The sequence below is a fragment of the Sediminibacterium sp. FW305-C-49 genome, assembly GCF_058231085.1.
In genome coordinates this window covers 930,920-1,046,262 of sequence record NZ_JBIQXS010000001.1, presented here as the reverse complement: position 1 = coordinate 1,046,262, position 115,343 = coordinate 930,920, and the positions used below count along the sequence as shown (strand labels likewise).

The following is a 115,343-nucleotide window of genomic DNA, read 5'->3' as shown; positions in this document are numbered from 1 at the left end:
CCTCTTTATTCGGGTTCCATCAATAATCCTGTGTTTAAGGATATATATGCACCGGTGGATGGTTTTGTAACCAATGGCGGTGTTAAAGTACGACTATAAGACCCATTTCTCCCTCTTCCCACCTGTCTCCTTGCCCCGGATTTAAATCCGGGGCAAGGAGACAGGTGGGAGAGATATGTTTCTTCAAGGCAATTTTTTCATAGTACCTTTACCAGCAACGATTAAATTACTAATTCAACTATTTTGAAGTTTACAGATTTAGGGCTCGATCATAGAATACTGGATGGCATTGATGCAATGGGATATGAAACGGCCACACCGGTACAACAACAGGTGATGGTTCCCATTCTCGAAGGGAAAGACATTATTGCCTCAGCACAAACCGGCACCGGTAAAACGGCCGCCTTCCTGCTTCCACTCATACATCGCTTACTTACAGTACCACATGCGGCCAATGATATTAATGCCATGATCATTGTGCCCACACGTGAGCTGGCCATACAAATTGCCGAGAGTCTGGAAGGATTATCTTATTTCACCGATGTAAGTTCCATCGCCGTGTATGGTGGTGGAGATGGCAATTCATTCAACAGTGAAAAGAAAGCATTAACAACAGGTGTAGATATTGTTGTTTGTACACCGGGCAGAATGATTGCACACCTCAATATGGGGTATGTAAAACTGAAAGGCTTAAAATATCTGGTACTGGATGAGGCAGACCGGATGCTGGACATGGGTTTTAATGATGATATCATGCGCATCATTTCCTTTCTTCCGAAAGAAAGACAGAACCTGCTTTTCTCTGCCACCATGCCACAGAAAATGAGGGAGCTGGCAAGAAAAATTCTGCATGAGCCTGTTGAAATTAATATTGCTATTTCAAAGCCACCAGAGAAAATTGTGCAGAAAGCTTTCATTGTTTATGAAGCACAGAAAGTACCGATCATAAAAGATATGCTGAGTGGGAAGAAATACCAGAATGTAATTGTCTTCTGCTCCAAAAAGCAAAATGTAAAACAGTTAACAGCAGAATTAAAAAGAGCCAAACTTTCGGCGGAAGAAATTCATTCCGATCTCGATCAGCAAAAAAGAGAACAGGTATTACAGGATTTCAGAAACCGCAAACTGAATATCCTGGTGGCCACCGATATTCTCAGCAGGGGTATTGATATTGAAGATATTGATCTCGTCATCAACTATGATGTACCCAATGATGGTGAAGATTATGTACACCGTATCGGCAGAACGGCAAGAGCGGCTAGCACAGGTACAGCATTTACACTGGTGGGTGAAAGAGAGCAAAATAAAATGGCAGCCATAGAATCGCTTTTGGGAGAACCTGTTCCGAAAGGAAATGTTCCGGAAGAATTTGGTGAAACACCCGCCTATGCTCCAAGAGCACCACGCTCAGGCTCATCCAACCGCAGACCCGGTGGCGGCAAAAGATATGGTTCGTCGCGACCTAATCGTAAACCATCCTGACAACAGATTACCGATGAAATACCTTGTTTATATACTGCCTTTAATGGCAGGGTTAACCATCACCACACAAGCAGGTGTAAACAGTCAATTAAAAGTAGCCGTGAACAACCAGTGGGTGGCAGCTTTTATTTCTTTTCTGGTGGGCACCATTGCATTGGCGCTTGTTATTGCCCTCACCCGTCAGCCATTACCCAATACACAGCAATTGCAACAGATCGAATGGTATAAGTTCAGCGGCGGTTTGCTGGGTGCTTTTTTTGTAACTGTTATTATCTATTCGGTACAGCAGATTGGGTCGGCCAATGTATTTGCACTGGTGATTGCCGGTCAGCTTCTTTTTGCCCTGGTTTTTGATCATTTTGGGTTGTTTGGTTTTCGCCAGAGTCCCATCAACTGGCAAAAAATAGTGGGGGTGGTTATGTTGATAGGCGGGGCTTATCTCATCAACCGGAAAGCCTGAGTAATTTATGCTGCAATAAGCAATTTTCTATTTCATAACAGCGTTATAGTGGTAAATAACCTGTTATGGCCTCTTTCAGAAGCTTTGTAGGATCGGAACTGATGTCGTTCAGACAGCATATTGCGGCCCTGCGTAATATGCTGCCACAGAATATCAAGCTGAAACCAACAGAACGCAGGAGCATGTTTAAGCTGAACGATAAGAAGAAAGAGTTTGTTGAGAAAGCTGTTTTGTATATGCGAAAGAACCCAGCCACGGTTCCATCTTATGTGGATGTAAATACCTGTAACAATTATGTGCAGTTATACAAACAGTACAATGAACTTATCAGTGAACTCGATGAAGTAAGAACCAAAATGGAAGATGCCAAATTGTTATTAGGCAATGAAATACTGAAACAGACCCGCGCCTATTTTCATAATTCAAAAAATGCAGCATTGTCTGGCAGTGAACAATTCAACCAGATTTATAAGGAACTGAAACCGCATTATGCAGTAGGAAGAAACAGCAGAAATAAAGACAAAGAACATATAGACTAACCTGTATTACCTATAAATTAAAGGGCTCCCATTATTGGGAGCCCTTTTGCTGTAAATCACTTTTAGGAATAATCAGGCAGGGTATGTATTAATATAAATAGTTCAATGCTGTTTTATCATTGGCATTGAATGGACGGTTAACACCAGAACCTATACAGGCCAGCATCCATGAATTAGGATCTGCTGTAGTGGGTGTACCCGGAATATGAATGGCACCTACCGTAGAAGCACCTTCGTTTACGGCAGAACCGCCACAACTATAAGCACGGTTCATATAATCTGTATGGCGGAAACCAATACAATGCCCCAGTTCATGAGCAAAGATGGTAGCAGCATAGTTGATAAATGTGCTGGAAGTACCTGAGCCGATGGCACGGGTATTTACTTTTACAGAATTGTAAGGGTTGCCATTTGATGTAGGGAATCCGGCAGAAGCCAGATAACTTCCACTGGCGCGATCAAATGTAATGTTGGCACCAGAGCTAACACGTTGTAAAGTAATCTGCAGGTTTTCTGCATTGTAACGACGAACCACTTCATCTAAAACCGGTCCGTAGATAGCAGCATCAATTCTGCTGGTTAATGCAACCGTAATTACACGGGGTAAACCTGTAACCAGGTTAGTGGTTCGGTACTGCTCAACATCGCCTACTCTTAAAATAGTACCATTAAGAGAGCGTTTGAGATCAGCTTCTGGAATGAAGATATCTCCTTCAACTATATAACCTCCTTCTTCAGGAATAATATTAGTAGTGGAGAAACCAAGGGCTTTAACGCTGTTGATGACGTCCTGTGAAACTTCTTGTTTGATTTCCTGCTCAGGACCTACAGCTTTTTGACAGGAAACAGTTGCCATCAGCAATACAATGGCAACCAGTGAAAGGCGCATGTTTTTTCTCATGTGTTTTAGTTTGGATTTTTGCAAAGGATTTACAGCATGAATTGGATTTCATCATGAATATAAGAAATGTAGGAATCAGACAAAAGCAAATTTGAGCAACCCGGTTGCAAAACCGCAATGAAACTCAAGATCCCTCACAAACACTCATAATGATCTCCTGTAGATTTACGAAAACAGGCAGATAAATGATTTCCTTATCTTTAATTATTCCGGTTTCCTATGCACAAGAGATTATTAGTATGCTGTTGTCTATGCTCCCTGCTATATGCAAAAGCGCAGGATAAAATTCCCCCTCATATTTCTTCTTTTGTTGAAACTTTGAACACTGGAACAACATTTTACCATAAACAAAAACAGGATTTTGTTTTTATTGGTAAAATACCGGCATCGGTTAAAGTACTACGCAGCCTTTCAGATACCATTGCCATTGTGCAGCTAACAGATCGTTCTGCATTTGACCTGCTTACCCAAAGCGGCCGTTTGTATAACGCAAATAACCGCTGGAAACTTGCAGAAAATTTTTCTCCTCCCGTTGATAAAACAGCAAAAGAAAAAACACAGCGCTGGATCGTGGAACTGGAAAATGCAAAAGCTTTCGCCGAATCGGTAAAAGGAAATCTTTCTTTGGAAATAGAGAAAATAGCAGATAACCAGAGGGCTATTCAGCTAAAGGCGTCATGGATATTTATTGAGCAACAGTTACTGAGCAGAACCGATGTATTGTTTGTTGACCGGGTAAGACAGGCATATACAGAAAGAGAACTCACTGGTTTTGATCTTTCTGCCAACAAAGGAAATCTTGTACATCGTTTATGGCCCAATATCAATGGTAACGGTATCACCATTTCAATCAAAGAAAATAAACCGGATACAACCGATATTGATTTTGCAGGCAGGTACCTTTCTTCCCGTTTATCTTCTCCGCGTATTGAAACACATGCCACTACCATGGCCACCATTGCAGCCGGAGCAGGTAATAGTTTTTATACCGGTAAAGGGTTTGCGCCTGGTGCAGTTATTACTTCATCAGATTTCAGTAACCTACTTCCTGATGAATTGTCTGAATTAATGAGACTGGGTATTACTGTTCAAAATCATTCTTACGGAACCGGAATTGAAAATTATTACGGGGCAGATGCTGCAGCGTATGATGATCAGATGCATACGCAAAATTTGAACTTACTACATATATTTTCTGCCGGAAACCTGGGAACACAAACAACGGTATCAGGCAACTATGCAGGTATCAATGGCTTTGCCAATTTGACGGGTAGTTTTAAAATGTCGAAAAACAGTATTGCTGTGGGTGCAGCAGATTCTTTTGGTGTGGTACCCTTGTTGAGTTCACGCGGACCCGCTTATGATGGCCGCCTTAAACCCGAACTGGTGGCATTGGGTGAAGATGGATCTTCAGGAGCTGCTGCTATTGTTTCGGGTATTGCCGCCTTGGTGCAACAGAGCTGGAAACAAAAGCACGCGGCACTACCATTATCAGCAACAGTAAGAGCAGTTTTATTCAACAGCGCCGACGATGTGGGTATCCAGCACATTGATTATCGTTCTGGTTATGGTATGGCAAATGCTTACAGGGCAGTACAAACCATACTCGATAACAGGGTAGTAGAGGATTATGTGATGGATCAACAACAAAGAACACATCGCATACAGGTACCAGCGGGTGCTAAGAACCTCAAGATTACCCTTAGCTGGACAGATGCTCCTGCAAAAACAAATTCTTACAAAGCAATTGTAAACGATTTAGATCTTTTAGTAGAACATCTACCCTCTGCACAACAATGGCAACCATGGGTATTGAGTCCATACCCACACGCAGACTCACTCAACAAACCTCCTGTAAGAAAGAAAGATACATTGAATACCAACGAACAGATCGTAATTGAGCAACCCGCTTCAGGAACCTATGAAATAAAAGTGAATGGCTTTTCTATACTTACAGGTGTGCAGGATTATGCCATCGCATGGCAGTATGATACTACTGCTGATTTTTTGTTTACCTATCCGGTGAAAGGAGATCAGTTAGACCCCGACAGAAAAAACAGCATTCGCTGGGAAAGCAATATTCTAGATACAGCTACTTTGGAATATCGTCTCAATAACGGAAGCTGGTTAACAGTAGCCAATGCTGTTGATATCACTAAAAAATATTTTCAATGGCAGCAACCTGATACACTGGCTGCTATCCAGTTCCGCTTGAAAACCACACAAAATAGTTGGGTGAGTGATACGGCTGTTGTATCCAGAAACCTGCCAATCTACACTGGATTGAATTGCGCAGATTCATTTCTGATCTATTGGCAAAAAGCAAGGGTAGACAGCTATCGTGTATATCGGTTAGGTCAAAAATACCTGGAGCCGCTGATTACTCTGACGGATACTTCACTGCTTCAGTTCAAACAAAATAATCCTTATCAATTTTTCACAGTAGCAGCTTTGTTACCGGGAAACATAGAGGGTAAACGGGCATATACATTCGATTATACCAAACAGCAAATAGGTTGTTATATTGGAGGTTTTATTGCAGACCCCGTTGGTACCAATGCTGCGAGGCTCAACCTGCAGTTGGGAACAACTTACCAGGTTTCGAAAATTGTGTTTGAAAAACTTACACAGAATGGTTATGCGGCCGTTCAGGAAATAACGCCGGTAACGGCTACACAGTTTACTGTTACCACTGCTGCCAATAAAGGATTAAATATATATCGTGCGAGGGTTCAGCTAAAGAATGGTGTATCATATTATACACAACCTGAACAGGTGATTCATTTTGTGGGGCAACCATATTATGTGTTTCCCAATCCTGTTAGGCCGGGCGCTTCGCTACAGGTATTAGCAGAAGATCCGGACAATAAAGTATTTCGCTTGTATGATTTATTTGGCCGCTTACTGGTAAAACAATCCTTGGCAGGAACAAGAAACCAGGTACAGATGCCTTTGCTGCAAAGAGGTATTTATCTGTATACCATCACACAAACCAACCGACGTGAAATTAGTGGTAAGCTGGTGATACAATAAAAAATCCCTGCGTAAACTCTTTTATCTCTTGTTCTCTGCGGTAAAAAATCACCGCAGAGAACAAGAGATAAAAGAGATGACGCAGGGTTATTGGTAAAGATGAAAAATACTTATCCTTTACCTTTTCCCTTACCCTTTCCATTGCCCTTGCTATGGCCTACAGCTCTTCCGGGATGATTTCTGTAACGATCATCATCACTGTCGCGGATGACAATTTGCTTAGGGCCTTTCCAGCCTTTGTATTTTACACGGTACACATCGGCTCTTAAATAGGGCCTTGGCTCATTGATTACAACTTTTGGAACCGTGTACAAATTGATGTTCCCATAGCGGGTAGGTAATGAAGCGGCAAACATCCATCTGCCACCATCAAGATAAATAAAACGACGCTCGGGTACAGAATAATACACATCTGCATCAGGCAGGTAATAATAATCTACATGATCATAACCCACCGGACCCCACAGGGGCTGTGAACCAATATTGATATTGGCATTCACGCGAATCTGTGCATCAGACGACTGAACAGAAGTCAGGCCCAATACCAGACCTAATACGATAATATTTTTTTTCATGGTGCAAAGATTTATGTACATATATAAGGCAAATAGGGTGCCAAGTTTATGGAATACACATAATAGGCTGATTTTCAGCTGTCAAAAGCACCTGTCGGTCAGACAACAAATAGCATCAATACATGATTTTCCTGTCACGTCCAATCACCATCCATTCACCTGTCTTCTGGTGATGTTGTACCGTAATGGCCCGCTCATACAGGGCACAGGTTGGACATATATGATAGGGCAAACCATACAATACATCACCCACTTTATAAGGGTGATCTGCAGGTGCTTTTAATACAAGATGCTCTTCGCTCTGTGAAACAGGAACAAGATCATCGGCGTTTAAAAAAAATACGCGCCTGTCAATTGGGTTCTCTGAAGCGATCGATTTATGTCCGAGATCCGTACAAATAATACCAGACGCCGGTAATGAAATGATACGGGTCATAACCAGTGCCGCATGAATAAAAGGTTGTTCTGGAAAGGCGTTGGCATAACCATAGTCCCAATACACAAAAGTACCCGGGCTGCAATAGACCGCATCTCTCTTCGAATGAATGGGAAAACTGGGGCTTCCGCCTGCAATAATGGGTAAGTGAATCGGGTATTTAATGGCAATCCTGTTTTGCAGGTTTGTAACACGGATAAAAGCATCATCACAATCCTGTTTTCTTTTTTCGGGATCGGGATTGCGTAAATGACCATCATAAGCGTGTAAACCGGCTACATGAAAGGCAGGTTCATTCAAACAGAAATCAACCAGGTCCATCGCATCTTCCGGCGCAATACCGGTTCGGTTCATACCTACATTCAGGTCAATATAAATGTTCAATATAATATTGTGTGTACGTGCGGCAATGGCCATAGCGGTTGCTGCGGGAATATTATCTGTAAGACATGCATAAACCGTATCACCATAATGCTGTATCAGCGAAAAAAAACGATCGAGTTTGGGGCCGAGTGGTTGATAGGCGAGTAATACATCCGGTGCTTTACAGATACCTAACAATTCTGCTTCTGCAATAGTGGCACATTTGAATTGCCGAATACCTGCCTGCATGAGCAGGCGCGCTACTTCTTTTGTTTTATGTGTTTTAATATGTGGCCTTAACCTATCGGGACCACCAGTCATGCTGATGGCGGTATTGATGTTTTGTTGTACACGATCCGGATACACAAGTAAAGCCGGTGAATCCACTTCATCACTTTTTTTCAGTTCAAACCATGGTATATTTTTGTTTGTCGACATAAGTGATGATTCAGTCATGTAGTTCAAAAATGGCTTCAATTTCAACAGGTATATTACCGGGGAGAGAACTCATGCCAACGGCACTTCTTACACCCACACCATTGTCGGGTCCCCAGATGGAAGCAAATAATTCACTGCAACCATTGATGACATAAGGATGGTCTGCAAAACCCTGAACAGCATTCACCATACCCAATACTTTAATCACCCGTTTAATTTTATTGAGACTGCCGAGTTGCTTTTTAATGGTGGCCAGCATCGCCAAACCTACTTGCCGGGCAGCGAGTTTGGCGGCTTCTTTATCCATGTCCAAACCCACAATACCTACGATCCAGCTACCATCGTCCTGTAAGGTACCATGTCCGGAGAGATAGAGGTATTTACCATCAATTAAGCAGGGCTTATAAACACCCAGCGGTTCTGGTGCAGGTGGAAGGGATAGTTGTAATGCGTCAAAAGCGGTATCAGGAGAAATGTTGGACATTGGGATGATTTTAACGGTACTAATATTTCTATCCCTCAAATTAAAAGATTCCGCACACATGCGCAAGAAGAAGAGAAGAACAGAGGAACAGTGTAATGTCCAATAATGAATTTCGAAGTTGGGTGTTGGACATTCGATATTCCCCGAAGGGGCCCTTTGGACATTATTTCTTCAGCCGCCCTGCTCTATGTGCATAATTCTCATACAAATGTGGACTAATATCCATGCGGCTTTCGGCGCTATGCACCAGTAATTTGTACTTTAAAGAGTTAATCCTGAAGCCCCATGATACCCTTACCACTGGTGATACCTGAAACACCCAAAATTGCAAAAACAGATTTTGCAAAAGTGTTCAGAAATCCTGCCACAGGACAACATTCCTTACATGCTGCAGCATTTTTTGATGCTGGAGATATCATTTGTTCATTTAACGCACAGGAAACATATACAACACCTAGTTATCTTACTTTACAGGTAGGGTTGCATAAACATATTTCATTATCACCCGATTGCTTACAATACACCAATCATAGTTGCGACCCGAATGTTTTTTTTGATACAGATAAAATGGAACTCATCGCCCTCTGTTCCATACAACCCGATGATGAATTGGTATTTTTTTATCCATCTACTGAATGGAACATGGCTTCGCCCTTTTCCTGTAATTGCGGCAGTGCAAAATGCCTGGGAACCATAACGGGTGCTTCGGCATTGAGACAGGATCAGTTGAATGCATATCGTCTCACTTCATTTATACTGCTACAAATTCAAAACCGATAGTTATTATTGCGCATGCAGACCTACGAGATAAGTCCTGAACAAATAGCTCAAATCCGTGTATGGGTACTGGCACCATCGCTCCAAACCAATGACCCCAATCTTGATTATTACTACGACTTTTCACAAAGTATTGCCGAGTACACAAAAATATTTGCAGACCTGCAAATCAACTGGCAATGGCAACCTGTTACATTACAGGATTATGCAACCGTGATTGGCAGGATACTGGAAGAAAAAGAAAAGGGAATTTTTACGCCTGTTGTGTTGAATTTATGTGATGGAGATGAAATCAATGGTACGCCCGGTATATCTGTGGTAAGAATGCTGGATGCATCAGGACTTATTTACACAGGTGCCGATGCTTATTTCTATACCATTACCACATCGAAAATACCCATGAAAAAAGCGTTTGATGCAGCAACTGTGTCAACGGCAGCATGGGCAGCTATACATGTACCAGGCGATATACAGAAAAACCTGTTTGAAAGATTGGGAACACCACTTATCATCAAACCATCCATATCGGGAGGTAGTATGGGTGTGGGTGTGCGCAATGTGGTAGATAATATGGCCGATCTGCAAACCCAGGTGGCAGCTATGTTTAAAGGTTATCGCGGCTGGGATCTGGCAGCAGATGGATTGATTGCAGAAACTTTTATTGAAGGACCCGAATTCACCACCATGATAGTAGGTTCCTGGATGGAGCCACAGTATTGTAAAGTTTACAATGCTGTAGAAAGGGTGTTTCATGCGTCATTGCCTGAAAAAGAAAAGTTTCTTTCTTTCGATCGTTTATGGGAAATATATGAAGAAGAAACACCAATGCCCGCCAATGAAAATTTTTATGAGTACAGGGAAGCAGATGAATCCATACAGGATGCAGTAAAAGCATTAAGTCTCGCAGCTTTTTTTGCGGTAAAAGGAACGGGTTATACAAGGGTTGATATCAGACAGGATAAACACACGGGAAAATTATATGTGCTTGAAGTGAATGCGCAATGCGGGTTGAGTGAAGATGAAGATTATACGTCGATCGGTGCTATCTTAAAAGTAAACCAGCAATCTTTTGCCAACCTGATCATGGAAATCATTGGTGAAGCCATTCATCGTCATACAAAACAAACGGAACAAAGAAGCGTCGTACATTCAGCGGGCAGATAAAGGACCATGGAAAAGCAGCAAACCAATTTCGATATCAACTGGGCAACAGGAATGAAGATTGCCGTATTGCAGCCCGACTATTCAACCACCGATGTTGATTACAAGGAATATGATCCGCCACGCAACCTGAGTAGTTTGTTGCCTGGCGCAGTTGTTGATCATTTTTTTCTGAATAAGCTTACCACCTACAAACAGATAAAATCATTACAACACAAAGGCTATGACATTTTTGTCAACCTCTGTGAAGGTTATCTTGAATGGGAAGTACCTTCCATTGATGTGATCTATACACTGGAACTGTTGGGACTTCCTTACACGGGTCCCAATACACAGCTCTATGATCCATCCAAAGAAATGATGAAATACCTTGCGTATTGTGAAGGGGTAAAAACACCGGCTTATTTACTGGTGGATGAAACAACGGATATTAATAGTACTACTATACCTGACTTTCCATTATTTGTAAAACCATCCAAAGCCGGCGACAGCCTCGGTATTGATGGCGCCTCACTGGTAAATAACAGGGAAGAGATGGAGAAAAAAATCGCATCACTGCTTCCTGAATACCCACAGTTACTGGTAGAACAATATATTGCCGGAAGAGAATTCACGGTATTGATTGCGGCGAATGATGACGGACATACATCAACAACTTTTCAGCCGGTTGAGTTTATTTTCCCGGAAGGGTATACGTTTAAAACCTATGAACTCAAAACATCATCGCTTCATCCTACTGCCAATATTCCCTGTACCGATCCGGTCATCAGCAAAGCATTAAGAGCGGCAGCACAAAAAATATTTAAAGGATTCAATGGCGTAGGGTATGCAAGACTTGATTTCAGAATGGATGAAAACAACGAATTATATTTCCTTGAAATCAATTTTACCTGTTCTGTTTTTTATACGGATGGGTATGAAGGATCGGCTGATTATATATTGAAATATGATGGAATAGGACAGGCCGGTTTTTTGCGTCACATGATCCTGGAAGGAATTGCCAGGCACTTACGCATGCAAAAAAATTATGCGATCAAAGGCAGTGCACTGGCGGGTTACGGCATTTATGCCACCCGAAACATCATGTGTAATGAACTGGTATTCAAAGGCGAGGAAAGGGCGCAACGCATTGTTACCCGACGCCAGGTAGAGCAGCACTGGAACGATGTTGAAAAAGAAATTTTCAGACGATATGCATATCCCCTGAGTAATGAAGTATTTTTGCTCTGGGACAATGATCCCGCAGCATGGGCTCCCCAAAACCATAGTTGCGAACCCAACACTGCTTATGATGGTTTGAATGTAAAAGCCATCAGACCTATTCAAAAAGGAGAAGAACTAACCCTCGATTACGCCAGTTTCCTGGACGAACACATGGAGCCCTTTCAATGCCAATGCGGAACCGCAGGCTGTAGAAAATGGATCACCGGAAAACCCGGTAATACCGTTACACAAAGAGAAATGCAACAGCGCTCTTAAACTACTGCGGCGGAAAATTGTCCAATTACTAACCCATGTCATCCACCTGTATCAATAGTACAGGCTTCTAACCTGATTGTTCATTATTTGAATGAAAGGAACCGTTATGTTGAACATGAATGTATTGAGCAAGCTGATACGTCGGCACAAAGTGCGACTGGGTATTACGTACCTGTTGTTTTCTCTCGAAATGACAGGCGCTTTATTGCGTCCTTTTTTCCTGGGTATGGCCATCAACGACCTGATGCAGGGATCGTACAGGGGTCTCATCATTTTATCCTCCGTGCATTTTGCCTGGCTGGTCATAGGTACACTCAGGCATCGTTACGATACACGCACTTATTCTACGATCTACACATCACTGGTGACTAAATTTTTATCAAAAAGAATCAAATCATCCGAAGTATCTAAGTTGAGTGCACATTCAACACTGGCAAGAGAGTTTGTTGATTTCCTGGAGTTTGATCTTGTGTATATCATAGAAGCATTCTACAATATAGTAGGCTCCATGGTGCTGCTTTTCTTTTACCAGTCATCGGTTGTATTTCTTTGCCTGGCTATTCTTTTACCGGTAATGCTGATCAGTTATATCTATGGCAAGAAAATGAAAAGGTTGACACGTTTAAAAAATGATGAGCTCGAAAAACAGGTAAACATCATTTCATCCGGCGATAAAAAAGCCATCCATCAGCATTTCAACAACCTGCGTAAATGGCAGATACGCATCAGCGACCAGGAAGCCTGGAATTTTGGTATCATGGAAATGATGGTAATGGTAGTTATTGCTGTATCATTACTCATTACCAACCAGGTAGCAGGTACAACCGTACTGGCTGGTCATATCATTGGTATCTATAATTATATCCTCAAGTTTGTATCTGGTCTTGATACCATTCCATACACTGTTCAGCGCATCACGGCACTGAATGATATTACACAGCGAATACAGAGCCAGATGAATGAGCAGGGCGAAGAACCAACAGCTTCATCCATTCCATCTATCAAGCCGAGAGAAAGCGCAGCCTGATGTAATAGCATTGTTTGCCACTGAGGGCTCAGAAATACACAGAAAAATCTCAGTGCCCTCTGAGTCCTCAGTGGCAAACGATGTTTAATAGAATAATTAGCCCTCAACCCGATAAAGGTTTTCTGTTGTGCAGAAATCTTCCTAATTTATCCCCTCATAAAAGGAAGGAACAGACATGTCATCACGAAGAAAATTTTTACAAAACACTTCATTGCTTACAGCCGGAGCAATACTCGCATCATCATTCAGAAACGGTTTCATGCCCAGCGATCAGGTACGTATTGGCGCCATCGGTATCAATGGTATGGGATGGTCGAACCTTACCGCTGCATTAAAAGTACCCGGTGTGGTAGTAGCCGCTATCTGCGATGTAGACCAGTCGGTCATAGACAAACGGTTGGCTGATCTACAGAAAATGGGCATCGATACCAATACGGTTCGCGTATATCGTGATTACCGTAAACTGCTCGATCAGAAAGATATTGATGCAGTCATCATCGGCACACCCGATCACTGGCATGCCTTACAAATGATACATGCCTGTGAAGCAGGTAAAGATGTATATGTAGAAAAACCGGTGGGCAATTCCATCGTAGAATGTAATGCCATGATGGCCGCACAAAAAAGGTATGGGAAAATAGTACAGGCCGGACAATGGCAACGCAGCCAGCAACATTTTACCGATGCGGTGAACTTTGTACACAGCGGACAACTCGGCAATATAAGAACGGTGAAAGTCTGGTGTTACCTCGACTGGAAACAACCACTTGACCGTAAACCCGATTCAGCAGTACCCCCCGGTGTTGATTACCAGCAATGGTTAGGTCCGGCACAGAGCAGGCCGTTTAACAGCAACCGTTTTCATTTTACGTTCCGCTGGTTCTGGGACTATGCAGGCGGATTGATGACCGACTGGGGTGTGCACCTGTTAGATTATGCATTGATGGGTATGAAAGCAGATACACCCAAATCAATCGCTACACTGGGTGGCAAATTTGCGAAACCCGATTCTGCAGATGAAACACCCGATACACTAATGGCATTGTATGAGTTCGACAAGTTTAATATCATCTGGGATCATGCAGTAGGCATTGGCAATGGAAACTATAACCGCGATCATGGCATTGCATTTATTGGCAATGCAGGAACACTGGTACTCAACCGGAATGGATGGGAAGTGCTGGAAGAAAAAAAGAATGAACCGAAAGTAGCCATACCATTTCAGAAATCAACAGACAATGGACTCAACAAACACTGGGAAAATTTTATTGCAGTGGTTCGTTCACGAAAGGCAGAACAGTTGAATTGTTCCATACAGGAAGCGGTAAAAATTGCACGTTTATCTCAAATGGGTAATATTGCATACCGAAGCAATAGAAAATTATTCTGGGATAATAAACAGGGACAGTTTACCGATAACAGCATCAATCAACAATACCTGGCAGCTCAATACCATAATGGTTATCAACTGCCGGTTGTCTAAAAATATTGGACAACCTTCGAAACCTATCCCTGCCCCGGATTTAAATCCGGGGCAGGGATAGGTTTCGAAGAGGGTTGACACACAATATTCATCACTAACGAAGCGTAACAGAACACATGAAAAAACAACACATCTTATTACCCCTGGCCATCATGGTTTGCGGAATGGTACAGGCACAGAACAGGAACATCAATATGGACAGCCTGGTAAAACTGTCGAAGAAAACAGAAGTATGGGAACCTGTTCCTGCAAAAGTTACACCGGGCAAAACAGCGGCCGACGCACCATCGGATGCGATTGTATTATTCAATGGAAAAGACATCAATGCTTTTCAAAAGAAAGGTGGTGGTGCGCCCGGATGGAAAATAGATAAAGATGGATCACTAACTGTTGTAAAAATGTCGGGTGATATAGAAACCAAACAGGGCTTTGGTAGCTGCCAGTTGCATATTGAATGGAAATCGCCCGCTGTTATTGCAGGTAGCGGACAATCACGCGGAAACAGCGGTATATTTTTCATGGGAGAATATGAATTACAGGTATTAGACTCCTACGAAAACCCAACCTATGTAAACGGACAGGCGGGCAGCATTTATAAGCAACATATTCCACTGGTAAATGCCAGCCGCAAACCCGGAGAATGGCAATCTTATGATATCATTTTTACCGCACCACAGTTTTATGGTGACGGAACCGTACAAACACCTGCACGCATCACGGTATTTCACAACGGTGTATTGGTACAGAACAATGTAGAGATCAAAGGAGGAACAGAATGGATTGGCGCACCCAGTTATAAAAAACACAAAGACAAAGAACCATTGATATTACAGGATCATGGCAATGATGGCGGTAACCCGATGAGTTATAGAAATATCTGGGTGAGAGAGCTGTAGAAACAGAGAAATACGAAATAGGAAATAAGGAATAAGAAAGTGGAGTATTGATTATTTTCTACTTTCTTATTCCTTATTTCCTATTTTTTATTCATAAATGTAGATCAGGTAAAAATACCTATTGACATTCCCGCTTTTCTCCGCTTATCTTGCAGCCCTATCATACATTATTCATTCATGAAACGAGTAGCGGAACCTGCAGACATATTACAAAGCGTTTTTGGGTACAATGAATTCAGGCATAACCAGCAATCCATCATTGATCATTTACTCAATGCGCAGGATGCAGTGGTGCTCATGCCCACAGGTGGTGGTAAAAGTTTATGTTACCAGGTACCCGCATTATGTGTAGATGGTGTAACCATTGTGGTGAGTCCATTGATAGCACTCATGAAAGACCAGGTAGATGCTCTTATACTTAATGGTGTAAAAGCAGCATTCCTCAATAGTACACAACACCCGTCGGAAAGAGAACAGATATTACAACAACTCAGAAGAAATGAATTAAAGTTGTTGTATGTAGCACCGGAAAGACTGGTGGGTGCTGAAATCAATCTGCTGCAGTTCCTCAAAACAGAAGCCAAACCTGCACTGTTTGCCATCGATGAAGCACATTGTATCAGCCAGTGGGGCCACGATTTCAGACCGGAGTACAGGGTATTGAGCGAACTGAAAACACAGTTCCCCGATATTCCTGTCATTGCTTTAACTGCTACAGCAGATGCACTTACCAAAAAAGACATCATCGACCAGCTTCACCTGAAGCAGTACAAGGTTTTTGAAAACAGTTTCAATCGACCCAATATCACTTACTACGTAAAACCCAAACGTAATTATTATGATGAGCTGGTCGATTACCTGGAAGAACATAAAGGAGACAGTGGCATTATCTATTGCCTGAGCAGGAATGCTACGGAACGACTGGCCGAAGACCTGAAAGCAGATGGTTTTAATGCAGCAGCTTATCATGCAGGCTTAGACAAAGCCACAAGAGATGAGCGGCAGGATCTTTTCTTAAAAGATGATATAAGCATTATCGTGGCCACCATTGCTTTTGGTATGGGAATCAATAAAAGCAATGTGCGGTTTGTGGTACATGCCGATCTCCCTAAAAATATTGAAGGCTATTACCAGGAAACCGGAAGAGCCGGAAGAGATGGTTTACCCAGCGAAGCTTTGTTGTTTTATGGAGCTGGAGATGTCATCAAGCTGAAAAATTTTGCACAGGTAGAAGACAATCCGGAGCAGACAAAAATTCTGCTTGATAAACTCGATAAGATGGTGGCATTCTGCGAAACAAAACAATGCCGCAGAAAATACCTGTTGAACTATTTTGGGGAACAGGCACCCGATTATTGCGGTACCTGCGATACCTGTATTCACAAACCTGAATTGTCTGACCAGACCATTGTGGCACAAAAAATCATGAGTGCCGTAGCAAGGGTAAATGAAAAATTTGGATTGGGCTATATTGTAGATCTCTTAAGGGGTAGTGCCAGTGAAAAAATAAAGTCGGAGCATAAACAGTTAACGGTATATGGCATTGGTAAAGACAAACCCAAAGAGGAATGGATACATTATACCAAAGAATTGCTCGCCGGTGGTTACCTGCAAATGAGCGATGGACAATATCCTTTACTCAAACTCACCGAAAAAAGTAAAGCAGTATTGTTTAAGGGAGAGAAAGTGTACCTGCATGCGCCTATACAAATGGTAACAACGGTGAAAGAACCGGTGATATACCAGCAGCATGCCTATGAAAAAGAATTGTTTGAAAACCTGAAGAAACTGCGCAATAAAATGGCACATGAAGAAAATGTGCCGGCCTACTTAATATTAAGCGACAGCAGTTTGATGGATCTGGCTACGTTCCTGCCCATCGTTGCAACAGACCTCAGTAAGATATCGGGTTTTGGTGTGTATAAAATTGAAAGATATGGTCAGCCATTTTTAGAAATGGTGCAGGATTACTGTAATGAACATGGACTGGATACACGTATTGAACTTAAACAACCCAAAAGAGAAAGAAGAACAACGGCATCGAGAGAAAGAGAAACCGATACAAAAAAAATAACCCTCGATTTATTTAAAAGCGGCATGAGTGTAGAAGCCATTGCGGAACAGCGGGTTTTATCTCCCAATACCATAGAATCGCATCTCTCCTATTATGTATCTAAATCGCAACTGGATGTTCACGACCTTGTACCGGCCGATAAAATTGAATTGATACAGGCCGCCATACAACGCCTGGGAAAAAATGGGTTGAAACAACTGAAAGAAAGTCTGCCCGAAGAAATCAGCTACGGAGAAATTAAACTGGTCATTGCAGCCAATGAAGCGACGGCCTGATTTTTTATCAAATCCAGATTCGTGGAGCCAAAAAAAATATCCATACTAATAGCCGATGATCACCTTATTTACCGGGAAGGATTAAAGCTGATGCTGTCAACCGATCCACAGTTCTGGATCAAAGGTGAAGTAAGCGATGGGAAAGAGTTGTTGTTACGTGTGAAACAACTGGCGCCGGATATTATCATTACAGATATTAAAATGCCTTTTATGGATGGCATTGAAGTCACGAAAAAATTATGCCGCACTTATCCCGGTATCAGAATCATTGCACTCAGCTCATTCAGCGAAGATTATCTGATTATTGAAATGCTGGAAGCAGGAGCACAGGGTTTTCTGGTAAAAGGTATTGGTCAGGAAGAATTGGCAAAAGCCATTCGAACGGTATACCAGCATAAACCTTATTTCTCTCTTGAAATCACTGAAAAAATATCAAAGATCATTGCCGGCAAAAACCAGGATAAAAAAAGCCTGAGACATATATCTCTTACCGAGATGGAAAAACAAATTGTGAAGCTGATCTGTAAGGAATTGACCAGTAAGGAAATTGCAGCCCGCCTCTCGGTAGGCAAACGTACCGTGGAAAGCTACCGCATACGGATCATGGATAAACTGGGGGCAAAAAGTGTGGCCTCCATTATTACGTATGCACTCAAATCGGGTTTAATCAGAGCGGGTGGTTGTTAGCTTTTAGCCTTTAGCTATTAGCAGTTAGCTATTAGGAGTTAGCAGCTGCTCAGGTTTATAACGATTCAGTAGTTTGTAAGCAAACATGCAATAATCCACTTGTTAAAAGCTAGCAGCTAAAGGCTAACTGCTAAAAGCCACCCCTATACCAATAAAATCCTGCTAATAGGGTAAAAAAAGCAGGAAAACAGCGATTTGACTAATTTTTAACCACTTCCGTGCAGCCAATTCTGTTATTTTTGCGCCCTATTGCCATATATTGGCGCAACGAAACGAGAACATGAAAAAGATATTATTACTGCTTTTGGCCTTTACAGGAACCCTGCTGGCTACCGCACAAAAGAACGAACCCAAGAAAAAAACAGACTGGAGCAAGATCGACCTCACCGACCGCCCGGCAGATCACCTGATGATACAATATGGTGGCGATAGCTGGACCAACCGACCCGACAGTGTTCGAACAGGCAATGGTTTCAGCAGGCATTTCAATATTTATTTCATGGTAGATAAACCCTTCAAGACCAATAAAAAAATGAGTATTGGTCTGGGAGCGGGTTTGGGAACGAGTAATATCTTTTTCAAGAATACCAAAGTAGACCTGAAATCGCCTACTACACGTTTACCATTTACCAATGTAGACAGTGCCAATCATTTCGATAAAATGAAACTTACCAGTATCTATCTCGAAATACCGCTGGAACTGCGTTATTATTCAAACCCGGAAAATCCTGCCAAATCATGGAAAGCTGCAGTCGGTTTGAAACTGGGAACCCTGTTAAAATCATATACCAAGGGTAAGAATTATGTAAATAAAAATGGCCAGAGTCTTTATGGCACTTCATATGTAGAGAAAGAGAGCAGTAAAAGATTCATCAATGGTACCATGCTGGCAGCAACGGCGAGGGTGGGTTATGGTATCTTCTCTATTGATGCCGGTTACCAGTTGAATGGAGTGTTGAAAGACGGAACAGGACCAACCATGCGTAAATTCTCTGTCGGTATAACCATTAGTGGATTATAAAACAGAAGAACAGAGGAATATCGAATATCCAATTTCGAAGTTGGACATTCAACATTCATCTGTTCAGCAAAACCCCGTCACCCGCTCAATAGGCGGTGACGGGGTTTTTAGTTAAAAAAACCAAATGGGTTGACTGGCTCATTCACTATTCTTATTAAAAGGGTACAGGGTAATAGTTAGAACAGGTCAGGCAAATCATTTTTAATCAGTCCCTATGGACGGGCCTCATTGGGGTCGGTGTCAAGCGCAGCGAAGACAGATCAGATCGTGCGCAGCAGATCTGATCAGAGGCCAATGTCCGCCTGAGGCGGAGGAATAGGGACGGGGCCCAACGGCCCATGAGTGAAAATGAATTTTGAATAGTTGGGTGCTTGTTTTTAATAGCACAATGCGTTAAAGGTTACCTTTGCAAAAAAGAGGAGCAGACTTTGATTGAGAAGCAACATAAAATAAGGGAAGAAGAAAAAGCGGTACTGGTGGGTGTTATTCAAAAAGAACAGACCCAGGAACAGGTATATGAATACCTGGATGAACTGGCCTTTCTGGCTGAAACGGCAGGAGCCCAGACCGTAAGAAAGTTCACCCAGAAATTACCACATCCCGATAGCCGCACTTTTGTAGGGAAAGGAAAACTCGAAGAGATAAAAGAATATGTAACGGGTAAAAATATTGACCTCGTCATTTTCGATGATGAACTTACCGGCTCACAGATCACCAATATTGAAAAAGAATTGGGTGTAAAAACCATCGACAGAAGCGATTTAATCCTCGACATCTTTGCCCGCCGCGCGAGAACAGCACAGGCCAAAGTACAGGTAGAGCTGGCGCAATACCAGTATTTATTACCGAGATTAAAAGGTATGTGGAAACACCTGGAACGACAGGGTGGTGGTATTGGTACCAGGGGACCAGGGGAAACAGAAATTGAAACGGATCGCCGTATTGTTAAAGACAAAATATCCTTACTCCGTAAAAGACTGGGCGAAATTGATAAACAGTCGTTTACACAGCGAAAAGAAAGAGGAGAGTTGATTCGTGTATCGCTGGTAGGTTATACCAATGTGGGTAAAAGCACGTTGATGAATTTACTGAGCAAGAGTGAAGTGTTTGCAGAAAATAAACTGTTTGCCACACTAGATACAACCACGCGAAAACTGGTGTTTGAAAATACCCCATTCCTGTTGAGCGATACCGTAGGTTTTATACGTAAGCTTCCGCATCACCTGGTAGAAAGTTTTAAAAGCACCTTGGATGAAGTACGTGAAGCTGATATTCTGTTACATGTAGTAGATATATCGCATGCGCAATACGAAGACCAGATTGGTGTGGTAAATAAAACCCTGCAGGAGCTGAAAGCTTTTGAGAAACCAATTCTCACCATCTTCAATAAAATGGATCTCTATGAAGAGAAAACATTCGACGAGTGGCTGGAAGATGAAGTAAAACAGGAAATACTGTTAGAGCTGCGCGAAAAATGGGAAAGGGCCACCGAACATAATTGTGTATTTGTATCGGCATTGGAAAGAAAAAACATCGATGCGCTGCGAGAACTGATATTAAATAAAGTGAGAGATATGTACCAGGTGCGTTATCCGTATAAGACAGTTCATTTCTAAAACAATCTCTGCCAAACTTCTTCCTGCTCTCTTTTCTCTTTCCTTGCCCCGGATTTAAATCCGGGGCAAGGAAAGAGAAAAGAGATATTATAATTCTTTCAGCCAATGTATACTATACGTGCGGTTTCCATTGGAAACACCGCGCATGTTGAAACCCAGGCTCCACCTTGTTTCCCAGGCTTTCCCCATTCTGATGCCGGCACGGAGAACAGGATCAAAACTATCGAAAGGAATTTTGCCTACCGAAGTATATACCTTGCTATAGCTGTACTGGTAACCACCGCCCACATATATACCCAGCGATCGTTTTGAATCATCAGAAGCTGAGTGTAAGCCAATATTCAGATCGGCAACAATGGGTATTTCAAAAGCTAGGTGACCACCTTTTTTTCCTGTGATGGTATCGCGTTTGGTACCATCAAAATCAATAGAACGATAACGGTTGGTAAAGCTGATGCCGAGCATCATGGGAGAGCCGATACTTACAGAACCCCATCTCCATTTAATCAGATCTTTACGAATACTGTATACAATACCAATTTGTTTAACGCGCATGGTATAATCAGCATCAATGGAAGTGCTGTCTGTTCTGTAGCGGGCCAGTCCGCTGATATCGGACCTGCTTCCCAATAAACCAAAGCCCTGGTCAACCCCGCGGTTCTGTGAAAAACTACTGATACTGGTGGTCAATAAGAATATGAGTAAACTAAGTAGCGATTTCTGCATCTTTATGGTTGGATGTTGGAACTGCAAACCTAAGATATTAGAAGAAAAAAATATACTAAAATGTTTGAATCGGATAAGAAATGGCATAAAATCGGCGAGACGGCAGCGGTATTTCAATGGCAGAACAACCAGATGTGTGTGATAGAAGTGGAAGGAAAAAAAATTACCCTGGCCAGGCACCAGGAAGGATTGTATGCATTTGCGTATAAATGTCCGCATGCCAGTGGTATTATGGCCGATGGTTTTGTGGATGCGCTGGGACAGGTGGTATGCCCCTTGCACCGCTATCGTTTCAACATAAAAAACGGACGGAATACCAGTGGAGAAGGCTATTACCTGAAAACCTACCCGTTGGAGCAGCGTACAGACGGTATTTACATCTCATTTTGAGCATTTTTTTAGAGATAGATTTTGCCGGAAAGCATTTTTCCCTATTTTTGCCACCCCGAAAGGGAAACGGTATTCCCAAATAGCTCAGTTGGTTAGAGCATCTGACTGTTAATCAGAGGGTCGCTGGTTCAAGTCCAGCTTTGGGAGCAGAGTCCTCACAGCAATGTGAGGACTTTCTTTTTTTATACATCCCCGATAGCTCAGTTGGTTAGAGCATCCCGACTAAAGTCGGGAGGGTCGCTGGTCCCGACGCTACGGTCGGGATGCAGACAGCATCGTCTGTATTCAAGTCCAGCTTTGAGAGCGAAGTCCTCACAGCATATGCGTAGGCATTTCTTATTTACCAAAGAACGCTCGCTAGTACAGAGAAAGTTTTGCATTTAGCAATAACTTCAATGATCAAAATATGCTTATGAAACAGGTAATCAAACTCGAATCAGTTGGATTGTTCTTATTATTTACAGGTGCCTATTTTCATTTGTATCCAGGTAGCTGGGGCTTTTACCTGGCTTTGTTTTTTGTTCCTGATCTTTCTTTTTTGTTGTACCTGGTTACCAAAAAACTGGGCGCCATTGCTTATAATATTTTCCACCACCAGGGTGTTTGGGCTGCCTTGTTCATCATGGGTTATTATATACAGGTAGATGCACTGATGAAAATAGCGTTGATCTTTCTGGCACATTCCACCTTCGACAGAGTGGCCGGGTATGGACTTAAATACTTTGATAGTTTCGACCACACACACTTAGGTTGGATTGGTAAAAGCAAGCACCTGAATAAGGAATAAATTATTCTCTTTGTTCTGAGAAGAAAGACCAGCTTTGAGGACAAAAGAACCCCGACAATTGATCGGGGTTCTTGAACGAAAAACGCATGAAACAAAAGCTGTTAATGTCTAAATTACCCCCCGGTTTTAGCCATCCACAAACAAGTTTCTTACTCAACAATTTTCCTATCCGAATTTGAATTGATTGTAAAGTAAGTATACTCATCCTGGCCTTTGTACCAGCGGTATTGTGTTTGCTTAAAGCGCAGTAATTGCAATATTTCATGTAGCGCATCCTGGGTTGCTTTAATATTTTTATTTGCGGCAAAATAGGCTCCGGTAAATTTGATCACTGTGTTGCTGGCTCCTGACAGATCAACATAAACATCATTTTCCCACAACGTTTCTTTCACAAATTCATAATAAGCTTTACGAAGTTTGGGGAAGTTTTTTTTCTGTGATGCAATTACTTTTCGCTCCAGCTCAGCTGTTAATTGTAATACTTCTTTATCCGAACTTTCTTTACCTTCATTAATGGTCATTGCATAAGCCTTGAATATTGCAACGGTAATTTGAAAGTCTAAAGCGGAGGTCAGGGGCGATTTGGTTAAATCATCTCCTCCATCAAGGCTTTTAATGTTATTTGCCAGTTTTGTTTGTAAGTCCATTTCGGATGAAGCATAGTAAGATGCTTCTGAAGATGTGACAATAGTTTTTTCACTTTCATCCATTTGTGAACCGATCATTCCAAAAAGTAAAATACCTGCGGGTATGAGTACCCTTTTCTTTTTATAAAACGGCCTTTCATCCTGCTTTTTAGCAATGGGGTTCTGCATATGTGTCATAGCTGTTGGTATGCTGATTATATATTGTGTTTACTTATTGGGTATGACATTCATTTGAACAGTAATAACACCCATTCACCTGCTTGTGATGTTTTTTAGCTTCTTTAACGGCGTCCTTACAGTTAGAGAACGTGCCTAAATAGCTTCTGTTTTGCAACAAAGGAAGAAAGCTGCAGTCTTCATGATGCACTTCATGATCTCCATTCTTCTGTGCAACGTTATTAACGTAATACTTTTTCATGGTTAAAAAATTTAGTGAGCTAAAAGTATCGCTTGCAGCATGCTAAATTTTACGGGAAACCATTAAACCCTATAAAACATTACAGTTTACTTTACATCAAACCGTTGCTCTTCCGATTTTTTGATAATGAGCTTTCCATCTTCGCATATAATATCAATGGTATGGCCGGCCTTAAAGCCTGAATCTTGCAGCCATTTGCCGCATAGCAGTATGGTGGGGAAGTATACGGAATTGCCGAGTACACGGTTAAACCATTTGTTGCATACGGTGAGCCGTCTTGTTTTTGCTGTTGGCATAAGAACTGTTTTATACAGCAAAACACCGTTGAGTAGCCCTTGTATCCTACATAGCCAATGTGTATTTTACGGGTTCTTGTATTGTATTTTACAGTTATATTTCCGGATAATTTTTGTAATTTCCCTTTTATTGTAACCTGAAACTTTTCTTATGCCATATAATACCCAAACCGACCGCAAAGTTCACGAAGGCCGCAACGTAAAAAGATTTCGTGAAATGCTGGGCGTTAAGCAGGATGCGCTTGCCCTGGAGTTGGGCGATGACTGGAACCAGCAAAAAATATCCCTCCTCGAGCAAAAAGAAACCATTGATGCTCCCCTGCTGCAACAAATTTCTGCTGCATTGAAAATACCTGTGGAGGCGATTCAGAATTTTGATGAGGAGCAGGCGATTAATATTATCGCAAATACATTTGATAATTGCAATCAACCTGCATCTGTTTTTTACAACTCCACAATCAATCCTGTAGAACAATTAATCAAATTTCATTAGGAAAAAATTGCATTATATGAAAGGATGCTGAAGGAAAAGGATGAGATGATGGTAAGGTTGGAAAAGTTGATTGAGAAGAGATAGGATTTCGGGGTGTTTCTTTACAGAGCGAATACCGACTCGTAATCTGAGGTACACAAGCAGAAAAAAATTGTATTTGCGCTACTATCATTTTAGACGTTTTTATTTTTATAATTATAGCGTAAGTACACTTATTAGCGGCAATGCTAAACCCTAAATTCGCAAAGTTTTAAATCTATACCAGCATACATATGACTGAGAATGACATCAAAGAACAGCTATCTAATAATTACATTAAAATCTTAGCTGCAAACAAGGGCTATATGCTGGACAAGCCTGAAAAAGATTATGGTGCTGATTTTATGGTTAGCAGGACTACATCTTACATCCATAATGGAAGCACTCGTTATTTAAAAGATAATAAGTACATTGATATACAGTTGAAAGCCACAACAGAAAATGGAATCACAGTCGACAATCTAACTAATACTATTCGGTATACTCTTGAAGTTAAAAACTTCAATGACCTTGTGATAAGAAAAAACACAAATAATCTTACTCCACTTGTGCTTATTCTCTACATTCTTCCGGTTGACAGAAATAATTGGGTTGACATTAACAATAATGAAATTTTATTAAGAAAGCAAGCTTATTGGTATGTACCCCCTGACGGTACAGCAATGTCTAACAATGCTGCAACTGTAACAATAACAATTCCTCAGGCTAATGTTTTAGACATTGATTGTTTTGACACATTTTATCAGGACTTTTACAACTAATAATGATACAAGAAAAAATCATATCATTTCTCATTAATCGGGGTTGGGTAGCAATAGAAAACAATGCTAAGCTCACTACATTTAGACCACCAGCAAATTTTAATTTGCCTGATGGATTTACTATTTCTATTCCTACCTCTACAGATTTTAGTGATTTCACTCAATTTATAGACAACACTCTTGAAATAATTGGTTCTTTATACGATTATTCAATTGACGAGTTAAAACTGATGCTTGACAAAGAGCAAACAATTTTTTCAATCAGAATTTATGACGATAAAACGAAAGACGGAAGAATTTCACTTACTCGTTTTGAACAAGTGTTAGAAAGAGTAAAAGGCATTTTACTGGACACAGCGAGTTTTGTTATTGATAAAAATGCTTTAAGTTTTCGAGTGCCGCCAGAAGCTCAACGTTATTTAAATCTTTGTGAATTTATTGAAACTCAAAAAGGAAGTTTTATTGCTAAAATTCAGTTACCCCAAAAGGAATTGATAAAAGAAAATGAGTTGTTTGACAGAAATGAAATTTATTCAGAAGAAATTAATGAAAAAGTAAAAGATGTTTTAACCTATATAAATAATGAAGTATTCACTTCAGCAAATAAGATAAACGTTACGGATGATTATATCATTGAGAATGAAGAAACAATTAATTTAAAACTTCTTAAAAATATAGAATCGTTCTATTTAAATGCTGACATAAAAAATATTGACTTTACGTTTTCAAGCATTGAGGAAACTGAAAAAATAGAATCTCAAAATATTACTAAAGCGAAGATTCATCATCTTACCGAATTGATAGAAGATGTAAGCAATAAAACAATAGAAATTGCTGATATAGCTTTTCGAGGACAAATAATTACATTAAAATCTAAAGACCCAGACGGCTCAAGAAACAATGTTACTTTGGGTGGTGTTTATAATGAACTACCTGTCATTGCATCAGTTAAGTTGGACAGCGAACATTATAAAGAAGCAATCGAAGCACACAAATTAAAACAGTACATTAATATTACAGGAACTGCGAAAAAGACAAAGACAAGAGTTAGTTTTATAAATGTTGCGACTTTTCAAATTGAAGAATAAGCACATGCCACAAAAATTGGCATTGCCAATAGTGGGGCTTGACATTGGAGCAATCAGCAGTAGTAATTCTGCTGTAGTGTAATTTGGGGTTCGACGAATATAAAATTCCCCACCATCGACAATACATTTACGTTATGTGTCATGCTCTGGCTACAGTGCTAACTTTGAACCGACATACAAAAATTTGGATACAAGACATCCACAACTGACAATGGCGAAACAAAAATTTTATGTAGTATGGAAAGGACGACAAACAGGAGTTTTTGAGACATGGGACGACTGTAAAGCACAAACTGACAAATTTCCCCAAGCAGTTTACAAATCTTTCAAAACACGACAATTAGCAGAACAAGCATTCAAAGACGAGTGGTGGGATTACATCGGCAAACACATTTTTGAAAGCGAACTTTCAGACGAGCAACTCAAACTAATTGGCAAGCCCATTGAGGAAAGTATTTCAGTTGACGGAGCATGGAACACTTCAACTGGTGTTGTAGAGTATCAAGGTGTTCACACCACAACCAAAGAAGTTATTTTTAAAATGGGACCGTTTGAGGACGGCACAAATAACATTGTTGAGTTTTTAGGAATTGTTCATGCACTTGCTCATTGCAAAAAGAACAATATCAAACTCCCAATCTATTCAGACAGCAGAAACGCTATTGGTTGGGTTCGTGACAAAGAAGCAAGAACAAACCATGACCGCAGCGATAGGAATACAAAACTTTTTGAACTGCTTGACAGGGCAATAAAATGGCTCAAAGAAAACGAGTATGAGAACGAAGTTTTAAAATGGGAAACAAGGGCATGGGGTGAAAACCCTGCTGATTTTGGAAGAAAGTAACTATTAAATTTTATCTTGCTGATATAATTTATATATGCAACCCACAGAGACCAAAACAAATTTAGGTTCACTTAACGACAAGCAACGAGAAGCAGTTGTCAGTGAAGACAGACGACTTTTGGTTTTGGCGGGTGCAGGTTCAGGCAAGACGAAAACACTTTTACAGAAACTCATTTACTTAATTGAAGAGAAAGGCGTAAGCCCTTCAAGCATTCTTGCAATTACTTTCACGAAGAATGCAACTAACGAAATGATCGACCGCTTAATTATTTCAGCCGACCCGACAGGAGAATATGAGAAACTTCTTTTTGACAAACGATTAAGTAAAGCGGACAAAGACAAAGAAAGATTTCAGCAGCAGAAAAAATATAAATGGATTGATGGCTTAACTGTAAGAACATTTCACAGTTTCTGTTACAGCATCCTTCGCAACTATGGAGTAAACGAATTTGACAACAAGTTCAGAATAATCGGAGATGAAAAGAAAGACGATGAAGATGAACTTTCAAAGCATGTAGCACCCGAGACAGTTTTTGAAGTAGTCCATAAACTTTTGATTGAACAGTGTGAAGACACCGAATTTTTACTTCAACTTAAGCGATACATTCTAGATTACATCATTGACAAAATACACCTCAAGAAAACAGATGAAAAGTATTTGCCGAAAGACGGCAAATACTTCACAACTCTTGATGGGACAAAAGTCCGTTCAAAGTCGGAGCAGTTTATTGCCGATTGGTTTTACCGGCACAGCATCAAGTATGAATATGAACCTTTGCTGAACGTAAAAGACTTTTCTTTTCATCCTGACTTCTACATTCCTGAAGCTAATCTTTATATTGAGCATGTAAGTGACAAAAGTTTTTCAACCAAGGATAAAGAGGAACAATTTCAAAAAGGGAATTTACTTTTAGTAAAAACCTTCGAAGCAATGACGAAGGACTCTGCATTGTTCAATCACACTCTTGACAAGGTTGTAAAAAATCGTTTGCCAGGAAACTATCATGCAACGGTTGCACTCACATACAAGGAAGAATTTAACGGCTACCATGAAGATGTAAAAGATTTTGTTGCACAAATCATGCGTATCACCGACATGATAAAAGTTGAAAACATTGATTTTAATCTGGTTTTGGAGAATGCAAGAAAAGATCAACACGAGAGAGTTCGGAACTTTTACGAGTTGGCAATTCCAATCGTAAAAAAGTATGTTGACTACTGTACTAACAAATCTTATCTTGATTTCAACGATTTAATTTCACGAAGTACTTCCTTATTTCAAAACTATGAAGACATTGCAAATAAATACAAAAGCAAATATCAATACATTCTTGTTGACGAGTTTCAAGATGTTAACAATCTTCAAGTTGAATTAATCAAACTTTTATTAACTGACCAAACGCAACTCTTTTGTGTGGGCGATGATTGGCAAAGTATCTATGGTTTTAGAGGCTCTAATGTGAGTTATATAGTTGATTTTGAAAATTATTTCCCAAATTCAAAAGTTGTAAAACTTAATTTAAACTATCGCAGTACACAAAATATTGTTGGAGCAAGTAACGAGGTAATAAAGCACAACAAATTCAAAGTTGAAAAAGAAATTCAGGCATCAAAGAAGTCAGAACATAAAATTGTAGTTTATTCAGGTGCTAACCAAGATGAAAACATTCAGTTCTGCTTTAACAAAGTGAAAGAATTGTTAGAGGAAGGAGTGAGTAATGATGATATCTTATTCCTATACCGTAGAAGCAAAATGTATTCGCCTTACTTTTTTCGGTTTAAAAATGAAGGAATAAGAGTTCAATCAAAAACAATTCATGCAGCAAAAGGACTTGAAGCAAAAGTTGTTTTCATCATTGGTTTGACAGAAGGTAATGGAGGTTTCCCTGACATTTGGTTAGAGGACAGAATTTTTCAAGTCATCAAGAAAGCAAATCATGATTTGCTTTTGGAAGAAGAAAGACGATTGTTTTATGTTGCAATCACTAGGGCCAAAGACAAACTCTTTCTTATCACTGAAAAAGGTAACGAATCAAGTTTCTTAAAGGAAATTCCTGAGACCTTTACAGTTAAAACGAGCATTCCAATTAAGTCAGTAGTTGAGAAAGTAATTACTTGCGACAAGTGTTACAGTCAACTTGAAAAACTTTGGGTGGTTTGTCCTTACTGTGGTGAAAAAGTTAATGGTAGACAGAGTAGCACGAACACATAACATAGGGTTTGTCAAAATGGGGCAGACGGAAGCCACGTTTCAATTTTTGCTACATATCAAGTCTCTTCCCTCTTTCCCTCCCCCACAAACCAACTCGCCAAATAAGCCATAAACGTTCCAAACAGTCCCACACCCACGATCATCAATATTAATAACTGCATTACTCTTCACTTAGAATACCACCACCCAACATTATTCTTGCCTCCGAATCTTGGACACCGAACTTTATTTCTGGAAGAAGACTCCCCTTTTAGAAAACCCAGAAAGGAAAGTGTGATTTCCATTCCTCCTCTTAATTGTGAAGCTGTTCTTAATTGAGATACATTAACATCATAACTAAGACCCAGCATTAATTTAGATGCCTGTATTTTGAAAGCAGGTATTAAAGCATCGTTCCATCGATAAAAAGCACCTACAGAAAGTTTGATATTATCACCATCATCTAAATAAGATGTCACAGGAAATTCATACAGCATACCCCCAAACAATTGCTTATTTCCGGTTTGCTGATAATAGTCAACATACGCAATAATCTGGCTTCGTTCAGTAACAGGCGTACTTAACCCTGCATTAAAAACAACCTTTGGTGCCTGAGAAGTATTAGCATCATTATCAAAAAAATTCAATTTGGGTTTATTCAGATGATAAAGAGCGGCGCCAATATAAAATCTGGAGTCTTCTCCATAACTCGAAGAGAAGACAAGCCCAGCAGACATATCTGTGTAAGATCTGCCTGTATTGGTAAACGTTTGTGCTGATACATTGCCTGGTGAGTAACTTCCATTTACAAACTGATCGTCTAACATCGCTTTTGAAGGATCAAAATTACTTTGCACCCTTCCAAGCATGAATGAACCAGATAAGTAGGTATCATTATCATTACTTAGCGACTGGTGATAAGTTATGACAGGTAAAACCTGAATTCGTTTGAGTGCCAGGTCACCGGCTTTGTCGTATGTTAGCTGTAACCCTAAGGTATAGTAGCTATTACTCTGGTCGTTAATAGATTTTTTATACTCTACGCCGAATGCTCTTGTTTGAAAAGGAACTGAAATGCTGGCCCACTGATTTCTATAAACAGAGCTAACTCTGATATCGCCATTGAATATGCCTGATAAAGCTGGGTTGCGCAACATGGGCATTTCATAGAACTGTGAAAATGAAAAGTCTTGCGATAATAAAACTACCGGAGAACATAAGAGTATGGCTAATAAAACTTTTCTCATAATAAATTATTTAACCAATGTAATATTCCCTTTGTAGGGATAGCTTGTATTGTTTTCACAAATCACTTCACAAGTATATATATATACATCAGGTGGTGCTTTTTTACCGTTGATAAGGCCATCCCAACCCTGCGATTTATCATTTGGTTGAAAATTCGATCTTTCGAAAACAACACCTCCCCATCTGTTAAAAATTCTGAATGATTTTACAGAACGAATACCTGAGGCCCTAACCATCAATACATCATTTAAACCATCTCCATCTGGTGTAAATACATTCGGAATAAACACTTGTGCTCTTTCACAAAAAACTTTTATGTTAATACTGTCTGTTGCAATACAGCCATTAGCTGTAACACCCTTAACAGTATAGGTGATATTATTTTTTATTGTTGCTATTGGTAATGGGCATGCATTACAGCTAATATTATTATTTGGCTTCCATTCCCACTCAGAAACAGGTCCATTTGTTATTATACTATTTAATGGAAAGAGAGTTCCGGTAGCTAAAAGTTTATCTGGACCCAGATCGATGGACAATGGAGGATAAACCCTTATAGGAAGCCTTACAGTATCAGCACAGTTGTGAATGGTAGTAGCAACAAAAAGGGTTAAATAATTGCCGGGAAATTGATAAACTGTTGGCGCGTTTAAAGTTGTAACTATAGATCCGGAAGAGAAATTCCAAACAGTACTTTTAATTGGGTCAAGGGAAAAAACATTTGCAGCAAAAGGAACTACCTGACCAACACAGGCAATGGAGTCTTTATTTGTATTAACTTTTGGGATATCCCAAATGGTAATGGGTATTGACCTGCGAATCGTATCCTTACAGCCACTATTTCCTTCTGTAATTTGTCTTACCTGCCAGGTATTAGGGGCATTGTAAGTATGGATAGGATTTCTGTTATTGCTACTATTTCCATCTCCGAACTCCCAATATATTGACCTCACTCCATAAAAAGCCGTAGACCGGTCTGTAAAAGCTACAATGGTGTTTCCACAAGTCTGTTCAATTGTATTTGTAAATCCACTAGTAACATTGTCTACTCTTATAGAATCAATGCCATTTAACCGACTTCTACACTTACCTTCTGGTCCTGCAAGTAGATCAACAGTTGGATAATATGGTCCTGCTGCTGTATATGTATGATAAATAACTTTTTCAGTAGTGATCAATACATTCCCATCGCCAAAATTCCATCGAATAGAATCTACGCCTGGCGCGGCCACTTCAAATCTAGCAGCATCGCTTAAACATAATGGAGTAATGTTATGCTGAAAAATACCTTTTGGGCCAGTAATTGTAACACTCTTTGTTGCCTCAAACCTACATCCACCCGGATATTGAGCTGTCATAACAACTTGAAAAGTACCTGTGGAGCGATAAGTGTGAGAAACTTCGTCACCTTCATTGAATGCACCGTCACCAAAATTCCATGTTGTTTTTGCAGAAGGTAGTACGAGATTAGTAAAAGTTACATCAAACGGAAAACAGGTTCCAACACTATCTGACATTAAAAAATTTCCAACAGAAGGTCTTACAAAAATGTAGACCAAAGAACTGGCTTTTATACAAGGAGAAACGATTACCAGTCTTCTTACAAATGTTGTTGATAATGGAGTCATATTTAAGTTTGCTCCGGTTTGACCGGGAATATCAACCCAATCAGTTTTTCCATCTTTGCTTTGTTGCCATTGGTAATCAAAAACATTATACGCTCCAATGGGTAATTGGCCTGGAATAGCAACAGCCTGTCCCGGGCAAACGGTTAGAGAGGTAGTATCAATAATATTATTAAAGTCAGGAACAATCTCTATCGGAATTACTGATGTATCTGATAAATTACAACCTCTTGATAAACCAGCCGAAATGGCAATGATTCTCGCAGAAAAGCTTTTTTGAACATTTAAAAAGGTAAGTGTAGTTGAGGTTACAGGAGTGTCTATCCAATTAGAAGGAATAGCAGAATTGAATGAATATTGCCACTTAGAAACTACACCTCTAAATGAATTTCCCACAGCTATTTGAATATCATTACCAACACAAGCCTTACTGGCTGAAGCAACAAGAGGGCCAGTTATTGGTTTATCAAATACAACCACTTCCATGGTATCTCTGCTTGTTACACAAGCATTATTATTGATTGACCATGATAATCGATAAGTACCCGGTCTGTTAAAAACAAACACAGAAGTCGGGCTATTTGGATTGCGTATAATACTTGAACTTCCGGGCGGAACAGGGCTAAGTAATGTCCATGTACCGGTTTCAAATATTGGATTTGCAGGATTATTACCTGAAATTGTTACCGAGTCATCGCCTGAAATAAATACGCAAACAATTTTATCTGATCCTGCATTTGCATTTGTTATAGTTGGAGTGTTCACTATTTCAACCTCATCCGAAGAACTGGGACAAGCCCCGGGTCCGGTTATAACCCAGCTAAATCTATATGTTTGTCCGGGCTGTAATCCGGTAACGGTAGTATTACGTAGAGATGGGTTTGTGATTGTTACAGCAGATCCTGATGTCTGACTCCATATTCCTGTTCCAAAAGATGGTGTATTACCGTTTAAATTTGTTTGTGTTTGATTACATAATCTTTGATCAATTCCCGCATTTGAAGGGGTAACTGTTGGTACAACAGTAATGGTGCTCACAGTAGAATTACTTTGCGGGCAAACGCCACTCTGTACAACTGCTCTATATAAAGTTGTTGTGGTTAGATTTAAGTAATTTAAAGAGGATGTGGTATTATTTACAGTAATCCAACTGGAACCGTTATTAGTAGATCTTTCCCAGCGTACAACAGATCCTGTTTGACCAGTTAAGTTTATGGTTCCACTATTTCCTGTAACGCAAACCGTTGCATTACCAGATGTAGCTCCTGGTACTGTTGTTAAGGATGTATTTACTTGCGTAACTGCACTAATTGCCTCATTTGTACATGATCCCGATTGCTTTACTACCACTCTTACACCAAAACTATTCTGAACATTAGTAAAACTTACTGTATTAGTTGTTTGACTAACATCTATCCAGGTATTATTATCTGTAGGAGTTAAGTTGTATTGCCATTTTTGAATTACGCCTACAACACCAGAAGTTGATACAGAAACGGTTGAGCCTTGGCAAGCATTTATAACAGAAGCAGACAAAGTACCTGCGTTAGGATTATTATATATGGTAATTGTAACAGGAGAAGAAACCACTGAACAGCTACCGCTAGTGACTCTCCTACGATAATAAGTGGTAGTTGTTAACACGGGAGGCTGATAATCTTTTGCAGTTGCATTAATAATAGTATTCCAGGTACTATTATTGGTTGAGCTTTCCCACTGATAACTATATGAGCCATTACCACCTGTTGGTAATTCACCCACCAAAAGTGAGGTTGGATTACCTTCACAGATTTGCTGATTTCCTGAAATAGAAAAATTGCTTAGTATTGGTAGAACTGTAATTGCAGCAGTATTGCTTGAAATGAGTGTACATGCGCCACTATTTACTATTCTTCGGTATAATGTTGATGTTGAAACTGCTCCTGGGCTATAAGTGCTATTAGTTCCATTAGAAGGAACATTTGCCCATGAATTGCCATTATCTGTTGAAAGCTGCCATTGATAAGTATAAGAACCAGTACCACCCGTAGCCGTACCAGTAAGACTGGCAGGGCTTGTTCCAGCACAAATAGTTTGGTCTACCGTAATAGTATTAGTAGTGATCGCATTGGTAACATTTACAGTGATTGTAGAAGAGTTACTTCTACATGTAAATGCATTTGTTTGCGTAACGTAATAAGTTGTAGTACCTGCAATAGCTGTACTAGGCGTTGGAGCTGTAGCAGAGCCTCCTGTTAATCCGCTATTATTATACCATAAAACAGTATTTCCAATAACTGTAGATGCCGTTAGTGCAGATGGTGTTGCATTTAAACAATATTCTATTGGACTTATTACACCTGGTGCTGAAGGTCGGGGGTTTACGGTTATTGTAAAGGAATTAGCGGGACCAGTACACCCCCCGGCAGAAGGGGTAACTGATATTGTCGAAACTACTTGAGCTGCTGTATTATTGATTGCAGTAAATGCGTTAATCGTAGCCGTATTTCCAGAGCTGGCTAAGCCTATAGATGTGAGGTTGTTTGTCCATGCAAACGTTGTTCCTGTAATATTACCCGTAAATGTGAAGGTCCCCACAGTTGTACCAGTACAGATTTCCTGATTAGCGGGTACTGTAGCAGTAGGTATTGGCTTAACTTCTATAGATTGTGTTAGCGTTGTTGTACCACATTCATTTGTAACATCTAACTGTATAGTATAAGTTCCGGGTGTAGTGTAATTAATACTACCTGGTGATGCACTCGTTGAACTGGCTGGACTACCTCCTGGGAAAGTCCAAAGATATGTGGGTGTAGTGGTAGCATTACAATTGGCAACCGTAGCGGAAGGTGAAATAGAACCCACACAAATAGTTGTTGGGATATTATTTATTGTGACCGTTGGTTTTGATTTTACAGTAATGGTTCTTGTTGCAGCGGTTGATACACACCCCCCCGGACTTGTTACAACCAATCTGATAGTATATGTTCCTGGATTCACAAAAGAGAATTCTGGATTTTCAGAGGTACTGCTACCTGACACATAATTAAATAGGGAAGTGGATGGAGTACATCCAGAAGCTGCTGAATAGGTAACACTCCAACTATACGTATTAACACCACAGGAGGCTGCAGAACTAGTATTTGTGGTTTTTACTAAAAGATTATTACAACCTATAGTTTGATCAACTGTAAAAGCAGCTGTTGGTGTTGGATTCACACAAATTGTTTTAGTAATTTCATCAAAACCACAATTTGTACTATTGGCAACCTTAAGTTTTATTGTATAAGTTCCCGCAGTAGTAAATCTTACTGAAAGATTGTTTGATCCCGGCGTTGTCCATAATGAGGGATCATTGAATCCATTATCTATACCTAAGACGCTGCCAGATTGTAATACCCAGCCAGTTGACGGTGTGATACTCCAAATAGATTGGCTATTCGAACAACCAGAATTAGATGCTACTTTAATAGAAGTAGCATTGCCTGTAAAATTTACAACTGTATTTACACAAACTGGACTACTTGGCGATATAGAAAAATCTGCTACAGGTGCATTTGATACATAAATAGGAGCAGCAAAACTGGTAGAGGTTTCACAAGCATTTGATGCAACAATGGAAACGTAAAAAGAATTAGAATATGTAAGACTATTTATTCCACAAGAATTTAATAGATAAGTATGTGAAACATTTGCTGGAGCCGGATGAGTAAAAACAGATGGTGCAGTCCCGTCATGGAAATTGACAGTGTAGGTAGTTCCAGGTGTATTATTTGTAGCATCATTAATTGGGAATGTTAACGTTTGACCAGTACAAACTGATGTTGATCCAGGATTTGAAATTCCAATACTAGGGTTTGAACCAACGAAAACTTTCTTTTCAGACGTACTAATACAACCGTTTCCACCTGTTACTGAATAGTTTAGTGTATAGACTCCAGTATTATATGTTTGAGTTGTACTGGTAAAAGTATTTGCAGAATAATTGGGGTTCCCATTTCCCCATGTTATATTATAATTTGTATTTGTACTTGATGTTGTAGATGTGTTTGAAAAAGTAAATGTACCACTAGTTGATCCGCATATTGCATAATACGTTTGGTCATTGTAGGTTTTTATTCCAGTTCCGCCTAGTGCAGTACTAGGTAGTTGATTTTTTACTATATTGTTTGTAACCGTATTTGTGCAACCATTTACATCTGTTACAGTTAGCGAAACGGGAAATGTTTGTGTACTGTTACCGGGTGTACCTACAAATGTTTTTGTAGGATTTTGGAGAGTTGAGGTGTTACCTGACCCGGAATTAGGATCGCCGAAGTTCCAGGCATAAGTCAAAGAAGTACCAATAGATGTACTTGTAAATGTTGTATTTACATTAGCACAGTCGTTTTGTGACGAAACTGTAAAACTAGCTGTTGGGTTAGTATTTACAACCAAAACAACTGCCGGAGTGGTTATTAAGTTATTAATTAATGCTGTGTAACTACCCGATGTAGTTGCATTAAAAGAAATACTTGTTTGAGCTGGTATAATCTCAACGTTATCTTTAAACCATTTGAAAGTTGCTCCAGATGGTGCATCAACAATGGTGAGCACTTTCGCTTGTCCAGAACATATATTTAATGAACCTGTATAGGATATAGTTTGTGAGTATGAAATAACAGGACCAAACGTAAAAATTAGAATAATGAAAAGAATACCCCGCATTCTAGAATAATTAACTAGTGTGTAAATATTTTTTATTAGTCGATGGGGGGCGACCTAAAATAAAGTAGTAAAATAAATATAATCATTCCTACGTGGATATAGATTAATTATTTATCTGTCATTTTTTACTGGTAACTGAAATACCAATAAGTAAAGTGTAGGCTACACTGTAACCAAAGACCCGATACCAAATGGTGTAATGTCTGTTACCTGTTACGCCATTTTCATTGCAGACATCAATCTTTTCAAATTCAATCTTATCGATTATTTTAATATTTTATAACTAGTATTTAAGATTCTATTACTTGATAACTTATTATTCTACGATAATAGGTGATTCTATCTGGTTATTTTCCTCGATTTTCTTCTCCCTCTTCACCCTCACCTTTGCCGCCTTAAACGGCCTTATCAATCCCGTATCCATCTTATCCGTCACAATCTTATGCACTGCAGCAAGTATGATCTCATCTTCACATTTTTCGTTGTACCTGGTTTTAATCAGCTTCTTAATGCATTTCAATACCGGATCGGAGCAGATAATGCCTGCAATATTGTAAGGGTCAGTTGCTTCGCATTTATTCCAGAGCGGTTTAAAGGAGTTTTTTACCACACTTTCTTTGTGCAGGTGTTGTAGCTGATTGGCTGCATTTTTCAAACCAGCAACATCACTCAGGTCAATAGCAAATATTAAGCAGGAGGATATGGGTTGTTCAAAGATGATCTTATAAAACTCGAAATTCTTTCCGTTGGTGAGCAGGGCGTATTCAATGCCTTCATTGGCACCATAGTTTACTGTTTGTCGTAAATGTTTTTCGGATAACTGGAAAGAGAGTGCTTTTACTTCTACCAGAAAATGCCTTGTTTTATTTACCTGTATCACATAATCGGCATACGTGCCTTTGATCATGTATTCTGTTTTTATTTCTTCCAGTTGCTTATAGCCTAATACATCTGAAAGAAAACGGTTGATCATGATGCGGGTGCCCGATTCATCCAACTCTTTGATACTGCCATCTAAAAAATCCTTACGGTAAGTTTTCAGGGCATTGAGTAGCTTTTGTTGTTTTAATGCGGTGAGCATATGATTCGTTTTGGTTGATGAAAGCAGGCTCCATCCAAAACTAACAGGTAGGTTTCTCTTTTTATTACGGGTAACCGTAACCAGAGCCAAGAATAAAATGTTTTTTGAAAATAATTACTAGTAGTGGAGTTGTCTCCTTCCTTATAATAGCAATTAGCTACTAGTCATTAGCTGTTCAGAAGAGGTGTTACCTAAAGGCTAAATGCTAACAGCTAATACCTAACCTCTGGCACCAATCGCATTTATAACAAACCTGCATTGTTGCAAAACACCATGAGCTGTTGATTATTAGAGAAACCAAGTTCATCCCTGATCTGGTTTAGGCGTTTTTCAATGCTGCTTAAGCTGGAAGGTTTAATATCGTGCTGCTTAAGATAAGCGGGTATTTCATTTTGCTGGTAGCCCTCATTTAGCAAACGGATAATGGTGATGTCGAAATCGGTAAACTCATAGGTATTTGATTGTTTCACCAGTTGCGCCAGCGATCTGGGATAGTACTGCTGTCCTTTAGAGAGTGCATGCATCGCGGCTTTTAATTCCTTCACATCATGCCTGGCCTTGCGTACATAGGCATCTACTTCATTGTTTTCAAAGAGGCTGTGAATATCAGCCGGACGAAGCTGCCCCGATAAAATGAGGATGAGAATGCCCGGCTGAACCGCACGAACAGCTCTTATGAGTTCAACACCATCATTGATCTTTTGAACAGTTCCATCGTCTTCAAAAGAGAGGTCGGTGATCAGGAGATCGTAGGGTTCGCCCTTTTGCTGAGCGAGTTGAATTTTGGCTAAGGCATCGTCGCAGTAAAATGCATAATCGTACTGCTTTACCTTCAGGTCTTCGATTGTCTTCTGTACCGACAGGTTGGCAAACTCCTGGTCTTCGGCTATAATAACTTTATCAATCATGCTATAGTGGATTGAAGTGGAAAGCGGATGGCAATAGATGCACCGCCTTTATCACTTTTTCCAAAAATAATCTCCCCGTTCAGTGATTGAATACGGTTAACCGTATTGTGTAAACCATTGCCGTATTCAATGTCTGCAGGAAATCCTTTACCATCATCGCTATAGTTAATCGTGCCGTTGTTGTCTTCTTCTTTAAACCTGATGACCACATTGCCGGCGCCACTGTGTTTTTTCATATTGGTCATGATTTCGCGGAGGATCAATAAAAGCTGATTTTTTTGAACAACTGTCACTTTGTTCCAGAATACGGGTTGGTTGCCCACTACAAATACCCTTGTTTGTTCATTAGTAAATTCATTTAGCAGGATATGGATCTGTTTATCGTAATCTGGGTCATCTGCTGAACCAATTTCTTCTTTCGATATATCCCTTGATTTTTCATACAGCACTTCAATTCTAGTTAGTAAAGGATCGCGTTCAACTTTATCGCTATGTTCCAGTTCGTTCATAATACCGTAAAGTCCATTGGCAACTACATCATGTACTTTTTGAGAGGTTTTTAATTTGGAGTCCCTTATTGATAGCTCGGCTTCCTGTTTCAATTTTCGGCGGCGATACCGGAACCAGAACCATAAACCAGCCAGCAGTGCAATAGACACGACGGATACACCCAATATGAATAATCGTTGCTTCGTAATGTGTTGCTGCAATGCCAGGTTATCGGCCTTATTTTTTTGTACTTCGTAACGGATAAGCGCAAAACGGTTGCGGGTGGTATCTCTTGATAGTTGCACACTATCATTCAGCCTCCTGAACGCTGCATACCATTGTTCTTTTTCTGTCGCAGACTTGTTAAAGCGTATCAGTTTATCAATGGCTTCCAGTATATCATCTGCACTTTTATTTTGTTTTGCAATCGTGTACATTTTATTAGCATACCAGAGTGCTGAATCAGGAGCTGGTTTTTCATAATAGTCGGCCAGATGGGCATAGCTGGCATTGAGACCGGGCAGGAAGCTGCTGTCTAAACGGATCTTAAGCGCCTGGTGAAAATCAGGTGTTGGGTTATAGGTCCGATTTTGTAACCATTTTGTACGAGCCTTGTTATGAATGATACGTGCAGCCAGGAGTTGGTTGCCAGGTTGCAGTTGAAGAAGGGAATCGTATATCCGTATGGCCCTGTTATAATCTCCTTTTCGCTGCAAAGCAATGGCCTTACTGTTGACCATTTCTACACCATAATCTGATCTCGCCGGCAATAAGGCAAATCCTTTGTCGAACAAACTGATGGCTTCATCATAATTTTTCAGTTCAAGACTGATATTTCCCAGTATGTTATACAGGATGGATAATGCTTCCCGGTATGGTTCTTTCGAAGCATCCAGTATGCGAACACCTTTCATCAATGTTTCCTGCGCACCATACATGTCGCCCATGATCTGCTGAATTTCTCCCATATAGCTATAGCTCTTAGCTTTGGCCAATGGGTTGCTGGTTTCACCCAGGTATTTCTCAAACATGAGGTAAGCAGAATCCCATTTCTGGTAATAGAAGAAATATTCACCCCGGTTGAAATCGGTATAGGGCGTTTTTTCTTGCGCGGATAAGTAAAAAGCTGGAAAGCTGAAGAGTACAGTAAGCAGGATTTGGGTAATGAATCGCAAGATTATATTTTTCTAAATATAAAAAAAAGGGTAGAAATGAATCTACCCTTTCCTGTGCAATTAGCCACCAGTTGGAGGTGGAGGAGGTGGTGGCACCGGCGGACGTGGGTTACCGCCTGTTTCTCCACCCGTATCATCGAGCGTAGTAACGGTGGTGGAATGTGCTTTCTTGCAGTTACCATGATTTTCGGCAGTATGGTTTGGGTTGAAGCATAAGAATGCAGCAAACCAGATGAGTAGTTCTAACATTGTTAAAGATTTGAGATGGTTTAAAAAATTGCCCTTACCGGGTAGCGAACCCGGCAGAGACTGTTTTGTAAGAAGCGCTTCTTACGATGGGAAGGAAGGGCGTTGATCGCAGTCTGGTCAGCAACTTCCCATGCTTGCTAACCTCGCTGCGATCGCTGCACTCAGCAGATCATTTGATTTCTTGTAACAGGTACCAAACGATCACAATGCAAACATAGGATCGGCTAAAAGCCTTTACCGGATTGGATTCCAATAATTCCGATCATTCCGGAAATTCCGGGAAACCGTAAGACTGAATACCGGTTGGGTGCTTATTTTGAACCGGTAATTCCGAAAATTCCGGTTATTGTGTACATTTAGAAGGAAGAGAAATTATATGAGGCTGACTCACCCAGAATACATCAAACTGGTATTTCGTACTTATCAACTGTTACGCAGTACGCCCGAAATTTCTCCTGCATTAAAACAGCCAACACCGGCAAGTATCCGCAAAGAATGCCTCACTGTTTATAAGGAAAGGACCGATAAAAAAGACGAACCTATTCTCCGGTCTTTCTTTGGACCAGCCGACGAGAATAAGTCATTCTTAACTCCCATTGACAATTTCCCCACAGATGGGTTTAGAGCATTCTCAAATTACCTGAAGGGAAGGTCATCTAAAACAGATGATAAAAATGTAGAACTGTTAGCCTGGCTGATAAATTTTCCGCATAGACCCTTTCGGTTTGGAATGGATATAATTTTAAACGAGAGCGAAAAAGCAATTTTAAATAGTGATGAGAGCATCGGTGAGAATTTATCGCAGGTGATAGAAGAGGAAGTGGATGATAACAGCGATGAGATATTGGGTCAATCCCCGCCAAATGAGTTGAAGGATAATATGGTATCAATTGCTGAAGAACAATTGCTTGTTGTTCCTATAAGCCAGGTGACTGAGATAAGACCAGCGAAAAAGAGTTTGACGGTAAATAAGAAATGGTTGATCGTTGGGCTCGCTTTATTTTGTACGATTCTTTCATTGGGAGCTTATCTGCTCTATGATAAAGGCGATAACTGTATGTATTGGGCAGGTGATCATTACGAGCAAGTGCCTTGCAATGAAGAAAAGAAAGGCCGGCTTATAGTAGCAATGGACGAAGAAAAGTTGGAGCATTTTAAAAAGATCACACGTACAGACACAATAACAGCGTGGTCGATTGGAAAGATATATTACCTGAAAAATGACGGTGCATTAGAGTATTATACAGCAGGTGGTAATCATCCTGTATTCGTTACCCGTACTTTAAGAGTCCTTTCGCCTTATATGTTTAACAAGTACATATTAGCCCAGGCAAACAAAAAGCCATAGTAATGCCTTACCATCTACCATGAAAATTACAACTGCCATCTTACTGTCTTTACTGTTCAGTTCCTGTTCCAACACAGATAGTGATACACATGAGCTAAACCAACGCATCACCCGTCTCGAGCAAAGAATGGACTCTTTAACCAATACCAAACACAAAAATGCTGGCGGCTATATCAATCAGCGTGCTACTAGCCAGAATGATCGTTGTCAGGGAATCACCAAAAAGGGAACACAGTGTAAGCGAAAAGCAAAAATGAATGGTTATTGCTGGCAGCATGGCGGATAATCCCTGTTTTCTCATGCACCCACAGATTTGTAAAAAAAATCTTTTCTTAGTATGCTATAGTCGGTAAGTCTTTCTCTATTTGGTTAGCTAATTGTTCAAAAAGTAGAGGGAAACCTTTCTCTGCAATGTGTAGGTGATTTTTTCTGCCTGCCTTTACTTTTATAATATCTCCTTCTCCAGCTTCTTCGCCAGGTTCGTATTCCCCCAATTAGCCAGTTCATGCAATAGCGGAATCAAACTCTTGCCCGATTTGGTCAAACGGTACTCCACCCTCGGAGGTAGTTCCTTAAACTCCTCACGCTCAATCAAAGACAGGTCTTCCAGTTCTTTCAGTTCATTCGACAACACCTTATTCGAAATAGCAGGTATCAACTGGTTGAGTTTGCCAAAGCGGACTGATTTTTCGCCGATACAAGTTAAAATAATAGGTTTCCATTTACCACCTATAATAGACATGGTTCGTGTAACGGGGCATTGAAAGGGGTTGGTGATGGGGCGCATAAAAAACTGGTTACCTGAAAGTTACTACTATTCACTAATTCGGTTACAAAAATACACTATTGTTAGTAGCTTTGTAAAAAATACAACCATGAAAAAACTATTTGCACTACTCACCACTATCTTATGCATAACAAATATGCAGGCACAAAATGCAACGGAGGACATCATTAAAGAATGGCAGCGCGCAAAAAATTATACCAAAGAGTACCTCGATGCCATGCCCGAATCTGGCTACAGCCTGAAACCCACCAAAGAAATGCGCTCTTTCGCTGCACAGTTTTTACACCTGAGCGATGCTATTTATGGATTTGTGGCGGCCGCTACCGATGAAAAATCGCCTGTAGGTTTTGGTGAACTGGAAAAATCAAATGATGTAAACAAAGCCAGTGTTACAGATAAAGTAATGGCGGCTTATGATTTCGCCATCAACGCCATCAAAAAATACCCCAAAGCAAATTTACCACAAACGGTAAAACTGTTTGGTCGCTTTGATATGAGCAGACAGCTTGCCATTGAAAAATGTTTTGAACATCAGACACATCACAGAGGCCAGGCAACGGTTTATTTGAGATTGGCCGGCGCAACACCACCTGCTGAGAAATTATTCTGAACAGTAAGTATAAAAACTTATTAATACACGAATCATGAAACTGCTGAAATTTATCATCATTACCTGTTGCGTATTAAGTGTGTCGGTTGAAACCCGCTCCCAGTCAACAGCCAATACTGCTGCGAAATGGCAGAGACTCAGTTTGGGTAAGCAGGCTTTTGACCTGCATAATGTAACAGGTGAGATAGTAAGATTTCAGGGCAGGGAAGTATTGAAAATAGAAAGAGACCTAAAAGCCATTCCTTTTGACTCTACCCGTATTGAAAAAACGGTGGACGAACCACATTACGCGCGACTGGTGAACCTGGATGATTTTGAAAATGGAACGATAGAAGTAAAAATGTATAGCCAGCTAAAAAATCCGGCCCCTTATTCCGGTATTGCTGGTTTTATTGGCCTCTATTTCAGAATCAAAGAAGATGATTCGGCTTTTGAAGGTATTTATGTAAGACCCAAAGTGGGAAGACATAGTAACCAGCTTTTCAGAAACAGAACTGTTCAATACATGTCGTACCCGCATGCCAAGTTCGATACTTTACGAAAGATCGCTCCATTCAAATATGAAGGATCAGCCCCTGTAGCTTTGAATGAATGGATCACCATGCGTATTGAAGTGAATGGCGAAACGGCAGAAATGTTTATCAACGATATGAAGTACTCCAGTTTTATTGTAGATAAAATGCTGGGTAAACATACAACAGGTGGCATCGGACTATATGTTGATATTGGAACCATCGGTTATTTCAGCGACCTGAAAGTAACAAAGCGATTACTGAAAGCAAAACCTAAAGCAGGAGAAAAAGTGAGTTCGATATAATAACATATTTATTTGTGGTGAATAAACAGGAAGAGTCATTTGCAAAAAAGCGAATGACTCTTCCTGCGTATAGACCTATGCCAATTGAATTCTGTAGCCACTTCAAATACTTTTATTAAATTGAAGCAAATCTCTTTACATGCGAAAGATTGCTTTGCTCAGTCACCTGTTGTTTTTTATTGCCCTATCGGTTACAACAGCTAGAGCCCAGAAAAAGAATACAGTTCAACTTACAGGTCTGAAAGCAACAGTTGAAGTATGGAGAGATGAATGGGGCATGAATCATATTTATGCCAACAATCAGCAGGACCTGTTTTTTGCACAGGGTTATTGTGCAGCCAAAGACAGGCTTTTTCAGTTTGAAGTATGGCGCCGCCAGGCAACAGGAACCGTTGCAGAAATAGTAGGTGCCAGGGAACTGAAAAGAGATATAGGTACCCGTTTATTCATGTTTCGGGGTAATATGGATAAAGAACTGAACTATTATCATCCGCAGGGAAAAGAAATCATCCATGCTTATGTAGCCGGCGTAAATGCTTATATCAGGGAGATCAACCAAACGCCTGCTCAATTGCCCATCGAATTTAAACTGCTTAATATTCAACCCAAAGAATGGACACCCGAAGTGGTTATTTCCAGACACCAGGGCTTATTGGGTAATATTACACAGGAGCTCAATATTGCATTGGCCATTCAGAAAGTAGGGGTTGAAAAAGTTAAAGAGATAGTATGGTTTCATCCGAAAGATCCTGACCTGAAAATGGATAGCAGCATTCGTGTTGATCTCTTAACGCCTCAGATACTTGACCTCTATAATGCCTACCGGAAAGATGTCGTCTTTACGAAAGAAGACCTGCTTCATCCAACTGCTGATGCGTCTGCATTATTGAGCCAGATGAATGTGAAAAGGGAAAAGGAAGCATTTGAACTGAATCCCACAACAGATGGAAGCAATAACTGGATTGTGAGTGGTAAAAAATCGGCCAGCGGTTATCCGTTACTGGCCAATGATCCGCATCGCAAAATTGCGGCACCCTCTTTACGATACATGGTACACCTGGTGGCTCCGGGCTGGAATGTGGTGGGCGGGGGTGAACCCGAAATTCCAGGTGTTTCCATCGGTCACAATGAATACGGTGCCTGGGGACTCACCATCTATGAAACGGATGGCGAAGATTTGTATGTGTACGACCTGAATCCCGCCAACTTAAATCAGTACAGGCATAAAGGAAAATGGGTTGATATGAAATCGATCGAAGAAACAATAGCCGTAAAAAATGCAGCAAGTGTTACTGCAAAATTATTTTATACCCTGCATGGTCCGGTTACTTATATCGATTCGGTGAATCATAAAGCCTATGCTGTTAAATGTGCATGGCTGGAGCCCGGAGGGGCACCCTATCTCGCATCCTTAAGAATTGACCAGGCTACAGACTGGGCATCATTCAGAGAAGCCTGCGCTTATAGTCATATACCCGGTGAGAATATGATATGGGCAGATAAAAAAGGAAATATAGGCTGGCAGGCAGTGGGCATTGTACCTGTGCGGAAAAACTTCAGCGGTTATGTTCCCATACCCGGCGATGGCCGCTATGAATGGGGAAATTATTTACCTATTAAAGAACGCCCACATGTACTCAATCCTGAAAAAGGATTTTTTGCCACTGCCAATCAGCATGTAACACCAGCATCCTATAAAAGATGGGATGCAGTGGGTTATACCTGGGCTGATGCCTATAGAGGCGACAGGGTCAACCAGGTATTGAGCCAGAATAAAAAATTTACGATTGAAGAAATGGCACAATTACAAAACGATTATTTCTCTGTTCCGGCAAGTGAACTGGTTCCACTGCTTAAACAAGTTCAACTGACCGATGAAGCCTCCATCGCTGCAAAAAAATACCTAGATCAATGGAATTTTGTACTGGGTATGGAAAGTATACCGGCTGCTATCTATGCCCAGTGGGAGCGGCAAATATATATCCAGGCAGGAACCACATTTATACCAGCAGCAGCAAGAGGCTTAATCAGCTTACAATTGACAACCATTATTAAAATGCTGACAACGCCAAGGACCTATTTTAAAGAAACGGGCAGATCTGCAGAGCAATTACGGGATGCATTCCTGGCAAGCACATTCAAAGAAGCCGTTGCAGCATTAAAAACAAGATTGGGAACAGACATGAATCAGTGGCAATACGGACAACCAAAATTCAAGCATGCGCTGATTCGACATCCATTGTCTGCTTTTGTTGACGCAGATTTACGCAACAGATTAGATCATGGTCCTTTACCAAGGGGCGGTAACGGACATACACCCGGTGCAAACGGTGGTATCGATAACCAGCTCAGTGGCGCCAGTTTCAGACTGGTGGTGGATACAAAGGATTGGGATAAAACATTAATGATTAATACCCCCGGCCAGTCTGGTGATCCTGAAAGTCCATACTATCGTAATTTATTCGAAAAATGGGCCAGAGATCAGTTCTTTCCATCCTATTTTTCAAAACAGAAAATCATGCACCACACAAAAGAAATTTCGCTGTTACAACCGCTTCGCTAAACAGCTTAGGCTATGATCGTAATAATATTGCTTACCGATATTTAGGTATTTTATAGTTATGATATACAGTTTAGTTCTATCGCTATTAAACGTTAAGCAAACTTTTTTTACTTTACAATTGTTGTAAACAATTCATATGCGATACCTTCTCTTATTTACCGCTTTACTATCTTCTAATCTAAGTTTTTCACAGGATGTTTCACTTACCAAAGGTGAAACAGTTAATTACCTGAAGAAAAAGCTGAATGAACTCAACGGAGAATACACAGTGAGGATTGGAGCAGCTACCAGTCTGGATGACAAATATGTATCAAATCCCTATCTGTATTTTAATGAAAGTATCATGACTTTTAGCTATAGCCTCTATTTCAGGCCATACAACAGCACAAGTCTTCCTTCCCTTTTTTGCGGTTATTCTTTTACTTTCAATCCTATGTATATTGATACCATTTATGCTCCGGCTACCGGTAGTGGCTTGATGAGTGTCTGGTTAAAAAAAGGTAATGGTAAGTATGCATGTACCTGTTCTCAATATTATCCTCAGTTCAATAAAAATGAAAATACCAGCTTAATCAGTTGGCCTGTTCCGATCAATGATCCTGATTATGCCAATAAAATCCGCAAAGCACTGTTGCACCTGAGAGACTTATTAAAAGCCGAAGACGACCCTTTCGGAGGATAGTAGTAACGGAGAAAATTTGCTCACAGCTTCCTCCCCCTTAGCTCTCTTCGTCAAAATAGAGCTTGTAATAATGCTTGCCACTCATTTCATCATATCCTTTTTCAATCAGGTCTTTTCTGCCGTGGATATATACGTGAAAGTTTTTGTCGAGCTTTAATACACTTTTAAAAATACGCTGCTGTTTTTTTACGGCTGCCAGATGAATATCGAAACTGTCTTCAATATTCACCTGTCTGGCTACTTCATATTGTTGTTTGTATTGGGTAAAGCTGTCAATCACTTCCGGATGATGTAATACTTCTTCCGCAAACTCCGTCAGGTTAAAAGATTCTTTGGAACTGAAGTATTCCATGCTGCGGTTCAGGTAATCGATCTGGTCACTTTTGCTGACATCAAATTTTTCATTCAATTCATTACTGATAAACAGTTTGCACATGCCCAGCGTATCATTTGTGTGGTGGTAGCTGTTGGCAGATCTGGTCACCTGTAAAAAATCAGAAACCCAGTATTGTGTGTCCTGTTTGTTGGTATTGTCTACCACGCAAACCACATAACCCTCTTCTCTGTTCTTTTTAAAAATCAAACAGCCTTTATCAAGTTTGTTGATGTTTACTCCATCTTCCGCAATCACTTCCCAGCTTTGACCATGCGGAAATACTTTTAAAAAGGTTTCCTTGGTTTCACTTTTGAATAAACCAATGGCATCCACATATTCGGTACCAAAAGGAACATTGCTGAAACGGGTAACATATAGTTCACCTTCTTTTACCCTTGCATGGGTGCTTTTCTGGTATAAAAAAGAAGCCAGTAAGGCAGATTGGGAAACAAAGCTTTTGGGATCATCAAAAATGCCATTCACATACTGGTACACTTCATTCAGCTCCAGGCTGCTGATATGGGTAAACTGGTATTGTTCATGTTCGTTAAAGGGTGAAAGAAAATACCTGGTGAGAAGACCTCTGACGATTTCATCGTTCAATGTTAAAGGGTTTACGGAGAGTTTCAATTCCTCACCCCTGGTAGGGTTACCCACTTTATGCAGGATCACCTGCTCTAATTGTACACTATCAATCTGAGTCATGCCGCAAAGTAAAACATCTCTTGCAGTTGGAGCAGGTTTTTGCTATTAGCTGTTAGGCGTTAGCAGTTGTTTAGAGGGTGTGCATGACTAGTGGTTTGTATCGGGTGGTTCACCGATTAATAAAAACCATCACTTTTAACAGTTAACCCTAACAGCCAATAGCTAATAGCTAACTGCTAACCCCCTAAATTGACATTTCTTTTACAAAAAAGTCTACTTATTTAGTAGGGAATATAATTTTCCCCCTATCTTTGTATTCGTTCTTATACATTCTTATCAAGAAAGGCGGAGGGAATTGGCCCTGTGAAGCCTTGGCAACCACTCTTATTTTATTGGAGCAAGGTGCCAAATCCGGTCCCGTCTCAGGCGGGATGAGATAAGTCAGTGTTCTTATACGTATACAGCAACTGTAATAATACAAGGCATTCTGACTGAGCATCGGGTGCCTTTTTTTATACCATGTCTGGAACGATTTAACTGAGCGTATGCAATTCAACAAAATGACACCATTATCAATGATTCACAACAGATGCTGTTGTTGTACCTGTAAATAGGTTACTGATACTTGCCTGCCCGCTTTCATCGATCCAAACAAAAATTATGTCACAAGTTCTCCATAGCAGCATAGCTGCGGATTTACAGCAAAAACTCCGGGACTATTCTCCTAAAGAAGCCATTGCTTTTCTGGCAGAAGCTTATCCGGATGCGGTTACTTTTTCCACCAGTTTCAGTTACGAGGACCAGGTGATTACAGATATTATACAAACCAATCATTTACCGGTATCCTTGTTTACACTCGATACAGGTCGTCTTTTTCCTGAAACCTATAGTACCTGGAGCCGCACACTGGAATTTTATAAAACCAGTATCAAAGCATATTACCCGGATGCACAGGCATTGTCTGCATACATTGAAACCAATGGTCCCAATGCCTTTTACGATTCACCGGAACTGAGATCAGCCTGTTGTAATATCCGGAAAGTCATACCCCTGAAAAAAGCATTATCAGGCAATGCCATCTGGATCACAGGTCTGCGGGCAGAACATTCACCTGCAAGGCAGGACCTTACATCGATTGAATGGGATGCATCGAACCAGATCATAAAATATCACCCCTTACTTAGCTGGACAACAGAAGAAGTAAAACAATATATCCATCAGAAAGCCATTCCATATAATCCTTTACACGACAAAGGTTTTGTGAGTATTGGTTGTGCACCTTGTACAAGGGCCATTAAACCGGGAGAGGATTTCAGGGCAGGTCGCTGGTGGTGGGAAGACAATAGCAAAAAAGAATGCGGATTGCATTCACATGAAATGAGCCATAACAAATCATGATAACAACAGAAATATTTATTGGCGAATTGCATGTGGCCAACATCAATAGAAATAAACACATGAAAACTTAAAAAAAGCAGAAGCATGAGTGCGTACAGATTAGATTATCTCGATCAGCTCGAATCGGAAGCCATACATATACTGCGCGAAGTGGCTGGCCAGTTTGAAAAACCGGCTTTATTGTTTAGTGGCGGTAAAGATTCCATTACGCTGGTGCACCTGGCTTTGAAAGCATTTCGTCCGGGTAAGTTTCCTTTCCCACTGGTGCATATTGATACAGGCCATAATTTTCCCGAGGCTTTACAGTTCAGAGATGAGCTGGCAGCCACAATTGGAGAAAAATTAGTGGTACGAAAAGTGGAAGATACCATCAAGTCAAGACAGCTCACTGAACCCAAAGGAAAATTTGCCAGCAGAAATGCTTTACAGACCTACACTTTACTCGATACGATAGAGGAATTTGGTTTTGATGCCTGTATCGGCGGTGCGAGACGTGATGAAGAAAAAGCGAGGGCCAAGGAAAGAATATTTTCAGTGAGAGATGAGTTTGGTCAGTGGAACCCCAAACTGCAACGCCCCGAATTATGGAACACTTATAACGGCCGAATCAGCAAAGGAGAAAATGTACGCGTGTTCCCCATCAGTAACTGGACGGAACTGGATATATGGAATTATATCAGGCGAGAAAATATTGCATTGCCTTCCATCTACTTTGCGCATGAGCGTACCGTGTTGGAACATGAGGGACAGCTTATTGCTTTATCTGAATTCATACAACTGGATGATACAGATTCGGTGGTTACCAAAAAAGTACGATACCGCACAGTGGGTGATATGACCTGTACCGCTGCAGTGGAATCAAATGCTTCCGGTATTGATGATATCATCAGGGAAATCACCGCAACTAAAACCAGTGAACGTGGTGAAACAAGAATTGATGATAAAGTAAGCGAAGCGGCAATGGAAGACAGAAAAAAGAATGGTTATTTCTAAAACAAAACAAATGGACTTACTCCGATTTATAACAGCAGGTAGTGTAGATGACGGGAAATCGACCCTGATAGGCCGTTTATTGTTCGACAGTAAATCGATCATGATCGATCACCTTGAAGCACTGGAAAAACAAAGTAAAAACAAGGAAGATGGTGAGATTGATCTCGCACTGCTTACCGATGGTTTAAGAGCCGAAAGAGAACAGGGCATTACCATTGATGTGGCCTATAAATATTTTGCTACCCCCAAACGGAAATTTATCATCGCCGATGCACCTGGTCATATCCAGTACACCCGGAACATGGTAACGGGCGCATCCAACTCCGATCTTGCTATTATTCTCATCGATGCAAGACATGGTGTGGTTGAACAAACAAGAAGACACTCCATCATTGCTTCATTGTTAAATATCCCGCATATAGTGGTGGCCATTAATAAAATGGACCTGGTGCAATACTCGCAGGATGTGTACAATAATATTGTGATTGATTATGCAGAAGTAGCCAAAAAACTGGGGTTGAAAGATGTACGTTATATCCCTATCAGCGCATTGAATGGAGATAATATTGTAGAGAAGACAGTAGCACTTGGCTGGTACGAAGGTCCTTCCTTGCTCGATATTCTTGAGACGGTAGAACTTGACAATGATATCGACTTAGTAAGAGCCCGTTTTCCGGTACAATATGTTATACGCCCGCAAACAGAAGAACTGCACGATTACCGGGGCTATGCCGGGAAAATCAACAGCGGGATCTACAAAAAAGGAGACCCGGTAACCATATTACCAGCCGGCACCAGCAGCACCATCAAAGCCATTGAGCATAATGGCAAAGAAGTGGATGAAGCATTTGCACCGCAAAGCGTTGTGATACATCTTGAAGATGATATTGATATCAGCCGTGGCGACCTGATTGTTAAAAAAGAGCACCAGCCCAAAGTGGCCAATGAAATAGAAGCTTTGCTATGCTGGATGGATCATAAAGCATTGGTGCCTGGCAATAAATATTTGTTACAGATCAACAGTAAGCAAGTGCGTTCGGTGGTAAAAGAAGTGAGCTATAAACTGGATGTTCACTCTCTGGAGCAAATTGCTTCACCCGAAACCGTGGCTCTCAATGATATTGTAAAAGTGATCATTAAAACAGCCAGTCCGGTAGCGTATGATGCTTACCAGGAGCTGAGAACCAATGGTGGCGCTATTTTAATTGATGAAACAAGTCATGTAACCGTTGGGGCCTGCATGATTCAATCATAACTATGGCAGAAGATATTTTTATACAACAGTTGTTTCAGCGAAACCGGAAAGCGTATCATGCTTTTCCTGATAAGGCACTGGCAGAAAATTTTATGGATGATCTGTTTAATTTTTTGTTCGGGTCTTACGAAAAGAAGTTCAATTCGGTAGAGAAACTGTCGGGGGAGTATGATGAAATACGTCATACTTTTTCTGCGATCTTGTTTGAACTCCTGCGGGATGAGAACAAGGTGAAAGAACATACTAATTCTTTTTTCAATGCTTTGCCTGCTATTTATGAGGCATTACTGAAAGATGCAGATGCAGTATTGGCTTTTGATCCGGCAGCAGAATCGATTGAAGAAGTGCTGGTGGCATATCCCGGCTTTTATGCAACAGCCATTTATCGTTTGTCTAATCAGTTATACCGCCAGCAGATTAAAACATTACCACGTTTGTTTGCAGAGTATGCACATAGTAAAACGGGCATTGATATTCATCCCGGAGCCAGTATCGGTTCATCCTTTGCCATTGACCATGGAACAGGTATAGTCATTGGCGAGACCACCGTAATTGGTGAGCGCGTAAAAATATACCAGGGTGTTACATTGGGTGCATTGAATGTAGACAAGGAGCTGGCCAGCACCAAACGCCATCCAACCATTGAAGATGATGTAATTATTTATTCAGGCGCAACCATATTAGGTGGTGGAACGGTGATAGGTGCCGGCAGTATTATTGGCGGCAATATCTGGTTAACACACAGTGTGGCACCCAATTCTGTCGTGTACCATAAAAGTGAAATAAAAATAAAAGATAAAGATCCTTTTCCTGAACCGTTAAATTTTGTGATTTAAAAACAATAACATGAAAGCAAACAGCATTTTAGCCACCATTGGCAATACACCACATGTACGCATCAATAAATTATTTGGCAGTCAGCATGAAGTATGGCTAAAACTGGAAAAAAATAATCCCGGCAGCAGTATCAAAGACCGTATTGCTTTGTCGATGATTGAAGATGCAGAACAAAAAGGACTACTCAATAAAGACAGTGTGATTATTGAACCAACCAGCGGTAACACAGGCATTGGTCTGGCACTGGTAGCTGCAGTAAAAGGCTATAAAATTATACTAGTGATGCCCGAGAGCATGAGTATTGAGCGCAGAAGATTAATGGCATTATACGGAGCCGAATTTGTACTTACACCACGTGAAAAAGGTATGAAGGGTGCTATTGAAAAAGCAACTGAGTTAAGACAAAGCACACCTAATGCCTGGATGCCACAACAGTTCGATAACCCAGCCAATACAGCCATACACCGTACAACAACAGCATTGGAAATACTGGCTGATTTTCCTGATGGGCTGGATTATCTCATTACAGGTGTTGGCACCGGCGGACATATTACAGGGGTAGCTGAAATACTGAAAGAAAAATTTCCTTCACTCAAAGTATTTGCGGTAGAACCAGAGTTGTCGCCGGTATTAAGTGGTGGCGCACCATCACCCCATCCATTACAGGGAATAGGTGCCGGTTTTGTACCCTCTATTCTGAATACAGGTATCCTCGATGGTATTATACAGGTAGGAAAAGATGAAGCCTATGCTTATGCACAAAGAGCTGCGAAAGAAGAAGGTATTTTATTGGGTGTTTCCTCGGGTGCTTCACTGGCAGCGGTCGCCAAAAAACTACCGGAACTGCCGGCAGGTTCTACCGTACTCACTTTTAACTATGATACCGGCGAAAGATATTTATCGATTGAAGGATTATTCTAAATCTACATCCCGGCTCCTGATTTAAATCCGAAGCCAGGATTTTTTTTGCAACAGTAATCTACTAAAAAGGTAGACAATGAAAGAACAACAAACATATGGTAAAGTAATCCTTGCATCAGCAGGTCCCGGTGATCCGGAACTGGTGACGGTTAAAACCGCCCGCTGGCTCGAACGTGCAGATATAGTGCTGACAGATCGTTTGGTGAGTCCGGATATTCTCAACAGTTATGTCAATCCAAACGCAGAGATTATTTATGTTGGAAAGCAATGTCGCAGAGGGGTATCAACACCGCAGCAAACCATTAATGAATTATTGGTGGAATATGCAGCGAAGCATACAGTGGTGGTTCGTTTAAAAGGTGGTGATACCAGTATATTCTCCAATGTGCTCGATGAACTTGAAACACTGGTGCAACACAATATACCTTATGAAATTGTTCCCGGCGTTACCGCTGCGTTGGGTGCTGCAGCATACGCAGGTATTCCATTAACAGCAAGAGGACTTTCTGTCGGCGTTCGGTTCCTTACGTATTATAAATCGGATATCGTAAAAGCAGCAACCTGGAAAGAATTGGCGCATACCGATGATACACTGGTATTTTATATGTCGGGAGAAACCTTGTCAACAGTGGTAGCGCAGCTAACCCTGCATGGAATTGATGCATCCAAAAAACTGGCAGTCATAGAACAGGCCACCACGCCCTTACAGCAAATTCATACCTGCAATCTGTATCAGTATGCGGAGCAATTAAAAAACCAAGCATTCCGCTCACCATCACTTGTTATTATTGGTAAGGTAGTAGCCCTGCATGAACAATTTGCCTGGCTACCAAACATCCATAGTACTGAACATTATTTCACGCCACTGACAGGCAGACTCACACAGTTAGAAGAGACTTCAACCAAAAAAAGACATGTTAGCAGAGCCTAAACTGAAAATATTAGCCGATTTCATCAGCCAGTTCAATAAAGAAGAATTGATCTGGGTGAATGGTTATTTGGCGGGACTTGTAGCTGAACCGTTCCAATCAACAGCTGCAATAACCACTACGGCCAATGCAAAAAAAATAACCATCGCCTATGGAACAGAAACAGGAAACTCAAAAAAACTGGCGACCGAATTTGCATCAAAAGCCAAAAAGAGTGGTATTCAAACCAAACTGGTAAGTCTCGATCAGTATAAACCCGCGGAGTTAGCTAAAGAAGAATATTTTATCACCGTCATTAGCACACAGGGCGATGGAGAACCACCGGCAGCGGCACAAAAATTTTATGACCATATACATAATAATGGTTTTAAGCTTCCACAATTAAAATACGGTGTGCTGGCATTGGGTGATACAGCTTATCCCCTGTTTTGCAAAACCGGAGAAGATGTAGACAAACAATTACAACACTTAGGTGGACAAAGAATAGCAGGCCTGCAAAAATGTGACCTTGATTATGAAACGACCGCCCGGCAATGGTTTGATATGGTAATAGAACAATTACAGGTAAATGGAAAAACAACACCTGTAATTGCGGCGCCCGTTGAAAACAAAAAACCGACTGGTAAATTATATTACGACGGTATTGTTCAAACACATATTAATCTGACAGCAAGAGGATCATCCAAAAAGATTTATCACATTGAACTTGTAGCAGACGATGTAAGTTTTGTTTCTGGTGATTCTATTGGCATTGTTCCTGAAAACGATCCATTGCTGGTTGATCGGTTATTGCAACTGGTGTCGGTTGATGGAAATAAAACAATTACCTGGAAAAATGAAACAGCCACGATCAGAGAACTGCTGATCGCAAAAATCAATATCAGTTACCTGCTCGAGAAATCTGTTAAACAGTATGCCGGCATCAGCGGTCATGAAATTCCTCTTGCCAAAACAGATCTTTTGTCATTGTTGCAGCAATACCCGCTGCCGCAACCTGCTTTATTTGAACAGGTAATAGAAGGCTTAACACAGAATGTACCACGTATTTATAATATAGCATCTTCTCCGGCTGCACATAATGGAGAAGTCCATATCACTGTATTAAGAGATGTGTTTAAAAAAGACGAACAGGAAAAAACAGGTTTGTGTACATATTTTTTAGAAAATAAAAAAGAAGGAGACGTGGTTCGCTTTTTTATTCAGACCAATAAAAGATTTCGATTGCCCGGGCAGGATAAAGATATCATCATGATTGGACCCGGTACCGGCATTGCACCGTTCCGTTCCTTTGTTGCAGAACGCGATGCAACAGCGGCAAGTGGTAGAAACTGGTTGTTTTTTAGTGAGGACCAGTTTACCACTGATTTCCTCTACCAAACCGAATGGCAGAGCTGGTTTGAAACAGATACGTTAACAAAAGTGAGCCTGGCCTTTAAAAACGGATCTGATCATGCAGTAAGTCTGGCAGATAAAATCATACAGCAGGGAAAAGAATTGTTTGAATGGCTGGAACAAGGCGCATTTCTTTATCTCTGTGGTGAAAAAGAACCCGCAGGAAAAGCCATCGAAGAGGCCCTGCTACAGGTATTCATCAACCAAACCGGCAGCGAAGCCAGTGGAAACGCCTATTATGAAAATCTGAAAAAAGAAAACCGCTACGCCAAAGATCTCTACTAAAAAAAATCACCATTCACCATTCACCATTCACGAATTATCACTCATATGCCTGATCAAAACAAACCATCCCCCATCGAAAAAATAAAAACCTCCAGCAAAGGTCTGCGTGGTACCCTGCAAGAGAGTTTACAGGATGAGATTACAGGAGCCGTTCGTGAACAGGATCATGCGCTGATTAAGTTTCATGGTATGTATGAACAGGATGACCGCGACTTACGGGAAGAAAGGGCAGCCAAAAAATTAGATAAACTATACTCATTCATGATCAGGCTTCGTATACCGGGTGGCTATATGACAGCAGATCAGTGGGTGGCAGCGCATCATATTGCAGGCAATTATTCAACAGGGGTCATCAAAATTACGACCAGACAAACCATACAGTTGCATGGTATTCTGAAACACCAGATCAAACCAACGCTCAAAGATTTTAATGCCGTTCACCTCGATTCTATTGCGGCATGTGGTGATGTAAACAGAAATGTGGCTTGTACCAGTCACCCGTCTGAATCGCCAATTCATGCAGAAGTACATGCTTATGCGGATAAAATAAGTCGGTTGTTATTACCTAAGACAAAAGCTTTTTATGAAATATGGCTGGATGAAGAAAAAATTGCTGAGTATGATGAAACCGATCCGTTGTACCAGGATCGCTACCTGCCAAGAAAGTTTAAAATCGGTATAGCCATTCCGCCCAATAACGATGTGGATGTGTTAACCAATGACCTGGGTCTGATTGCCATCATCGAGAATGGCAAACTCATGGGTTTCAATATTGCAGTGGGTGGGGGTTTATCTACCACACATGGCAATCCGGATACCTATGCAAGACTGGCTACTGTTATTGGATTTACCGCTGGCGAAGAAAAAACACTGAAAGCGGTGTATGAAGTATTGACCATACAAAGAGATTTTGGCAATCGTTCCGATCGTAAACTGGCCCGACTTAAGTACACGCTGGATAAAATGGGTGTGGATGCATTCAGCAAAGAGCTGGAGCAGCGCTGTGGTTTTGAACTGGAAGAAGCAAAGCCATACCAGTTTACAGAAAGAATAGATCGTTATGGCTGGCTGGAAGATCAGAAAGGCAATTGGCACTATACGTTGTTTGTAGAAAATGGAAGGGTGACAGATGAAGCAGAAGTTCCGTTGAAAACGGCGCTGCTTGAACTGGCACAAACAGGCAAACTGATTTTTCGTTTTACCAGTAACCAGAACCTGATACTGAGTGAAATTCATACGGATGACAAACCGGTAATCGAAAATATCCTGGAACGTTATGGCATCACCGAAAGAGACAAGACCATCAGTGCATTGCGAAAGAATGCGATCTCCTGCGTGGCATTACCAACCTGTCCGCTGGCACTGGCAGAAGCACAGCGATACCTGCCTTCTCTCATTAATAAAATAGAACCCTTACTGGAGAAATATGCGTTGAAGGAGGAAGATATTATCACGAGAATGACAGGTTGCCCGAATGGTTGCGCGCGCCCATATGCTGCGGAAATTGGTCTGGTAGGCACAGGTCCCGGACGTTACAATCTTCATTTAGGTGGCGATCGCGAAGGCACCCGCCTGAATACCAAATACAAAGAACAACTGGATGAAACAGCCATACTGGCTGAACTGGATATCTTATTTGATCAATATCATACAAATAGAAAACAGCATGAAAGTTTTGGCGATTTTGTACAACGGGCTGTTTTATAAGAAGCCTGTATCTGAAAATGGAAAAATACTGATGTGTTACCATGCGCATCAGCATGAGCGATGTTGTAGGTGATAAAAAATAAAAAAATTTACCCTATAATCCTACTAAATTAATAGACTAGTGAAATATTTATTGTTACCTTTCATATTCATGATCATTGCTGTAACCCTTGCTGCGCAGGATATCTATACTTTATCCGGAACACTAAAAGAGGGCCAGGGAAATACACCGCTGGCAGGTGCAGTCATTCGTATCAAAAACAGTTCATCCGCTACAACCACGAAAGACGATGGTTCTTTTCAGATTAAAACCAGTGCAGCATTACCATTAACCATACAGGTATCGTCATTGGGTTATGCTACACAGGAATTTGTTATTTCGGATAAAAACGGCCCCATATCATTATCGCTGAATGTACAGAATGCATATGCAAGTCTGGTGGTAGTGACTGCATCCCGTGTTCCTGAAAACATCCTGAAATCTCCGGTGAGCATTGAGAAGTTGAGTTTATCTGCTATCAAGGAAGCAGCCGCACCAGGGTTTTATGATGCACTGGAAAACCTGAAAGGTGTACAATTAACCACATCAAGTATCACATTCAAAGTACCCAATACAAGAGGTTTTAATATTCCGAACAATTTTCGTTTTGTGCAGTTGGTAGACGGTGTTGATATACAAGCCGCCACATTGGGTGTGTCGTTGGGTAATTCGATTGGTCCTACAGAGCTTGATGTAGAGAATGTTGAAATAACTCCGGGAGCTGCATCTGCGCTCTATGGTATGAATGCGATTAACGGGATGGCCAATATCGCTACAAAAAGTCCATTCAAATATCCTGGCCTGAGTGTGTACCAGAAAACCGGCGTGAACCATGTAGATGGAAAAGACCGCAATGCATCGGTACTCACCGAAACGGCCATCCGTTATGCACATGTATGGAACCAGCAATGGGCGTTTAAAATTAATGCAGGTTATACCCATGCCACTGATTGGGTTTCCAATACACAGACAGATCAGAATCCAAACAACCTCAGTACCGCCAATCCGCAGTATGCTGAACTCAATGGTAGTGCCAATGCTGCTTATGATGCATGGAATAAATATGGTGATGAAAATAACAATGCAGTTACAGTTACAGGCATCAACTATAATGGCCCTAATAAATCTTTTATCATCAGGAGAACAGGTTACTGGGAAAAAGATCTTTCAAATCCAACGGTAGAAAACATAAAGTTTGATCTGGCATTGCATCATAAGTTTTCTACAAAAACGGAACTCTCCTACAGTTATCGTTTTGGTCAGATGGATGGCATTTTCCAGCGGGGTAATAAAATTCAATTAGACAATGCCACTGTTCAGAATCATAAGCTTGAACTGAAGTCGGGCTCATTTAGTGCACGAACTTATTTGTCACTTGAAAACACCGGCAATTCATACAATATTAAACCACTGGCAGATAACCTTGAATTGACACATCTTTCCAATAATGCATGGCGCGACAGGTTTAAAAATACTTTTCAAACAGCACTGCACAATGGCACGGGTTTGGCAGAAGCAGCATCACTGGCAAGAGCAGCGGCTGATCTCGGACGAGTAGAACCCGGCACAGCAGCTTTTAATCAGTTGAAAAATACCATTGTAGGAATTAATAACTGGGATCATGCCAATTCAGGTATTGCCGGAGCCCCGCTAACAGGTGGTGCCTGGTTAAACCAGCGCAGCAGGATGTATCACACAGATCTTCAATGGGATCTTTCCGATAAAATAAAAATTTTTAACCTGCTGGCAGGAGCCGATTATCGTTTGTATGAAGTAATACCAGACGGAAATAATTTTGTTGATTTTTCAAGAACGGCTGCCGACAGAAACAAACCATTGGCTGATGGGTCATTTGGTAAACCGGTTCGATACACAAAGTATGGGGTGTTTGTACAGGGTACAAAAACTTTTTTTGATCAGCATTTGAAGTTGGTTACATCATTACGTCTCGATAACAATCCTGAATTCTCACCCAAATTCAATCCAAGAATTTCGCTGGTTTATTCTGCCAACCAGAAACATCATATAAGGGCTTCTTTCCAAAATGGGTTCAGGTTCCCTGCTTTGTTTGAAGCTATTTCGTTTGTAAATAATGGAAATGTAAGAAGGGTTGGTGGTCTTGCTTATATCAATGAAGGACTGGGCTATCTTGATAATTCATACACACTTGCTTCTGTAAATGATTTCAATGCCGCAGTGAACAAAGATGTGGCCGCAGGCTTAACTGCAAATAATGCAGCACTTAAAAACAGGGCGATATTACAGGTAACGAGTTTACAACCCACCAGGCCCGAGCGAATCAACTCCTTCGAACTGGGTTATAAAAGTGTTTTATTTAACAATAAGCTGGTGATAGACCTTGATCTCTACACCAATGCATACAATGGGTTTCTCGGACAGGTAGAAGTAGCCGTGCCGGAAAACAATACGGTGCAGGTGGGGTCAGATGCAGCAGTTATCGCCATGCTGGCTTCTAACCGATCAAGACAAACCCGTTACAGGGTGTATACCAATGCAAGAAATCAGTATTATAATTATGGAGGAGCGTTAGGACTAATTTATAGTCTTCCCAAAAATTATATCATATCAGGTAACCTGAGCTATAATAATATTTCAGAAAACAAACAGAAAGATGTTTTTGTAACAGGATTCAATACACCCATATGGGTTACCAATATATCTTTTCGAAGCCGGGAGTTTGTAAAAAATACCGGGTTTAATATCGTCTGGAAATGGCAGGATGCATTCAATTGGGAAAGCCCACTGGCAAACGGTCCTGTAGCAGCCTTCAGTAACATCGACCTGCAGTTTACGCACCAGTTACCCGATCTGAAAACCACGATTAAGCTGGGTGGAACTAATATTTTAAATCACAGGTACATCCAATACGCAGCAGGTCCAACCATTGGTGCATTGTATTACCTGGCATTGACTTTCGATACAGGGTTTAAACCAAAATCATAGAAATGAGCATGACTGTAGAAGCAATTGAACAGAAATTATCCGGTACGGAATGTAAAGCATCCCGTACCAATCATTTATTTCCGGTTTTTATACAATTGGAAAGAATGCGGGTATTGATTGTGGGTGGTGGTCCGGTAGCGTTTGAAAAACTACAGACAGTATTAAAGAATGCACCAGCCACAAGGATAAAAATGGTGGCCAAAACTTTTGATGAAGAGCTGATTGCCTTTTCAGAAAAAAAAGAGCAGTTGGTATTGGTACAAAAAGCCTATTCTTCGGGCGATCTGTATGATGCAGATATCGTCATAGTAGCTGTGAATGATATCAATACTGCAGAAGAAATACGGAATGATGCAAAAGCCAGGAAAATATTGGTGAATGTGGCCGACAAACCTGCATTGTGCGATTTCTATCTTGGCTCAGTGGTACAGAAAGGTAATCTTAAACTGGCCATTTCTACCAATGGCAAATCGCCTACCATTGCCAAACGATTAAAAGAAACATTAAATGATGTGTTACCTTCTGAGCTTGACCAGGTGCTTGATCAGATGCAAATCATCAGGAATAAAATTGGTGGAGATTTTTCTCAGAAAGTAAAAAAACTGAATGAAATAACCACAGTACTGGCAGCAACAGATAAAAAGAACCCGACAGTTGCAGAGCAGCGATGGAAAAAAATAGCCTCTATATTTCTGTTTGCTTTCTTTTTTATGTTCGTTGGTCACCTTGTTCTTTCTTATGTACCATTTACACAACTTTTTACTCAATCAAAAGAACTGGTTGCTTCTTTGGACAGCACTTTTTACTGGATGATACTCGCAGGCTTTCTGGCGCAATTGGTTGATGGTGTATTGGGAATGGGTTATGGTGTGGTGTCGGCAACGGTATTACTTTCTCTGGGTATTAAACTGCCGGCGATCAGCGGTAGTATTCATACCGCCGAAATGTTTTCCAGTGCAGCATCGGGCTATAGTCATTATCGTTTTGGAAACGTCAACAAAAAATTATTCAAAGCATTGCTCATTCCGGGCGTACTGGGTGCAATATTAGGTGCAGTAGCTTTATCAAAATTGGCGGATAACTATTCCGGGTTTGTAAAACCATTACTTGCAGCTTACACACTTTTTCTCGGCTTGCGTATTTTAAGAACAGGATTCAAAAAAATTAATAAACCAAAGAAGTTTCGCAAGGTAGGATGGTTAGGCGCCGCGGGTGGTTTCCTTGATTCTTTTGGCGGAGGCGGATGGGGCCCACTGGTGACCAGTACATTGATCCTGAAAGGAAGAACACCCCGCTATGTGATTGGTTCCGTAAGTATTGCAGAGTTTTTTGTAACGCTGGCCAGTGCAGCCACTTTCTTTTCTTTACTGGGGATATCTCACTGGCCTGTTATTGCGGGACTGGTTATTGGAGGCATCATTGCCGCACCTATTGCTGCCAGGCTGGCTGGCAAATTGCCTTTAAAGACCATGTTTATTGCTGTAGGTATTATGGTCATTATCTGGAGTGTGAGAATACTGATTCATTCATTTTTATAAAATAAATAAAAAAGCCTTTGCGGGGAGTTCCCTGCAAAGGCTGCGTAGCGTTCGGTTTTTCAACTTCATGGATATTACCCGTTTAACTTACACTACAATAGTCAACAGGCTGATTTCGATTGTTCTTAAGATGTTTGGATTCTAAACCAGGCAATCATACAATTGTATGTATTAATTGCTGAAGCAAAGAAACACTATAATCATAGCAGATGAAATAGTGATGCTATTTAAGTTGCTGTAGCATATATACTACAAAAGGCCCGTGATTTAACGGCATTTTACCAGGAAGCTTCCGTTAAATTACCGTAGCGAACATTGCGAGCCAACTCAATTTGTACTTTTTGTACGGAATTATTGACCTGAGGGATAATGTATTGCTGTACATATCCTAAACGATTCAACTGTCGTTCATTGTAGGCCTCCAGTCCAAATTGTGACGGTCTCATATTTCCCGAATTGGTTTGGCTGGTAAAACAGGTCATATCGGTAATCAGGCTTTCATATCCTGCATTGGTAAATTTGATGGTCATGGTAAACATCACAAAAATTTGCTCCATTACCAGACCAGACTGATCATTTGTGGGGTGCATCACATAAAAACCGTATTTGCCCGTAATACTGTTAGCGGTTTCGATCATTTGTAATGGCTTTCCATTCTTAACGATTCTGAAATGATCCTCAAACTTTGATGTTTTATAATAATTCAAAAACCAGGTTTTAACCCGGTTATATTTCTCTGTTTTCGTAAGGCCTATTTCTTCTGTTTTATGATAAAATACTTTACCTGATGCGGCATCGACCGGAAAAAAAACCTGGCTCATGCTATTTAGTTGCAGGTATAAAAAGGCAAGTAACAAGAAAACTCTTTTCATAAGCTGTAGTGGCAGACAAGGTAGAAAAATAGGGGAGATCATCCAATTAGATTCAGCTTAAAAGATAAAAAATCAATCAGAATTGTATTCCACCCTGCGTAACTTCAGTTACCTCTCGTTCTCTGCGGTGAATATTCGAGTAGGTTCACCGCAGAGAACGAGAGAGCGCAGCGTTTTCGCAGGGAGGGTTATAGATGAGATAAGTAGTAACTTGATATCAGATACAATCGAATAAGCGACCTAAAAATTTTATATGAAAAAGCAACAGATCACCGAAGTGCATACCTGGCATGAACAACATTATTCTGAAAGAACTTTTGGTCAGCGGATTGCAGATGGAATATCGGAAGGAATGGGATCCTGGTCTTTTATTATTATTCAAACCATAATTGTATTGGTATGGATGGCATGTAACCTTATTGGATTTATCATGCATTGGGATCCTTACCCGTTTATTTTACTGAATCTTCTGTTCTCCACACAGGCCGCTTATGCAGCACCCATTATCATGATGTCGCAAAAAAGGCAAAATGAAAGGGATCGTTTACAGGCAATGGATGATTACCAGACCAATCTCGAAGCCAAACAGAAGATTGAAGAGTTGCAACGAAGGCTGAACAGGATTGAAGTGGATAAACTTGATAAAATACTGGCCATACTGGAATCGGGTAAATCTGCTAAATCATAAGTATGATTAATGCGGTAAACGATCCCTGAAATAACCATATACCCATGTACCTGCGATTGCACTCAATAAAACGACAATCATCACGGTAATACCCATGCCGATTTGTGCGAAAATAGGTCCGGGACATGCACCGGTAAGTGCCCAGCCCAAACCGAAAATGAGCCCGCCAATGATCTGGCCTTTATTGAATTTTTTGGGAGTGAAATGAATTTCTTCTCCATGTATGGTTGTTATTTTAAATTTTTTAATGAGCGCCACAGAAATGGCTCCGACAACCACAGCCGTTCCTATTACGCCATACATATGAAAACTCTGGAGGCGGAACATTTCCTGCATGCGAAACCAGGAAATGATTTCAGCTTTCACAAAAACAATTCCGAATAGAACACCTACTGCCAGGTATTTAAAATTGTACCACCAGGGATGTTGCTGCTCCGACTCATTAATACACATGGTATCGAGTGAGCGCACTTCAAAATCGGTTACTATTTCAGGTTGAGAAGGAGTCATTGTTTCCATTTATAATTTCATGATGAAGGGAAGGATAAGATTGGCCATTAAAAAACCACCGGCCATAAAACAACAGGTTGCCACCAACGATGGCCATTGCAGGTTACTTAAACCCATGATCGCATGCCCGCTTGTACATCCGCCTGCATAACGGGAACCAAAACCTACTAAAAAACCACCACCCACCATCATAATTAGTCCACGCACAGAAAACAAAGATTCCCATGATACCAGTTCTTTGGGTACCATACTGCTGTAGTCGCTCATGCCATAATCTTTTAACTCAGCCATCAATTCGGGATGAACAACAACGGGATTAGGATCGGGTAAACCAAAGGCAGCTATCATGGCACCAATAAGAATGCCTCCAACAAAAAACAGGTTCCAGGATTCTTTCTTCCAGTCGTACTGAAAGAAATTAATTTTTGCCGGGAAACAGGCCGCACAGACATGACGTAGGTTTGCTGAAATGCCAAAATGTTTATTCCCTAATAATAATAATATGGGAACAATCAATCCAATGATTACTCCTGCTACATACCAGGGCCAGGGATGTTGTAAAACTTCTTTCATAAAAATAATAACTGCAAAAATGCTGTTTATGATATGGCTGGAGCGTGATTCATGTCACGCCCACACACTATTGTTTTTTTGCCTGTATTATGGGTAAATAAGGACCGTATTTATGTTGTTGCTCACTAAAACTGTCTGTATAAGGACCAAAAGGATGATCAAACGGCTTTTTGGAAATATCGGGCCAGTCATGTGTTTCTGTAAAAACAGGTCTTGGTTGTGAGTTGACATAGGCAGCCAGATCCCAGGCTTGTTCATTTGTGAGCTGGTTATTATGTGTTACCTCATTAAAAGGCATATTTGATTGAACAAAGCCGGCAAAATTACTGAGACGATATAAACCTGCACCTGTATTATAACTATGGTTACCCCATAATGGCGGATATTCATAACCATTGTTTTGGACATTCATTTTTCCGTTTCCTCCTGCACCATGACAGCGTTCACAAGTAGTAGTATAAATTTTTTTACCGCGAACCGGATCGGCTGCGCGACTTAGCATCTCTGGTATTTTTATACCACTGCCTTTGGGTCGTTCGTTTTTTGCTACATCTTTTCCCACCCATTTAATATATGCTTCAATGGCCCGGAACTCTCTGCTGTTACTATCTGGTGCACTACCGTTTAAACTTCTCTCAAAACAATCACTTACACGTTTATAAATACTTTCCATACCACCACTTCTTGCCCTGAACCTTGGGTAGGTAGCTGCAACTGCTGCATAATTATTGCCATTCACTCTTTTCCCCGCATCTAAATGACAGTTCTGGCAGTTCATACCATTACTGATTTGTTGTACTGTTCCATTCGGGCCCAGGTACTTAGATGTATGAGCAATCAGCTCCTCTCCATATAAAATAAGTTCACGTGTAGTTTCATCTTTTATTGGATCGAGATAATAACTGGGTGCACGCCAACTGCTGTCTGTATGACTAAACTGATTTGAATGGCTATTACTCCGAAGCATCCAATTGGTAATAACAAAACATACCAACATCAATAATAAAAAAGCCGGCCAGTTCGATAATAGTTTCTTCAGCATGGTTAATGTTGCCAATTGCTTAAAGGTAAGAGGAATATCCATCAACAAACAGCCTGAAACTTATTTATGTGACGAACGGAACGGCCTCATTTTTTGTATTGCAGCATATCGCTCAATCCACCACCGTTGTAGACTTCTTTCAGTCCTTGCTTATGTAAAAAATTCATACCAATACCGCTTCTGTTGCCACTTCTGCAATATAAGATGACAGGGTTACCTTCTTCTTTTAACCGGGTAAGATGCTTTGGCAACTCATCCAGTGGAATGTTTATGGCGTTGGGGTAGTGTGATACACTAAATTCACTGCTTGTTCGTACATCAATAATAGTCGTGTCATTATTATTGATTATTTCCTGAATCGTTTTCATTGTTTATAATAAAGTTGTTGGACATACATAATCGCTTATCCTGAATTTTTCTGTTTCTTTCAGTGCTTTAAAACCTCCTTTAACATCAATCAGGTTATCGAAACCTCTGGCACGGAGAATAGAATTGAAAATCATGGAACGGTAGCCTCCGGCACAGTGAACGTAATAAGTTTTGTTGCGATCTATATGGCTCATACTGTCGTTGATAAAATCGAGTGGCGCATTCTCAGCATCTAAAACATGTTCACTGAGGTATTCACTGTTTTTACGTACATCCAGTATGTTTACGGTTTCTTCTTCCATAATGAGGGCTAACTCTTCTGCACTTACAGAGCGAATCTGATCTACTTCTTTACCAGCATTTCTCCAGCTGGCGAATCCACCTTTCAAATAGCCGATGGTAAAATCATATCCCACTCTTGCTAAACGGGTTATTACTTCTTCTTCTCTTCCTTTGTCGGTAACCAGCAATATTTCCTGTTTGATGTCTGGTATCATGGCACCTACCCATGGAGCAAAATTGCCATCGATACCGATGTTGATGGAATTGGGAATAAAACCTGCAGCAAATGTTTGTGGGTCGCGGGTATCGAGGATTAATGCACCCGTTTCATTGGCAGCAGCTTCAAATGCTTGGGTACTCAGTGCATGCTGACCTCTTTCCAGCACCGTATCAATGCTGTCGTAACCATGTATATTCATCATGACATTTAATGGGAAATAAGCAGGCGGCGCAACCAGACCATTGGTTACTTCGCTGATAAACTCTTCTTTAGTCATATCGGGTCTCAATGCATAATTGGTTTGCTTTTGATGACCTAAAGTATCTGTTGTTTCCTTGCTCATGTTTTTACCACAGGCGCTACCGGCACCATGTGCGGGATATACAATGATATCATCCGGTAAAGACATGATTTTATTTCTCAGTGAATCAAATAAATAACCAGCCAGTATATCCTGGGTAAGTTCTGCTTTAACTTTCTGTGCAAGATCAGGACGACCTACATCACCAATAAACAATGTATCTCCGCTGAATAAGCCCACAGCTTTTCCTGATGCATCTTTTAACAGGTAGCAGGTACTTTCCATGGTGTGTCCGGGTGTATGCAATACCAGAATAGTTGCATCACCCACTTTCAATTCTTCACCATCTTTAGCAGCATAGAAATCAAAATCGGGTTTAGCATTCGGACCATACACAATTTTAGCACCGGTTTTTTTGGCGAGGTCCAGATGACCTGACACAAAATCGGCATGGAAATGTGTTTCCAGTACATACTTTATTTTGGCGCCATTGCGTTCGGCTTTCTGAATATAAGGAGCCACTTCCCTGAGTGGGTCGATTACTACAGCTTCGCCATTACTTTCAATATAATATGCGCCCTGAGCGAGACATCCGGTATAAATTTGTTCAACTATCATATTGGTTTGTTTTATTTGATATGGCAAAATTGGTTTGTTTGACTTCTTTTTTTCGTGATCTGTATCACGATGATGATCTTTTAACAATCTCTCTGCGCAAACTCCCTGTTCTCTTTTCTCTGCGGTGGGGTTCCTCACGTCACCCCGACGAAGGAAGAAACCGCAGAGAAATCTGAGTTGTAAAATTGAAAAGAGTAATCGAGTAAAAACGTGATATTCGTCACATTCAAAACTGCTCTTTGTCATAAATCGGAAAGGCCCACATCGCTGCAGGCCTCTCACTTATTGGGGGGTATAAAAAAACTAGTGTGATGAAACGCCTGGGAAGACGATTTCTTTCATAATAATATAAACACCCATTACCAGTACAAACCAGCCAAATCCTTTTTTCAGTTTGTTGCCGTCTATTTTTAAACTGATACGGTTACCAATAAAAATTCCACCAATGGCTAAGGCTGTTACTGAAACCAGTAGAGACCAGTTCATTTGAAAATGGGAGAGATCTCCGGTAAAACCAATCAACGATTTAGCTGCAATGATCAGCAGCGATGTACCAACAGCCTGCTTCATCGGCAGCTTACTTAATAATACCAGTGCAGGGATGATTAAAAATCCGCCACCGGCACCTACCAATCCTGTTAAGATACCTACAACTGCTCCTTCCACCAGAATCAATGGGTAATTGAATTGTTGCAGACCTGTTTCTTTTTCTTCTGTTTTCAGCTTTTCGCGAATCATGGAAACAGAAGCAAAGAGCATGAGTACTGCAAACAAAAGCATCATCAGAATGGATCGCGTTACTATAAAATCTCCAATGACAAATACTTCTTTGGGAATGAGCGGAACAATAAACTTGCGTGTAGCAAAAACCGCCGCTATAGAAGGAATACCAAATATGATAGCGGTTTTGAGGTTGATAAAACCTTGTTTATATTTTGGGAATGCTCCTACCAGGCTCGACAAACCAACAATAAAAAGTGAATAGGCGGTAGCAAGCACTGGTTCTATTCCAAAAAGATAAACAAGAACGGGTACCGTTAAAATAGACCCACCGCCCCCTATCAATCCTAGAGAAATGCCAATAATCAATGATGCGATATAACCCGCTATTTCCATTTTTTCAATTGTGGGAGCAAAGTTGCGGCCATAAGCCGGGTCATTTCGTGATATTTATCACGAACTCCATTTTTGCAGATCAACTATTTCAATATGCGATTTATGCTGTTTGATCATGCCTTTTTCTGTGAGCTTCTTCATCAGCCTTGAAATCACTTCACGCGATGAATTAAGTTCCTGGGCTATTTCCGTAAATGAAATACCCAACATATTCGATTTTGTGGTGTCCTGGTGTTGTTTCAGGTAAAATACAAGACGTTCATCCATATTCCTGAAAGCAATATGGTCAATGGTCTGTAGCATATCTTCAAAGCGGTCGCGATAACTGCTTACCACAAAATGATACCAGCTTTTATGATTGGCCATCCACTGATCCATATAGGTTAATGGGATGGCGATTACTTCTGTTTTGCTCACGGTTTTAGCCATAATATGGCTGGTTTCCTGTTTAATAGCACAAACCATGGAAAGGGCACAGGCCTGGCCAGGTTGGAGGTAATACATAAAGAATTCATTGCCCTCTTCATCTTCCCTGAAAATTTTAATGAGCCCCGAAAGCACCAGCATGGTAGAACGTATATTCTGCCCCGTTTTCATGAGCACATCACCCGGTTCAAATTCTTTTACTTCTCCAACAGCAGCAATCTGCTCCTGTAAATCCTTTTCAAAGAAGGGGAAATGTTTTTGTATGATCTCGATTGGTATCATAAATACAAGTTAGGCAATCTGCAAATCTAAACCGATAAAAAAGCAGTGCTGTGACATTTGTCACAGCTATTTTTTTTGCAGGATGAGCAACTGATAAAATTTCTCTATTTCTTTCTGTTCAACAGCAGAAAGATTTTTTCGTTGGTCTAACTGTGCTTTGAGGAATAATAGACGTTTATGTTGTGGATATTTTTCAAGTATTTGCTTGATTAATTCATTCCACTTTTCGCCTGATTCCTGTTCCCTGTTTTTTGTTTCTTCTACCGGTGTTTTATCTCGCGTAGGCATTTTTAATACAATGGCTTCCACTCCTGCGATCAGACCAGCCGGAATGTCTTGTGCTTTTTTCGCTTTTAATAATAAACCTTCTAACTGTTTTTTACTCAGGCTGCCGCGCTCTTCATACTGGTGCATCAGGCTCATGACAAACAAAGCATCTTTATTATGCTGGTAACAGGCTTCCAGCAATTTATCGATCACATCTATCTTTTTTTTCTTCCCGGTTAAAGCCATGCAGTAAAAATATAAGTGTGAAAGGTAGAAAAACTATAGTATTCCAGTAGCTTTAATGCCAATAAATCAATCCTATGTTTCGCAAATGCTTTTTGTTATGTGTGCTATCCACTCTTTTTCTGTATTGTAATCCATCCAAAAAAGCACAGACTTCTTCTGCTTCGTTACCGGAAAAAATTGTCAGTGCCGATCGTGAATTCAGGGCAGCATGGATTGCTACAGTAGCCAATATCAACTGGCCAAGTAAGCCAGGACTAACTGTTGAACAACAAAAACAGGAAGCCATTGAGCAGCTTGACTTTCTGAAAGCACATCATTTTAATGCAGTCATCTTCCAGGTGCGCCCACAGGCCGATGCTTTGTATGAAAGCGCATTAGAGCCCTGGTCCTATTATCTCACCGGTAAACAGGGAAAAGCACCCGAACCCTTTTACGATCCACTGAATTTCTGGGTCGAAGCGGCACATGATCGTGGAATGGAATTACATGTATGGTTAAATCCATACCGGGCACATCATAAAGATGGAAAAGAGATCAGCGAACAATCTATCGTAACGAAACATCCCGAACTGGTGATGAAATTAAAAGAAGGATACTGGTGGATGGATCCTGCAAGAAAAGAGACACAGGACCATACATCAGCAGTGGTAATGGATATTGTTAAGCGTTATGATATTGATGGTGTTCATTTCGATGACTATTTTTATCCATATCCATCCTACAATGGAACCGATGATTTTCCGGATGATGAAAGCTGGAAAATGTACCAGCAATCGGGCGGTAAACTTTCGCGTGGCGACTGGAGAAGAAATGCCGTGAATACCTTGATTGAAAGACTATACAAAGAAATTAAAACGGAGAAGAAACATGTAAAATTCGGGCTGAGTCCATTTGGTATCTGGCGCCCGGGTTATCCTGCATCCATTGAAGGATTCGATCAGTATGATCAGTTATATGCAGATGCAAAATTATGGCTGAATAAAGGATGGATTGATTATTTCGCTCCACAGTTATACTGGCCCATCAACCGTATGCCCCAGAGTTATCCTGTTTTATTGGGCTGGTGGCAACAGGAGAATACCATGCAGCGCCATCTATGGCCGGGTATCAGTGTTGGTAGAGATACCAGTGCAAAAAACGTGAATGAAATCATGAGCCAGATTATGATTTCACGTGGCATGTTACCGGAAAGCATGGGTGTATTACATTGGAATATTTTCTCTGTTTCTAAAAATCCACCCATGGCAAAAGCATTGATAGAAGGGCCATATAAAAAACAGGCATTGGTGCCCAGGAGTCCATGGTTAGGTACAAAAGCGCCTGCCAAACCGGAGATAACTGTTGTAACCGAAAACGGTAAAGTAAAAATCAGCTGGAAACATGAAGAGGCAACTACTGTATTCAGGTGGGTGGTTTATTACCAGTATGGAAGCCAGAAACGGTATCAGATATTGAACAGGAACGACAGAATGATTGAATTGGAACAAACCATTACTGCTGCGAATAAAGAAAAAATAAACCTGTCTGCAGTGGCTGTAACGGCTATAGATAGATTGGGTAATGAAAGTGAAAAAAATGAAACGATGAGTTCAAACGGACTCATATGGACCACATATTAATTGGCTTAACCCAGCCCGGGATTTAAATCCCGGGCTGGGTTAAGGTTGGGTCAAAAATGAATTGTATATTAATAGCTAAAACCTGCTCATGAAGCGCCTTGTAATTTTTTGCTTCGTCATGATATTCGTCAAACAACATACAGAAGCACAAAACCGTTATGATCAATACCCTGTTTACAAAGGCAATGATCTGGGATTAACCTATACCAGTCAGTCATCTGTATTCCGTATCTGGAGCCCGCCTGCCGAAGAGGTTGAGTTAAGATTGTACAAAGAAGGTACAGGAGGAGCGATATACCGTACAATGCCCATGCAGAAAGCCGAATCGGGTACATGGGTGGCAAGGGTACAGGAAAACCTCAAAGGATATTTTTATACCCTCCGTACAAAAATCAATGGCAAGTGGAACAATGAAGTAACAGATCCTTATGCCCGGGCAGTTGGCATCAACGGGCTGCGGGCGATGGTGGTTGATTTAAAAGAAACCAATCCTGATGGTTGGACAAAAGACAGAAGCCCCGGTTTTTCTGATAAAAATTTACCAACGGATGCTGTTATTTATGAACTGCATATTCGTGATGCAACCATACATGCTTCTTCAGGTGTACAACAGAAAGGAAAATTTTTAGGGCTGGCCGAAACAGGTACAAAAAATGCCGCCGGTCTGTCGACCGGTCTTGACCATATAAAAGAACTGGGTGTAACACATGTTCACCTCCTGCCTTTCTATGATTATAATTCAGTGGATGAAACAAAAACGGGTCAGTATAACTGGGGGTATGATCCTGTTCATTACAATGTACCGGAGGGTTCATACAGTACCAACGCCGCAGATGGACAGGTGCGTATACGTGAGTTGAAAACAATGATACAGGCTTTCCATAAAAAAGGTCTGAGGGTGGTGATGGATGTCGTATATAACCATACAGCGCTTACGGAAACATCCAACTTCAATCAACTCGTACCCGGTTATTATTACCGGCAGAAAGCCGATGGCAGTTTTTCGGATGCCACCGCCTGCGGTAATGAAACAGCCAGTGAAAGAGAGATGTTTCGCAAGTTTATGCTGGAAAGTGTGCTGTACTGGGTTAAAGAATACCATATAGATGGTTTTCGTTTTGACCTGATGGGCGTGCATGATATTAAAACCATGAACCTTATTTCCGATACACTGCATAAAATAAAACCTGATATATTGTTATATGGTGAAGGATGGACCGCAGGTGCTTCTCCTTATCCGGAAGAACAAAGAGCTGTAAAGAAGAATGCTCATTTATTAAAAGGTATTGCGGTATTCAGCGATGATATACGTGATGGGATTAAAGGAAGTGTATTTGATATCAAAGACAGGGGCTTCGCAACCGGAAAAACAAGTAATACTGAATCGGTAAAATTTGGTATTGTGGCATCGGGTAAACATGTGCAGATAGATATGAGTAAAGTGAATTACTCCAAAGAGCCTTATACCTCCGGGCCCGATAATGTAATTACCTATGCTGAGTGTCATGATAATAATATTCTCTGGGATAAAATTGCACTCTCGGTTCCTGAAGCACCGGAAGCAGACAGAAAGAAAATGCATGAGCTTGCATTAACGATTGTACTTACTTCACAAGGCATTCCTTTCTTACATGCGGGTTCAGAATTTCTCCGTTCCAAGTTTGGGGAGGAAAATTCTTATAATAAGGGAGATAGTGTAAATGCGATTCGATGGGATTTGAAAACACAGCACCTGGATTTGAATAAAAAAATAACCGCTCTTATTCAAATGCGAAAAGAACATCAATCTTTTCGGTTGACAAGTAATAAGCGCATCAATAATAACCTCAGGTTTATCGACTCTAAAGTAGAAGGAGTAATTATGTATAAGCTGGATATGACCTATTTAGTAGAAATAGGAAAGGAAAAATGGCTTAGCGCCTTAATTATATTCAATGGTACTGGGCAAGAAAAAGTGGTTGAAATACCAGGCGTCTGGCAGTTAGTGAATATGGGTAAAGCACAAAGCCAAACAATGGTATGTAAAAAAATGATGATTGGTCCTTTCGAATCACAAATACTTGCAGAACCATTTCCAATCCCTCCTTTTTTTAAGAACTGCCTTAATTTCAGATAACCCTATATTTGCACAAAATCAATACTGGTATGACCATTGAAAGTTTTAAAGAACTGGCCCACGAAAAGAAACTCTTAGAGCTGAAACACAACGGCGAACTACTGGGTCCATATGAGCGCAGAAGCGAAAACGGCGACAGCAAAACGCCCGGTGATATCTTTGCACTGTATGAGTTTTGGGTGTTTTTGAGTGAAGATGAGAAGATGATCATCCCCACCCGCAGAAACCCGCTGTACAAAGAAGAGGAAGAATAATCATTAACAGGTTTTCTTTATAGATAGCCACAGGCGTATCGGATGAACGGGATATTTCCCATTGTAATCTTTTACGACTGTGGCTATATTTATGCAGTAAACCCAACACATGCCCTACCAACTACCTGCAGCCATTGTAAAAAAACAATTGCACTACGATCTTATCGGGAAAGATTCTCAGAGAGGTATTACCCTCAGTTATGGCTGGCTCGCTAACCAGTGCGGCCACTGTATGCTGGGCTTTGTTCCCACCCACATGCTCTATCTTCTTTTATCAAGAGTGTTTCATGTGAGAGGAGCATCGTGGAAAGCCGCTTTGTATATCGCATTGTTCTGGACTCTTTTTGAAATTTACAATGTGGTGAAACCCATCAGCCAACAAAAAAAAGAAGGCGCTTTATTTGAACCCGACTGGAAAAATATTATTCATGATACCGCCACCGATCTTGGTTTCTTTGCCACCGGCGCATTACTGGCAGGTATATTTTTAGGATTTAACTGGTACCTGCTGGCAGGTCTTTTAATAGTTGGATTCGTACTGGTAACTCCATCTAAACACTGGTACCATACCAAAATATTTCAACAGGCGGCTGAGTTTCCATTTCAGTTCAGGCTGAGTCAATGGAAATGGAATATGCTTGAGGCCGACAGAAAAGTCGTGTTACAGTTTTTAACCCAACCAAAAGCAGGATATCATTTATTAATATCCGGGGCGTACAAAACCGGTAAAACATCATTGGCAGTTGCTCTAGCCAATGAATGGTCTATTCAACACAGAACCGCTAAATATGCAACCGCTATGAAGCTATTTAGCTGGATGGTAGAATCCGACGGGTGGAAGCCAACCGTGCCATCTAATCTCTGGAGCTGGCGTCAGGCAGATTGCCTGGTGATAGATGATCTTAATACAGGCTTACCACATTCGGGAGAACTGATTTCTCCTGCCGTATTTCTAAAGCACATGAACGAAGGAAATTATGCGTTGCAAAATCTGGAGGCACTGCAGCAATTAAATACCATCTGGGTGCTGGGTGATATTGCAGCTGTTTCTGCACAATCCCTGCAAAACAGTTGGCAACAGATGTTATCTGGTATGGGTATTCCTTCCGACAGGATACTGCATATTAATCTTGGTTCAGCCTGAACCATTTTCAGGGAAGGATATGATTATCGTAGGCAAAGCTTACCAGGTGGGTAAGGCTCTTAACATCAAAGCGTTTGTATAAAGGAATAATTCTTTTTTCTATAGCCGATTGTGAAACATTGAAACTACTGGCTATCTCTTTAAATGAAAAACCTTTGGCTACCAATGCCAGTGCTTCTTTTTCTTTGTTGGAAATGGCATACTGGTAAAATAAAGTTTTATTCAGCTCTTCTTCAAAACCAGATTTCTCAGGTCCAAAAGCAGCATAGCGCATTACTTTACCAAACGTAAGACTTCTGTTTACCTGGAAGCGACCAATGATGGATAATACTTTTCCGTCTGCATGCTCAAAAACACCTACCCTTGCCACAATAGGTACTTCGGTTCCGTTTTTATGCATTTTCTTCGACTCGATCATGAAACTGTATTTATCGAGATCGGTGGTTGTTTTATGAATAAACATGAGTGCCTTATCATTAACCTCATGCACAAAAGGGGCATATGCAGGGGCGGTCATGTTTACAATTTTCAGCATGGTTATTTCATCATCCTTATAACCCAATACTTCTTCCCAGCCATGGGCATAAATCATTCTGCCTTTTGCAAAGGAGTAGATATAAATTCCTTCTTCCGGAAATTTCGGGATGGTTTCATTAAAATGTTTCACTTCCTCTGCAGAAAGATCAGCAGGGATATCTGTGATGAAACTTTTCGAGTAACTGCCTAATCCTGTGGGTGCTGTCTGGTTCATATCATTATCTAAAGCGATCCTTTCCGGCACCTGCGTCTTTTCACAGTTGACTTGTTTCACAAGCCAGTGTAATTTTGGTTTTAGAAAGGAGGGGTTATTAAACTTCGTCCGTTTAACAGTTTAAAATTAGTAATCATATGCTAATACACCAAGAAACTGTGATTCCTCCTATCTCTTTGATAATCAGGCATTAGCCTTTATCGAATAAACCTATCAGGACTGTTACTGATCACGTCGGGGGGTGTGATACGGTAACAGCCCTTGGGTTGAGCAAGCAATCATTCATCCTATGTAAACCTTTCCCCCATCTGAAAGGGTGGGCAAAGACCCGGATAAGCCTATCCGGGTCTTATTTTTTGGAGTCGTTCAGTAAGCAGGATACTATTATTTGCGTTTTGGTTTGTTCAATAAAAACATACGCATACGTATATCCGTTAAAGGTCTGTCGCTTTTGGTCGGAGTAACTGCAATGGAATCGAGCACTTCAAAGCCCTGTAATAATTCACCAAAAACAGTGTAACCACCGTCGAGATGGGGTGTGCCACCAACAGTGGTGTACAATGTTTTCTGTTCTTCGGTTAATACCAGTTTCCGCGCAATGATGCTGCTGTCTAATTCGCTTTTACGCCACGCTGGTCTTTGTACAATATAGAACTGGCAATTACTGCTCGCTTTTTCAGGATTATCTGTACGGGCTGCAGCCAATGCACCACGTTGGTGATAAATTTTTTGATCGGTTCTAAATTCTGCAGGGATACGATCACCTGGCGCGGCACCACCACCAATACGTTTATCTGCAGTTGCATATTTACTTTCAGGATCGCCACCCTGAATCATAAAGCGATTGATGACACGGTGAAACAATAAACTGTCATAAAAACCAGCACTTACTTTTGAAAGGAAATTATCGCGGTGTAAAGGTGTCTGGTTGTATAACTTAACTACCATATTACCCTTGTTGGTCATAATCAGTACATGGGCTTCGCTTTTTGATACATTCGCCCATTTCTTATGCTCTCTGATGGCTTTTTTTTCTGCTGTATCCAGCTTCCTGAAATATTTGCTTCCGGCGCAGGAGCTGATGAGTATCGCAAAAACCAGTAATAATTTATTCATATTATATGCTTGATGTGTACATGTTTATTATAGTTCACCGTTCCATTCCCCATAAAACTGACGAAGATAGTCTTCCATAAACTGGTGTCTTTGTAAAGCCAGCTTTTTACCAGTTGCAGTATTCATCCTGTCTTTCAGCAATAAAAGTTTTTCATAGAAATGGTTGATGGTTGGGGCCTGGCTATTTTTATATTCTTCTTTGGTCATCTGCAAGTTAGGCTGAATAGCAGGATCATATATTTCCCTGTTTTTAAAACCTCCATAATGAAAAGCCCTTGCCACACCAATGGCACCAATGGCATCGAGCCGGTCAGCATCCTGCACCACGGCTAATTCCGGTGAATGAAATGGTTTCTCATGATTACCACCTTTAAACGATATATGCGCCACTATATTTACTACATGTTCTGTAGTAGTTGTATCTACGGGAAGTGTCGATAAAAAATTTCTTGCTGTAACAGGACCAATATTCTCATCGCCACCATGAAATTTTGAATCGGCAATATCGTGTAATAAAGCAGCCAGCTCTGCTATCAGTATATCTACCTGCTCAGTTGCTGCGATCAGTTTTGTATTTCTCCATACACGTTCAATGTGAAACCAATTGTGTCCAGATTCACTTCCTTTCAAAGATTGCTTAACATAATCAACGGTACTGTTGATGATTTCCTGATTCGTCATTATTGCTGCGGTTCTAATTGTTCTCTTTTGGTCCAGCATTCATCCATGGGTCCGCCGGTTGATTTTTGTCCCTTATGTCTCCAGTCGCCGTTTACAAAGGAATAGTCAAAGCTTAAAGTCTTTCCTACACTTTCAGCGGTTTTGGTAAAGAAATGAATCGTTTCCGTGTATTTACCATTTTCTGTCGTATAAGTACCGCCGCCGGTATCAATAAACTGTTTGGTTACCACATTATAGGCAATCCACTGAAAATGTTTACCAGACAACACTTTCATGGTTCTGCGAGGAAAAAAAGGGTTTCTTCTTTTTGAAACCTGGTCGTTATTATAACTACCTGTAATGATCCATGCGCCAGCCAATGCTCCGGGCGTACCGTCATCAAGACGATCTAATTTTTTGGGTAGTCCGCTGATGCTTAACTGTTTTTTTGCAATCGTAATATCTGCTACCCAGTCTGTTCCAACTTTGGTACTATCGTTACTATTCCATTCTGTTTTTAATACCAGTTTATTATCTTTTACAGTCCAGCTTCCTCCGTGAGAAGAAATAAACTTTTTCTCACTGATATTATAAGTGGCCGATGAAAAAATATGTGCCGAAATGATGATTACAGTCTGTTCTTTACCCGAAGTATATTGCCAGGCTCCCTGTATTTCTTTCTGAATATCTTTTTTTATGGTAAAAGAAAGAAGCAAGAGGGATAAAACCAAAGCTAGGCTGCAATAGCCGGAAATATATTTCTTCATATAAAAGGCTTTTTATAAATATAAGCAGCAAATTTGAAAGATAATCCCTATTGCTATCTACTGAAAAGAATACAGGGAGATTTATACTATTCAATTAACTTTATTTAATTATTTATACGATATGACAATAACAGCTCCTATACCCGAAAATGAGATCCAGCGAGTGATTGAGCTGTCTGAGTTCGATCTGGATTATTCTTCCCTTGATGATCAGTTTAAAGAATTAACCAAACTGGCCGCAAAAATTGCGGGTACAGATATATCACTGGTCAACCTGATTGATTCATTCACCCAGTGGTCTGTAAGCAATCATGGATTAGATATTCAGCAAATGCCAAGGCAGGATTCTGTTTGTCAATACACAATTGTAACAGAAAACTTTTTTGAAGTAAAAGATCTTTCAGCAGATGACAGGTTCAAAGACAAGTTCTATGTAAAGGGAGATCCTAACCTGAGATATTATTTTGGCGTACCATTACAAACAAACAATGGAATTCAGTTAGGTGCTTTATGTGTGCTTGATACAGTCGGCAAAGAGATCAGTCCGGAAAAAGTAGAAATGCTTAAAATTATTGCCGACGAAATTGTGAACCGGCTAATGGTATTACGCGTAATTAACAGCCTTCAAAACCGGGTAAAAGAAGCGAAAGATACACAGAAAAAAGTTGCACATGATATTCGTGGGCCATTATCTGGTATTATAGGATTGGCGCAGATCATCAGTGAGCAGGGTAATGAAAATAAACTAGATGAAGTACTGCAGCTTGTTTCGATGATACATAAAGGAGGACATTCTTTACTTGAACTGGCAGATGAAATATTAAGTGCTGAAAAGAAAAAGGATGAGTCGGTTAATATTGGTTCAAATGAATATAACCTGCAGACATTTAAAGAAAAACTGGAAAAATTGTTTAAACCGCAGGCCATCAATAAAAAAATTACCCTTGCTGTAGTAGCAGATACCAAAACTGATGATATCCCTTTCTCAAAAAATAAATTATTGCAGGTAGCGGGAAACCTTATTTCAAATGCCATTAAGTTTACGCCTGTTAATGGCCGTGTAGAAGTGGATCTGTCTATACAAATAACAAAAGTGAAACACCTGATTATAAGAGTTCGCGATACGGGTACTGGGATGAACGCAGAAACAGTACAGGATTTTCAGCAGGGAGAAATTTCGTCTTCAGATGGTACCAGTGGTGAGAAAGGGTATGGATTTGGGCTGAAACTTGTAAAACACCTGGTTCAGAAACTGAATGGAAGTATCCGCGTTGAATCTGAGCCTGGTAATGGAACATTATTCGAGATAAAGCTGCCAATACCTCACTAATATTTATTACCGACTCATGTTTTTCACAATCCCTGTTCTCAATCAGGTTGAGAGATAAATAAACATAATTGACGATATCAGTAACCACCAGGCAATCACACTAATGATAGCAAGCCCGAAAGCCTTTACTTTTCCGGTCGTATTGAATTTTCCCATGAACCGGTAGTAAAAAATGGCTCGATAGATGATTTCGAAAACTGCAAACACATATATGGGCCATCTGGCGATGGAGTCAACATGCAGTAATGATAGTAATGGTGTCCATAGTAAACAGCGTACAAGATTGGTAAAGCCGATAAGGTATAAATTGGCAACCAGGTGTTCGGTAAAATTGTAGGCCCCCCGCAAAAGTATCAGCCAGATGATCAGACTAATATAGGGTGCCGCAAACATGGCTACAAAATTGGAATACTTTTTAAAAAAGCGACCCACATTTGCCTGCTTAACTGTTACGGAATAATCGGAAGCTGACTCTTTCGAAGTCTTATTCTTTTGGTATGTATTAATGCTGTTTTGTTTGGATGCTCTGGCAGAATTGTTGGGAATGACAGATCCCATAAAAACATATAAGGCAGCAACGATGAGAAAGAAATTCAGTGGGGGAAAATACTTTTTTCTTTTACCGCTAACAAATTCTCTGGCAACAGTACCGGTTTCTGTCGCCAATGCTTTCAGCAGTTGAAAAATACCCTTATCTGCGTGTGTAAAATAATGAACAACATCATGCCATATATCGTGCAGATTAAGCCGATGCAGTGCAGTTTTTTGTCCGCAATTCGAACAGAAATTTTGCCTTTCATGCAAGGGCTGGTTACAGTTTAAACAGTTGTTCATGATAGTTACGAATATAATTAAGAAAGGCTGTTTTTCTATACTTTAGGCTGAATTAATAGAACAGTAATTCACATATCTTTCAAAAAAAATATCATGGATCAGGTAAAAGTAGATTTTATACAAAAAGGTTTCCTGTCTTTGCTGGCCGGCTTAACACCCGATACTGCAGCATTATGGGGTAAAATGAATGTTCAGCAAATGGTAGAACATGTTCGAGGCTTCTTTTTAGTATCAACCGGAGACATGCATTTTCCTTTGGTTACACCTGAAGAACACTTACCCAAATTCAAAGAATTTTTACTGAGCGATAAACAGTTTCGGGAAAATACCAAAGCGCCGGTTTTACCGGAGGAACCTTTACCTGCTACTGAACCTGATTTGGCATCGGCTATACAGCAGCTTGAAAAAACAATAGGAGATTTCTTTACTTATTTTAATGCCGATTCAGACAAAAAAACAATGCATCCTGTTTTCGGATGGCTCAATTTTGAGGAATGGATTCTGTTGCATTATAAGCATGTAACCCATCATGGCCGTCAGTTTGGGCTTTTACCACGTTGATTTGTTTTCATTGCTTTAAATAAAGCTATCAATCGTTAGCTTTGTCGCCTAAACGATTGGTATGTCAAAACTGGAAAATTATATTTTAGGAAAATGGATAACAGGTGATGGTGAAGGCCAGCCCTTGTTTAATGCGGTAACAGGTGAACAAATTGCAACTGCATCAACAAAGGGAATTGATTTTAAAGCATTGGTGGATTATGCCAGAGCAACCGGAAACCCGGCACTCAGGAAAATGACTTTTCATGAACGTGGATTGATGCTGAGAAGTCTTGCTCTTCATTTGAGAAATCACCTGGATCGTTTCTACCAGGTAAGTTACCAGACAGGCGCCACCAAAGCAGATAGCTGGGTTGATATTGAAGGAGGTATTGGTAATTTATTTTCCTATGCTTCACTACGAAGAAAATTTCCGGATGAAGCATATTGTCTCGATGGCGAACAACATATTTTAGGTAAAGCCAGCACTTTTATGGGTCATCATTTATTGGTACCCAAAGAAGGTGTAGCCATACATATCAACGCCTTTAATTTCCCTGTATGGGGCATGCTGGAAAAAATTGCGGTGAATCTTCTGGCAGGGGTTCCTGCCATTGTTAAACCGGCAACAGTTACTTCTTATCTTACAGAAGCGGTAGTAAAAGAAATTATTGCTTCAGGTATTCTCCCCCAAGGGGCATTACAACTCATTTGTGGAAGCGCAGGCGATCTATTGCAGCATGTAACAGAACAGGATGTGGTTACTTTTACGGGTTCTGCTACTACCGGGTTAATGTTGAAATCAACTCCGTCTATTTTAAGTAATAGTGTTCCTTTCACCATGGAAGCTGATTCATTGAATTGTATTGTCTTAGGTGATGATGTAACCCCCGACATGCCCGAATGGGATATTTTTCTGAAAGAGGTGAGAAAGGAAATGACCACCAAATGCGGTCAAAAATGTACCGCCATCAGAAGAATTTTTGTTCCCGAAAATAAACTGGAAGATATACAGATAGCATTGGGCAAAGCCCTTTCACAAACAACCATTGGTAACCCATTGAATGAAAAGGTAAGAATGGGTTCCTTGGCAGGTTCATCACAAAGAGAAGAAGTAAAAGCACAGGTACAGAAATTACTGGCTTCCTCACAAATTATTTATGGTTCTCTTGACAGTGTAGAACTGATTGATGCAGATGCTACCAGAGGAGCATTTATCAGCCCCATTTTACTACTGAATGAGAATCCTTTTCAAACCAAAGAAGTACATGAAGTAGAAGCGTTTGGACCCGTATCAACATTAATGCCTTACAAGCATATCGATGATGCTATTGCACTGGCAAAAATGGGTAAGGGTTCATTGGTAAGTTCTGTGGTTACGGCAAACAGGAAAATCGCCAAACAATATGTGTTGGGTGCCGGCCCTTATCATGGAAGAATATTGGTATTAAACCAGGAATGTGCCAAAGAAAGTACAGGGCATGGATCTCCGTTGCCATTGCTTGTACATGGCGGACCCGGAAGAGCCGGTGGTGGGGAAGAAATGGGTGGCCTTCGTGGTGTGAAACATTATATGCAACGCGTGGCCATACAAGGCTCACCGGAAATGATCACAGCTATCAGCAATGTATACCAGGCAGGCGCAAAAGGTAATACCGGCGGAATACATCCATTCAAAAAATATTTTGATGAATTACAGATTGGAGACCAGTTGTTAACCGATAAAAGACTGATTACAGCAGAAGATATAGACAGGTTTGCTGACCTCAGCGGCGATCATTTCTATGCCCACCTACGTGACACCGATTTTTCAGGTACTATGTTTGAAAAACAGGTAGCACACGGCTATCTTATCATGAGTATTGCTGCTGGATTGTTTGTAAGCAGTTACGAAAAAAATCCTGTCTTACTGAATTATGGCATTGATGAACTCCGGTTTACCAAACCCGTTTACCCTGGTGCTGAAGTACAGGTGAGATTTACCTGTAAAGAAAAAATTAGACAGGAGAAAAAAGAATCAACCGATATTGATAAAGGCATTGTAAAATGGCTGGTTGAGATTATGGATGAAACAGGTGAGATTACAGGGGTAGCAACCATTTTAACAATGGTGGAAAGAAAAGGATAAAAAAGATTGATTAACTTTAAAAGACGCCTGGCATATTTTATTTTTATCACGAGAACAGAAAGATTATGATTGAAGAAATTAAAGAAGGGTATGTAAAAGTGGAGAGAGAGCATGGTATTGCAACGATTGAATTTTATCATCCACAACGTAATTCGCTGCCCGGACAGATACTTGATGCACTGGCAAAAGATATTCATAGTGAAGGTCTTAATGCAGCAACAAAAGTGATTGTATTGAGATCAGCCGGAGAGAAAGTATTTTGTTCAGGTGCTTCTTTTGATGAACTGGCGTCTATTACTGATGAAGTACAAGGTTCTAAATTTTTTAATGGTTTTGCACAGGTCATCAATGCCATGCGAACAGCTCCCCAACTCATTGTTGCCCGTATTCAGGGTAAATGTGTAGGTGGTGGTGTTGGAATTGCTGCTGCAGCAGATTATGCCATTGCTGCAGAAGGAGCTGATGTTAAACTGAGCGAACTTGCCGTAGGTATAGGTCCCTTTGTAGTAGGCCCTGCAGTGGAAAGAAAAATAGGTATATCAGCGTTCTCACAACTGGCGATCGATGCATCTATGTGGCGCCCGGCTGACTGGGCCCGACGTAAAGGACTTTTTGCTGAACTGCATGCAGACGTGGCCGGTATGGATGATTCAATTAATCGTCTCACGACTACGTTATCGCAATCAAGTACAGATGCCATGCGTGAAATGAAAAAAATATTATGGGCAGGTACTGAACACTGGGATGAATTGTTGAAAGAACGGGCCAAAATAAGTGGCAGACTGATACTTAGTGATTATAGTAAAAAAGCCATTGCCCGTTTCAAGGAAAAACAGTCATGACCGTAATGGAAAGATTCAGCGACGAAAATTTTATTTCTCTTTGTCATGAACTGGCCGTTATTGATAAAAGTTTTCAGCAAATCATCGATGAGTATGGTTATGCTCCATGCTGGAGCCGCAAACCAATATTTTCTACACTCATTCATATCATACTGGAACAGCAGGTATCACTGGCTTCAGCAAAAGCGGCTTATGATAAGTTGCAGTCATATATCGGTGCCATCAATCCTGAAAACATATTGCGTTTGTCTGACGAAGAAATGAAAGCCTGTTATTTCAGCCGGCAAAAAACAAGCTATGCTCGCTCTTTGTCTGAAGCGGTGTTAAATGGTAGTCTTGATCTGAAAAATCTGGTACATAAGGATGATGATACCATTCGTTCAACACTTACTAAAATAAAGGGTATTGGTAACTGGACCGTTGATGTTTTTTTGATGATGTGTTTACACAGTGCCGATATTTTTCCTCTGGGAGATATCGCGCTGGTAAACAGCCTCAAACACATAAAACAATTACCCCCGCATACAACAAAAGAGGAGCTATTGGCAGTTTCGGAAACATGGAAACCTTATAGAACTATCGCCGCCTATTTGTTATGGCATGCTTATATATGCAGGAAAGGCATTGTATTTCAATCAGCGTAACAAACCCGCAGACCAGTCAACAGCATATCTTGATTTCAGGTATTTGATGCGGAGACTGATTAACTTTTCGGCGTTTTCAATGACTTTATTTTCTCTTGTATTGATGAGAAAAAGCGAGCTTTCGCCATTTCTGAATTTAAGGTATTCTGCTGTTAGGATGGACTGAAAATTCTTTAAAGCCTGTTCACTAATGGCCAATTGCTTTTGTAACTGTTGTGTTTCGTTCAGGTATGACCTGAGTTTGTTTTCTGTCTCTCTTCGTTTTAAAGAAAACTCATAATTGGTTTCTTTGATTTTAAGAACCGATTTTTTGTATTCACCCCTGCCCTCTCTGATAAACAAAGGTAACTTGATATCAATACCCCATGCATAGTTATTCTGTAATAAAGCACTATTCCATCCTTTAAAAACGTTGTAACCCCTGTTCAGTAGATTTGCTTTTAAATCGATGGTGGGTAAAATATTCTGTTGCTTCAGTTTTCTGTCGATTTCAAGTGCATTTAATTTATAATCGTAGATACGCAATTGAGGATTAGTTGTTAAAGCCAGCTGTATGATGGCAGATTCGTCGGGAAGTGAAACAAATCGCATAAAACCTGAAGTATCTGGAAGGTATTGTGGCGGAAGAAGAAAAGCACTATCGCTTTCATTCCATACATAATTTGATAATTCAAGTGTGCTGTTGGTGAACCGGAGCAAAGCTTCATTCTGGAGTAGCTGAAATTGCTGTACCTGTGTAAGTGCTTCAATAGTATCAACGGAAGCCCTTTCGCCATTGTCAAAGCCAATTTTTATCAGTCTGAAACGATCCTGCGCAATGTTTACAAATCTTGAATAGATACTGAATAGCTGATAACTGCCCGCCCATTGCCAGTAAACTCCATACGCATCGAATAATAAATTATTGAGGGCATTTAATTGCTCCTGTTCACTTTGTTCACGTAATATACGGGCTTGTTTTAATGTGGCTCTTCTTTTGTCGAGGAGCAAACCTTTGGCTACAGGCAATGTTACGCCCAGATAACTGGTTTGTCCTGTAGTTGTTTCTGAACTTAAAAACTGACCGCCGTTATTTTCAATACCCGCTTTAATATCCGCACCCATCCAGGTAGGTATCTTTACTTCCGGGTTTGTATAGTAGTAATAATTTTTTCCGTCAAAAGTTTTTCTGCTGGCATCCATACCAATCATCGGATCAAAACCGCCTTTTGCGCTCAATACATCAGCATCTGCTTTTTGTACATTTATCTGAGCCTGTTTTGCGATTGGGTGGTTGCTGCGAACCATCTTTATAAACTCATCTATATACAACACCTGTGAAGAGCCATAAAAAGTCAACAGTAAACCAATAAGCGTGTACATTAATTTCATGCTCCGTTATTTTCCTTTATCGTATGCTGTATTAACTGGTTGATAATATTCTGGTGGGAAACCATTTATATTTCGCCATAATTCATAACCTACAGTAACATCTTTTAGTAAGGCGATTCCATTCGCGCCGCCGCCTATACGCAATTGTTTGGGCCATGGTTTTTGTGAAGGGTCTTCTGTTACCAATACCCTGAACCTGCCATTGATACTCACTGAGTTTTCAATAGCAGAAACGATGCCTCCAAAAGTACCATAGGAGCTGGACGGCCACCCACTAAACACAATGGCCGGAAAACCATCGAATACAAAACGAATTTTTTGTCCCCTTGACAGTAGTGGCATGTCCATTGGGGATACAAACATCTCCACTGCATATTGAATTTTGTCGGGAACAACCTCGACAATCATGTCTCCTTCTTTCAATATTTCTCCGATACCTGCTTTACGTGCTTTTGTAATCTGACCGCTTTGCGGTGCAGTTACATAGTACAGCTTATTACGCAAGTCATAATTGGCATAAGCATTTTTTAATTTGGCTACTTCTGCATCAGTACTTGATTTATCTGAAATGGCACTGTATTGCTCGCCTTTTGCTTTGGCAATTTTATCGGCATACTCCTGAATCACTGCATTTTTTTCAATGCGAAGTGCTGTTAGTTCCTGTTTACTTTGCAGCAGTTTATTTTCGCTACCAATACGCTTGGCAGTTGCATTCTGGAAATTGATTTTTCTTCTTTCATAATCAACCAGTGCAATTACACCGCTGTCAAGCATTGCTTTTGCCGCATCAATTTGTCTCTTGGCGACATTTAATTCATTGACTACGGCATTCAAATCCATGCTGTCGCTTTCCACTTTTAATTGCTGTTGCCTCAGCTTGATGTCGATCTGGGAGAGTTTTAATATTCTGCCTTCTTCCAATGCAGTTACCTGCTGTGTAGCTGTTAGTGCTTTATTTTCATAGCCTGTTGAAGCATTTTCTTTGGCGGTAATCTGTGTACCCGTTCTTTCAAGTAAGGCAGGATCAAAATACTCTACTTTTACTTCCCCCAATTGTAAAATGGTATCTCCTTTTTGTACAAAATCACCTTCTTTCACCCACCATTTTTCTACTCTTCCTCCAATAATAGAATTCAATTGCTGAGGGCGTTGCTCCTGCCTTAAAGTAGTGATCAAGCCTTTGGCACGTATGTTTTGTGTCCAGGGTAGAAACAACAATAAAATAATCAATAACAAAGATCCCCAAAGCCAGTTTTTTACCCTGCTTCTTCTCGTAATGTGGTATATATGCTGAAATGATGGAATGGCAGGATTATTTAATTCCTCTTCCGGTTCACAGGTAAGGTATTTATTCATATAATCATGCATTAAATTGTTTAGATATGGTTCCCCAGCTATCAAAAGCAGCTACTTCTCCTTCTACGAGATATAGCACTTTATCGCATAGTGTTGCCACTTCCTGATCATTGGAAGTGATGATAACAGTTGAATCTTTATCCTTTTTTAGGAAATCGAGAACCATCATTTTAAAACCTCTTTCGATTCCATTGAAAGGTTCTTCGAGTAGCACTAGTTGCCGCTTACCCAACAATGCTCTTGCCAGAAGAATACCCTGTCGTGTTTTCATCGGGAGTCTTTTACCTGTTGGATCAAGTTGTGTATCGAGTCCCTGTGGTAACGATTCAAGAAAATCATTCAAACCACATTTTTCTATCATATCGGTAATATCGACCAGACGAATGTCTTTGTTGCCCATGGTAATGTTTTCCCACAAGGTTCCCTGGAAGATATCCTGCCGGCTTAATAGTATGCCGGTGGAGGCTCTAAGACTACTTAAGCTATAGTTTCCGATGGGAATATTATTGACCAGTATATTGCCGTTGAAATTTTTAAAAGCACCTGTCAGTAATCTCAAAAAAGTAGATTTGCCGGATCCTGAAGTACCCATTATGCATATTTTTTCTCCTGAAGTAATGGAACAATTAATTGCATTGAGTACTTTATGCTGATCGGGATAACTAAAACTCAGGTCTGTGAAACGTATGGCGAGGCCCCCACTGTGTTGATCGATCAATTCAGTTCCTCCGCTTTCTATTTCACTACCTACTATTTTATCGAGTTTCTCGATGGATGTGAGGGAGTCGTAAACTTTATCGAGATTGATGATCAATTTCTCAACAGAATTCATCACCGTAAGTATCACAATCTCTGCAGCGATAAACTGTCCAATGTTAATCTGCTGATCTGTAAGCAGGAGTACACCAACAATAAGCATGGCAGCAGTAATAATTACTTTAAATGTTACCATGCTCCAGAATTGGGCAAGAAGTATTTTAAAATATCTGGTTCTTGAGAAAAGGTAACTACTCACCAGCAGGTCCGTTTTTTCAATATTCAGAGAAGTTCCCCTGGAATATTTAAACGATTTAATAGATCTTGAAATTTCTTCCAGCCATGATGCGGTTTTGTATTTATACTCACTGGCATCCATACTGGCCGCAAAACCATTGGGGACTGTATTCCTGAGAATAATATATAATAACAGTACGAGCAGGGCGCCAAAACCTATAAATACAGGATGGTAGAATGACAAGAGTATCATACCAAATAGTATCTGGATAATAGCTGAAGGAACATCAAGCAGAATTTTTTCGATACCTTTTTGTAATGAAACAGTATCAAAAAAGCGGTTTACCAGTTCAGGCAGGTATTGCTGATCTAATTTTTCGATATTAAGTTTTGGGATACGGTCAGCAAATTCTAGCGCATAACGTGTGTAGATTTTCTGCTTTATTTTTTCGATGATCTGCATTTGCCGAACCTGTAGCAAACCATAAATAAACACACCGATTACGACAAGAACAATTAACACTATGATAGAGGTAGAGATAGAGCCTGCCATTACAAAACTGATAATAGTTTGTATACCCAGCGGGAGTGATAACTGTACAAGTCCTGCCAGAATTGAAAATGCGTAAATGGCAGAAACATCTTTCCTGTCCAGTTTGAGTAAAGCAAAAAATTTCCTGGCCGCACCCGAAGGTGAACCGATTGCCTGTTGAGCCATAGTATTAGATTGTCAAAGAAAGTTATTGTTACTTCAAGATCTGAACAACATCTATCAGGATGAATTGTTCTTCCAAGCAGTTCATTTAGCTTTTTTTAATTCGGTTTTATGAACTGTAGTAAAAATGGTCTGCGAAGAGTAGTATCTCTACGCAGACCATGTATGTTTATAAATCGTCGTATTCGTATAAACTATCAATATTGGTATTGGCCGGCATTTCAAAAACAGGTTTAATTAAACCATCTTTTAAGCCGTAAACCCAACCGTGTAAATGCGGACGCTGTTCGTTTTTCCAGGCTCGCTGTATAATGGAGGTTTTGGCAAGATGCATTACCTGCTCCTGTACATTCAGTTCCACCAGCCTGTCAAACTTTTGCTGTTCATCATTGATTGTATTTAATTCGTCACGATGGATACGGTAAACATCTTTAATATTCCGTAACCACATATTGAGTACCTGTTTAAAGTCGTGGTTGGTCATAGCTGCTTTTACACCTCCGCAACCATAATGTCCACAAACAATAACATGTTTTACTTTAAGATGCGTTACTGCATAGTCTAACACACTCAACAGGTTTACATCTGTATGTACTACCATATTGGCAATATTGCGGTGAACAAAAATTTCACCAGGCTGTGTATTGGTAATCTCATTGGCAGGTACACGACTGTCGCTACAACCGATCCATAGAAAATCGGGTCGCTGAATATCTGCAAGTCTTGAAAAATATTCCGGATCTGCTTTTACTTTTTCACCGGCCCATGCTTTATTCTCTAATAATAATTTCTCGTAAATTTTCATTTTTCTGAAGTTTGAGGAGTGATAAATAAATTATGCATCGATTTACTCTGACTGGTTTTTATTTCTACTTTTATTTTTTTCAGGTGTGCGTGACAAAGGAAGTTGTTAACTTCTTCAATTACATCTTTATCAATAAAATCTGCACGGGTTGCATCAATGATAACAAAAGAATTGGCAGGAACGTCCTCCAGCTTCTTTTTAACAATAGGTTTGTTGAGAAAAGAAACATCTTTTCTAAAACGGATCAGGTAATTTTTTTCATCATTTACTACCATTACGGCCGATCTGAAGTTGCTGCGGATCAGGTAAAACAATCCTACGCCAATACCAATCATAATACCTACGAGCAGATCGGTAAGGAGAATAGCTACTATGGTTGCCACAAAAGGAACAAACTGATCCCAGCCTTTGCGATAGAACTCTTTAAACAGGGTAACTTTTGCCAGTTTATATCCTGTAAAAATCAATACAGCAGCCAGAGAGCTTAATGGAATTTTATTAAGAATGGTTGGTATAAACATTACACAAAGCATCAACATGGTACCATGAAAAATGGTTGACATTTTTGATTTGGCACCGGAAGAAATATTGGCAGAAGTTCTTACTACAACAGATGTAAGTGGCAAACCTCCGATAAGACCAGATACCATATTGCCTACACCCTGTGCTTTTAATTCCCGATTGGTAGGAGTTACTCTTTTTAATGGATCTAATTTATCGGCTGCTTCAATGGCCAATAATGTTTCCAGGCTGGCTACAATAGCAATCGTGATACCAGAAACCCATACATCAGGGTTTTTCAGGAAAGCAATATCGGGAAAGGTTAAGAATGAAACAAAGGAACTCACATCTGTAGCTACCGGTAAGGTAACCAGGTGTTTGGCATCCAATACATAAGCTGGTTGCGACACTTTAAAATATTCATTCAATAAGGTTCCGATTAAAACCACTACTAAAGGTCCGGGAACAAGTTTCAGTGATTTTTTTGATTTGATGAATTTGCTTTCCCATACCATTAATAAAACCAATGAAACTGAACCAATGATTAATGCGGTAGGTGTAATATATTTTACAGCACTAAACATAGCGGTAAAAGTATTCTCGTGGTCTGGTTGAATAAAAGACTCATCACCCTCAAAGTCGGCATCATATCCTACCAGGTGAGGAAACTGTTTCATGATCAGTATCAGGCCAATAGCGGCCAGCATTCCTTTGATAACGGAGTTGGGAACATAATCACCAATCACACCTGCTTTTATGAAACCAAAAACTACCTGGAACAAACCTGCAAGTACAACTGCTAACAGAAATGCTTCATATACCTGGAGTTTGGTAATAGCAGTGGCAACAATTACAGTAAGACCTGCTGCAGGTCCACTGACGCTTAATTGAGATCCACTCAATGCCCCAATTACAATTCCTCCCACTACACCGGCAATAATACCAGAAAAAAGTGGTGCTCCGGATCCGAGGGCAATACCCAGACAAAGAGGTAATGCTACCAGGAGGACAACAATAGACGCAGATACATCGGCACCTGCATGTTTTAAATATTTATTCATGCATTAGTTTATAATAATAAAGATAGAGAAGCTTACTAGTCGGTAAAACGATTAGCAGTTGGGTGGGGGCACATGAATTTCCGTTGTATGGTTCTGCGGAATTACATCGGCAGTAACTGGACGGATGAGACCGATACAGTCTTTCAGGTGAGAGATGGAGAGTTCTGGTGTAGAAATAAAATCACTTTTAGATTCAGATTGTTGTGGCTCTCCTGAGTGGTCGAGATTATGGGGAATTTCTTCTGTAAACTGGTTGGTGTACAGAAGCTTACCCATTTGTTGAATGGGAAGAATCTGGATGGCCATCACCAAGATCAGAAAAATATTGATAATACGTTTACCCATAATGAGTTGCAAATGTAACCGCCCACAAAACAACATGCAAGCGTAAACATTTGTTTAACAAAAAAATAAGTTGCCGTTAGTATTGTAAACAACTGAAAATTAGGTGATTACAATCTTTTAAAAGAAAAAATCGGTGAAATATCTGGCACAATAGGGGAAGGTGGCCATTGAAAAGTGCTTCAATGGCCACTAAAAATCTTAAATGTTCAGGCCACCACAGGCACTTAATACCTGACCGGTGATATAAGAACTCATATCACTGGCCAGAAATAAGGTGGTATTGGCTATTTCTTCAGCCTTACCAAAACGGCCTAAGGGTATTTTTTTGAGAAATTCGGTAGCAGCATCTCCATCCTGTAAATAATGTGTCATATCGGTTTCAATAAAACCGGGAGCAATGGCATTGCACCTGATATTACGGCTACCCAACTCATGGGCTACTGATTTGGTAAAACCAATAATACCAGCTTTACTGGCCGCATAACTACTCTGGCCTGCGTTCCCTCTTACTCCAATAATAGAACTCATATTGATGATACTGCCCGATTTAGCTTTCATCATCGGACGAATAACCTGTTTGGTCATATTGAAGACGCTTTTCAGGTTTATGTCCATTACATCATCCCACTGTTCGGGGGTCATGCGGAGTAATAGGTTGTCTTTAGAAATGCCTGCATTGTTAACACACACATCAATGGCGCCAAACTCTTTGAGTACATCGTTTACAAAACTTTCACTTTCTGCAAAATTACCCGCATTGCTTTTCCAGGCTTTTGCATTTACGCCCAAAGCTTTTAATTGTGTTTCAAGAGCAGCGGCTTTTTCTGCACTGCTGTCACTTACATAAGTAAATGCAATATGACTGCCTTGCTCGGCAAGTTTTAATGCGATGGCAGCACCAATTCCTCTGGCCGCACCGGTTACAATCGATACTTTTCCTTCAAGTAGTTTCATAGTTAATGTAGTTGATAGAATACGGCTACAAATAAAGTGAATTTATACAAGATGTACACTATAAGGCTATGTAAGTAGATGAAAATGCCGGCTGCGAGTACCCTGTAAATAAACCCGAAATGATAAAACCGTTTAAATGCAAACGCCGCGAATATAGCAGTAATAGATAGTCCTGTGAAAGTATATACATCATCGCTTAACCATGATCGATCAATATGTAATATTTTACTTGCTACATGAATAATTGTAATTAATAAAGGCATCAGGAAGAAATTGCTCATTAGAAAGAAACTGTTAATCTCAGCCGATAATACCATCTGGTCAAAGAAAAACTTCCGTCTGAAAAAACTAAGCATCCATAGCACCAGTGCACAGCAGGGAATTATGAGCAATAAAAGCAGCTTTGAAAGCTTTTCACTTTTGGCTTGAAATTGCTGTTTTACTGTTATTAAACTTTGGTCGGGATGTGTTTTGAGAAATGTTTTCACCTTATTGCTGGCAAAAACACCGTATTCATCACTGTTCATATGATTCTCAAGCGGCATGTTCAATCCGGAAGCAAGCGGAAATAAAAGATAGAGTACTACCAGCAGCAGGAATAATGAAAGCGGCTTAAAATATTTTTTCCTGACACCATCACAGTAATCTTTCGATACCTGGCCGGGTTTACTGAATATGGTTTTAAGTGTGGTAAATAAGCTACCCTCGAAATGGGTAATAAAATGAAATGCCTCCTCAAATAAATGAGTAATTCTGCGATCGTTTTCCAAGTATACTTTTTCTCCGCACTGGTTGCAATACTTTCCTGTAAAACCATTCCCGCAGTTTTTACAAATTATTGTACCATTTGCCATAGAGGAAATATTATTGAAACGACATCATGTTTTTAATATCATCAATGTATTTTCTGTCGTTACTTAAACGTGGTACTTTGTGTTGTCCGCCCAATTTTCCTTTACTCTTTAACCACTGGTTGAATAATCCTTTTGGTACTGCATGAACCTGTGGAAGGGTTAATGCCATATCCTTGTAACGTTTGGCTTCGTAATCGCTATTTAATGACTTGAGTGCACAATCCAGTTCATAGGCAAATGCATCGGTTGATGTGGGGTTGTCCTCAAACTCAATCAGCCATTCATGTGCCCCCTTGCTGTGGTCGCCAAAATAAACGGGAGCTGCGGTATAGTCTTTTACTGCCAATCCTGTTTTTTCTGCAGCAATGGTAATCGCTTTATCTGCATTATCGGCAATCACTTCTTCTCCAAAAGCATTGATGTATTGCTTCAACCTGCCACTTACTTTTATTCTGAATGGTTTAAGCGAAGTAAACTGGATAGTATCTCCTACCAGATACCGCCACAAACCTCCATTGGTACTGATCACCAGTGCATAATTTTTTCCCAACTCTACTTTATCCAGACCAATGGTATGTGGTTCTTTTTTCCCATATTCTTCCACAGGCATGAATTCGTAAAAAATACCATGGCTTAAAAAAAGCAACATGCCTTCTTCAGTGGGGTCATCCTGTGCAGCAAAAAAACCTTCACTTGCATTGTACATTTCAAGATAAGTACAGCCGTTTCCAATCAGCTTTCTGAATTGCTCGCGGTATGGGGTGAATGATACACCGCCATGTATGTACAATTCAAGATCGGGCCACACTTCTTTCAGTGTTTGTTTACCCGTTATTTCAAGTATACGTTTAATTAAAACAAGCGTCCAGGTTGGAACACCGGAAATCGAAGTAACTGTTTCCGGAATGGTAGATTCGGCCAGTCTTTCAATTTTCTGCTCCCACTCATCCATCAGCGCTATTGAAAGCTCGGGTGTTCTGATCCAGTTAGCCCAGATAGGTGTGTTTTGCAGAAGCACAGCACTGAGGTCACCATAATTTACCTCCTCATTTACTTTGCTGATCTGGTGACTTCCTCCTATAACCAACCCTTTACCGGTAAGTAAGTGGCTTTCATTGTGGTAATTATAATAAAGCGTGAGTACGTCTTTGGCGCCCTGGTAATGACAATCTTCCAGGCTTTCCTGAGTAATAGGAATGAATTTGCTTTTGTCGCTGGTCGTGCCACTGCTTTTAGCAAACCAGTTTACAGGTGTGTTCCATAACAGATTCTGCTCACCCTGCATCAGTCTTTCTATATAGGGTTTTAAATCATCATATTCATGAATCGGAACAGCGGCCTTGAACTTCCGGATATTAAAAAGTGAAGTAAAGCCGTATTTACGGCCAAATTCTGTGTACTGACCATGGGTTACCAGATCCTGCAACACTTCTCTTTGCGCAGCGATGGGGTCATTCATCCATTGCTCGATGCGCCAATGCCTGAAACGGGCCAAACGTGATATAGCGGGACTGAGCAGCTTCATGGTTGATAACAGCAAAATAACGAATCGGACTGATAAATACTAATCTGCGAATGGGGTGGCTACAATTATTCCTGAATAAGTAAGCAGCCGTTATTCATGTAGTGAAGAAGGGGCTGTTTGTGTTTTGCCCATTTCAATGATCCAGTCTTTTCTTCTCAGTTCAAAATTGGTACCGAGGTATAAACGTCTTACCTGTTCATCATCTGCCAATTCTTCAGCAGTGCCATGTTTAAAGATTTTTCCTTCGATGAGGAGGTAGGCACGATCGCAGATAGAGAGGGTTTCATTTACGTTATGGTCGGTGATAAGAATACCGATATTTTTATATTTTAACCTGGCAACCACTCCCTGAATATCTTCAACTGCAATAGGATCCACACCGGCAAAGGGTTCATCGAGCAAAATGAATTTAGGGTCAACAGCCAATGCACGGGCAATTTCTGTTCTTCTTCTTTCACCGCCACTTAAACTATCGCCATTGTTTTTGCGAACATGGTGCAGGTTAAATTCATCAAGCAACTGGTTCAGTTTATAGATCCTTTCTTTTTTAGTGAGGGTTGTCATTTCCAGTATCGCCAGTATATTATCTTCCACGCTTAATGTTCTGAATACACTGGCTTCCTGAGGCAGGTAACCAATACCCATCTGCGCACGCTTATACATGGGAAGTTTAGTGATGTCGGTGTCATTGAGAAATACCGTTCCTTCATCGGGTTTAATCAGACCAACCACCATGTAGAAAGTGGTGGTTTTACCGGCACCGTTTGGCCCGAGTAAACCAACAATTTCCCCCTGTCTAACATCAATACTTACCTGTTGTACAACGGTTCTCCCCTTGTAGCTCTTGACCAGTTGCTGTGTATGTATGGTTAGGCTCAAAATCTTTGTTTCAACAAAAATAGGGCTTCTCATTTGCAGAAATGCACCCGGCACCCGGATTAACAGATGTTTTTATAAAGCAACGAAGACTGTATATTGCAGCCATTTAGAACCCGCAAGCAAGCTGGCATGAAGATTACAGAACATATTCAACAGGCAAAAGACACACTCATTTCTTTTGAAGTATTACCTCCGTTAAAAGGAAAGACCATAGTTTCATTATATGATCATCTTGACCCCCTGATGGAATTTAAACCATCCTGGATCAATGTTACCTATCACAGAAGTGAAACCATGTTCAAGAAAAAACCAGATGGAACTTTTGAAAAAGTGGAAGTGCGCAAACGTCCGGGTACGGTGGGTATTTGTGCAGCTATCATGAACCATTACCAGGTAGATGCCGTACCCCATATTATTTGTGGAGGGTTTACCAAAAGAGAAACAGAAGATGCACTGATTGATCTTGACTTCCTCGGTATTGATAATGTACTGGCCCTGCGTGGTGACGCTGCTAAAAATGAATCAGCTTTTGAACCCGAGCCAGGTGGTAACCATTATGCACTTGAGCTGATTCGCCAGGTGAATAACATGAACAATGGCTTATACATTGATGAAGATATCAAGAATGGTGGTAAAACCAAATTCTGTATTGGAGTAGCGGGCTACCCCGAAAAACATTTTGAAGCACCCAACCTGGAAATAGACCTCGCTAAACTCAAAGAAAAAGTAGACGCAGGAGCAGAATACATCATGACACAGATGTTTTTTGATAATCAGAAGTTTTTTGATTTTGTGAAAAGCTGTAAAGATATGGGTATCAATGTACCCATCATTCCGGGTTTGAAACCGATTACCAATAAAAAACAATTATCAGTTCTGCCACGCATTTTTCATGTTGATATTCCGACCGATCTTTCCAATGCTATCATGAAATGTAAAACAGATACAGAATGTGAACAGGTAGGAACAGAATGGCTCACACAGCAAAGCCGCGAACTGAAAGCATTTGGTGTACCTGTTCTCCACTATTATACGCTGGGTAAACCAAAAGTAATCTGGAATGTAGTGAAAGAACTCGTTTAAAATAAAAGTCCCGGTCTGCAGAGACCGGGACTTTTTTAATTTGTACCGTTGTTGTTTTTCTTCGACTTGGTTTCAATTAAATCATCAAACTGTTCAAGACTTAGTTGTTTGGCGATGATTCTTTTGTCTTTATCCAGCAAATACAATGTTGGGGTTTTAAAAATATCATAGAGCTGTCTGTAATTCGGCACACCTGCTTTTTCTTCCGCATCTTTTGCTGCTTTGGTTTGATAGGTATGTGTCCAGCCTGCCAGTTTTTTCTCCTGAATAAATTTTTTCCAGGCCGGAACCTCATTCTCATAAATGTTTACACCATAGATGGCCACATTCATGTTTTTCCATTTATGGCGATAAAAAGAATCGAGACGGGGCATTTCATCTTTACAATGACCGCAGTTGGGGTCCCAGAAAGCTACCACCGTAAATGCTGCATTGATACTGTGAAGGGGAACAGATTTTCCGGTAGTATCTGTTAAATTCAATACCGGCGCTGGTTTGCCAAGCTGATTGGCCATTAAACTATAGGCCCTTTCAATTACTGTTTTGCGTGAAGCGGCATTGAGGATGGTCGTATCTCCTTTGGCATAAAAATTTTCAAACAGGTAAACAAAAACCTTATCCTGCCCCATAAATTCGGGGTTCATGTATTTATTGGTGAATTTGGTAAGTAGGTATGGATAAATTTCTTTTCCTGTTCGGGCAGAGAGTAAAATATATTTTACTTCTTCGATGATTGAATCTGGTTCGGGTGAAACATAATATTTGAAATAGTCATCGAGTTTGGGCTCAAAAAAAGGTGTCCTGAGCAGGCGGTCATCACTAAACAATACATCATCCCAGAAATGATCTTTTACATAGCGGTATGGATATGCAGAATCGGCCTTGCCATTTACAATAGGTATTGCAGGCACTTCGGGTCTTTTCATGGTATTGAATAACATGGCCAGTAAAGAATTTGGGTGCTGCTGCATAATATTCGCTCTGTAATCCTGTAATTCCTTATCGGCCTTGGTAATGGCAGCGAGCAAACGGGTTGAGTCGGCTTTATTGCTGGCTGTTTTATATGCATTGGTGAGTTGCTGCAACAACTGGCCTTTTTCGACAGAGAAACCAGTGTAGCTTTTAAAGAGATCATTGTCAACCGATCCTCGTATAATTGCCTGGTCCTTTAAAGACGTATCGCCCACAATACTGAACTGTTGAATATTGTCCATCAGCACTTCAAACTGAATAGTCATTTGAGGCGATACCACAAAATAAATACCACCTGTCAGTTTCTTATCACCCCTGAATACCCCCTGGCTTTTATCGTTCAGTACGGCAGAGTCAACCAGTGTTCTGCCATTACCCATATAACTACCGAGGTATACTTTGCAGTTTTTTAAAGGGGTGAGTATGATGGATATATTTCTGTCTGCTGAACTTGTTTTTGCAGCGGGTTTTACAGGCGTTTTTGGTGCGTTTTTGGAGATCGTTGTTTTGTTTTGTGAAATAGCGGCCAATGATACGGCCATAGAGGTGATCCATAAAAAACAATGCTTCATAACCTTCATATTGGGCCTAAATTTAGTTAATTAGTCAAATGTGATCGTTAATCATCTGTCAAATACTTCATTTCAAGATCATACTGTTTACCTTTGCCCGGTGAGAAAGCAAAAGAAAAGAATCATTTTAGAAAATATCACGGTAGAAGACTATGCTGCTGAGGGTCGTTCATTGGCAAGGGTGGATGGTAAAGTTATTTTCATAGAGGGTGCGGTACCCGGTGATATGGTGAATATTGAACTCACCAAAAACAAGGCAGACTGGGCCGAAGGACAAACCATAGCGATCAATCATTTCTCGCCTGATCGTGTACAGCCATTTTGTGCGCATTTTGGTGTTTGTGGCGGTTGCCAGTGGCAAATGCTTCCCTATGAACAGCAGTTGCGCTACAAACAAAAACAGGTAACAGATAATCTTACCCGTATAGGTCGTATTAGCTTACCCGAGATTATGCCTATCGTAGGAGCCGCAGAAACACGCTATTACCGGAATAAAATGGAATACACATTTGCCACACGGAAATATATTCCTACCGATGTGTTCAGGCAAATGAAAGCAGAAGGCATTAATCCCGATGACTTACCCGGCGCAGCCGGTTTCCATGCACGTGGTTTTTTTGATAAAGTTGTGGAAATAGATACCTGCCATTTGCAGGCAGAACCTACCAATCTTATCCGAAAATTTGCCGCATCGTATACGCTCGATAATGGATTGCCTTTTTACGACATCAAACAACACCAGGGCTGGTTGCGGAATATGTTTGTAAGAAATACCAGCACGGGAGAGTTGATGGTAAATGTGATATTAGGATATGAAGACAAAGAACACCGTGAAGCGATGTTGAATGGTATGCTGAAAGCATTTCCGGAAATCACTACTTTATTATATACCATCAATACCAAACGCAACGATAGTTTATTTGACCTGAATCCTCAGGTATATACCGGCAAAGGCTATATCATTGAAAAACTGGAAGATTTTCAATTCAAGATCAGTCCAAAATCGTTTTTTCAAACCAATACCAAACAGGCGGAAAAATTATACCAGGTAACAAGAGATTTTGCTGAGTTGGATGGAACACAAACAGTCTATGACCTGTATTGTGGTACCGGCAGCATAGGTATTTTTGTAAGCAAACAGGCGGCGAAGGTAGTAGGGGTGGAAGTGGTAGCCGATGCGATTGAAGATGCGAAAGAGAATGCTACGCTCAACGGGCTTAACCATACTGCTTTTTTTGCAGGTGATGTGGTCGATATTTGTGACGATGCTTTTTTCGCAGCACATGGCCGACCTGATGTGGTGATTACTGATCCTCCAAGGGCAGGCATGCACGATAAGCTGGTTAGAAAATTACTGGATATTGCAGCACCTACTGTTGTTTATGTAAGCTGTAATCCGGCCACACAGGCGCGTGATCTAACACTGCTGGATGAAAAATATACAGTTACAAAAATTCAACCGGTTGATATGTTTCCACATACCTTGCATATAGAAAATGTGGTACAGTTAAAGTTGAAGGATTAATATTTAGTTATCTATTAAATACGCAGAGGCGTTATCATTATGACAGAATTCAGACCGGGGAGATTTGAGATATTGCCCATCATCATCAAGAACCTGCTGATCATTAATGGTATTTTTTTCCTGGCACAGATTACTTTTTCAAAAGGTGCAGCTCCTGTTTTTGCTTTTGAAGACAATTTTGCTTTACATGCGTGGCAGAGTGAGTTGTTTAAACCATGGCAGCTCATTACGCATATGTTTATGCATAGCACCAATGACTATTTTCACATCATTGGTAACATGTTTGCGTTGTGGATGTTTGGTTCGATACTGGAAAATGTATGGGGTGCCAAACGCTTTCTGACTTTTTACCTGATTTGTGGCTTAGGTGCAGCATTAATGCACCTGCTTTTTCTTTCGTATGAATTATCGCCCATGGTCAGAGATTACGCTCTGGTGGCGCAGCAACAAAACGATCCGGTAGCTTTTAGAGATGCATTGTTGAGCTTCGGGCGTAAATATGAACTTAGCTGGTATCAACCTGAACTGATCAACTACCTGCGTTCGACACCTGGTAATAATGAGATAACAGAACAGATGCTCAATAATATTACATCGTATTACGACAGCCGCCTGAATACGGCAACTGTGGGCGCGAGTGGAGCAGTATTCGGTATTCTGGCCGCTTTCGTATATCTCTTTCCCAATACATACATCTATATTTATTTTCTGGTTCCCGTTAAAGCAAAATGGTTAGGTATATTCTATTTCGGGTATGAAATATTTTATGCCATACAAAACTCAGCAGGCGATAATGTTGCCAGATGGGCACATATTGGCGGAGGACTTGTGGGATTACTGATTGTCATCACCTGGAACAAAACCAACAGAAAAACGTTGTATTAATAAAGAAATCGTGCGATATGGCTACACAATCTTACAAAAGCAATAACAGGAAGATATTACTGGGGCAGGATAATAATTCACTGGTATTCCTGTTTGCGGTAAACATGCTGATGTTTGTGATCGTGAATTTTATTAAAGTGGTGTATTATCTGTCAGAAATTCCGGACGAATTTTTTTATCGGCAGGTATTAAACTGGGTAAGTCTTCCGGCACAAACAGATATATTTTTAACAAGGCCCTGGACTTTTATCTCTACCATGATTACCCATCACAGTATATGGCAGCTTATCAGCAGTATGTTATGGCTCTGGTGTTTTGGTTTTATTCTACAGGATCTGGCAGGAAATAATAAACTCATTCCCATATATATCTATGGTGGACTGGTTGGTAGTCTTTCGTTTTTGCTGATGAATAATCTTGTTCCAGTATTGGCAAATAATGTACAAACAGTAGCGCCACTACTGGGAGCAGGATCTTCCGTGATGGCTATTGCCGTAGCTACCACCACACTGGCACCGGATTATCGGGTGTTTCCCTTACTTAACGGAGGTATACCACTATGGGTGATTACACTAATATTTGTTGCTATTGACTTTGCAACCATGGCTACGGGTAATGCAGGTATTGGAGCGGGTCATCTGTTAGCAGGACTTGTCGGGTATTTCTATATTCGACAATTGCGTCGGGGATCTGACTGGGGAGCCTGGATGAACAGGTTTGCACAATGGATCGATGATCTTTTCAATCCAGAAAAAAAGCACAGAACGCAGTCTTCGTCAGATAAACATTTTTATAAGACAGGAATAAAGCCATTTGAAAAAAAGGTAAACCTTACCCAGCAAAGACTTGATGCAATCCTTGATAAAATTAATCAGGAAGGCTACCAGTTTTTAACGGATGAAGAAAAAGCCTTTCTTAAAAGAGCCAGTAACGAGGATATTTGATTTTATACTGTTGGTTTGAATAGAAAGCCACAGATTCACAGATTACTTTTCTCTAATCTGTGAATCTGTGGCTTATTTTTTAACCTGATTCTATCTTAATCAGTATTTTTAACTCATGGCAAGCAGCTTTTTCCGGCGGGTAACAAAAACGCTGGTCGTTATTCTCAATCTGACGATCGTTGTACTGTTTCTGCTTGCCTGTTTGAGTCCTTTTTTAAATACGGCCAAATGGTGGATGATTGGTTTTACAGGACTCATTGCTCCCTACCTGATCGTAGGACTCATTTTCTTCATCATTTTCTGGCTCATCGTAAAACCCAAAATGGCATTGGTGTCTATTACAACATTGCTTATTGGATTTCAACAGGTAAATGTTGTGTTTGCATGGCGCTCGGGTCCTGCAGTTAACGAAAGAAAACCGGAAGGATTGTTTCGTGTGGTAAGCTGGAACATTCAGAGTTTTAATGGATTTACGAAGAATAAGGAAGCCAGAAAAATGGCCAGAACAGAACTCGTGGCATCGATTCTGAAATTTGAACCCGATGTGGTTTGCCTGCAGGAGTTTAACCATAAAGAAGGGAATAATCCTGAATCGGATAATTTATCACTTTTCAAAAAGAACTATCCCTATCACCATTTCTCAAAGGATTATATAAGAGGTAGCGGTGAGTACCAGTCGGGCTGTATTATTTTTTCTAAATACCCCATTGCCAATACTGGTAAGGTTAAATACCCTGTAGCCGAAAGTTTGATCTATGCTGATCTGGTGAAAGGTGATGATACAATCAGGGTATTTAATACGCATCTTCAGTCATTTAAATTCAAAGAAGCTGATTATTCTGACCTCGAAAAAATAAAGGATCAGGATGATGAAGGTTTGCGTGCTTCTAAAAATATTGTCCGGAAAATGAGATTGGCCTTCAAACGCCGGGGTGTTCAGGCAGGCATTGTAAAAGATGAGCTGGATAAAAGTCCCTATCCATCCCTGATCTGTGGCGATTTTAACGATGTACCCAATTCGTACACCTATTTTCATATAAAACAGAACTGGCAGGATGCTTTTCTGAAGAAGGGTTTTGGCATTGGCAGAAGCTTTATTGCGCTGGCCCCCACTTTGCGGATTGATTATATTCTGGCGGATCCGTCATTCCATGTAAAAATGTTTGATATGGTAGATGAGGGTTTGAGTGACCATATTATGCTGGTTTCTGACCTGCAATTGAAAAAATAAATATCTTCGCAGTATCATGAAGCGGAAAAGCCTCTATACCTGTTGTTGCTGTTGCTGATCAGAAAATAGATCTGTTCAGGATCTCACGCACTTTGTTACCCGTTTTATTTCCTCTAATTTACCAGCATGTCACTTAAAGTTTATAACTCGCTTACCCGGAAAAAAGAAGTTTTTGAACCCATCAATGCACCTTATGTAGGCATGTATGTGTGCGGACCTACCGTGAGCGGAGAAAGTCACCTGGGGCATGCCCGGCCTTTTATAACATTCGATGTCGTGTACCGTTACCTTATGCACCTTGGTTATAAAGTACGCTATGTAAGAAATATAACAGATGCGGGTCATTTTGAAGAAGAAGGAAGAGAGGCTGAAGATAAAATCAGCACCAAAGCGGTGCTGGAAAAGCTGGAGCCGATGGAGCTGGTGCAGAAATATACCAATCTGTATCATTGGGCCATGGCAAGATTTAATAACCTGCCTCCCAGCATTGAGCCTACTGCTACAGGCCATATCGTAGAGCAGATTGAGATGATTAAAAAAATCATAGCAGATGGTTATGCATATGAAGCCAACGGCTCAGTGTATTTCGATGTAGAGAAATACAATACCGACTTTTCAAAAAAAGGAATGCCCTATGGTATGTTAAGTGGCAGAGTATTGGATGATCAGATAGATAGTACTCGCGAACTTGATAACCAGGAAGAGAAACGCAATAAAAGCGATTTTGCTTTATGGAAAAATGCCCCACCGGAACATATCATGCGTTGGCAAAGCCCCTGGGGAGAAGGGTTTCCCGGATGGCATATAGAATGTTCTGCCATGAGTACCAAATACCTGGGTCAGGAATTTGATATTCATGGAGGCGGAATGGATTTGCAGTTCCCACACCATGAGTGTGAGATTGCACAGAGCACGGTATGCAATCATAAAACACCGGCACGTTACTGGTTACACAATAACATGATTACCATCAACGGAAAGAAGATGGGAAAGAGTTATAATAATGTCATTAAGTTAAGTGAATTGTTTGAAGGTACACATCCAATACTGGAACAGGCCTATCATCCAATGACGGTACGTTTTTTTATACTGCAGAGCCATTATAGAGGAACACTCGATTTCAGTAATGAAGCTTTGCAGGCATCAGAAAAAGCATTGCGTCGTTTGTGGGAAGCCTATGAGTGGCTGATCAAACAGGAGATCAATACAAGTGCAGCAGCTACTGAAAAAGCGCAGGATGAAAAAGTACGTCAACTGATCGGAGAGTTTGAAGAATTCATGAACGATGACTTAAATACTGCCAAAGTGCTGGCCAATATGTTCGAATTGAGTTCGGTAATTAATTCAATCAAAGACAAACATATTAAACCAGATGCCATTAGTGGTGCTACGTTTCAGTTGTTACAGCAACAACTGAAACTGTACATCGAAGATATATTTGGCCTCACTGGTGAACGAACAGCAAATGATGGAAAGCTCGACGGTGTATTACAATTACTCATCGATATCCGTAAAGAAGCCAAACAACGCAAAGACTTTGTTACCAGTGATAAAATCAGAAATGAACTGGCAGCGTTGGGCGTACAGTTAAAAGATGAGAAAGATGGAGGTGTGAGTTATACGATACAATAGATGTATGACAAAGTAAATGGAACTGGTTTTATTTCAAAGAAATTCTAAGCCCTACAAAAAAGCGTCTACCCTGATTAGGAGCATACACATAAGTAGGATCAAAACTCAGCGCATATGGGTTTTCAGGTGTAGCAGTAATTTGTCCATTGGCATTATACTGAACTTTCTTATCAAAAGGATCGTGTGTACGGGCAATTAAAAATGGATTGCCCCTGTCAGGTGTCCAGTTCAATATATTTTTTACACCAGCATAGATTTCGGTTTGTTTCATGCCTGAAAAAACAAACTGGATATTTTGTAAACTCCATACAGGCGAATGCGACTTTCTCGGGTCAAGTGGTCCCAGTAATGGTAAACGCATCGGGCCATAGAAATTACCGGTATAATCAATTCCCAGATTCCATGGTTTTATTTTATAGGATAAAGACCAAGTACCGGTAATTTTTTCTGTAAGTATCTGTTGTGTTTTAATTCCACCCTCAACAAGCGATACATCCTGTATGGTAATGCCAGCCATTCCTTTCAATCCGTTCAGTAAACTGAAATCGCTATTCAGGGTAATACCCTTACTCACTGCATACCCTTTCAGGTTATCGTAATTTATTTCATTCGGATTGGTTTCATAATCACCAATAATACGGTTATTGAAATGGGTATACCAAAGCGAAAAATCAAACCCCCATATTGTGCCATTGCCCGTAAGCATTTTTTTGGTGTAGTTAAGATTGATATTGTAAGAGCGCTCGGGTTTTAATTCATTTTTGATCACTATTTTTCTGGCACCTGTTAATGCGGCATGGTCTTCTGTGAACAGATTGACTACCCTGAAACCTGTTCCGGCATTTAAGCGAATGTTTTGGTCTTCGTTAATCTTCCATTTGTATGCAATCCTTGGTGTAACAATATTGCCATGTATGGGATGTTTATCATAACGCAAACCCATTAACAGTTGTTGCCTACCCGATTTTATTTCATCCTGTATAAATACACCTGGCAACCATGTTTGCTGAGGTTGGTTTTTAGTACTCAAAGGGTCAGCATTTGCAGTAGCAGGTGTGTTGTCGTCATAAAAAGTATAACGAACTGCCAAACCAGATAAAAGATCATGCCTGCCTATTTTTTTGTCCCATGTAAGTTGATGAAACAAAATTTGCTGGTTGGCTACATAGGAAGTAGTGCCATAACGGCTATCCTGCTGGTGCGAATTATAGGATACTGAATACAATAGTTTTTCTTTGGTAGGCAACTGGTATTGACCGGTGAGTTCCCATCTGGTCGTATAAATACTTTCGCCATAAATACTATCGCCACCTCTGAAGCTTTTATTCCAACGCATATCGCCACCCCAACGGTCTTCATTATAATAACGTGCAGCAAAACTGAATAAACGATTTTCTTTTCGCGATACCGACCATTTCTGAAAAACGGAAAGCCTTTTCTGCAGGGTTACATCTGTAAAGCCATCTTTATTATTATCAATAGGGTGATCGTACAGGTATCCATTCAAACCCGTTAATACACGAAGTTTTTTTGAAGGCTCCAGCACAAAACCAATGTCAGCATTTTTTTCATTCCAGCTTGTGTGCATATAGTCAGCATAAAACTTAGCAGCATGCTGCGCATTTTTAGTGATGATATTGATAAGTCCACCTACCGCCTCGCTTCCATATAGTGAAGAAGCAGGGCCTTTTACGATCTCTACTCTTTCAATCAATGCATTGGGTATACCCGATAAACCATAAACAGTTGATAAGCTGCTCACAATTGGCATACCATCAATTAATACCATGGTATAAGGGCCTTCCAGACCATTAATATGAATATCCCCTGTATTGCAGATATTACAGTTTAACTGAGGTCTTACCCCATTCACCTGTTGCAATGCATCAAAAATATTAGGAGTCGGATTTTTGCGAAAGAACATAGGTGTAAACACTTCTACAGGTACAGGACTTTCTGTTTTTCTCACTTCTTTAAGCGTACCTGTAACCACCACATCCGGTATAGCAGTTTCAACGGGCTTCAATACAATGTCTATGATTAAAGATTCTTCCGTCTTTAGTTGAATTTTTTTCCTGAAAGACTCATAGCCTACCCGCTCAGCAAGTAAAGTATAAGTTCCAGGTGCTATCGGGTGAAGGCGGTATAATCCATTACTATCTGATATCGTTTGACTTGTACTGTTTAATAATCGAACAGAAACTGTTTCAATCCCCTTTCCAAATGAACTTATCCTGCCCGCAACAACAGCCTGCTGCGCCCACGCAAATTGTTGTGTAATTACTATTAGTATAATGCTCAGAATCGATTTCATGCTGCCGGGTGTATAGTTCGATAGGCAAAAATATAAATGTTAGATTAATCTAACAAATATAGTTTGCCTTTTCTTTTATCTTTGAGCTATGTTATCTACAACAGAAGAGAATTATTTAAAAGCCCTTTTACAACTTACACTGGAACAGGCCGATAAAGCCGAAGCTGGTACCAATGAGCTGGCGGCACAGCTTGGCGTAAAGCCAGCCACAGCTAACGACATGTTAAAGAAGCTAAGAGAGAAACAACTGATCAATTACGAGAAATACGGCAAGTCATCATTAACCACTGAAGGAAAACGACAGGCAGTAGAAGTGGTGCGCAAACACCGTTTATGGGAAACATTTTTATATGAACACCTTGGATTTACCTGGGATGAAGTACATGAAGTGGCAGAACAATTGGAACATATTCAAAGTCCAAAGCTGATCGATCGGTTGGACCAGCTTTTGAATTATCCTTCTTTCGATCCACACGGCGACGTAATTCCTACCGCATCAGGTGAAATGAAAATACCTGCGAAGAAAACTTTAAACGAAGAAGAAGTAGGACATCACTGTAAAATGGTGGGTGTAAAAGATAATTCCGCTACTTTTTTGCAGTATGTGGATAAGGTAGGACTGCGAATGAATCAGCCCATCAAAGTGTTGTCGCGGCAGCCTTACGACGAATTAATTGAAATTGAGGTCAATGGTCAGAAATCCAGTGTCAGCCCACGTTTTGCAGAAAACATTGTGATTGTTTGCAATGACTGTGAGCTACAAAAGAAAGACAGTTAAAACGGTTGGTTGATGAATCTGTTTAGTGATTACAATCGTCACTATGCGCATGATTATGTGTTCTGCACATGCGGTAATTGAGATAATGTGCGGTGATGATAAAAAGCACGGCAGGAATCAATAGCCAAAGTTCCCAATGATGCCAGATCACTTTACTGAGCAATAAAATGATGCCAATCGTAAAGAAGAGCATCGGTAACCAACTGTGGTGATGTTTTTTTCTGCCATGGTATAAAGAATAGGTACCTACTGCAAAAGCAAGGGCTATCATACCATATTCGAACCAATTGTTTTCAATAATGTTGTATCCGAATAGAGGTAAACTGCTTAAGAATAAAGGCAGCAAGGCACAATGTATGGCGCATGCCAGTGAAGTGGCAATACCAAACGCGTCCCAATTGATCTTGAAGTTCATGCGGGTGCAAACATACAACAATGCAACATTGTTGCAAAATTTATTTTGAAGCTCTTTTGAAGCCCCATTCTGAACCGATTGAGGCGTAACTTTGTGTTTTAGATGAGATATGAGTAGAAAATTAATCGGATACCTTTTGTTCTTTGCAGTGCTGGTAGCAGCTTTTTATTATTTTCTTTTCCAGGGAACAGATAACTGGAAAGTAAAACTCCCGCAACTGAGTTATGTCAAACCATTTATGTTTAAAAACCAGGATGGTGTGCCCGTTACCGAAAAAGACCTGCTGGGTAAAGTAACGGTTGTGGAGTATTTTTTTACTACCTGTAAAGGCATTTGCCCTAAAATGCATGTAGGAATGAAAGGTATTTACGAGGCATATAAAGACAATCCCGACTTTATGATCCTGGCGCATACGAGTGACCCTGAAATAGATTCGGTAGCGCGTTTGAAAGTATATGCCGATTCAATGAAGATCGATACAAAGAAATGGATATTGGTAACAGGCAGAAAAGACAGCCTTTACCAAATGGCCAGAAATTCCTACCTGCTGGATGATCCAAAGAACAATGTTGAAAAAATTGAGGACCAGTTTATTCATACACAATTTTTTGCACTCATAGATAAAAACGGACAAGTGCGTGGACAGATTTATGATGGATTAAAAGCAGAAGAACTGGAGAAACTTAAAAAAGATATAGCGGTACTACTAAAAGAAAAAGGGTCGGGCCATTTTGTAAATGGCATTTTTACCAACAACCCATAGTAAAGAGGAATGTTTATGAATGAGCGTATAGTAGACTTATTGAAGAAGAATCATCTCAGTATAACCGAGAGCAGAAAAAAAATCCTGTCACATTTTCTTGATGCAAATGGCGCATTGGCGCATGCAGATATTGAACACAGGAGTGGAACTGAATTTGATCGGGTAACCATATACAGAACACTGCAGACTTTTGTTGAAAAAGGAATTATACATACCATTCCCACGACCGATAATTCAGTACGGTATGCGCTTTGTAAAGATGAATGTTCGGCTGGTCATCATCACGATGATCATGTACATTTTATGTGTGATGAATGTGGTACCACTTATTGTCTTGACCATGTAATTGTTCCGGAAGTGGTTTTGCCAGATGGGTTTAAAGCCATCCAGAATGATCTTGTTGTAAGCGGTATTTGTAATAAATGTTCTTAGCCGCTAAAGCTATATCCAGCCACATTCATTTATCTTCGTTCAAACTTCTTTCATGATTCTTGTTACCGGCGCTACAGGTTTGGTAGGCTCACACTTGCTACGGCGACTGGTTATGAGTGGACAAAAAGTGCGGGCTACTTACCGGTCTTCTATACCGCAATCAGCTATTGCAGACCTGGTTGAATGGGTGAAAGCAGATATTCTTGATATAATGTCACTGGAAGATGCGATGCAGGACATTCAACAGGTATATCATTGTGCTGCTGTTGTTTCATTCAATCCCAATCAGAAAAAACAATTACAGCATGTGAACATACAGGGAACAGCCAATGTGGTAAATGCTGCATTGGATGCCAATGTCCAGAAAATGATTTTTATGAGTTCGGTAGCAGCGCTGGGTAGAATTCGTGAAGATGTAGCCATAGATGAAACCATGAACTGGACTCCCGAAACCAGTAACAGCGAATATGGTAAAAGCAAATACCTGGCAGAAATGGAAGTGTGGAGAGGCATTGGTGAAGGATTAAACGCCGTAATTGTAAACCCGGTTATCATACTTGGTGCGGGTGACTGGAGCAGCGGCTCCACTGCCATCTTTAAATCAGCTTACGATGAATTTCCCTGGTACACGGAAGGGGTGAGTGGGTTTGTGGATGTGGAAGATGTGGTTACTTCGATGATCGGCTTAATGAAAAGCGATATAAGCGCCCAACGTTATATTATAAGTGGCGCCAATATTCCTTACCGCTCAGTTTTCAACCTTATAGCACAAGGCTTTGCTAAAAAGCAGCCTTCACGAAAAGTAACCCCTTTGATGGCAGCCATTGTGTGGCGTCTGGAAGCCATAAAATCTTGGTTCACAAAAAAATCGCCCCTGCTCACCAAAGAAACAGCAAGAACCGCACAGGCAAAAGTATATTTCAACAATACCAAATTATTGAAAGCGCTTCCATCATTCTCATATACGCCGGTTGAAACTTCGATAAACAGGATATGCGGGGAGTTGAAAATTAAATACCAGCTTCCTTAAACAGCATCCATTTAATTTGGAGTATCTTGTAACGGGTCATGAAATACCTGGTAACCATCATATTGTCTTTATCGCTATACGCACCGCAGGTGGCTAAAATTTTAGCCTATGCAGAATGTTCTGCACTGGCTGTTACCATGGCCGATCAGAACTGGTGCGATTGTATGTTTACAACCAATACAGATACCGATGGTATTCCTGCTACAGAAAAACAAAAAGATATTCAATTTAAAACAGACTGGAAATTTACAACAGAGAAAAATATAGTGGTAGGAGATTTGCATAACTACCCAGTTTCAGTAAAACACAGTTTCCTTTCTTTTTCATTACCTGCTCCCTATTTAACTGCCGTTTTCCATCCTCCGCTTGGTTAAATAAATACAACGCTCTGGTGTTCCGGATAACCGGAACCGTTTATTTATTCAAACCTATAATCAATTTACCATGAAATTATTGATATGGTTTGTGGCCGCTATATGCATGGCCACAACCTTTTCGCCTGCTCATGCGCAGGCACCGGCAACGTATGTGAACACTGAAATAAAAAATGCGAATGGAGACCCTATGTTACTCGGTCATTGCGAAATATCACTTCTGAAGCAAGGTGTTTTTCAGCACTGGTTTGTGCCGGGTTTTAGTTCGTATCAACCGGATTCATCTATTATCAGCCTTATAAAGCCCCTACTTAAAAATACATTTATTGAGATATTTCTCGGTACCTGGTGTGGCGATAGCAGAAGAGAAGTGCCAAGAATGTTAAAAATGCTGGAGTCTTCAGGATATGATATACAGAAAGTAAAACTTGTTTTTGTAAGTAATGCTGCAGATGCGTATAAGCAAAGTCCGCAGCATGAAGAAACAGGCAAAAATATCAAAAGGGTTCCAACGATGATTTTGTACAGTAACCAGACAGAAATGGGAAGAATAATTGAATACCCGGTTGAAACCCTGGAAAAAGACCTGCTGCGTATCCTGAAAGGAGAAAAATATGTGCCGAATTATAGTCAGTTGAAGTAAGGGGTGTGAGGGGTGAATAGTGAGTAGTCAGTAGTGAGTGTTTTGTGTACTCACTACTGACTACTCACTTTCCTTCCTTCTCCATTACTTTCTTCCATAATTCAGGAATTCTTTTGATCCATACCAGTTCTCTTCTTTTTAATGAAGCGTCTTCGGCAGGGTAACCAAAATAGGTTTTACCCCCTTCCAGTGATGAAGGAACACCACTTTGCGCCAGTACAACAGCATTGGCGCCAATGGTGAGGGTTTTACTTACGCCAACCTGTCCCCAAAGCGTAACACCATCTTCAATAATGGTTCCACCGGCAATGCCTACCTGTGCGGCAAATAAACAGTTTTTACCAACAGTGGTATCGTGCCCTATGTGTACCATATTATCCATACAGGTGCCTTTACCAATTCTCGTTTCTGCTGTTACGCCTCTGTCGATGGTGCAACCTGCACCAATTTCCACATGGTCTTCAATCACCACATTACCACAACTCAGCATTTTTTTAAACCACACATCGCGGTTTTTTTTGCTGTTGTAATAAAAAGCATCGCTGCCAATAACTGTACCTGATTGTATTACTACATAATCACCGATGACAGTATGATCAAGTATGGTTACATTGGGATGAATGATACAATGCCTGCCAATTTGTACATGCTCACCAATAAAACAATTGGGCATTACAACTGTGCTGTCATCAATTACTGCAGTAGGGCTGATGCTTTTTTGTGCAGGTGTAAAGGGCCTGAAATGTTTTACAATTTTTAAATATGCTTCAAAAGGTTCATCGGTAACCAATATGCTTTTTCCTTCGGGAATGACAACATCAGCGGTATTGATAATGATAAAATCTGCAGCACTGTTCAAACACTTATCATAGTATTTCGGATGATCTACAAAAACCAAATCACCACTTTCTACCTTATGAATTTCGTTGATACCGGTAATCATGGCCTGCGGATTTCCTTTGAGCTCAGCGTTGATCAATGATGCGATCCAGCTTGCAGAAACGGGTGCGGGGAACTTCATATGCCCTTATTTTGTTAAAATCAAAGGTAATGCCCGCCTTTGATGAGAAATTATTTTAGTTGGATTTTAACGTAAAAAACAGCTTATTTTTTCTTGTGCGATACCTGTTTGTGTCGTCAGTCAGTCTTATATGTTGCAAAATACAATCCGTTGAAACCCTTTATTCATCAATATTTCAGGAGATCATCAATTTTAGTTTTTTGAAATAAGTGTGGGTTAACTAGTGTAAAACACAGCCTGTAAAGCGCTTAAAAAATGCCGGGCTATTCACAACATTCCCTAAAATGTGAATAAAATTGTTTAAAAATTTTTTTGCTTTCGATAAAACTCTTTTTAATATTGTGTAGGGAAATTTATTTCCCAGTACTTACTAACCCATCCATATACAAAGTCTCGCTTCTGCGGGACTTTTGTTTTACATGAATCACTACTTCATCATCTACAAACCTTATCTCGTTCAATCGCAGTTCTCGCCGGTTGAAGGAAAGAAAACATTGGCTGATTTTTTTAAGGTTCCAACAGATGTATATCCGGTGGGAAGACTTGATTATGACAGTGAAGGTTTGCTGATATTGACCAACGACAAACAACTGAATCATCGTTTGCTGCATCCGACATTTAAACATGAAAGAGAATACTGGGTACAGGTAGATGGCGCAATTACACAGGAAGCTATTACACAATTATCCAAAGGAGTAACTATTGCTGTTGATGGTAAACAACATAAAACAGCACCTGCGAAAGTGTATCAGTTTACTGTTGACCCTATAGTGCCGGTTAGAAATCCGCCTATCCGTTTCAGAAAAGAAATTCCCGCACCCTGGATCAGTATGGTTTTACAGGAAGGGAAAAACAGGCAGGTAAGAAAAATGACAGCAACCGTAGGCTTCCCTACCCTGAGACTTATTCGTTACAGAATTGAACAATTAACCATCGATGGCATGCAACCTGGTGATCTTGTTGCTGTTTCAAAAGCATCATTATTTAAACAATTATTTTATGAATAACACAGTCATTGCTGAAAATGGCGATTATTCCATTACAACAGATGGTGAAGCCATGGATATCGAAACCATTCACCGGTATCTCTCTGAAGAATCTTATTGGGCCAAACATATTCCTATTGCATTGGTTAAAAAGTCGATAAAGCATTCTCTTTGTTTTGGTGTTTTTGATGGAAATAAACAAATAGGTTTTGCCCGTGTCATTACCGACCAAACCTGTTTTGCTTACCTGGCCGATGTATTTGTTTTACCCGCATACAGAGGACAGGGTTTGTCGAAATGGCTGATGGAAACCATTCATGCACATCCCGATTTACAGGGGCTGAGAAGATGGATGCTATTCACCAAAGATGCTCATGGTTTATACAAACAGT

General features: G+C 40.5%; 105 protein-coding genes, 1 tRNA gene and 1 riboswitch (2 of these 107 running past the window's edge). Of the genes, 63 read left to right on the top strand and 43 right to left on the bottom strand.

Features of this window, described 5'->3' with window-relative positions; translation table 11 throughout:
• From ACH3Z1_RS04360 to ACH3Z1_RS04345, 4 genes are all read left to right on the top strand, one after another.
• Positions 1 to 99, top strand: the end of a protein-coding gene (locus ACH3Z1_RS04360; RefSeq protein WP_490820634.1) for a TonB-dependent receptor. Its footprint begins 2,052 nt before the window's first position; the window shows 99 of its 2,151 coding nt (coding positions 2,053-2,151); its start codon lies off the left edge, out of view; it ends in the stop codon at positions 97 to 99.
• 144 nt (positions 100 to 243) lie between these two features.
• Positions 244 to 1,482: a DEAD/DEAH box helicase gene (locus ACH3Z1_RS04355; RefSeq protein WP_490820633.1), complete on the top strand. Its 1,239-nt coding sequence runs from the start codon at positions 244 to 246 to the stop codon at positions 1,480 to 1,482.
• 13 nt (positions 1,483 to 1,495) lie between these two features.
• Entirely contained in the window at positions 1,496 to 1,942 is a 447-nt protein-coding gene (locus tag ACH3Z1_RS04350) for a DMT family transporter (protein WP_490820632.1), read from the top strand.
• Between the two features lie 65 nt (positions 1,943 to 2,007).
• A complete protein-coding gene (locus ACH3Z1_RS04345; protein ID WP_490820631.1) occupies positions 2,008 to 2,481 on the top strand; it encodes a hypothetical protein in 474 nt (157 codons plus the stop codon).
• 88 nt (positions 2,482 to 2,569) lie between these two features.
• Here the strand turns inward: ACH3Z1_RS04345 and ACH3Z1_RS04340 are convergent, their stop codons facing one another.
• Positions 2,570 to 3,382 carry a M57 family metalloprotease gene (locus tag ACH3Z1_RS04340; RefSeq protein ID WP_490820630.1) on the bottom strand — a complete coding sequence of 271 codons (813 nt, stop codon included), beginning with the start codon at positions 3,380 to 3,382 and terminating at the stop codon, positions 2,570 to 2,572.
• A 318-nt stretch (positions 3,383 to 3,700) separates the two neighbouring features.
• On the opposite strand from ACH3Z1_RS04340, the gene ACH3Z1_RS04335 reads away from it, so the two are divergent.
• Positions 3,701 to 6,415 (top strand): S8 family serine peptidase, encoded by a 2,715-nt coding sequence (locus ACH3Z1_RS04335; protein ID WP_490820629.1) that lies wholly within the window; start codon positions 3,701 to 3,703, stop codon positions 6,413 to 6,415.
• Between the two features lie 110 nt (positions 6,416 to 6,525).
• Here the strand turns inward: ACH3Z1_RS04335 and ACH3Z1_RS04330 are convergent, their stop codons facing one another.
• The 3 genes from ACH3Z1_RS04330 to ACH3Z1_RS04320 form a co-directional block, all read right to left on the bottom strand.
• Positions 6,526 to 6,990, bottom strand: coding sequence for a hypothetical protein (locus ACH3Z1_RS04330; protein ID WP_490820628.1), 465 nt, complete (start codon positions 6,988 to 6,990; stop codon positions 6,526 to 6,528).
• A gap of 115 nt (positions 6,991 to 7,105) precedes the next feature.
• A complete protein-coding gene (locus ACH3Z1_RS04325; RefSeq protein ID WP_490820627.1) occupies positions 7,106 to 8,227 on the bottom strand; it encodes a D-TA family PLP-dependent enzyme in 1,122 nt (373 codons plus the stop codon).
• A gap of 10 nt (positions 8,228 to 8,237) precedes the next feature.
• Positions 8,238 to 8,711 (bottom strand): RidA family protein, encoded by a 474-nt coding sequence (locus ACH3Z1_RS04320; RefSeq protein WP_490820626.1) that lies wholly within the window; start codon positions 8,709 to 8,711, stop codon positions 8,238 to 8,240.
• Positions 8,712 to 8,996: 285 nt separating this feature from the next.
• Here ACH3Z1_RS04320 and ACH3Z1_RS04315 point away from each other — a divergent pair, with 285 nt between their 5' ends.
• The 10 genes from ACH3Z1_RS04315 to hflX all read left to right on the top strand — a co-directional run bounded on the left by ACH3Z1_RS04315 (position 8,997) and on the right by hflX (position 21,207).
• On the top strand, positions 8,997 to 9,491 hold the full coding sequence (locus ACH3Z1_RS04315) for an SET domain-containing protein-lysine N-methyltransferase (RefSeq protein WP_490820625.1): 495 nt from the start codon (positions 8,997 to 8,999) through the stop codon (positions 9,489 to 9,491).
• A gap of 12 nt (positions 9,492 to 9,503) precedes the next feature.
• Positions 9,504 to 10,652 (top strand): D-alanine--D-alanine ligase family protein, encoded by a 1,149-nt coding sequence (locus ACH3Z1_RS04310; protein WP_490820624.1) that lies wholly within the window; start codon positions 9,504 to 9,506, stop codon positions 10,650 to 10,652.
• 6 nt (positions 10,653 to 10,658) lie between these two features.
• A complete protein-coding gene (locus tag ACH3Z1_RS04305) occupies positions 10,659 to 12,128 on the top strand; it encodes an SET domain-containing protein-lysine N-methyltransferase (RefSeq protein WP_490820623.1) in 1,470 nt (489 codons plus the stop codon).
• 106 nt (positions 12,129 to 12,234) lie between these two features.
• Complete coding sequence (locus ACH3Z1_RS04300; RefSeq protein ID WP_490820622.1) at positions 12,235 to 13,155, top strand: ABC transporter six-transmembrane domain-containing protein; 921 nt, start codon at positions 12,235 to 12,237, stop codon at positions 13,153 to 13,155.
• Positions 13,156 to 13,330: 175 nt separating this feature from the next.
• Positions 13,331 to 14,638 (top strand): Gfo/Idh/MocA family protein, encoded by a 1,308-nt coding sequence (locus ACH3Z1_RS04295; protein WP_490820621.1) that lies wholly within the window; start codon positions 13,331 to 13,333, stop codon positions 14,636 to 14,638.
• A gap of 116 nt (positions 14,639 to 14,754) precedes the next feature.
• Complete coding sequence (locus ACH3Z1_RS04290) at positions 14,755 to 15,534, top strand: 3-keto-disaccharide hydrolase (RefSeq protein ID WP_490820620.1); 780 nt, start codon at positions 14,755 to 14,757, stop codon at positions 15,532 to 15,534.
• A gap of 177 nt (positions 15,535 to 15,711) precedes the next feature.
• Positions 15,712 to 17,883, top strand: a complete 2,172-nt coding sequence (gene recQ, locus ACH3Z1_RS04285) for a DNA helicase RecQ (protein ID WP_490820619.1) — start codon at positions 15,712 to 15,714, stop codon at positions 17,881 to 17,883.
• A 21-nt stretch (positions 17,884 to 17,904) separates the two neighbouring features.
• Entirely contained in the window at positions 17,905 to 18,570 is a 666-nt protein-coding gene (locus ACH3Z1_RS04280) for a response regulator (protein WP_490820618.1), read from the top strand.
• 280 nt (positions 18,571 to 18,850) lie between these two features.
• Entirely contained in the window at positions 18,851 to 19,591 is a 741-nt protein-coding gene (locus ACH3Z1_RS04275; RefSeq protein WP_490820617.1) for an outer membrane beta-barrel protein, read from the top strand.
• Between the two features lie 428 nt (positions 19,592 to 20,019).
• Positions 20,020 to 21,207, top strand: coding sequence for a GTPase HflX (gene hflX, locus ACH3Z1_RS04270; protein WP_490820616.1), 1,188 nt, complete (start codon positions 20,020 to 20,022; stop codon positions 21,205 to 21,207).
• An 87-nt stretch (positions 21,208 to 21,294) separates the two neighbouring features.
• Here the strand turns inward: hflX and ACH3Z1_RS04265 are convergent, their stop codons facing one another.
• The gene (locus ACH3Z1_RS04265) at positions 21,295 to 21,933 is read right to left on the bottom strand and encodes a hypothetical protein (protein ID WP_490820615.1); all 639 of its coding nucleotides are present in this window, start codon (positions 21,931 to 21,933) and stop codon (positions 21,295 to 21,297) included.
• A 60-nt stretch (positions 21,934 to 21,993) separates the two neighbouring features.
• On the opposite strand from ACH3Z1_RS04265, the gene ACH3Z1_RS04260 reads away from it, so the two are divergent.
• The 3 genes from ACH3Z1_RS04260 (at position 21,994) to ACH3Z1_RS04250 (ending at position 23,110) form a co-directional block, all read left to right on the top strand.
• A complete protein-coding gene (locus tag ACH3Z1_RS04260; RefSeq protein WP_490820614.1) occupies positions 21,994 to 22,323 on the top strand; it encodes a Rieske (2Fe-2S) protein in 330 nt (109 codons plus the stop codon).
• Between the two features lie 73 nt (positions 22,324 to 22,396).
• Positions 22,397 to 22,470: transfer RNA gene (locus ACH3Z1_RS04255), tRNA-Asn, on the top strand.
• A gap of 265 nt (positions 22,471 to 22,735) precedes the next feature.
• Positions 22,736 to 23,110 (top strand): DUF4260 domain-containing protein, encoded by a 375-nt coding sequence (locus tag ACH3Z1_RS04250; RefSeq protein ID WP_490820613.1) that lies wholly within the window; start codon positions 22,736 to 22,738, stop codon positions 23,108 to 23,110.
• Between the two features lie 149 nt (positions 23,111 to 23,259).
• Here ACH3Z1_RS04250 and ACH3Z1_RS04245 read toward each other — a convergent pair whose 3' ends face one another.
• Together ACH3Z1_RS04245 and ACH3Z1_RS04240 are read right to left on the bottom strand one after the other, a co-directional pair.
• Positions 23,260 to 23,934, bottom strand: a complete 675-nt coding sequence (locus ACH3Z1_RS04245; protein WP_490820612.1) for a hypothetical protein — start codon at positions 23,932 to 23,934, stop codon at positions 23,260 to 23,262.
• Positions 23,935 to 24,261: 327 nt separating this feature from the next.
• Positions 24,262 to 24,471: a SymE family type I addiction module toxin gene (locus ACH3Z1_RS04240; protein WP_490820611.1), complete on the bottom strand. Its 210-nt coding sequence runs from the start codon at positions 24,469 to 24,471 to the stop codon at positions 24,262 to 24,264.
• A 151-nt stretch (positions 24,472 to 24,622) separates the two neighbouring features.
• On the opposite strand from ACH3Z1_RS04240, the gene ACH3Z1_RS04235 reads away from it, so the two are divergent.
• From ACH3Z1_RS04235 to ACH3Z1_RS04215, 5 genes are all read left to right on the top strand, one after another.
• Positions 24,623 to 24,964 carry a helix-turn-helix domain-containing protein gene (locus ACH3Z1_RS04235; RefSeq protein ID WP_490820610.1) on the top strand — a complete coding sequence of 114 codons (342 nt, stop codon included), beginning with the start codon at positions 24,623 to 24,625 and terminating at the stop codon, positions 24,962 to 24,964.
• Positions 24,965 to 25,236: 272 nt separating this feature from the next.
• A complete protein-coding gene (locus ACH3Z1_RS04230; RefSeq protein ID WP_490820609.1) occupies positions 25,237 to 25,764 on the top strand; it encodes a DUF4365 domain-containing protein in 528 nt (175 codons plus the stop codon).
• Between the two features lie 2 nt (positions 25,765 to 25,766).
• Positions 25,767 to 26,852 (top strand): hypothetical protein, encoded by a 1,086-nt coding sequence (locus tag ACH3Z1_RS04225; RefSeq protein WP_490820608.1) that lies wholly within the window; start codon positions 25,767 to 25,769, stop codon positions 26,850 to 26,852.
• Positions 26,853 to 27,063: 211 nt separating this feature from the next.
• Positions 27,064 to 27,696, top strand: coding sequence for a ribonuclease H1 domain-containing protein (locus ACH3Z1_RS04220; protein ID WP_490820607.1), 633 nt, complete (start codon positions 27,064 to 27,066; stop codon positions 27,694 to 27,696).
• A 34-nt stretch (positions 27,697 to 27,730) separates the two neighbouring features.
• On the top strand, positions 27,731 to 29,908 hold the full coding sequence (locus tag ACH3Z1_RS04215) for an ATP-dependent helicase (RefSeq protein ID WP_490820606.1): 2,178 nt from the start codon (positions 27,731 to 27,733) through the stop codon (positions 29,906 to 29,908).
• A 167-nt stretch (positions 29,909 to 30,075) separates the two neighbouring features.
• On the opposite strand, the gene ACH3Z1_RS04210 is transcribed toward ACH3Z1_RS04215, so the two are convergent.
• The 6 genes from ACH3Z1_RS04210 to ACH3Z1_RS04185 form a co-directional block, all read right to left on the bottom strand.
• Positions 30,076 to 31,134, bottom strand: a complete 1,059-nt coding sequence (locus ACH3Z1_RS04210) for a PorP/SprF family type IX secretion system membrane protein (RefSeq protein WP_490820605.1) — start codon at positions 31,132 to 31,134, stop codon at positions 30,076 to 30,078.
• A 6-nt stretch (positions 31,135 to 31,140) separates the two neighbouring features.
• Entirely contained in the window at positions 31,141 to 37,446 is a 6,306-nt protein-coding gene (locus tag ACH3Z1_RS04205; RefSeq protein ID WP_490820604.1) for a DUF8696 domain-containing protein, read from the bottom strand.
• A 316-nt stretch (positions 37,447 to 37,762) separates the two neighbouring features.
• Complete coding sequence (locus tag ACH3Z1_RS04200) at positions 37,763 to 38,617, bottom strand: type I restriction enzyme HsdR N-terminal domain-containing protein (protein ID WP_490820603.1); 855 nt, start codon at positions 38,615 to 38,617, stop codon at positions 37,763 to 37,765.
• Positions 38,618 to 38,769: 152 nt separating this feature from the next.
• Complete coding sequence (locus ACH3Z1_RS04195; protein WP_490820602.1) at positions 38,770 to 39,435, bottom strand: response regulator transcription factor; 666 nt, start codon at positions 39,433 to 39,435, stop codon at positions 38,770 to 38,772.
• Entirely contained in the window at positions 39,432 to 41,099 is a 1,668-nt protein-coding gene (locus ACH3Z1_RS04190; protein WP_490820601.1) for a tetratricopeptide repeat-containing sensor histidine kinase, read from the bottom strand. Before ACH3Z1_RS04190 ends, ACH3Z1_RS04195 begins: the two co-directional genes overlap by 4 nt.
• Before the next feature lie 60 nt (positions 41,100 to 41,159).
• The gene (locus ACH3Z1_RS04185) at positions 41,160 to 41,348 is read right to left on the bottom strand and encodes a hypothetical protein (RefSeq protein WP_490820600.1); all 189 of its coding nucleotides are present in this window, start codon (positions 41,346 to 41,348) and stop codon (positions 41,160 to 41,162) included.
• 346 nt (positions 41,349 to 41,694) lie between these two features.
• On the opposite strand from ACH3Z1_RS04185, the gene ACH3Z1_RS04180 reads away from it, so the two are divergent.
• Together ACH3Z1_RS04180 and ACH3Z1_RS04175 are read left to right on the top strand one after the other, a co-directional pair.
• On the top strand, positions 41,695 to 42,696 hold the full coding sequence (locus ACH3Z1_RS04180) for a hypothetical protein (RefSeq protein WP_490820599.1): 1,002 nt from the start codon (positions 41,695 to 41,697) through the stop codon (positions 42,694 to 42,696).
• 19 nt (positions 42,697 to 42,715) lie between these two features.
• A complete protein-coding gene (locus ACH3Z1_RS04175; protein ID WP_490820598.1) occupies positions 42,716 to 42,982 on the top strand; it encodes a DUF5763 domain-containing protein in 267 nt (88 codons plus the stop codon).
• A gap of 159 nt (positions 42,983 to 43,141) precedes the next feature.
• On the opposite strand, the gene ACH3Z1_RS04170 is transcribed toward ACH3Z1_RS04175, so the two are convergent.
• Positions 43,142 to 43,483 carry a winged helix-turn-helix transcriptional regulator gene (locus ACH3Z1_RS04170; RefSeq protein ID WP_490820597.1) on the bottom strand — a complete coding sequence of 114 codons (342 nt, stop codon included), beginning with the start codon at positions 43,481 to 43,483 and terminating at the stop codon, positions 43,142 to 43,144.
• Between the two features lie 88 nt (positions 43,484 to 43,571).
• Between ACH3Z1_RS04170 and ACH3Z1_RS04165 the strand changes: the two genes are divergently transcribed.
• The 4 genes from ACH3Z1_RS04165 (at position 43,572) to ACH3Z1_RS04150 (ending at position 48,155) form a co-directional block, all read left to right on the top strand.
• On the top strand, positions 43,572 to 44,093 hold the full coding sequence (locus tag ACH3Z1_RS04165; protein WP_490820596.1) for a DinB family protein: 522 nt from the start codon (positions 43,572 to 43,574) through the stop codon (positions 44,091 to 44,093).
• Between the two features lie 34 nt (positions 44,094 to 44,127).
• On the top strand, positions 44,128 to 44,910 hold the full coding sequence (locus tag ACH3Z1_RS04160) for a 3-keto-alpha-glucoside-1,2-lyase-like domain-containing protein (protein WP_490820595.1): 783 nt from the start codon (positions 44,128 to 44,130) through the stop codon (positions 44,908 to 44,910).
• 139 nt (positions 44,911 to 45,049) lie between these two features.
• On the top strand, positions 45,050 to 47,473 hold the full coding sequence (locus tag ACH3Z1_RS04155) for a penicillin acylase family protein (protein ID WP_490820594.1): 2,424 nt from the start codon (positions 45,050 to 45,052) through the stop codon (positions 47,471 to 47,473).
• Between the two features lie 136 nt (positions 47,474 to 47,609).
• Positions 47,610 to 48,155: a hypothetical protein gene (locus ACH3Z1_RS04150; RefSeq protein ID WP_490820592.1), complete on the top strand. Its 546-nt coding sequence runs from the start codon at positions 47,610 to 47,612 to the stop codon at positions 48,153 to 48,155.
• A 37-nt stretch (positions 48,156 to 48,192) separates the two neighbouring features.
• Here the strand turns inward: ACH3Z1_RS04150 and ACH3Z1_RS04145 are convergent, their stop codons facing one another.
• Positions 48,193 to 49,236 carry a nucleoid-associated protein gene (locus ACH3Z1_RS04145; RefSeq protein ID WP_490820591.1) on the bottom strand — a complete coding sequence of 348 codons (1,044 nt, stop codon included), beginning with the start codon at positions 49,234 to 49,236 and terminating at the stop codon, positions 48,193 to 48,195.
• 270 nt (positions 49,237 to 49,506) lie between these two features.
• A riboswitch (SAM riboswitch) is annotated at positions 49,507 to 49,619 on the top strand.
• Positions 49,620 to 49,836: 217 nt separating this feature from the next.
• On the opposite strand from ACH3Z1_RS04145, the gene ACH3Z1_RS04140 reads away from it, so the two are divergent.
• The 10 genes from ACH3Z1_RS04140 (at position 49,837) to ACH3Z1_RS04095 (ending at position 63,435) form a co-directional block, all read left to right on the top strand.
• On the top strand, positions 49,837 to 50,574 hold the full coding sequence (locus tag ACH3Z1_RS04140) for a phosphoadenylyl-sulfate reductase (protein ID WP_490820590.1): 738 nt from the start codon (positions 49,837 to 49,839) through the stop codon (positions 50,572 to 50,574).
• 84 nt (positions 50,575 to 50,658) lie between these two features.
• Positions 50,659 to 51,567 carry a sulfate adenylyltransferase subunit CysD gene (gene cysD, locus ACH3Z1_RS04135; RefSeq protein WP_490820589.1) on the top strand — a complete coding sequence of 303 codons (909 nt, stop codon included), beginning with the start codon at positions 50,659 to 50,661 and terminating at the stop codon, positions 51,565 to 51,567.
• Positions 51,568 to 51,577: 10 nt separating this feature from the next.
• Entirely contained in the window at positions 51,578 to 52,822 is a 1,245-nt protein-coding gene (locus tag ACH3Z1_RS04130; RefSeq protein ID WP_490820588.1) for a sulfate adenylyltransferase subunit 1, read from the top strand.
• A gap of 2 nt (positions 52,823 to 52,824) precedes the next feature.
• Positions 52,825 to 53,658 carry a serine O-acetyltransferase gene (locus tag ACH3Z1_RS04125; RefSeq protein ID WP_490820587.1) on the top strand — a complete coding sequence of 278 codons (834 nt, stop codon included), beginning with the start codon at positions 52,825 to 52,827 and terminating at the stop codon, positions 53,656 to 53,658.
• A gap of 10 nt (positions 53,659 to 53,668) precedes the next feature.
• Positions 53,669 to 54,580 carry a cysteine synthase A gene (gene cysK, locus ACH3Z1_RS04120; protein WP_490820586.1) on the top strand — a complete coding sequence of 304 codons (912 nt, stop codon included), beginning with the start codon at positions 53,669 to 53,671 and terminating at the stop codon, positions 54,578 to 54,580.
• Between the two features lie 76 nt (positions 54,581 to 54,656).
• Positions 54,657 to 55,511 carry a uroporphyrinogen-III C-methyltransferase gene (gene cobA / locus ACH3Z1_RS04115; protein WP_490820585.1) on the top strand — a complete coding sequence of 285 codons (855 nt, stop codon included), beginning with the start codon at positions 54,657 to 54,659 and terminating at the stop codon, positions 55,509 to 55,511.
• Entirely contained in the window at positions 55,495 to 57,186 is a 1,692-nt protein-coding gene (locus ACH3Z1_RS04110) for a diflavin oxidoreductase (RefSeq protein ID WP_490820584.1), read from the top strand. Before cobA ends, ACH3Z1_RS04110 begins: the two co-directional genes overlap by 17 nt.
• A 45-nt stretch (positions 57,187 to 57,231) precedes the next feature.
• A complete protein-coding gene (cysI, locus tag ACH3Z1_RS04105; RefSeq protein WP_490820583.1) occupies positions 57,232 to 58,893 on the top strand; it encodes an assimilatory sulfite reductase (NADPH) hemoprotein subunit in 1,662 nt (553 codons plus the stop codon).
• A gap of 151 nt (positions 58,894 to 59,044) precedes the next feature.
• Complete coding sequence (locus ACH3Z1_RS04100) at positions 59,045 to 61,897, top strand: TonB-dependent receptor (protein WP_490820582.1); 2,853 nt, start codon at positions 59,045 to 59,047, stop codon at positions 61,895 to 61,897.
• Between the two features lie 8 nt (positions 61,898 to 61,905).
• Entirely contained in the window at positions 61,906 to 63,435 is a 1,530-nt protein-coding gene (locus ACH3Z1_RS04095; protein WP_490820581.1) for a TSUP family transporter, read from the top strand.
• Positions 63,436 to 63,713: 278 nt separating this feature from the next.
• On the opposite strand, the gene ACH3Z1_RS04090 is transcribed toward ACH3Z1_RS04095, so the two are convergent.
• Positions 63,714 to 64,256: a hypothetical protein gene (locus ACH3Z1_RS04090; RefSeq protein ID WP_490820580.1), complete on the bottom strand. Its 543-nt coding sequence runs from the start codon at positions 64,254 to 64,256 to the stop codon at positions 63,714 to 63,716.
• Positions 64,257 to 64,560: 304 nt separating this feature from the next.
• On the opposite strand from ACH3Z1_RS04090, the gene ACH3Z1_RS04085 reads away from it, so the two are divergent.
• The gene (locus tag ACH3Z1_RS04085; protein ID WP_490820579.1) at positions 64,561 to 64,995 is read left to right on the top strand and encodes a DUF1003 domain-containing protein; all 435 of its coding nucleotides are present in this window, start codon (positions 64,561 to 64,563) and stop codon (positions 64,993 to 64,995) included.
• Positions 64,996 to 65,001: 6 nt separating this feature from the next.
• On the opposite strand, the gene ACH3Z1_RS04080 is transcribed toward ACH3Z1_RS04085, so the two are convergent.
• The 8 genes from ACH3Z1_RS04080 to ACH3Z1_RS04045 all read right to left on the bottom strand — a co-directional run bounded on the left by ACH3Z1_RS04080 (position 65,002) and on the right by ACH3Z1_RS04045 (position 71,247).
• Positions 65,002 to 65,505, bottom strand: a complete 504-nt coding sequence (locus ACH3Z1_RS04080) for a DUF6691 family protein (RefSeq protein ID WP_490820578.1) — start codon at positions 65,503 to 65,505, stop codon at positions 65,002 to 65,004.
• A gap of 9 nt (positions 65,506 to 65,514) precedes the next feature.
• Positions 65,515 to 66,078, bottom strand: coding sequence for a YeeE/YedE family protein (locus tag ACH3Z1_RS04075; RefSeq protein ID WP_490820577.1), 564 nt, complete (start codon positions 66,076 to 66,078; stop codon positions 65,515 to 65,517).
• Positions 66,079 to 66,145: 67 nt separating this feature from the next.
• Positions 66,146 to 67,120, bottom strand: coding sequence for a c-type cytochrome (locus tag ACH3Z1_RS04070; protein ID WP_490820576.1), 975 nt, complete (start codon positions 67,118 to 67,120; stop codon positions 66,146 to 66,148).
• An 86-nt stretch (positions 67,121 to 67,206) separates the two neighbouring features.
• On the bottom strand, positions 67,207 to 67,488 hold the full coding sequence (locus ACH3Z1_RS04065) for a rhodanese-like domain-containing protein (RefSeq protein WP_490820575.1): 282 nt from the start codon (positions 67,486 to 67,488) through the stop codon (positions 67,207 to 67,209).
• Positions 67,489 to 67,491: 3 nt separating this feature from the next.
• Positions 67,492 to 68,910, bottom strand: a complete 1,419-nt coding sequence (locus ACH3Z1_RS04060) for an MBL fold metallo-hydrolase (RefSeq protein ID WP_490820574.1) — start codon at positions 68,908 to 68,910, stop codon at positions 67,492 to 67,494.
• Positions 68,911 to 69,213: 303 nt separating this feature from the next.
• Positions 69,214 to 70,026, bottom strand: a complete 813-nt coding sequence (locus tag ACH3Z1_RS04055; protein WP_490820573.1) for a sulfite exporter TauE/SafE family protein — start codon at positions 70,024 to 70,026, stop codon at positions 69,214 to 69,216.
• A 57-nt stretch (positions 70,027 to 70,083) separates the two neighbouring features.
• Complete coding sequence (locus tag ACH3Z1_RS04050; RefSeq protein ID WP_490820572.1) at positions 70,084 to 70,734, bottom strand: Crp/Fnr family transcriptional regulator; 651 nt, start codon at positions 70,732 to 70,734, stop codon at positions 70,084 to 70,086.
• A 66-nt stretch (positions 70,735 to 70,800) separates the two neighbouring features.
• Complete coding sequence (locus tag ACH3Z1_RS04045; protein ID WP_490820571.1) at positions 70,801 to 71,247, bottom strand: hypothetical protein; 447 nt, start codon at positions 71,245 to 71,247, stop codon at positions 70,801 to 70,803.
• Positions 71,248 to 71,321: 74 nt separating this feature from the next.
• On the opposite strand from ACH3Z1_RS04045, the gene ACH3Z1_RS04040 reads away from it, so the two are divergent.
• The 4 genes from ACH3Z1_RS04040 (at position 71,322) to ACH3Z1_RS04025 (ending at position 76,380) form a co-directional block, all read left to right on the top strand.
• Positions 71,322 to 72,866, top strand: coding sequence for a glycoside hydrolase family 10-like protein (locus ACH3Z1_RS04040; protein WP_490820570.1), 1,545 nt, complete (start codon positions 71,322 to 71,324; stop codon positions 72,864 to 72,866).
• 88 nt (positions 72,867 to 72,954) lie between these two features.
• Complete coding sequence (gene pulA / locus ACH3Z1_RS04035) at positions 72,955 to 74,982, top strand: type I pullulanase (protein WP_490820569.1); 2,028 nt, start codon at positions 72,955 to 72,957, stop codon at positions 74,980 to 74,982.
• A gap of 29 nt (positions 74,983 to 75,011) precedes the next feature.
• Positions 75,012 to 75,236: a hypothetical protein gene (locus ACH3Z1_RS04030; RefSeq protein ID WP_490820568.1), complete on the top strand. Its 225-nt coding sequence runs from the start codon at positions 75,012 to 75,014 to the stop codon at positions 75,234 to 75,236.
• 109 nt (positions 75,237 to 75,345) lie between these two features.
• Positions 75,346 to 76,380, top strand: a complete 1,035-nt coding sequence (locus ACH3Z1_RS04025; RefSeq protein WP_490820567.1) for a hypothetical protein — start codon at positions 75,346 to 75,348, stop codon at positions 76,378 to 76,380.
• A gap of 7 nt (positions 76,381 to 76,387) precedes the next feature.
• Here ACH3Z1_RS04025 and ACH3Z1_RS04020 read toward each other — a convergent pair whose 3' ends face one another.
• From ACH3Z1_RS04020 to ACH3Z1_RS04005, 4 genes are all read right to left on the bottom strand, one after another.
• Complete coding sequence (locus ACH3Z1_RS04020) at positions 76,388 to 77,191, bottom strand: LuxR C-terminal-related transcriptional regulator (protein ID WP_490820566.1); 804 nt, start codon at positions 77,189 to 77,191, stop codon at positions 76,388 to 76,390.
• A gap of 324 nt (positions 77,192 to 77,515) precedes the next feature.
• Complete coding sequence (locus ACH3Z1_RS04015) at positions 77,516 to 78,247, bottom strand: peptidylprolyl isomerase (RefSeq protein WP_490820565.1); 732 nt, start codon at positions 78,245 to 78,247, stop codon at positions 77,516 to 77,518.
• Between the two features lie 27 nt (positions 78,248 to 78,274).
• Entirely contained in the window at positions 78,275 to 78,928 is a 654-nt protein-coding gene (locus ACH3Z1_RS04010) for an HD domain-containing protein (RefSeq protein ID WP_490820564.1), read from the bottom strand.
• Positions 78,928 to 79,674, bottom strand: coding sequence for a hypothetical protein (locus ACH3Z1_RS04005; RefSeq protein ID WP_490820563.1), 747 nt, complete (start codon positions 79,672 to 79,674; stop codon positions 78,928 to 78,930). Before ACH3Z1_RS04005 ends, ACH3Z1_RS04010 begins: the two co-directional genes overlap by 1 nt.
• A gap of 121 nt (positions 79,675 to 79,795) precedes the next feature.
• On the opposite strand from ACH3Z1_RS04005, the gene ACH3Z1_RS04000 reads away from it, so the two are divergent.
• Positions 79,796 to 81,004, top strand: coding sequence for a GAF domain-containing sensor histidine kinase (locus ACH3Z1_RS04000; protein WP_490820562.1), 1,209 nt, complete (start codon positions 79,796 to 79,798; stop codon positions 81,002 to 81,004).
• A 42-nt stretch (positions 81,005 to 81,046) separates the two neighbouring features.
• On the opposite strand, the gene ACH3Z1_RS03995 is transcribed toward ACH3Z1_RS04000, so the two are convergent.
• Positions 81,047 to 81,838 carry a DUF3667 domain-containing protein gene (locus ACH3Z1_RS03995; protein ID WP_490820561.1) on the bottom strand — a complete coding sequence of 264 codons (792 nt, stop codon included), beginning with the start codon at positions 81,836 to 81,838 and terminating at the stop codon, positions 81,047 to 81,049.
• A gap of 93 nt (positions 81,839 to 81,931) precedes the next feature.
• On the opposite strand from ACH3Z1_RS03995, the gene ACH3Z1_RS03990 reads away from it, so the two are divergent.
• The 4 genes from ACH3Z1_RS03990 (at position 81,932) to ACH3Z1_RS03975 (ending at position 85,992) form a co-directional block, all read left to right on the top strand.
• Complete coding sequence (locus ACH3Z1_RS03990) at positions 81,932 to 82,399, top strand: DUF1569 domain-containing protein (RefSeq protein WP_490820560.1); 468 nt, start codon at positions 81,932 to 81,934, stop codon at positions 82,397 to 82,399.
• Between the two features lie 61 nt (positions 82,400 to 82,460).
• Positions 82,461 to 84,506 (top strand): phenylacetic acid degradation bifunctional protein PaaZ, encoded by a 2,046-nt coding sequence (gene paaZ / locus ACH3Z1_RS03985; RefSeq protein ID WP_490820559.1) that lies wholly within the window; start codon positions 82,461 to 82,463, stop codon positions 84,504 to 84,506.
• Between the two features lie 65 nt (positions 84,507 to 84,571).
• Positions 84,572 to 85,348, top strand: a complete 777-nt coding sequence (locus ACH3Z1_RS03980) for an enoyl-CoA hydratase/isomerase family protein (RefSeq protein ID WP_490820558.1) — start codon at positions 84,572 to 84,574, stop codon at positions 85,346 to 85,348.
• A gap of 5 nt (positions 85,349 to 85,353) precedes the next feature.
• A complete protein-coding gene (locus tag ACH3Z1_RS03975) occupies positions 85,354 to 85,992 on the top strand; it encodes a DNA-3-methyladenine glycosylase family protein (protein WP_490820557.1) in 639 nt (212 codons plus the stop codon).
• Here ACH3Z1_RS03975 and ACH3Z1_RS03970 read toward each other — a convergent pair.
• The 10 genes from ACH3Z1_RS03970 to lptB all read right to left on the bottom strand — a co-directional run bounded on the left by ACH3Z1_RS03970 (position 85,984) and on the right by lptB (position 97,351).
• On the bottom strand, positions 85,984 to 87,363 hold the full coding sequence (locus tag ACH3Z1_RS03970) for a TolC family protein (protein ID WP_490820556.1): 1,380 nt from the start codon (positions 87,361 to 87,363) through the stop codon (positions 85,984 to 85,986). The genes ACH3Z1_RS03975 and ACH3Z1_RS03970 overlap by 9 nt on opposite strands.
• A gap of 6 nt (positions 87,364 to 87,369) precedes the next feature.
• Entirely contained in the window at positions 87,370 to 88,719 is a 1,350-nt protein-coding gene (locus tag ACH3Z1_RS03965) for an HlyD family secretion protein (protein WP_490820555.1), read from the bottom strand.
• Positions 88,720 to 88,723: 4 nt separating this feature from the next.
• Entirely contained in the window at positions 88,724 to 90,430 is a 1,707-nt protein-coding gene (locus ACH3Z1_RS03960; protein ID WP_490820554.1) for a peptidase domain-containing ABC transporter, read from the bottom strand.
• A gap of 166 nt (positions 90,431 to 90,596) precedes the next feature.
• Complete coding sequence (locus ACH3Z1_RS03955; protein WP_490820553.1) at positions 90,597 to 91,232, bottom strand: carbonic anhydrase; 636 nt, start codon at positions 91,230 to 91,232, stop codon at positions 90,597 to 90,599.
• Positions 91,229 to 92,794 (bottom strand): SulP family inorganic anion transporter, encoded by a 1,566-nt coding sequence (locus ACH3Z1_RS03950; RefSeq protein WP_490820552.1) that lies wholly within the window; start codon positions 92,792 to 92,794, stop codon positions 91,229 to 91,231. Before ACH3Z1_RS03950 ends, ACH3Z1_RS03955 begins: the two co-directional genes overlap by 4 nt.
• A 51-nt stretch (positions 92,795 to 92,845) precedes the next feature.
• Complete coding sequence (locus ACH3Z1_RS03945; RefSeq protein ID WP_490820551.1) at positions 92,846 to 93,139, bottom strand: hypothetical protein; 294 nt, start codon at positions 93,137 to 93,139, stop codon at positions 92,846 to 92,848.
• 198 nt (positions 93,140 to 93,337) lie between these two features.
• Positions 93,338 to 94,093 carry a 3-oxoacyl-[acyl-carrier-protein] reductase gene (fabG, locus tag ACH3Z1_RS03940; protein ID WP_490820550.1) on the bottom strand — a complete coding sequence of 252 codons (756 nt, stop codon included), beginning with the start codon at positions 94,091 to 94,093 and terminating at the stop codon, positions 93,338 to 93,340.
• A 2-nt stretch (positions 94,094 to 94,095) separates the two neighbouring features.
• The gene (locus ACH3Z1_RS03935) at positions 94,096 to 94,863 is read right to left on the bottom strand and encodes a DUF3667 domain-containing protein (protein WP_490820549.1); all 768 of its coding nucleotides are present in this window, start codon (positions 94,861 to 94,863) and stop codon (positions 94,096 to 94,098) included.
• A gap of 94 nt (positions 94,864 to 94,957) precedes the next feature.
• Entirely contained in the window at positions 94,958 to 96,472 is a 1,515-nt protein-coding gene (locus tag ACH3Z1_RS03930) for a GH3 auxin-responsive promoter family protein (RefSeq protein ID WP_490820548.1), read from the bottom strand.
• Positions 96,473 to 96,562: 90 nt separating this feature from the next.
• Positions 96,563 to 97,351, bottom strand: coding sequence for an LPS export ABC transporter ATP-binding protein (gene lptB / locus ACH3Z1_RS03925; RefSeq protein WP_490820547.1), 789 nt, complete (start codon positions 97,349 to 97,351; stop codon positions 96,563 to 96,565).
• Positions 97,352 to 97,480: 129 nt separating this feature from the next.
• Between lptB and metF the strand changes: the two genes are divergently transcribed.
• A complete protein-coding gene (metF, locus tag ACH3Z1_RS03920; RefSeq protein WP_490820546.1) occupies positions 97,481 to 98,434 on the top strand; it encodes a methylenetetrahydrofolate reductase [NAD(P)H] in 954 nt (317 codons plus the stop codon).
• 35 nt (positions 98,435 to 98,469) lie between these two features.
• Here the strand turns inward: metF and ACH3Z1_RS03915 are convergent, their stop codons facing one another.
• A complete protein-coding gene (locus tag ACH3Z1_RS03915) occupies positions 98,470 to 99,978 on the bottom strand; it encodes a redoxin domain-containing protein (protein ID WP_490820545.1) in 1,509 nt (502 codons plus the stop codon).
• A gap of 100 nt (positions 99,979 to 100,078) precedes the next feature.
• Between ACH3Z1_RS03915 and rlmD the strand changes: the two genes are divergently transcribed.
• The 5 genes from rlmD (at position 100,079) to cysS (ending at position 106,195) form a co-directional block, all read left to right on the top strand.
• Complete coding sequence (gene rlmD / locus ACH3Z1_RS03910) at positions 100,079 to 101,503, top strand: 23S rRNA (uracil(1939)-C(5))-methyltransferase RlmD (protein WP_490820544.1); 1,425 nt, start codon at positions 100,079 to 100,081, stop codon at positions 101,501 to 101,503.
• Between the two features lie 39 nt (positions 101,504 to 101,542).
• Positions 101,543 to 102,388: a rhomboid family intramembrane serine protease gene (locus ACH3Z1_RS03905; RefSeq protein WP_490820543.1), complete on the top strand. Its 846-nt coding sequence runs from the start codon at positions 101,543 to 101,545 to the stop codon at positions 102,386 to 102,388.
• A 17-nt stretch (positions 102,389 to 102,405) separates the two neighbouring features.
• Positions 102,406 to 103,332: a rhomboid family intramembrane serine protease gene (locus tag ACH3Z1_RS03900; protein WP_490820542.1), complete on the top strand. Its 927-nt coding sequence runs from the start codon at positions 102,406 to 102,408 to the stop codon at positions 103,330 to 103,332.
• A gap of 115 nt (positions 103,333 to 103,447) precedes the next feature.
• On the top strand, positions 103,448 to 104,563 hold the full coding sequence (locus ACH3Z1_RS03895) for an endonuclease/exonuclease/phosphatase family protein (RefSeq protein WP_490820541.1): 1,116 nt from the start codon (positions 103,448 to 103,450) through the stop codon (positions 104,561 to 104,563).
• A gap of 126 nt (positions 104,564 to 104,689) precedes the next feature.
• Positions 104,690 to 106,195, top strand: a complete 1,506-nt coding sequence (cysS, locus tag ACH3Z1_RS03890; protein WP_490820540.1) for a cysteine--tRNA ligase — start codon at positions 104,690 to 104,692, stop codon at positions 106,193 to 106,195.
• A 28-nt stretch (positions 106,196 to 106,223) separates the two neighbouring features.
• Here cysS and ACH3Z1_RS03885 read toward each other — a convergent pair whose 3' ends face one another.
• Positions 106,224 to 108,509: a TonB-dependent receptor gene (locus ACH3Z1_RS03885; protein ID WP_490820539.1), complete on the bottom strand. Its 2,286-nt coding sequence runs from the start codon at positions 108,507 to 108,509 to the stop codon at positions 106,224 to 106,226.
• Positions 108,510 to 108,597: 88 nt separating this feature from the next.
• Between ACH3Z1_RS03885 and ACH3Z1_RS03880 the strand changes: the two genes are divergently transcribed.
• Positions 108,598 to 109,287 (top strand): metal-dependent transcriptional regulator, encoded by a 690-nt coding sequence (locus tag ACH3Z1_RS03880; protein ID WP_490820538.1) that lies wholly within the window; start codon positions 108,598 to 108,600, stop codon positions 109,285 to 109,287.
• Positions 109,288 to 109,309: 22 nt separating this feature from the next.
• Here the strand turns inward: ACH3Z1_RS03880 and ACH3Z1_RS03875 are convergent, their stop codons facing one another.
• Positions 109,310 to 109,702, bottom strand: coding sequence for a MerC domain-containing protein (locus ACH3Z1_RS03875; RefSeq protein ID WP_490820537.1), 393 nt, complete (start codon positions 109,700 to 109,702; stop codon positions 109,310 to 109,312).
• Positions 109,703 to 109,811: 109 nt separating this feature from the next.
• On the opposite strand from ACH3Z1_RS03875, the gene ACH3Z1_RS03870 reads away from it, so the two are divergent.
• The 5 genes from ACH3Z1_RS03870 to ACH3Z1_RS03850 all read left to right on the top strand — a co-directional run bounded on the left by ACH3Z1_RS03870 (position 109,812) and on the right by ACH3Z1_RS03850 (position 112,944).
• Complete coding sequence (locus ACH3Z1_RS03870; RefSeq protein ID WP_490820536.1) at positions 109,812 to 110,465, top strand: SCO family protein; 654 nt, start codon at positions 109,812 to 109,814, stop codon at positions 110,463 to 110,465.
• Positions 110,466 to 110,480: 15 nt separating this feature from the next.
• Positions 110,481 to 110,897 (top strand): Fur family transcriptional regulator, encoded by a 417-nt coding sequence (locus ACH3Z1_RS03865; protein WP_490820535.1) that lies wholly within the window; start codon positions 110,481 to 110,483, stop codon positions 110,895 to 110,897.
• Positions 110,898 to 110,949: 52 nt separating this feature from the next.
• A complete protein-coding gene (locus ACH3Z1_RS03860) occupies positions 110,950 to 111,927 on the top strand; it encodes an NAD-dependent epimerase/dehydratase family protein (RefSeq protein WP_490820534.1) in 978 nt (325 codons plus the stop codon).
• A gap of 38 nt (positions 111,928 to 111,965) precedes the next feature.
• Positions 111,966 to 112,301: a hypothetical protein gene (locus ACH3Z1_RS03855; RefSeq protein ID WP_490820533.1), complete on the top strand. Its 336-nt coding sequence runs from the start codon at positions 111,966 to 111,968 to the stop codon at positions 112,299 to 112,301.
• A 70-nt stretch (positions 112,302 to 112,371) separates the two neighbouring features.
• Positions 112,372 to 112,944, top strand: a complete 573-nt coding sequence (locus tag ACH3Z1_RS03850) for a thioredoxin domain-containing protein (RefSeq protein WP_490820532.1) — start codon at positions 112,372 to 112,374, stop codon at positions 112,942 to 112,944.
• 64 nt (positions 112,945 to 113,008) lie between these two features.
• Here the strand turns inward: ACH3Z1_RS03850 and ACH3Z1_RS03845 are convergent, their stop codons facing one another.
• A complete protein-coding gene (locus tag ACH3Z1_RS03845; RefSeq protein ID WP_490820531.1) occupies positions 113,009 to 113,965 on the bottom strand; it encodes a UDP-3-O-(3-hydroxymyristoyl)glucosamine N-acyltransferase in 957 nt (318 codons plus the stop codon).
• A gap of 419 nt (positions 113,966 to 114,384) precedes the next feature.
• Between ACH3Z1_RS03845 and ACH3Z1_RS03840 the strand changes: the two genes are divergently transcribed.
• Both ACH3Z1_RS03840 and ACH3Z1_RS03835 read left to right on the top strand, forming a co-directional pair.
• The gene (locus ACH3Z1_RS03840; protein WP_490820530.1) at positions 114,385 to 114,972 is read left to right on the top strand and encodes a pseudouridine synthase; all 588 of its coding nucleotides are present in this window, start codon (positions 114,385 to 114,387) and stop codon (positions 114,970 to 114,972) included.
• Positions 114,965 to 115,343, top strand: the 5' portion of a protein-coding gene (locus ACH3Z1_RS03835) for a GNAT family N-acetyltransferase (protein WP_490820529.1). The gene runs 98 nt beyond the window's last position; 379 of the gene's 477 nt are visible here — the first part of the coding sequence; its start codon is at positions 114,965 to 114,967; the stop codon falls past the right edge of the window. Before ACH3Z1_RS03840 ends, ACH3Z1_RS03835 begins: the two co-directional genes overlap by 8 nt.

Excerpts from the sequence above, each read along its gene's own strand:
- ACH3Z1_RS04350 (WP_490820632.1), top strand. The coding sequence starts at position 1,496 with ATGAAATACCTTGTTTATATACTGCCTTTAATGGCAGGGTTAACCATC.
- ACH3Z1_RS04345 (WP_490820631.1), top strand. The coding sequence starts at position 2,008 with ATGGCCTCTTTCAGAAGCTTTGTAGGATCGGAACTGATGTCGTTCAGA.
- ACH3Z1_RS04340 (WP_490820630.1), bottom strand. The coding sequence starts at position 3,382 with ATGAGAAAAAACATGCGCCTTTCACTGGTTGCCATTGTATTGCTGATG.
- ACH3Z1_RS04330 (WP_490820628.1), bottom strand. The coding sequence starts at position 6,990 with ATGAAAAAAAATATTATCGTATTAGGTCTGGTATTGGGCCTGACTTCT.
- ACH3Z1_RS04325 (WP_490820627.1), bottom strand. The coding sequence starts at position 8,227 with ATGTCGACAAACAAAAATATACCATGGTTTGAACTGAAAAAAAGTGAT.
- ACH3Z1_RS04320 (WP_490820626.1), bottom strand. The coding sequence starts at position 8,711 with ATGTCCAACATTTCTCCTGATACCGCTTTTGACGCATTACAACTATCC.
- ACH3Z1_RS04315 (WP_490820625.1), top strand. The coding sequence starts at position 8,997 with ATGATACCCTTACCACTGGTGATACCTGAAACACCCAAAATTGCAAAA.
- ACH3Z1_RS04310 (WP_490820624.1), top strand. The coding sequence starts at position 9,504 with ATGCAGACCTACGAGATAAGTCCTGAACAAATAGCTCAAATCCGTGTA.
- ACH3Z1_RS04305 (WP_490820623.1), top strand. The coding sequence starts at position 10,659 with ATGGAAAAGCAGCAAACCAATTTCGATATCAACTGGGCAACAGGAATG.
- ACH3Z1_RS04300 (WP_490820622.1), top strand. The coding sequence starts at position 12,235 with ATGTTGAACATGAATGTATTGAGCAAGCTGATACGTCGGCACAAAGTG.
- ACH3Z1_RS04295 (WP_490820621.1), top strand. The coding sequence starts at position 13,331 with ATGTCATCACGAAGAAAATTTTTACAAAACACTTCATTGCTTACAGCC.
- ACH3Z1_RS04290 (WP_490820620.1), top strand. The coding sequence starts at position 14,755 with ATGAAAAAACAACACATCTTATTACCCCTGGCCATCATGGTTTGCGGA.
- recQ (WP_490820619.1), top strand. The coding sequence starts at position 15,712 with ATGAAACGAGTAGCGGAACCTGCAGACATATTACAAAGCGTTTTTGGG.
- ACH3Z1_RS04275 (WP_490820617.1), top strand. The coding sequence starts at position 18,851 with ATGAAAAAGATATTATTACTGCTTTTGGCCTTTACAGGAACCCTGCTG.
- ACH3Z1_RS04265 (WP_490820615.1), bottom strand. The coding sequence starts at position 21,933 with ATGCAGAAATCGCTACTTAGTTTACTCATATTCTTATTGACCACCAGT.
- ACH3Z1_RS04260 (WP_490820614.1), top strand. The coding sequence starts at position 21,994 with ATGTTTGAATCGGATAAGAAATGGCATAAAATCGGCGAGACGGCAGCG.
- ACH3Z1_RS04250 (WP_490820613.1), top strand. The coding sequence starts at position 22,736 with ATGAAACAGGTAATCAAACTCGAATCAGTTGGATTGTTCTTATTATTT.
- ACH3Z1_RS04245 (WP_490820612.1), bottom strand. The coding sequence starts at position 23,934 with ATGACACATATGCAGAACCCCATTGCTAAAAAGCAGGATGAAAGGCCG.
- ACH3Z1_RS04240 (WP_490820611.1), bottom strand. The coding sequence starts at position 24,471 with ATGCCAACAGCAAAAACAAGACGGCTCACCGTATGCAACAAATGGTTT.
- ACH3Z1_RS04235 (WP_490820610.1), top strand. The coding sequence starts at position 24,623 with ATGCCATATAATACCCAAACCGACCGCAAAGTTCACGAAGGCCGCAAC.
- ACH3Z1_RS04230 (WP_490820609.1), top strand. The coding sequence starts at position 25,237 with ATGACTGAGAATGACATCAAAGAACAGCTATCTAATAATTACATTAAA.
- ACH3Z1_RS04225 (WP_490820608.1), top strand. The coding sequence starts at position 25,767 with ATGATACAAGAAAAAATCATATCATTTCTCATTAATCGGGGTTGGGTA.
- ACH3Z1_RS04220 (WP_490820607.1), top strand. The coding sequence starts at position 27,064 with ATGGCGAAACAAAAATTTTATGTAGTATGGAAAGGACGACAAACAGGA.
- ACH3Z1_RS04215 (WP_490820606.1), top strand. The coding sequence starts at position 27,731 with ATGCAACCCACAGAGACCAAAACAAATTTAGGTTCACTTAACGACAAG.
- ACH3Z1_RS04210 (WP_490820605.1), bottom strand. The coding sequence starts at position 31,134 with ATGAGAAAAGTTTTATTAGCCATACTCTTATGTTCTCCGGTAGTTTTA.
- ACH3Z1_RS04205 (WP_490820604.1), bottom strand. The coding sequence starts at position 37,446 with ATGCGGGGTATTCTTTTCATTATTCTAATTTTTACGTTTGGTCCTGTT.
- ACH3Z1_RS04195 (WP_490820602.1), bottom strand. The coding sequence starts at position 39,435 with ATGATTGATAAAGTTATTATAGCCGAAGACCAGGAGTTTGCCAACCTG.
- ACH3Z1_RS04185 (WP_490820600.1), bottom strand. The coding sequence starts at position 41,348 with ATGTTAGAACTACTCATCTGGTTTGCTGCATTCTTATGCTTCAACCCA.
- ACH3Z1_RS04175 (WP_490820598.1), top strand. The coding sequence starts at position 42,716 with ATGAAAATTACAACTGCCATCTTACTGTCTTTACTGTTCAGTTCCTGT.
- ACH3Z1_RS04170 (WP_490820597.1), bottom strand. The coding sequence starts at position 43,483 with ATGCGCCCCATCACCAACCCCTTTCAATGCCCCGTTACACGAACCATG.
- ACH3Z1_RS04165 (WP_490820596.1), top strand. The coding sequence starts at position 43,572 with ATGAAAAAACTATTTGCACTACTCACCACTATCTTATGCATAACAAAT.
- ACH3Z1_RS04160 (WP_490820595.1), top strand. The coding sequence starts at position 44,128 with ATGAAACTGCTGAAATTTATCATCATTACCTGTTGCGTATTAAGTGTG.
- ACH3Z1_RS04155 (WP_490820594.1), top strand. The coding sequence starts at position 45,050 with ATGCGAAAGATTGCTTTGCTCAGTCACCTGTTGTTTTTTATTGCCCTA.
- ACH3Z1_RS04150 (WP_490820592.1), top strand. The coding sequence starts at position 47,610 with ATGCGATACCTTCTCTTATTTACCGCTTTACTATCTTCTAATCTAAGT.
- ACH3Z1_RS04145 (WP_490820591.1), bottom strand. The coding sequence starts at position 49,236 with ATGACTCAGATTGATAGTGTACAATTAGAGCAGGTGATCCTGCATAAA.
- ACH3Z1_RS04140 (WP_490820590.1), top strand. The coding sequence starts at position 49,837 with ATGTCACAAGTTCTCCATAGCAGCATAGCTGCGGATTTACAGCAAAAA.
- cysD (WP_490820589.1), top strand. The coding sequence starts at position 50,659 with ATGAGTGCGTACAGATTAGATTATCTCGATCAGCTCGAATCGGAAGCC.
- ACH3Z1_RS04130 (WP_490820588.1), top strand. The coding sequence starts at position 51,578 with ATGGACTTACTCCGATTTATAACAGCAGGTAGTGTAGATGACGGGAAA.
- ACH3Z1_RS04125 (WP_490820587.1), top strand. The coding sequence starts at position 52,825 with ATGGCAGAAGATATTTTTATACAACAGTTGTTTCAGCGAAACCGGAAA.
- cysK (WP_490820586.1), top strand. The coding sequence starts at position 53,669 with ATGAAAGCAAACAGCATTTTAGCCACCATTGGCAATACACCACATGTA.
- cobA (WP_490820585.1), top strand. The coding sequence starts at position 54,657 with ATGAAAGAACAACAAACATATGGTAAAGTAATCCTTGCATCAGCAGGT.
- ACH3Z1_RS04110 (WP_490820584.1), top strand. The coding sequence starts at position 55,495 with ATGTTAGCAGAGCCTAAACTGAAAATATTAGCCGATTTCATCAGCCAG.
- cysI (WP_490820583.1), top strand. The coding sequence starts at position 57,232 with ATGCCTGATCAAAACAAACCATCCCCCATCGAAAAAATAAAAACCTCC.
- ACH3Z1_RS04100 (WP_490820582.1), top strand. The coding sequence starts at position 59,045 with ATGATCATTGCTGTAACCCTTGCTGCGCAGGATATCTATACTTTATCC.
- ACH3Z1_RS04095 (WP_490820581.1), top strand. The coding sequence starts at position 61,906 with ATGACTGTAGAAGCAATTGAACAGAAATTATCCGGTACGGAATGTAAA.
- ACH3Z1_RS04090 (WP_490820580.1), bottom strand. The coding sequence starts at position 64,256 with ATGAGCCAGGTTTTTTTTCCGGTCGATGCCGCATCAGGTAAAGTATTT.
- ACH3Z1_RS04085 (WP_490820579.1), top strand. The coding sequence starts at position 64,561 with ATGAAAAAGCAACAGATCACCGAAGTGCATACCTGGCATGAACAACAT.
- ACH3Z1_RS04080 (WP_490820578.1), bottom strand. The coding sequence starts at position 65,505 with ATGACTCCTTCTCAACCTGAAATAGTAACCGATTTTGAAGTGCGCTCA.
- ACH3Z1_RS04075 (WP_490820577.1), bottom strand. The coding sequence starts at position 66,078 with ATGAAAGAAGTTTTACAACATCCCTGGCCCTGGTATGTAGCAGGAGTA.
- ACH3Z1_RS04070 (WP_490820576.1), bottom strand. The coding sequence starts at position 67,120 with ATGCTGAAGAAACTATTATCGAACTGGCCGGCTTTTTTATTATTGATG.
- ACH3Z1_RS04065 (WP_490820575.1), bottom strand. The coding sequence starts at position 67,488 with ATGAAAACGATTCAGGAAATAATCAATAATAATGACACGACTATTATT.
- ACH3Z1_RS04060 (WP_490820574.1), bottom strand. The coding sequence starts at position 68,910 with ATGATAGTTGAACAAATTTATACCGGATGTCTCGCTCAGGGCGCATAT.
- ACH3Z1_RS04055 (WP_490820573.1), bottom strand. The coding sequence starts at position 70,026 with ATGGAAATAGCGGGTTATATCGCATCATTGATTATTGGCATTTCTCTA.
- ACH3Z1_RS04050 (WP_490820572.1), bottom strand. The coding sequence starts at position 70,734 with ATGATACCAATCGAGATCATACAAAAACATTTCCCCTTCTTTGAAAAG.
- ACH3Z1_RS04045 (WP_490820571.1), bottom strand. The coding sequence starts at position 71,247 with ATGGCTTTAACCGGGAAGAAAAAAAAGATAGATGTGATCGATAAATTG.
- ACH3Z1_RS04040 (WP_490820570.1), top strand. The coding sequence starts at position 71,322 with ATGTTTCGCAAATGCTTTTTGTTATGTGTGCTATCCACTCTTTTTCTG.
- pulA (WP_490820569.1), top strand. The coding sequence starts at position 72,955 with ATGAAGCGCCTTGTAATTTTTTGCTTCGTCATGATATTCGTCAAACAA.
- ACH3Z1_RS04030 (WP_490820568.1), top strand. The coding sequence starts at position 75,012 with ATGACCATTGAAAGTTTTAAAGAACTGGCCCACGAAAAGAAACTCTTA.
- ACH3Z1_RS04025 (WP_490820567.1), top strand. The coding sequence starts at position 75,346 with ATGCCCTACCAACTACCTGCAGCCATTGTAAAAAAACAATTGCACTAC.
- ACH3Z1_RS04015 (WP_490820565.1), bottom strand. The coding sequence starts at position 78,247 with ATGAATAAATTATTACTGGTTTTTGCGATACTCATCAGCTCCTGCGCC.
- ACH3Z1_RS04010 (WP_490820564.1), bottom strand. The coding sequence starts at position 78,928 with ATGACGAATCAGGAAATCATCAACAGTACCGTTGATTATGTTAAGCAA.
- ACH3Z1_RS04005 (WP_490820563.1), bottom strand. The coding sequence starts at position 79,674 with ATGAAGAAATATATTTCCGGCTATTGCAGCCTAGCTTTGGTTTTATCC.
- ACH3Z1_RS04000 (WP_490820562.1), top strand. The coding sequence starts at position 79,796 with ATGACAATAACAGCTCCTATACCCGAAAATGAGATCCAGCGAGTGATT.
- ACH3Z1_RS03995 (WP_490820561.1), bottom strand. The coding sequence starts at position 81,838 with ATGAACAACTGTTTAAACTGTAACCAGCCCTTGCATGAAAGGCAAAAT.
- ACH3Z1_RS03990 (WP_490820560.1), top strand. The coding sequence starts at position 81,932 with ATGGATCAGGTAAAAGTAGATTTTATACAAAAAGGTTTCCTGTCTTTG.
- paaZ (WP_490820559.1), top strand. The coding sequence starts at position 82,461 with ATGTCAAAACTGGAAAATTATATTTTAGGAAAATGGATAACAGGTGAT.
- ACH3Z1_RS03980 (WP_490820558.1), top strand. The coding sequence starts at position 84,572 with ATGATTGAAGAAATTAAAGAAGGGTATGTAAAAGTGGAGAGAGAGCAT.
- ACH3Z1_RS03975 (WP_490820557.1), top strand. The coding sequence starts at position 85,354 with ATGGAAAGATTCAGCGACGAAAATTTTATTTCTCTTTGTCATGAACTG.
- ACH3Z1_RS03970 (WP_490820556.1), bottom strand. The coding sequence starts at position 87,363 with ATGAAATTAATGTACACGCTTATTGGTTTACTGTTGACTTTTTATGGC.
- ACH3Z1_RS03965 (WP_490820555.1), bottom strand. The coding sequence starts at position 88,719 with ATGAATAAATACCTTACCTGTGAACCGGAAGAGGAATTAAATAATCCT.
- ACH3Z1_RS03960 (WP_490820554.1), bottom strand. The coding sequence starts at position 90,430 with ATGGCTCAACAGGCAATCGGTTCACCTTCGGGTGCGGCCAGGAAATTT.
- ACH3Z1_RS03955 (WP_490820553.1), bottom strand. The coding sequence starts at position 91,232 with ATGAAAATTTACGAGAAATTATTATTAGAGAATAAAGCATGGGCCGGT.
- ACH3Z1_RS03950 (WP_490820552.1), bottom strand. The coding sequence starts at position 92,794 with ATGAATAAATATTTAAAACATGCAGGTGCCGATGTATCTGCGTCTATT.
- ACH3Z1_RS03945 (WP_490820551.1), bottom strand. The coding sequence starts at position 93,139 with ATGGGTAAACGTATTATCAATATTTTTCTGATCTTGGTGATGGCCATC.
- fabG (WP_490820550.1), bottom strand. The coding sequence starts at position 94,093 with ATGAAACTACTTGAAGGAAAAGTATCGATTGTAACCGGTGCGGCCAGA.
- ACH3Z1_RS03930 (WP_490820548.1), bottom strand. The coding sequence starts at position 96,472 with ATGAAGCTGCTCAGTCCCGCTATATCACGTTTGGCCCGTTTCAGGCAT.
- metF (WP_490820546.1), top strand. The coding sequence starts at position 97,481 with ATGAAGATTACAGAACATATTCAACAGGCAAAAGACACACTCATTTCT.
- ACH3Z1_RS03915 (WP_490820545.1), bottom strand. The coding sequence starts at position 99,978 with ATGAAGCATTGTTTTTTATGGATCACCTCTATGGCCGTATCATTGGCC.
- ACH3Z1_RS03905 (WP_490820543.1), top strand. The coding sequence starts at position 101,543 with ATGACAGAATTCAGACCGGGGAGATTTGAGATATTGCCCATCATCATC.
- ACH3Z1_RS03900 (WP_490820542.1), top strand. The coding sequence starts at position 102,406 with ATGGCTACACAATCTTACAAAAGCAATAACAGGAAGATATTACTGGGG.
- ACH3Z1_RS03895 (WP_490820541.1), top strand. The coding sequence starts at position 103,448 with ATGGCAAGCAGCTTTTTCCGGCGGGTAACAAAAACGCTGGTCGTTATT.
- cysS (WP_490820540.1), top strand. The coding sequence starts at position 104,690 with ATGTCACTTAAAGTTTATAACTCGCTTACCCGGAAAAAAGAAGTTTTT.
- ACH3Z1_RS03885 (WP_490820539.1), bottom strand. The coding sequence starts at position 108,509 with ATGAAATCGATTCTGAGCATTATACTAATAGTAATTACACAACAATTT.
- ACH3Z1_RS03880 (WP_490820538.1), top strand. The coding sequence starts at position 108,598 with ATGTTATCTACAACAGAAGAGAATTATTTAAAAGCCCTTTTACAACTT.
- ACH3Z1_RS03875 (WP_490820537.1), bottom strand. The coding sequence starts at position 109,702 with ATGAACTTCAAGATCAATTGGGACGCGTTTGGTATTGCCACTTCACTG.
- ACH3Z1_RS03870 (WP_490820536.1), top strand. The coding sequence starts at position 109,812 with ATGAGTAGAAAATTAATCGGATACCTTTTGTTCTTTGCAGTGCTGGTA.
- ACH3Z1_RS03865 (WP_490820535.1), top strand. The coding sequence starts at position 110,481 with ATGAATGAGCGTATAGTAGACTTATTGAAGAAGAATCATCTCAGTATA.
- ACH3Z1_RS03860 (WP_490820534.1), top strand. The coding sequence starts at position 110,950 with ATGATTCTTGTTACCGGCGCTACAGGTTTGGTAGGCTCACACTTGCTA.
- ACH3Z1_RS03855 (WP_490820533.1), top strand. The coding sequence starts at position 111,966 with ATGAAATACCTGGTAACCATCATATTGTCTTTATCGCTATACGCACCG.
- ACH3Z1_RS03850 (WP_490820532.1), top strand. The coding sequence starts at position 112,372 with ATGAAATTATTGATATGGTTTGTGGCCGCTATATGCATGGCCACAACC.
- ACH3Z1_RS03845 (WP_490820531.1), bottom strand. The coding sequence starts at position 113,965 with ATGAAGTTCCCCGCACCCGTTTCTGCAAGCTGGATCGCATCATTGATC.
- ACH3Z1_RS03840 (WP_490820530.1), top strand. The coding sequence starts at position 114,385 with ATGAATCACTACTTCATCATCTACAAACCTTATCTCGTTCAATCGCAG.